The organism is Nonomuraea fastidiosa (genome assembly GCF_042751225.1).
Lineage (GTDB): Bacteria > Actinomycetota > Actinomycetes > Streptosporangiales > Streptosporangiaceae > Nonomuraea > Nonomuraea fastidiosa.
Genome location: NZ_CP170570.1, coordinates 7,390,728 through 7,501,730, shown reverse-complemented (window position 1 = coordinate 7,501,730; position 111,003 = coordinate 7,390,728). Strand labels below are relative to the sequence as shown.

Genomic DNA, 111,003 nt, shown 5'->3' with positions numbered 1-111,003 from the left:
TACGCGGCCGCCGCCTCCATCAGCTCGTCCGCCTCGTGCACCGGCAGGTCGGGCACGATGAGCCCGGTGACGCCCGCCCGGCGCAGCGCGGCGCAGAACGCCTCGGGGCCGTCGTGCAGCACGAGGTTGTAGTAGGTGCTCGCGATCAGCGGCACGCCCAGGTCCGGCAGCGCGGACAGGTCGGCGAGGATGCCGCGGGTGCTCGCGCCCCTGCTGAGGGCCTCCTGGCTCGCCTGCTGGATGGTGGGGCCGTCGAGCGTGGGGTCGGAGAACGGCAGGCCGACCTCGATGGCGTCGGCTCCCGCGGCGGCGAACGCGTGCAGGTAGCCGGTCCAGCCGGGGGTGATGCCGGCGGTGACGTACGGCATGAGCAGGCCGCGCCCGGCGTCGCGGCGGGCCCGCAGGTGGCGCTCGACCGCGCCCATGGTCAGGACCGAGTCGTTCACAGCAGCTCCTTCAACGTCGCCATGTCCTTGTCGCCGCGGCCGGACAGCGTCATCAGCACCGTCGATCCGGCCCGCAGCTCGCCGTCGCCCGCCGCGCGGATGATCCAGGCGAGGGCGTGCGCGGACTCCAGCGCCGGCAGGATGCCCTCGGTGCGGGCCAGCCGTACGGCGGCGGCGACCGCCTCCTCGTCGGTCACCGTGACGTAGCGGGCCCGGCCCAGGTCGCGCAGGTGGGCGTGCTCGGGGCCGACGCCGGGATAGTCGAGCCCGGCGGCGATGGAGTGCGCCTCGACGATCTGCCCGTCGCCGTCCTGGAGGAACAGCGAGCGGGCCCCGTGCAGCACGCCGAGCCGGCCTCTGGCGGCTCCCGCCCCGCCCTCGGCCTCGACGCCGACCAGCCGGGCGGAGGTGTCGGCGAACCCGGCGAACGTGCCCGCCGCGTTGGAGCCGCCGCCGACGCAGGCCACCACGTGGTCGGGCACTCCGGCGGGCAGCGCGGCGGCGCACTGGGCGCGGGCCTCGTCGCCGATGACCCGCTGCAGTTCCCTGACCATCCACGGGTACGGGTCGGGCCCGACGACCGAGCCGATGCAGTAGTGGGAGTCTCCGGTGGTGCTCACCCAGTGGCGCATGGCCTCGCTGGTGGCGTCCTTGAGCGTCCGGCTGCCGGTGCTCACCGGCACCACGTCGGCGCCCAGGACGCGCATGCGGAAGACGTTCAGCTCCTGGCGTTCGATGTCGCGTGCGCCCATGAACACCGTGGCCTGCAGCCCGAGCAGCGCGGCGGCGGTCGCGGTGGCCACGCCGTGCTGGCCCGCGCCGGTTTCGGCGATCAGCCTGGCCTTGCCCATGCGCTTGGCGAGCAGGGCCTGCCCCAGCACGTTGTTGATCTTGTGGGAGCCGGTGTGGGTGAGGTCCTCGCGCTTGAGGTAGAGCCGCACGCCCAGCTCCTCCGACAGGCGGGCGGCCGGGGTGAGCGGGGTGGGCCGGCTCGCGTGCACGGCCAGCAGGTCCGCCAGGGCCGCGCGGAAGCCGGGGTCGGTCCAGGCGGCGCGGAACGCCTCGCCCACCTGGTGGCAGGCCTGCACCAGGGATTCGGGTGCGTATCTGCCGCCGTAGGCGCCGAATCTGCCCAGGTCGCGGGGCTCGGCCATCGTCGCGCCCGGCGGGGCTGGGTCTGTCCAAGGCAGCACGTCGTACATGCCGGCCTCCCTCTCTCGTTCTATAACTCTTCCTCAGAGTTCTATAACAGTGAGTGTGGCATGGACAGCGCGGGAACACCACCGCCGGGGCTGATATGATGATCGTGAACGCGTGAGCCTTCTCGGCCGGATATCCGTCCGCTGCCGAGGAGGCTTTTTTCGTGCCCGAAAATGGGCGTTCGACTGACATGTGATGAGGATCGACATGACTTCTGCGGCGAGTGCGGGCACGTGGCGGCTCGGCGACCTGACCGTCAACCGCATCGGCTTCGGCGCGATGCGCCTGCCCGGGCGGGTCGCCTTCGGCTCCGACAAGCGCGACCCCAAGCAGGCCATCGCCGTGCTCCGGCGGGCGATCGAGCTCGGCGTGAACCACATCGACACCGCGGCCTTCTACTTCACCGGCGACCTGGCGGCCAACGACCTGATCGCGCGGGCGCTGGCCCCGTACCCCGACGACCTGGTCATCGCCACCAAGGTCTGGCCGGGCCGCAGCCGCGTGACCGGCGACTGGTGGTGGGCCAAGCCCGCGCAGCTGCGCGAGCAGGTGGAGCAGAACCTGCGGACGCTCGGCCGCGACCGGCTCGACGTGGTGAACCTGCGCGTGCCCGGCAGCAGGCGGAACGGCTCCATCGCCGAGCACTTCGGCGCGCTGGCCGAGCTGCGCGACGCCGGGCTCATCCGGCACCTGGGCGTCTCCAACGTCACGACAGCGCAGCTCGCCGAGGCGCAGGCGATCGCGCCGGTGGTGTGCGTGCAGAACGCCTTCGGCATCGGCTCTCCGGCCGAGGAGCGTGAGCTGCTGCGCGCCTGCGGCGAGCAGGGCATCGCGTACGTGCCGTTCTTCGCGATCGCCGGGACCGGCCGCGAGTCGGGAGCGGTGACCGGCGAGCACGAGGCGGTGGAGGAGATCGCCCGCGCCCACGGCGCCTCACCCGCGCAGGTCCGCCTGGCCTGGACGCTCGCCCAGGGCCACAACGTGCTCGCCATCCCCGGCACCGGCGACCTCGGCCACCTGGCCGAGAACGTGGCGGCGGGCGAGCTGCGGCTCTCCGGCGCCGACCTCGCCCGGCTGAACGCGCTCGGCGGCTAGCTCGACGGCCGGCGCTGCCGGTGGTGCTCTCCCTCGCCCCCTTCGGCGAGCGTCACGTCCGGCGCGGGAGGAGTCCCGCGCCCTCGGCCGGCGTCAGCGGGGCAGGCGGGCGCCGATGAGGCGGATCGCGCGGCGGACCACTTCGGCCTGGGCCGGGGCCAGGCCGTCCAGGAACGGCTCGACCGCTTCGGCCCTCCAGCCGTCCACCGCGTGGTCGGCCAGCACGTGCTCCAGACTGAACGCGGCCAGCTCCTCGGCCATCGGCGCCACCCGCGGGTCGTCGGGATCGGCGCCGGCCAGCTCGTCGAGCCTGCGGTAGAAGTCGTGCCCGCGCGCCGCCAGCTCGGGGTCGGCGGTCAGCGCGTCGAGCGCGGCGAACGTCCGCCGCCCGTCCGGCGCGCGTGAGACGCTGTCGACGAGCATGAGCAGGTCGCGGTCCCAGGCCGCCGACGGCGAGGCCGGCACGTCGATGGCCTTGAGGAACGACACCAGGTCGGGCGATGCGGTGTCGTCGGGGCTGAGCGTGCCGTCCTCGACCCGGCTCAGCACCTCGGCGAGCCTGGCCCGCCGCAGGCGGATGTCGCGTTCCTGCGCGGCCAGGTCGGCGTCGATCTCGGCGAGGATCTCGGGCAGCTCCCTGGAGCGCTCCTCGGCCATGACGTCGCGGATCTCGTCGAGGCTGAGCCCCAGCCCCACCAGCCGGCGTACGCGGGCCAGGGCGATGGCGTCGCGCATGCCGTACTCGCGGTAGCCGTTGGCCAGGCGCGGCGGCTCCGGCAGGACGCCCTGGTGGTGGTAATGGCGCACGGTACGGGTGGACACCCCGAGCAGCGCGGCCAGCTCTCCGATCCGCATGTGCCCAGTTAAGACGTTGACGCCGCGTCAAGGTCAAGCCGCCGGGGAAAAGCGGTGGACCGGGCGGTCGCCGGGCTTGTACCGTACCGGCGACCGTGACACGGCCCGAGGAGGTGACAGACCCATGAACGCTGTAGCGAAGTGGGCGCTCCGCCCTCGCGCCACGGTCAGGCGAGCGACGTAGGTGCCGCCGGGAGCGCCCCACCCCGGCACTCCCGTCGAAAGGCACCGAAAATGCACTCTTCTCCGAAGTCCGTCGAGCCCTCGCACGCCGAACCCGCCGATCCGCCGTACGACGTGGTCATCGCCGGTTGCGGGCCCACGGGCGCCATGCTGGCCGCCGAGCTGCGGCTGCACGGCGTACGGGTCCTCGTCGCCGAGCGCGAGAGCGAGCCTGGGCCGATGGTCCGCATCGTCGGCCTGCACATCCGCAGCCTGGAGCTGATGGCGATGCGCGGGCTGCTCGACCGCCTGCTCCCGCACGGCAGGCGGCGTCCTGCGGCGGGCTTCTTCGCCGCCATCCCCAAGCCCGCGCCCGAGGGCCTCGACACCCCGTACGCGTACGTCCTGGGCATGCCGCAACCAGTCATCAACCGCCTGCTCGAAGAGCGCGCCGCCGAGCTGGGCGCGCAGGTCATTCCCGGCCGCGCGGTGACCGGCTTCGAGCAGGACGCCGAGGGGGTGACCGTCGAGCTGACCGGCGGCGAGCGGCTGCGCGCCCGCTACCTCATCGGCTGCGACGGCGCCCGCAGCACGGTGCGCAAGCGGCTCGGCGTCGGCTTCCCCGGCGAGCCCGCGCGCAACGACACGCTCATGGGCGAGATGGAGGCGAGCGCGCCGCAGGAGGAGATCGCCGCCGTGGCCTCCGCCGTCGCCGCCCGCCAGTGGCCGTTCTGGATCAGGCCGTTCAACGGCGGCAGGACCTACAGCGTCGTCGTCCCCGCGGGCGGCGTGGCCGACCGCTCGCGCCCGCCCACGCTGGACGACTTCCGGCAGCGGCTGCGCGCCGTCGCCGGCACCGACTTCGGCGTGCACTCTCCGCGCTGGCTGTCCCGCTTCGGCGACGCCACCCGGCTGGCCGAGCGCTATCGGGTCGGGCGGGTGCTGCTGGCCGGGGACGCGGCCCACATCCATCCGCCCTTCGGCGGGCAGGGGCTCAACCTCGGCATCCAGGACGCGGTCAACCTCGGCTGGAAACTGGCGGCGCAGGTGCGCGGCTGGGCGCCGGACACGCTGCTCGACACCTACCACGCCGAACGCCACCCGGTCGCCGCCGACGTCCTCGACAACACCCGCGCCCAGGCCGTCCTGGCGTCCCCGGAGGCGGGGCCGCGCGCGGTGCGGCGGCTGCTCGCCGAGCTGATGGACATCGACGAGGTGAACCGCCGCCTCATCGAGAAGATCACCGCGATCGCCGTCCGCTACGACTTCGGCGCGGGTCCCGACCTGCTCGGCCGTCGCATGCCCGACGTCGGGCTGACGCGGTGCCGCCTGTACGACCTGCTGCGCGGTGGGCGCGGCCTGCTGCTCGACCGTACGGGACGCCTCACCGCAGGCGGCTGGTCGGACCGCGTCGATCAGCTCACCGATCCCGGCGCGGCGGTGGACGTACCGGGTGTGCTGCTCCGTCCTGACGGCCACGTGGCCTGGATCGGCGACGACCAGCGCGACCTCGATGAACACCTGGCCCGCTGGTTCGGCGAGCCCGCCGGCGAGTCGCGGGCGGGGAGCGGCGCTCCCGCAGGGGAGCGCCGAGCGCGCGCAGCGCGGGCACCGCGGCCTGCAGCGCGCCGCGCTGGTCAGGCGTCAGCGCGGCGAGGGCGTCGGCGAACATCTCCGCCCAGGCGTCCTCGATCATGGCCATGCCGTGCTGGGCGTCCACGGTCGGATAGAGGCGCACCGCGCGGCGGTCGTGCGGGTCGGGCTCGCGGCGGATGAGCCCGCGGGCGAGCAGGGCGCGCACGGCCGTGCTGACGTTGCTGCTGTGCAGCCCCAGCTCGTGGGCGAGCGCCTTGGTGCCGGTGCCGGGGCAGTCGAGAACGTAGCGCAGCACGTCGAGCTCCGACGGGGGCAGGGGCGGCAGGCCCGCCTCGGTGATGCCGCCCTGCCGCAGCACGCGGGCGAGCGCGTACAGCGCCGGCGCTAGCCGCCTGGCCTCGCGAAGCAGGTCGTCACGGCCGGCAGGGGCATCGCTCTTGCGCACTCCTGGATCTTACCTTAGATATAGATATGAACTTATATCTATTTGACCGGAGTGCCGATGACCTTCGCCGCCCGACGGCCGGTGGCTTCAGGGCTGACGGTGACCCTCGCCCTGCTGTCGTTCGTGGTGCCGCTGTCCACCGACATGTACCTGCCGGGTTTTCCCACCATGGCGCGCGAGCTGGGCACGGACGCGGCCGGCGTCCAGCTCACGCTCACCGCCTTCCTCGTGGGGCTGGCGACGGGCCAGCTCGTGCTCGGCCCGCTCTCCGACCGCTACGGGCGGCGCGGGCCGATCCTCATCGGCACCGGCGTCTGCACACTGGCCACGGCGCTGTGCGCGGTCGCGCCCACACTGGGCGTGCTGGTCGTGCTGCGCTTCGTCACGGGATTCGCGGGTGCGGCAGGGGTGGTCGTCGGCCGTGCCGTGGTGACCGACGTCGCGAGCGGCGCGGCGGCGGCCAGGCTGTTCGGCCTGCTCATGGGGCTCGGCGGCATCGCGCCCATCCTCGCTCCGCTGGCGGGCGGTGCCGTGGTGGGCGGCACCGGGAGCTGGCGTGCGGTGTTCTGGGTGCTGGCGGGCGCGTCGGCGCTGATGTTCGCAGCAGCTTGCGTACGCATCCCCGAGACGCTGCCCGCCGAGCGGCGGCACACCGGCGGCGCCGGCGCTTCGCTGCGGGCCGGCGTCACGGTCCTCACCGACCGCCCCTACCTCGGCTACATGCTCGCCTTCTGCCTCGCGTTCGCCGCGCTGTTCTGCTACATCTCCGCCTCGCCGTTCCTCCTGCAGAACGTCCTGGGCTTCAGCGTGGGCACGGCGTCGGCCGTCTTCTCCGCGGGCGCGCTGACCGCGACGGCCTCCACGCTGGCCGGCAGCCGTCTCGCCGGCCGCATCAGCCCCCGCCTGCTGCTGCGCGCGGGGCTGGCGCTCATGCTCGTCCCCGGTGTCGCCGCGCTGCTCCTCACCCTCGCCGGGCAGCTGAACCGGTTCTGGGCGCTGGGCCTGCTGGGCGTCGCCTTCATCGGGCTCGGCCAGGTCTGCGCCACCGCCACCGGCCTCGCGCTGGACCGCGTACCGCATGCGGCGGGCACGGGCTCGGCGGTGCTGGGCACGCTGCAGAACGCCCTCGGCGCGGCCGTGGCCCCCTTGATGGGCATCGCCGGAGGCCACACCGCCGTGCCGCTGTTCGCCGGTATGACGCTGTGCACGCTGCTCGCCGCGGCCGCGCTCCTGCTCACGAGGCGGGAAGGCGATGTGGCTCCGGCCGGCCGGGCACCTGCGGAAGCCGAGAGGGCGTGAAGATCAGACGATCGGCTGCGACAGCGCGGCCTTGGCCTCGCGGGTCCGCTCGTCGGCCAGCACCTCGGCACGGCCCGCGAGCAGCGCCTCCATGGTCTGCTCCGCCACGGCCTCAGGGCTGATCTTCGGAGCGTCGACCCAGGCGGCCATATCCGTGTCCACGAACCCGACGTGCACCCCGATCACCAGCGTCCCCTGCTCGCGCAGCCCCTGGCGCAGGGAGTCGGTCAGCGACCACTGCGCGGCCTTCGACGCCGCGTACCCCGGGAAGCCGGGCCGCCCGCCCCAGGAGGCCAGCGACAGCATGTTGACCAGGGCGCCGCCGCCGTTGCGGGCCAGGATCGGGGCGAAGGCGCGCGAGACCCGCCAGGTGCCGAAGAGGTTGACCTCCATCGCCTGGCGGGCGCCGTCGAGCGTGCCCTCCAGCAGCGCGGTCCTCCCGTCACCGACGCCCGCGTTGTTGATCAGGATGGAGACGTCACCGGCCTCCCGCGCCGCGGCGGCGATGCCGCGCTCGTCGGTGACGTCCAGGCGCAGCGGCACGACGTCGGCGTCCTGCACGCTGCCCGGGTCTCGGACGCCGACGTACACCTTCGCCGCGCCATGCTGGACGAGCGCCCGGGCGAACGCGCGGCCGATCCCGCGATTTCCGCCCGTCACGAGGGCGACCGATCCCTTGATGTCCATGCTGTTTCTCCGTTCACCAGCTGAGTTGCAAAAGACAACTCAGATGGGGAGGTGATCGCGCCACCTCCCCAGGAGCTTCCCCGCCGCGCGTGACATCCTCACACCCGCGCGGCAGGCCCGGACCGGATGTCAGGTGAGAAGGTGCCGGCCGGTGACCGTCCCGGCGGGCCCGGGGACGCCCCCAACCGGGCGGGACTCAGCTCGAGGAGGAGACCGCCGAGGACAGCTCGGCGAAGTCGTCGTCGGACAGCTCGATGCCGGCGGCGGCGACGTTCTCCTCCAGGTGGGCGATGGAGGAGGTGCCGGGGATCGGCAGCATCACCGGGGAACGGCGCAGCAGCCACGCGAGCGCGAGCTGCGACGGCGTGGCCGGCAGCCGCGAGGCGATCGTGTCGAGCGCCCCGCCGGGCTTGGCGAGCTGGCCGGTGGCCAGCGGGAACCACGGGATGAAGCCGATCTCGTGGCGCTCGCAGTACTCCAGCACGTCCTCGGCGGACCGGTTGGACAGGTTATAGAGGTTCTGGACCGTGGCGATCGGGGCGACGGCGCGCGCCTGCTCGATCTGCTCGACGCTGACCTCCGACAGGCCGATGTGCGCGATCTTGCCTTCGTCCTGGAGCTTCTTCAGCTCGCCGACCTGGTCCTCGAGCGGCACCTCCGGGTCGACGCGGTGGAGCTGGAGCAGCGGGATCCGCTCGAGCCCGAGGACGCGCAGGCTCATCTCGCACTGCTGGCGCAGGTAGGCGGGCCTGCCGACGGGCGTCCACTGGTTGGGGCCCTGGCGGGTGAGCCCGGCCTTGGTGGCGATGACGATGCTCTCGTCGTACGGGGCGAGCGCCCGCTTGAGCAGCGGCTCGGCGACCAGGGGGCCGTAGGAGTCGGCCGTGTCGAAGAGCGTCACGCCGAGCTCGGCCGCGCGGCGCAGCACGCGTACGGCCTCCTCCTCGTCGGCCGGCGGCCCCCACACGCCGGGCCCGGTCAGCTGCATGGTGCCGTAGCCGAGCCGGTTGACAGGCAGCGTCTTCTCGATCATGAACTGGCCGGACGCGTCGGCCCGCACAGCGGTCATCGCGGAACTTCCTTTCTCATGCCGGCCGCCGGACCCGGCGGCGTGACTGGGTCGGCGTGCCCGGCGAGACCGCGTCCTACCTCAACCTCCGGCAAAGCCTGGTATCGATCACGGATGGACGTCGATCACGACGTCGTCGCAGGCCACCTCGCGGCCCTCTCCGTTCACGAACGCGACGTGCACGGGCTCGCCGGTGGAGCGCGTCCTGCGCAGGGCCGACGGCCCGGACGGGCGCGGGCGGTGGGCGTCGCCCCACTGCTGCAGCGCGCCCAGCACCACCTGCAGGTCCGCGCCTGCCTTGGTGAGGTGGTAGCTGCGGCGCTGCCTGCTGCCTGGCTCCTGGCAGGCTCGTCGGCGGATGAGCCCTTGTCGCGTGCGGTCGCACCCACCCCCTTCAGTACAGCTACTGTACTCAGCCCGACGCCGGTTGACAGATCTTGGGCGATCTGGGCGTAATGGCGGTCGCGTCGCGTGTCGCGGTCCGGGAGGACGGTCGCGGCATGGAGGCGCCGTACCAAGGGGGTTGACGCCAATGGCCACTAGCACCGTCGGTCGTGCCTGAGCACACCGCGCCCGCGCGTCTCCCCATGCCTGGTTCGGTGTCGTAACACCCGTACGCCGGCATGTCCGTGCGGGTTTCAGCATGTCCACGACACCCACTCACCAGGAGCCTTCTTTTCAGCATGCCGAACAACTTCAACCAGCAGATCATCGACGAGTTCCGGGCCAACCGCGGCAAGGTCGGCGGCCCCTTCGAGGGCGGCAGGCTGCTGCTGCTCACCACCACCGGCGCCAAGACCGGACGCCCCCACACCACCCCGCTCGGCTACCTGCCCGATGAGGACCGCCTGCTCGTCATCGCCTCGGCGGGCGGCTCGCCCAAGCACCCGGACTGGTACCACAACGTGCTCGCCAACCCGCGGGTGACGGTCGAGGACGGCATTCTCACCTACGAGGCCGACGCCATCGTGCTCGAGGGCGAGGAGCGCGACCGCCTGTTCGCCCGCGCGGCCGAGATGGACCCGGGCTGGGCCGCCTACGAGGAGCGCTCGGGCCGCACGCTGCCGGTGGTGGCGCTGGTGCAGGTGAACCCCGGGCCGCCGCCCGGGCGGCGTATGGGCGACGCGCTCAAGGACATCCACGACGCCTTCCGCCGCGAGCTGGCCTTGATCCGCAGGGAGGCCGCCGCCTCGGGGCCCCGCCTGGCCGCGCAGCTGCGGGTCAACTGCCTGACGATGTGCAGCGGCCTGCACGCGCACCACACGCACGAGGACAACGGCCTGTTCCGCGGGATGGAGCAGCAGTTCCCGGAGCTGGCCCCGGCGATCCAGCGGATGCGGGCCGAGCACGAGGTGGTGGCGCGGCTGCTCGACGAGCTCAAGGCGCTGCTGTCCGCCGCCGACGTCGCTCCCGCCGACCTGGTCGCCGGGGTGGACCGGCTCACCAAGGAGCTGGAGGCGCACCTCGCCTACGAGGAGGAGCAGCTCGTCGCGCTGCTGAACGGCTGACGCACGACTCGCACGTCCGGGGTGTCTCTGTGGCGATAGGGACACCCCGGACGTATGCTGATGGTGCGTCCGGGCCCGGCGCCACATCTCTTCCCTTCCGCCCCTATGCCGCCATGTCAGCGGGTGTTCTGAGGGGCCGGTTTCTCTTCTTCTCCACTCTCATCCATGCGTGCCACGAACTCCTTTCGTGGAGTCGGCTGTAAAGTTGGAGTCAACTGAAAGTTTGCAGTACGCTCCAGCTGCATGACAGAAGGGCTCCGCGAGCGCAAGAAGCGCCTGACGCGGCAGCGCATCTCCGAGGTGGCCGTCGGCCTGTTCGTGGAGCGCGGCTTCGACAACGTGACGATCGCCGAGGTCGCCGACGCCGCCGAGGTGTCGGTGAACACCGTCTACAACTACTTCCAGTCCAAAGAGGACCTGGTGCTGCCTCCTGAGGAGGCCTCGCCCCGCCGGCTGGCCGACATCGTGGCCGGGCGCGCGCCCGGCGAGTCGGCGGCCGGTGCGGTGCTGGCGCGGCTGCGGCAGGAGGTGCGTGAGCGCGAGCGCCGGGTGGGCCTCACTCCGGGCTTCGGCCGGGTGCTGGAGATGATGCGGGCCGCGCCCACGCTGACCGCGCGCCTTGAGGACCTGGGCCGCAGGATGACCGACGAGCTGGCCGCGCTGCTGGCCGAGGAGTGCGGTGATGGGCCGCAAGATCCGCTGCCCCGCGTGATCGCCTGGCACATCGGCAGCCTGCACGCGCTGGTGATGGGCGAGATCGGCCGCCGTACGGCGGCGGGTGAGCGGCCCGACGAGATCGCCGCCGCCGTGCTCGATCTGCTCGACGCGGCCGAGAGCGTGCTGGGGGAGAAGGTGCTGGGCTATGGCGTACGCGGGGAGTGACGCGATGTTCCGGGTGACGATCAGCGGCAAGTTCCAGGCGATCGACGACGCCGGACGGGAGGCGGTGCGCGCGGCGGGCGGCACGGCGTACACCGAGGCGGGCACCTTCACCCACGACCCGAGCGTGTCGGCGTTCACCTTCCGCTGCCAGGTACCGGCCGGGCCGGACGACGGGGAGGACGAGGCGGCCCTGGGCGCGATGGCGGCGCTGGAGGCGTACGGGCAGCCGTACGAGGTGCTGCGCATCGGCGTGACGGACATGCGCGACATCAAGATCCGCCGACGCTGATTCTCAGATCTGGGATATCATCCCGGATATGAGACAGCCCGTGGATGTGGAGGCCAGGCTGGCCGATCGGCTCGCCCGGCTGCGCGTCGAGCACCACTGGTCGCTGGAGGAGCTGGCGAGCCGCTCCGGCATCAGCCGCTCGACGCTGTCGCGGCTGGAGCGCGGCGAGATCAGCCCCACGGCGGCGCTGCTCGGCAAGCTCTGCGAGGTGTACGGGCGGACGATGTCGCGGCTGCTCGCCGAGGTGGAGTCCGAGCCGCCGCAGATCGTGGCGGCCGGGGCGCAGCAGGTGTGGCGGGACGAGACGTCGGGGTTCGTCCGCCGCTCGGTCTCGCCGCCCCATCCCGGGCTGAGCGGCGAGGTCGTGGAGGGGCGGCTGCGGCCGGGTGCCGACATCTCCTACGACGCACCGCCCGTACCCGGCCTTGAGCAGCACATCTGGGTGCTGGAGGGCGCGGTGGAGATCACCTTCGACGGCCGCACCCACACCGTGGGAGCCGGTGACTGCCTGCGCTTCCGGCTGTGGGGGCCGTCCCGGTTCCGCTGCCCGGGCCCCGATCCGGTCCGGTACGCCATCTTCGTCGTCCTGCCCTGACCCCCCGGGAGGAGCCCCATGCGCACCATCGCCCGCCTGACCCCGGCCGCGTTCGACACCTGCGTCAAGGAGCTGGCCGCACTGCTCGCCGACGCCGTGGACGGCGGCTCGTCGCTGGGGTTCGTCACGCCGTTCGACCACGAGGACGCCGCCGCCTGGTGGCGCGCGCAGGCCCCGGCCGTGGCCTCGGGCGACCTCATCGTGTGGGTCTGCCGCGAGAACGGCGCGGTCGTGGGCACCGTCGGCCTCGCCCCCGCGACCAAGGCGAACGCCCGCCACCGCGGCGAGATCGTCAAACTCATGGTCCACAGCGAGGCGCGCGGGCGCGGCCACGCACGCGCCCTGCTGGCCGCGGCCGAGCAGGCGGCGCTTGCGGCGGGGCTCGACCTGCTGATGCTCGACACCGAGACCGGCAGCGCGGCCGAGCACGTCTACCTCACCGGCGGGTGGACCCGCTACGGCATCGTCCCCGATTATGCGGCCTCGCCCGACGGCACGCTGCGCGAGTGCAGCTTCTTCTACAAGCGGCTCACAGCGACCGGGTGAGCGCATCCAGCTCGGCCAGCCGTTCGGCCGGGGCCAGGCGCGCGGCGGTGGCGACGAGCAGCAGCTCGGTGACCGCGATCTCGTGGGTGAGCGGCGCGATCGGCCCGGCGGCCTCGCGCGGCAGCGCGATCAGCAGCTCCGCCTCGGCGGCCAGCGGCGAGCCCCACGTGTCGGTGATGAGGATCAGCCGTGCGCCCCTGCCGCGCGCGGCGCGTACGAAGCGCTCGGTGGCGGGGGAGTAGCGGCGGAAGTCGTAGGCCACCACCAGGTCGGACGCGCCCAGGTCGAGCACGGTGCGGGCGCGCGCGTGCGGCGGCTCCGGCACCCGGTGCGCGCCGGGGCGCAGGCCGGCGAGCTGGCGGATGAGGTAGTCGGCGGCCAGCTCGCTGAGCGGTCCGCCGAGCGCCCAGACCGTCCTGGCCTCGGCCAGCAGGCCCGCGGCGCGGTCGCAGAGCGGCGCGGGCACGGCGGCCAGCGCGCCGTCCAGGCCGGCGCGCAGTTCCTCCGCCGCCTCTCCCAGCCCGCCTGACGGCTCGCCGGGCTCGCTTTTCCCGGTGACGTACTCCAGCAGGCGCGAGCGGTCTCTGGCGCCGTCGCGTACGGCGGCCTGGAACTCGGCGAACCCCGCGTACCCGAGCCGGTCGAACAGCCGGGAGGCGGTCGGCGGGCTCACCCCCGCACGCTCGGCCAGCGCGCGCAGCGAGCCCAGCGCAGCGAACGGATGGTCGTCGAGCAGCACCCGCACCACCGCGCGCTCGCCGGGCGGCAGCTCGGCGTAAACAGAGCTGAGCCGGGCCACGATCGCATCGCTCTCCATGTTGACAAATGTTACATCGACCCGGACGTTTCGAAATCTTCTAACGAATGTTACGGTGCTCGGCATGAGTACCTGGCGCGGCCTGATCGACAGCCCCTACCGGCGCTTCCTGCCGGTCACCCCCGACACCCCGGCCGTCTCGCTCAACGAGGGCAACACCCCGCTGCTGCGCTCGGCCCACCTGTCCGAGCTGACCGGCTGCGAGGTCTGGCTGAAGGTCGAGGGGGCGAACCCGACGGGGTCGTTCAAGGATCGCGGCATGACCGTGGCGATCAGCCGCGCCGTCGAGGCCGGCGCGCAGACCGTCATCTGCGCCTCCACCGGCAACACCAGCGCCTCTGCCGCCGCCTACGCGGCCCGCGCCGGGCTGCGCGCCGCCGTGCTCGTGCCCAAGGGCAGGGTGGCGCTGGGCAAGCTGGCCCAGGCCGTACGGTACGGCGCGGAGATCGTCGAGGTCGGCGGCACGTTCGACGACTGCCTGCGGGTGGCCCGCGAGCTGGCCGCCCACCACCCGGTCGCCCTCGTCAACTCGGTGCGCAACGAGCTGCGGCTGGCCGGGCAGCGCACGGTCGCGTACGAGATCGTGGACGCCCTCGGCGCGGCCCCCGACGTGCACTGCCTGCCGGTCGGCAACGGCGGCAACATCACCGCGACCTGGACCGGCTACCGCGCCTACAGCCCGGACCGGCTGCCGCGCATGTGGGGTTTCCAGGCGGCGGGCGCGGCCCCGCTGGTGCACGGCGCGCCGGTGGCTGAGCCGCGCACGGAGGCCAGCGCGATCAACGTCGGTCACCCGGCGACCTGGGACGGCGCGATCGCGGCCCGCGACGAGTCCGGTGGGCTGATCGCCGCGGTGAGCGACGAGCAGATCTTCGCCGCGTACCGGATGATCGCCCGCCGCGACGGCGTCTTCGCCGAGCCCGCCTCGGCGGCGGGCGTGGCGGGGCTGCTCGACCTGCACGCCAGGGGCGGGCTGGAACCCGGCCTGCGCGTGGTGATCACGCTGAGCGGCAACGGCCTGAAGGACCTCGACGCCTCGCTGCGCGGCGGCTACACCGCCGCCGAGACCTCGGCCGCGACCGCGGATGTGGCCAGGGCGCTGCGCCTGGCCGCCTGACAGGCGGTCACCAGTTCAGCTCGTCCGCCGTCAGGGGCCCCTTGCAGGCCGCCAGGGCGTTCTTCAAGTCGGTCCTGCGCGGGTCGGACAGAGGGCCGAGGACGCAGACGGGCACCCAGTCGTCCTTCTCGATGGCGCGCCGGAAGATCTTGGGCACGGGGGTGTCCAGCGGCCAGCCGACCGGGCGGTACACCGCGGAGCCCGGCTGGTCCAGCCGCACGTGCAGGGCCAGCGGGTGGTGGGCGACGCCCATGGCGTCGTCGGTGTGGCGGACGGTGACCTGCCTGATCGCGGTCCAGGGGATGGTCTGGACGCCGGAGCCGTCGCTGCCGGTGATGCCCTCCCGGTCGAGGCGCACGCTTCTCGCGGGCATGCTCCTCTTCGTCGTGAAGCGCAACCACTGGTTCGCCAGGGGGCCGACCAGCATCAAGGCCGCAAAGACCCCCATGCCCACCCACCTCGTCGAGTCGTCCAGCTCTCCGAGCGCTTGCCCGATCACGACAAGGGTCGCGACGATGAAGGCGAGGCCCCGAAAGATCCACGACAACAGCTCCGGACCTTCCTCCCAGCAGAACGCCGAAAGGCGCTCGTCACCCGTCCAGGACTCCTGGAAAGCAGGTGCGTCCTGAGGAGCGATGGGCGGGGAGGCCGGCGGGTCGGGCTTCTCCGGCGTCTCCTGCGGGACAGTGGGCGCGGTGACCGGTGTGGTGTACCTCTTCGTCGGCGCGGGTCCCTGGTCAGGGGTGCGGAGGAGGTCGAGGGCGTCGGGGATGGAGGGGCGCTTGCCGGGGTCCTTGGCCAGCAGGGCGTTCAGCAGCGGGGCGAGGCGTGTGGCGCGGGTGAGCGGCGGAGGCTCGTCACGGAGGACGGCGGCGATGGTGGCGGGGACGGCGCCGCGCCGGAACGGTGAGACGCCCTCCGCCGCCTGATACAGGGTCGCGCCCACGGAGAACAGGTCGGAGGCGGGCGAGCCGTGATCGCCGTTGAAACGCTCGGGCGCCATGTACTCGAAGGAGCCGATCACCGTGCCGGTCGATGTCATGCGGGTGTCGGTCTCGTGAATGGCGATGCCGAAGTCGGTCAGCATGATCCGACCGTCGGCGGCCAGCATGACGTTCGCGGGTTTGATGTCGCGGTGGACGACACCCGCGCCGTGGGCCGCCTCCAAGGCATGAAGGAGCGCCTTGGCAAGGTCGGCGACGTCGGGCTCCGCCAGCGGCCCGGTCCGCATCCGGTCCTCGAGCGACTCGCCGTTGATCAGCTCCATGATGATCCACGGCCGGCCGTCCTCGATGACCACGTCGTAGACGGGCACGATGTTGGGGCAGTGGCGCAGCCGGGCGGCGTTGCGGGCCTCCCGCTCGGCGTACTTGAGTCGCGCGTTGCGATCCTCCTCGTCGAGGGTCGGAGGGAGGTACACCTCCTTGACGACCACGTCGGCGCGCAGCCGGTCGTCATGGGCCTTCCAGACGCGACCGAAGCCGCCCTGGCCCAGCGGGTGTTCGAGCCGGTAACGGCCGCCGATCAGTGTTCCTGGTCCGGTCATGCTGCGGTCTCGATCCATCTGGTCTGGTCAGTCGATGGCGACCGAATCCCCGGATTCGATCTTGCCGCAGATTATCGGGACGGATGGCCGTGAGAAGGGCGAATTCGCGAGGCCATCGCACCGCGGCCGCACCACGGCGGCCACCGACCTGGCCAGGGCGCTGCTTTTCGCAGCCGGACCTATCTGCGACAAGCGCTCAAAGTGGCCGATCAGTAACGTTACGTAGTACTCCTCGCGGGCACGGACGTCACGACAAAGCCGGCAGGCGGCCGATCGAGTTCCTCCATGCCGCCGGCCTTCCCTTCCCCTGCGCGGCGCATCCCCTGAATCCCGAGAGGACTTCCCGTCGTGCCCCCGACCCGGCTTCGCCGTGCCCTGGGCGGCGCGGGCGCCACCGCGCTCCTGCTCACCGCCCCCGCATCCGCCCCCGCATCCGCCCCAGCGCCCGCGCCCGCCAAGCCGGACGCCGTCCCGTGCGCGCGCCTGCTCCGGCCTTCAGCCACCTATCGCGCCTACGACCACACCTTCACCACCGACGCCGCGGGCCGCCCCGTCGAGGCCGTGGCCAGGATCCTGGTCGACCGGGACGCCCCGCGCGGCTCCTGCGAAGGCGCGGTCGGCGACTGGGGCGGGCGCGGCGACTGGCAGGGCGGCCACCTCATCGCCGCCTCGTTCCGCGGCGTGAGCATGCGCTACAACCTCGTCCCCATGCGCGGGCGGCAGATCAACCAGGGTCTGATGAAACGGGTCGAGAACGGCGCCCGCGACTGCCTGGAGGACGGTGGCGAGGTCCGCGACTATCGCGTACGCCTGCACTATCCCAACGGCACGACGCTGACCCCGGACACGATCCGCGTCAGTCTCAAGGTGGCATCCCGGCCGGTCACGGTGATCCTGCCGAACCGTACACTGAGCGCCAAAGAGCTGCGATCCCGGCAAGACGGGATAACTGCCGCGTTCGATGCGGCGCCGTGCGGCAGGGACGGCGCGTGAACGCGGTATCGATCGCCAGCAGATGATCGGAGGGAATGTTGTGGGATACCTCCATGCCTGAGCGTGCCCGTTCTGGTGTGGGATCGACGCCATGAAGGATGAAGGGAAACAGCGCAGGAGGCTCGAGACGGGCACGCTCGCGCGGGTGGCCGTGTTCACCGCGCTGATCGCGGTGATGGGCCTGCCCGGCACGCTGAACGTCTTCGGCAACGCGGTCCCGATCACGCTGCAGACCATGGGCGTGATGCTGGCCGGCGCCATCCTCGGCACCTGGCGCGGCGCGCTGGCCGTACTGGTGCTGTACGTGCTGGTGGCCGCCGGCCTGCCGCTGCTGGCCGGCGGGCGAGGCGGGCTGGGCGTGTTCACCGCGCCGTCGGCCGGGTTCCTCATCGGCTGGCTGCCCGGCGCGGCCCTCACCGGCTGGCTGGTCGAGCGGGCCGGCCGCAGCCCGAGCACGCTCCGGCTGTTCCTGGCGAGCGTCGCGGGCGGCATGGGCGTGGTCTACCTGTTCGGGATCCCGATCCAGGCGTTGGTGTCGGGCGCCTCGCTCGGCGCGGCGGCCGGGCTCACGCTGGTGTTCGTGCCCGGCGACCTCATCAAGGCGGCGCTGACGGCCGTCGTGGTCAGGGGCGTCCAGCGGGCCTACCCCGACGCGGTGCCCGCCGTGCACCAGGAACGCCTGCGCGCCGGTGGGGAGCGCTGACGGCTCGATGCCCGTAGCAGAACACGTGCTGGCGCACGCCGCCGAGCGCCCCTCCAGGCTCGCGGTGCGCGGACCCGGTGGCGAGCTGACGTACGCGCAGCTCGCCGACCGGGTCAAGGGTGCCGCCAGGCACCTGGCCGAGACCGGGGCCGGGCCCGGCACCACGGCCGCGATCGGTCTGGCCGACCCGGTGGAGCTGCTCGTCGCCGTGCTGGCCGCCGACCTGGCCGGGGCGACGCCGCTGGTGGGCGAGCACACCTGGGACCGCGCGCGGTGGGCGGCGGTCACCGGCCCCCTGACGGCGGCCACCGGCTCTCTATCGGCCGTCACCGGCCCTCTAGCGGCGGTCACCGGGCCGTCGGCGACGGTGCCCGCCGGCGAGCCGGCGCCGCACGCGACTCGACCCGCCGACCGGCGCACGCCCGCCGCGCCGCCGGTGGCGGTGCTGATCGACGCGCCCCTGCCGTACGCGGCCGGGCCCGATGTGCCGCGCCGCGCCCAACCAGGCGATCTCGCCTGGGCCTGCTTCAGCTCCGGCAGCACGGGACGGCCGCGCGCCATCGTCCGTACTCGCGCCTCCTGGACCGATTCGTACCCCCACCTGAACGCGCTGACCGGCATCGGCCCCGACGACGTCGTGCTCATTCCCGGCCCGCTGGTCTCCTCCCTGTACGCGTTCGCCGCCCTGCACACCCTGGCCACCGGCGCGACGGCGCTGCTGCCCGGCCGCTGGCCCGGCGGCGCGCTGGCCGATCACCTCGCCGAGGCGACCGTCGTGCACCTGGTGCCGCACCGGCTGCCGGACGTGCTGGAGCGGCCGGGAGCGCTGCGGGTGGCCGTGGTCGGTGGCGCGGCCCTCGCCCCCGGCGCCCGGCAGGCCGCGGAGAAGGCCGGGGTGCGGGTGGTCGCCTACTACGGGGCCACCGAGCTGTCGTTCGTGGCCGCCGACACCGACGGGAGCGGCCTGCGTCCCTTTCCCGAAGTGGAGATCGAGGTGCGCGGCGACGGGCCGCTGGGCGAGGTGTGGGTGCGCTCGCCATGGCTGGCCGAGGGCTACCTGGGTGAGGCGGCCGGGCCGCTGCGGCGCGACGGCGACGGCTGGGTGAGCGTGGGCGATGTGGCCGAGCCCTACCACAAGGAGGGCGGGCTGCGCGTACGCGGGCGCGGCGACGGGGCGATCCAGACCGGCGGGGCCACCGTCGTGCCCGAGGACGTCGAGGAGGTGCTGCGCAAGGTGCCCGGCGTGGCAGATGCCGTGGTGGTCGGGACGCCGCACCCGTCCCTGGAGTCGGTGGTGACCGCCGTCATCGAGAGCCCGTTCGGCGAGCCGCCCGCGCGCGCCCTGCTGGAGGAGGCCGCGCGCGCCGCGCTCGACTGGGCGCAGCGGCCCCGCCGCTGGTACGCGATGTCCGGCCTGCCCCGCACGCCCACGGGCAAGCCGGCGCGGGCGCAGGTGGCGGCCCGGCTGGCGGACGGCGACCCGGCGATCAGGCGGCTGGTGTGACATGGACCTGACCCCCGTGGTGGTGGCCGCAAGGCGCACCCCGATCGGCACGGCCGGGCACGCGTACAAGGAGCTGACCGCCGAGCACCTGGCCGCGCCCGTGATCGCCGCCGTCGCCGCCGACCTGCCGGGACGGCGGATCGATGACGTGATGCTGGGCAACTGCATGGGCCCGGGCGGCAACCTGGCCAGGGTCTGCGCGCTGGCCGCCGGGCTCGGGCACGAGGTGCCCGGGGTGACGGTGGACCGGCAGTGCGGCAGCGGGCTGGCCGCGATCCTGCTCGCCGGTCAGGCGGTACGCGCGGGCGAGGCCGACCTGGTGATCGCCGGAGGCGTGGAGAGCGCCTCGACCGCGCCGCTGCGCACGTTCCGCGGGGCCGGCGCCCCGTACGAGCGGGCGCCGTTCACGCCCCACGGCACCCCCGACCCCGACATGGGCCCGGCCGCCGAGGCGCTGGCCCAGGCCAGGAAAATCGATCGCGAACGCCAGGACGCCTACGCCTGCCGCAGCCACGCCCGCGCCCTGGCCGCCCGCGCGGCGGGTCGGTTCGCCCAGGAGATCGTGCCCGTCGCAGGCCGCGGCGACGACCAGCGCCCGCGCCCGCTGCGCGCGGCGTCGCTGGCCCGGCTGCCGGCCGCGTTCGTGCCGGGCGGCACGGTGACGGCGGGGAACTCCTCCCCGGTCAGCGACGGCGCCGCCGCCGTGGCCGTGGTGCCCGAGCATGTGCGGGCGGGCCTGCCCGGCCTGCGGCTTCTGGCCGGGGCGGTGACCGGGTGCGATCCCGAGCTGCCCGGGTGGGGGCCGGTGCCCGCGATCGAGCGGGTGCTCGCGCGTACCGGAACAAGCCTGGAGTCGATCGCGGCGGTGGAGATCGTGGAGGCGTTCGCGGCCCAGGTGCTGGCCGTCACCGACGCGCTCGGGCTCGACCCGCTCGGCGCGGACGACGAGCGGGTCTGCCCCGACGGCGGCGCGCTCGCGCTCGGGCACCCGTGGGGCGCGACGGGGGCGGTCGTGGTGACCAGGTTGTTCAGCAGGCTCGTCCGTGCGGCGGCTCCCAAGGGCACGCTCGGCCTGGCCGCGGCCGCGGTCGGCGGCGGGCTCGGCGTGGCCGCCCTGTTCGAGGTGGTGTGAGACATGATCGAATTCGCGGACGTGCACGTCCGGCTGGGCACCCGCGACGTGCTGCGCGGCATCACCGCGGAGCTGCCCGAGCGCCGGGTCGGTGTGGTGGGCGCCAACGGCTCGGGCAAGAGCACGCTGGCCCGGCTGGTCAACGGCCTGGCGCTGCCGACGTCGGGCAGCGTCACGGTGCTCGGCATGGACACCCGCCGCGACGGCGCCAAGATCAGGCGCGGTGTCGGCTTTCTGTTCACCGATCCCGACGCGCAGATCGTCATGCCGACGGTGGCCGAGGACGTCGCGTTCTCGCTGCGCCGCAAGGGCCTGTCGCGCGAGGAGGTGGACCGGCGGGTACGCCAGGTGCTGGAGCGCTACGGCCTGGCCGATCACGCCGACCATCCCGCGCACCACCTGTCGGGCGGGCAGAAGCAGCTGCTCGCGCTCTGCTCGGTCATGGTGCTGGAGCCGGAGATCATCGTCATGGACGAGCCCACCACGCTGCTCGACCTGCGCCACTCCCGCCAGGTCGCGGAGCTGCTGGAGGAGATGCCGCAGCAGGTGCTCCTGGTCACCCACGACCTGCCGCTGCTGTCGGGCTTCGACCGGGTGCTGGTGATCGACGAGGGCCGCATCGCCGCCGACGGCACCCCCGCCGAGGCCATCGCCCACTACCGGAAGCTGATGGCGTGAACAGCCTGACCGGTTCCTACGTCCCCGGAAGCTCACTGCTGCACCGGCTGCCGGCCGGGGCCAAGCTGGCCGCGCTCGCACTGGCCTGCACGGTGCTGGTGCTGCTGAGCTCGCCGCTCGCGCTGGCCGGGGCGGCGGCCGTGACAGCGGGTCTGTACGCGCTCGCCAGGGTCGGCGCGGCGGTGGCGTGGGCGCAGATCAAGCCAGTGCGCTGGTTCGCGCTCGCGCTGTTCGCCGTGCAGTTCGTGCTCGTGGGACTGGACGCGGCGCTGGCCACGACGCTGCGGGTGGTGCTGGCGGTGGCGCTGGCCGGGCTGGTGACGGTGACCACGAGGTCGTCGGACATGACGGCGGCGCTGGAACGCCTGCTGTCGCCGGTCAGGTTCGTGGGGCTGGATCCGTTCCGTCTGTCGTTGCTGCTGTCGCTGACCATCCGCAGCGTGCCGGTGGTGGCCTCGCTGGCCACGCGGGTCAGGGAGGCACAGCGGGCCAGGGGCGTCGAGCGCAGCCTGCGCGCCTTCGCGGTGCCGCTGGTGGTCAGCTCTCTGCGGTACGCCGACGCCCTCGGCGAGGCGCTGAGCGCTCGCGGGCTCGACGACGAAGATTAAGCCTTGACTTATATAAGCTCTTCCTGAAACACTCTCGTGGGTGCACGCCTTTGACGTCCTCGGCGATCCGGTACGCCGCCGGATCCTGGAGCTGCTGGCGACCGGCGAGCAGAGCTCCGGCGAGGTCACCGCCGTCATCCAGCGCGAGTTCGGCATCTCCCAGCCCGCCGTCTCCCAGCACCTGCGGGTGCTGCGCGACAGCGGGTTCGCCAGCGTACGGGCAGAGGGCACCCGACGCCTGTACGCCGTCGAGCCCGGCCCGCTGCGGGAGATCGACGCCTGGCTGGAGCGCTTTCGCGCTTTCTGGGACCAGCGCCTGGACGCGCTGGCCACGGAGCTGGCCCGGGGCAAGCGCGAACGCCGCATCACCAATGAGAAGGAGGAGTCCTGATGGACATGGTCGAAGAGATCAACAAAGCGCACCGCGAGCTGATCGACGGCAAGCGCAAGGTGCAGGTGCTGCGCCGCCACTACGACGCCGAGATCGAGGACGTCTGGTCGGCCTGCACCGAGGCCGACCGGCTGGCCCGCTGGTTCATGCCGGTCTCCGGCGACCTTCGGCTCGGCCTCCTTCTTCTTCTTTTTTTTTTTCTTTTTTTTCTTCTTTTCTCTTTTTCTTCTTTCTTTCTTTCTTTCTCCTTCTTTCTTTCTCTCTCTTTCTTTCTTCTCTTTCTTCTTCTTCTTCTCTCTTCTCTCTCTTCTTCCTTCTCCTTCTCTCTTCCTCTTTCTTCTCTCTTTCTTCTCCTCTCTTCTCTCTCTCTCCTTCTCTTCCTTCCTTCCTTCTTCTTCTTCCTTCTTCTCTTCTTTCTTCTTCTCTTCTCCTTCTTCTTCCTTCCTTCTTCTCTCTCTCTCTTCTCTCTTCTTCTTTCTCTCTCTTTCTTCTTCTCCTTCTTCTCTCTTCTTCTCCTCTCTTCCTTCTCTCTTCCTCCTCTCTTCTTCTTCTTCTCTCTCCTTCTTCTTCCTCCTTCTCTCTTCTTCCTTCTTCTTCCTCCTTCTTTCCTTCCTTCCTCCTTCTCTCTTCTTCCTCTCCTTCTTCTTTCTCTCTCTTCCTTCTTCTCTCTTCTCCTTCTTCTCTTCTTCCTTTCTTCCTCTCTTCTCTTCTTCCTTCCTTCTTCTCTTTCTTCTTCCTTCTTCTTCTTCTTCTTCTCCTTCTTCTTCTCTCTTCTCTTCTTTCTCCTTCTTTCTCTTCTTCTTTCTTTTCTTCTTCTTCCTCTTCTTCTTCCTCCTTCTTCTTCTTCTTCTTCTTCTTCTTCTTCTTCTTCTTCTTCTTCTTCTTCTTCTTCTTCTTCTTCTTTTCTTCTTCTTCTTCTTCTTCTTCCTCCTCCTTCTTCTTCTTCTTCTTCTCCTTCTTCTTCTTCTTCTTCTTCTTCTTCCTCTTCTTCTTCTTCTTCTCTTCTTCTTCCTCCTCTTCTTCTTCCTCCTCCTCCTCCCCTCCTCCCTTCTTCTTCTTCCTCTTCCTCCTCCTTCTTTTCTTTTTTCTTTTCCTTTCTTTCTTTTTTTTTTTTTTCTTTCCTTTCCTTCCTTTCCTTTCTTTCTTTCTTTCTTTCTTTCTTTCCTTTCTTTCTTTTCTTTCTTTCTTTCTTTCTTTCTTTCTTTCTTTCTTTCTTTCTTTCTTTCTTTCTTTTTTTTCTTCTTTCTTTTCTTCTTTTTTTTTTCTTCCTTCCGAGTGGAGTGCTGGCCCTCCCAGGCCGCTTCGAGCCGGGCGCGCGCTCTGGCCAGGTCCTGGCGGGGCGGCGTCCAGGGGCGTTCGAGCACGGCCAGGCCCTCGGCGCCGCCGTGCCGCCAGGCGGCCACTGCCGGCCCGTCGTCGGCGCCTTCGTCGCCGATGTGCTCGGCGATCAGCCGTACGTGGTCCTCGTGCTCGGTCAGCTCCGGCCACCGGTCGTGCAGCAGCAGCTCGCGCGCCCGGGCGGACGCCGAGGCGGCCAGCACCTGCAGGGCGGCCACGTCCACGCCGGGCGCCGGGTCGAGGGCGGGCGGGGTGAAGGCGACGTCGTACGGCGGCGGCTCGGGCAGCGGCGGCACCCCCGCCGCGAACGCCACGCTCGCGGGCGTCCCGGACGGCCTCAGGACGCCACCGGTCGCGTCCGCGCCCTCCGAGCCCGCCGGACCGCCACCGGCCCCGGGCGGGCCCGCGGCGGCGGGCACGTCGCGATTCTGCAGCGCCTCGACCAGCTCGCGCTCGCCGCGCCCGCGCAGGAGCAGCAGCACGAACGGGTCGGCGTCCAGCAGCCATGACGCCTGGTAGCACAGGGCGGCGGCGTGCACGCAGGGGTGACCCCAGTCGGGGCAGGAGCACTCGGGCTCCAGGTCGCCGACGGAGGGCAGCAGCGGCACGGCGGCGTCCTGCGCCGCCTCCACCAGGTCGTGCGGCATGTCGCCGTCGAGCAGCGCGGCGATGTGGCCGGCCTTGGCGGCGACCTGGTCGAGGAAGCGTTCCCACTCGGCATCGGTGAGCTGCTCGACGCTCACGACCACGTCGTAGTCGTTCTCGGCGACGGCGGCGAGCCTGCCGGGGCTGACGGTGATCGGGCCGAGCTGCCCGGTCTTGGCGTAGGCGCGGCCCTTGCGCAGCAGGCCGGCGTCGAGCGAGGTGTCCTCCATGGCCTGGATCCAGGCGCGGCCCCACCAGGAGGTGGCGAAGCGGGCGCCGGCGCGCTGGCGGGGGAAGGCGGGGAAGCCGCGGGCGGGGGTCATCGGGGCTCCAGGACGCTCATGCGGGACTTCAGGACGGTCAACGGGGGCTTCGACGCGAACCGGCCCCGGGGCGGCCGGCGAGGGATCGAGGCAGCGAGCCGGGCCGAGGGCGGTCGGCCGGGTCATCGGAGTTCGACCAGGGCGGCGAGTTCGGCGTCGGTCAGCTCGGTGAAGGCGGCCTCGCCGGAGGCGAGCACCGCCTCGGCGAGGGAGCGCTTGGCGGCCAGCATCGTGGCGATGCGGTCCTCGATGGTGCCCTCGGCGATGAGCCGGTGCACCTGGACGGGCCTGGTCTGGCCGATCCGGTACGCGCGGTCGGTCGCCTGGTCCTCGACGGCCGGGTTCCACCAGCGGTCGTAGTGGATGACGTGGTCGGCGCGGGTGAGGTTCAGGCCGGTGCCCGCGGCCTTGAGCGACAGCAGGAAGACGGGGGCCTCGCCGTCCTGGAAGCGCCGCACCATCTCCTCGCGGCGGGCGACCGGCGTGCCGCCGTGCAGGAGCTGGGTGGCGATCCCGCGCCCGGTGAGGTGCCTGTCAAGGAGGCGGGCCATGGCGACGTACTGGGTGAAGACGAGCACGGAGCCGTCCTCGGCGACGATGGTGTCGATCAGCTCGTCGAGCAGCTCCAGCTTGCCGGAGCGGCCGGGCAGGCGCGGGTCGCTCTCGTGCAGGTACTGGGCGGGGTGGTTGCAGATCTGCTTGAGCCCGGTGAGCAGCTTGACGATGAGCCCGCGCCTGGCCGTGCCGCGCGCGTCGGCGATCCGGCCCATGATCTCGCGGACGACGGCCTCGTACAGGCCGGCCTGCTCGGTGGTGAGCGGCACGGGGCGGTCGGTCTCGGTCTTGGGCGGCAGCTCGGGCGCGATGCCGGGGTCGCTCTTGCGGCGGCGCAGCAGGAACGGCCCGACCAGCCGCGACAGGCGTTCCGCCGCCTCGGTGTCGCCGGACTCGACCGGCCTGGCCCAGCGGGCGCGGAAGCGGGCGAGCGGTCCGAGCAGGCCGGGAGTGGTCCAGTCGAGGATGGCCCACAGCTCCGACAGATTGTTCTCGACGGGGGTGCCGGTCAGGGCGACGCGGGCGGCGGCGGGGATCTCGCGCAGCGCCTTGGCGGTGCCGGACGCGGGGTTCTTGACGTGCTGGGCCTCGTCGGCGACCACCATGCCCCAGGTGTGCGCGGCCAGGCGGTCGGCGTCGAGGCGCATGGTGGCGTACGTGGTGAGCACGAACCCCTCGTCGGCGAGCGTTCTGTTGCCTCCGTGGTAGCGGCGTACCGGGACGCCGGGCGCGAAGCGGGCGATCTCCCGCTCCCAGTTGCCCAGCAGCGAGGCCGGGCAGACGACCAGCGTCGGCCCGGCCGCATGGTGCAGGTGCAGGGCGATGAGCGTGACGGTCTTGCCGAGGCCCATGTCGTCGGCCAGGCAGGCGCCGAGACCGAGCGAGGTCATCCTGGCCAGCCAGCGCAGCCCGGAGAGCTGGTAGTCGCGCAGGGTGGCGGCCAGGCCGGGCGGCGGCGGCACGTCGGCGGGTTCGCCCAGGCGGCGGCGCAGCTCGTCGAGCCAGGCGGTGGGCTCGACGGGCACCTGCTCGCCCTCGGCCTCGACCGTTCCGGTGAGCGCGGCGGCGAGCGCTTCGATGCCGGTCAGCGGCTTGAGCTCGCGCTGCCGGGCCTTGCGCGCCAGGTCGGGGTCGATGAGCACCCACTGGTCGCGCAGCCGTACGACGGGGCGGTGCGCTTCGGCGAGCCGGTCCATCTCCTCGGCGGTCAGGCGCTGCCCGCCGAGCGCGAGCTGCCAGTCGAAGCTCGCCAGGTGGTTGCCGCCGAGGAAGGAGGGCAGGTCGGACGGCGCCGGGTCGCGGTCGCCGACGACGGCACGGGCGGTGAGGCCGCGGACGAGGGATCGCGGCCAGTGCACGTCCACGCCCGCGGCGGCCAGCCGGTCGGCGGCCCCGGCCAGCAGCTCCTCCACGTCGCCGTCGGACAGCGCGAGCTCGTCGGGCACGGCGCTGTCGAGCAGTTCCTGCAGGCGGGGCCAGGCGCGGGCGGCCCGGCGTACGGCGAGGGTGGCCTCGATCCTGGCGCGCGGGCCGAAGCCGGGGTCGCGGCCGCGCCACAGGTCGGCGGCGTCCACGACGAGCGCGGGGTCGGCGAGGCTGTGCAGCTGGGCGACGGCGCGGAGCTCGGCGCCGTCCTGATCGCCGGCCAGGTCGTCGGCCTCGATGCGCAGCGACAGCCGCAGGCCCGCGTCCAGCCCTGATGAGACCTCCTCGGCCCAGCCGCGCAGGTGGGGCACCTTGACGGGGTTCATGGCGGCGTAGGCGGTCTGTCCGGTGGCGCGTACGGCGCCGGGCGAGCGCGGCATGGCGTCGGCGACGGCGTCGAGGAAGGCCCGCAGCAGCGGCTCGGCGTCAGGCAGCAGCGCATCACCGGCGGCGTGCGGGGTGCCGTCCAGAGAGAGCGGTACGGCGCGGGCGGCGGCGGGCATGGCGGCGGCCAGCTCGCGTACGCGGCGGGCGTCGTCGGCGTCCAGCGGCCCGGCCCGCCAGGAGTCGTGCTCGCCGGGGGATACGCCGGGCAGGATGCGGCCCCGGGTGACGAGCTGCAGCGCGATGAGCGCGGCGGCGCCCCAGAAGCGCGCCGCTGGGTGAGCGTGGGGGTCTTTGCGGGCTCTGGCCAGGGCGGCGACGGCCTGCCCGACGGGCACGAACGTGGCGGGGACGGATCGGGTGGCCACGCCGCCGTCACGTTCTTCCGCTACGGTCAGCACACTGTCCCCCTCTGGGGTGAGGAAGGCGATGTGCCCGCTTCGTGGCGGGTCGCCGGGCTGGAAGACCGCAGGGTACCGGGCCAGATCCGTCTGAGAGCTCACGGCCGTACAGTGTACGGTACGTGGGGGGTGGGGTTTACCGCAGTAGCGAACGGGCATCGGCCTCATTCCGCACGCGTTCCGATCATCCATAGCCTGGATCGCATGACTGACTGGCTGGTAGGACTCATGGACCGCCTCGGAGCGCCCGGGGCGGGCCTCGCCGTCGCGCTGGAGAATCTCTTTCCGCCCCTGCCGAGCGAGGTGATCCTGCCGCTGTCGGGTTTCACCGCGAGCCAGGGCGAGATGCAGCTGCTCGACGTGATCATCTGGACCACCCTGGGCTCGGTGATCGGCGCGCTCGCGCTGTACGGCGTGGGAGCCCTGCTGGGCCGCGAGCGCACGCTGGCCATCGCAGCGAAGCTCCCCCTGGTCAAGACCTCCGACATCGAGAAGACCGAGGCGTTCTTCCAGCGGCACGGCCGCATGACCGTCTTCTTCGGCCGGATGATCCCCATTTTTCGCAGCCTGATCTCCATCCCGGCCGGTGTCGAGCGCATGCCGGTGCTCACGTTCACGCTGCTCACCGCGGCGGGCAGCCTCATCTGGAACACGATCTTCGTCATGGCCGGCTACGTGCTGGGGGAGAACTGGCACCTCGTCGAGACGTACGTCGGCATCGCCACCAACGTGGTGATCGCCATCGTGGTGGTGGCGATCCTGGTGTTCATCGGCGTCCGGCTGGCCGAGCGGCGCAAGGGCAGGCATGCGAGCCGTCGCTGAGGGCCTGCGGGTGACCGGCGCGGTCACGGCGGGCGGTCTGACCGCACTGTTCGAACTCCTCTTCCTCATCGTGGCGCTGCCGTTCCTGAGCCATCCGAACGTCCGCGCGACCGGCCGCCGCCTGGCCCGGCTGGAGGCGCGCCGCCTGCGCCTGCAGACCTCCGAGCTGGACGCGCTCGGCGACGAGCGCGGCGATCGCGCCCTGCGCTACCTGGCGGCGCGGCTGCCCATCGGGGTGCTCGGCGGCCTGGTGATCGCGCTGCTGGCGATCGGCGCGGTGATGGTGACACGGCTGCTGCTGGCCTGGAGCATGGGCGAGCCGTACGACGGCATGCGGCCGACGGCGCCGCTGGTGGCGTACCTGACGATCAGCGGGTTCGTCCTGCTGTTCCTGGACCTGTCGGGGGTGGCGGGCGTGCACGCGCTGGAACGCCGGCTGGCCGTCCGCATGCTCGGCCCGGACCCGACCGAGAAGCTGCGGCGCCGCATCGACGAGCTGGCCGAGAGCCGGGCCGGCATCGTCGCCGCGGTCGACTCCGAGCGGCGCCGCATCGAACGCGACCTGCACGACGGGCTGCAGCAACGCCTGGTAGCGCTGTCGATGCTCATCGGCCGCTCCCTGCGCGGCCGCCCCGAGCTGCTGCAGCAGGCACACCAGGAGGCGCAGCAGGCGCTGGCCGAGCTGCGCGAGGTGGCCTGGCGCGTCTACCCGAGCGGGCTGGACTCGCTCGGGCTCGGCGAGGCGCTCGCCGGGGTCGCGGAGCGCTCGAGCGTCCCGGTCACGGTAGATTGCCGGCTGCCCGAACGTCCCCCGATGGCGGTGGAGACGGCGGCGTACTTCGTGGTGTGCGAGGCGGTGACGAACGCCGCCAAGCACTCAGGGGCGGCGGCCATCACGGTCGAGGTGCACAAGGAGGGGGCGGCGGTGCTCGTACGCGTGCGTGACGACGGCGTCGGCGGCGCGCGGCCGTCGGGCGGCGGCCTGTCCGGGCTGGCCAGGCGGGTGGCGGCGCTGGACGGCCGGTTCGAGGTCGACAGCCCCGCGGGCGGCCCCACCACGGTCACGGCGGTGCTGCCGTGCGGGTGATCCTGGCCGAGGACTCCACGCTGCTGCGCGAGGGCCTGGTACGGCTGCTGCTGGAGGAGGGCCACGAGGTGCCGGCCGCCGTCAGCGACGGCGAGGCGCTCATCGAGGCCGTGGAGCGGCACGAGCCCGACATCGTGGTGGTCGACGTGCGCATGCCGCCCACCCACACCGACGAGGGCCTGCGGGCGGCGCTGGAGATCCGCAGGCGCCGGCCGCAGGTGAAGGTGCTGGTGCTGTCGCAGTACGTGGAGAAGCGCTACGCGACCGAGCTGATGAGCTCCGACGTCGAAGGGGTCGGCTACCTGCTGAAGGACCGCGTCGGCCAGGTCGGCGACTTCCTCGACGCCCTGGAGCGCGTGGGCGCGGGCGGCGCCGCCTTCGACCCCGAGGTGGTGCGCCAGCTGCTGGCCCGCACCACCCGGCGCGACCCGCTGGCGAAGCTGACCGCCCGCGAGCGCGAGGTGCTGGAGCTCATGGCCCAGGGCCTGACCAACGCCTCGATCGCCCAGGCGCTGCACATCTCGCAGAGCGCGGTGGAAAAGCACGTCAACTCGCTGTTCGACAAGCTCGACCTGTCGCACATCACCGGATACAGCCGGCGCGTGCTGGCGGTGCTCCACTTCCTGAAGTCCTGACCTGAGCCGTCACCCTCCCCGGCGCGCCCATCGGGCTGATGATCAAGGGCAGGCGCACGGCCGGCTCATCGACGTTGATCGAAAACGCCGGACGGGTGCCGGCGAACTGTCCGCGAAATGTCGGCATGGCCGGTTACCGTGCCCTGACATGGATCATGAGGACGAGATCAGGAAGCTGATCCGGCGGCGCGACGCCGAGCGGCTCGCCGAGCGTGTCATGGCGCTCGACGGGCCGTCACGCAGGCGGGTCGCGGCGATGCTGCCGGAGGTGCTGAAGGAGCTGCCGGCCGTCCACAGCGGGTGGGACTCCGGCGGCCTGGCCGGCTTCGGTCCCGTGCTGCGGGTGGCGGGCGCGGCCACCCTGGGCGGCGCGGCGGCCGTCGCGTCGTGGCTGTATCGGCGCTCGTTCGCGCCGCAGTGGGCCGGCCCCGACGACGACGTCGACCTCATCCTCGCCGTGCTCGCCGGCCGTCCCGCCGCCTGGCGGGCCGACCTGGCCGAACGGCTGGCGCGGCGGCTGCGCGCCGCCGACGACCGCGGCATGCGGCTGGCGCTGGAGCTGCTGCGCCAGACCGGCATCGAGCCGCCGCGCAACGACGCGCTGGTGGCCGGCTGGGCCGCGCAGCCGCCGGAGGGCCTGGCCGATGATCCGCTGCTCGGCCACCTGCTGCCCCGGCTGTTCGAGGCGCAGGGCGTGGGGCGGGTCCTGCAGTGGGACACCGACCCCGATCGGGGGTTGCTGGGCGCGCTGCTGCGGCTCGCCGGGAGCGGGCGGGTGCGGCGGGCCGATCTCCTCGACGGCTGCCTGCGGCGGTTCCTGCTCGGCGGCACCCCGGTCGAGCTGCGCTTCTTCGTACGCCTGCACGAAGCGCTCGACCCGCAGCCGGCCGAGGTCGAGCCCCGCGCCCGCGACTACCTGCCGCTGCTGCCCGCCGCCCCGGGCACGGTCGCCGAGGCGGCCGCCAAGCGGCTGCGCGGCTGCCCGGCGCTGACCGCCGGCGACCTGGCCGAGGCATGGGAGTCCTTACTGTTCCGCCCCGAGCGCAAGCTGGTGCGGGCCGGGCTGTCGTGGCTGCGTGCGGAGGTGCGCCGCGCGCCCGAGCTGGCGGTCGTGGCGGCGGCGCCGCTGGCCAGGGCGTTCGGGGCCGGCTTCGCCGAGCTGCAGGAGAAGGCGGCCGAGCTGGCGCTGGCCTGCGCGCCCGGCATGGACGAGCAGGGCCGCGAGACGATACGTCAGGCGATCGGACTGCTGCCGCCCGAGCCGGGCGCCCGGGTGGCGGACGCGTTCGGCGGCGGCACGGTCGCCGAGGCCGAGCCGGTCCACCTGCCGCCGCTGCCCGCCGCGCCCGAGCGCGCCCGGCCCTTCGAGCCGCCGCCCGCCGAACCCGGCGAGCTGGTGGAGCTGTGGTCGGACAGCCATCTGCACTCGTGGCAGACCTGGGAGCGGCTGCTGGCCGGGTTCGTCACGCTCGCCTACCACGACCGCGACGCGCTGGCGGCGGCGCTGGCCACGATCAGGACCCCCATGTGGAAGTCGGGTCCCCGGGCCGCCAACTGGACCTCCGTGGACCGCTGGTTCCAGGGCCTGGCCGACCACCTCACCGACCAGGCGCCTGACGCGCAGGTGTGGCGTACGGCGATGCCGGTGGCGGAGCTGCCCACCCCGCAGCTGCTGGTGCTGTACCGCGCGGCCGAGATCCTGCGCGCGCTGGAGGAGGGCACGCTGCCGCCGCTGCTGCTGGCCACGCCCACGCACGACACCGGGCACGTGGCCGCCGACGAGCTGGTGCGCCGCATGGAGGTGCTGGAGGCGGCGGGCGTCAAGCCGCTGGCCGCCGACCTGCAGCAAGCGCTGCTGCGGCTGCCGCCGGGCGAGCTTCCCGATGCCGGTCGCCTGACGTCGGCGGCGGGGCGCATCCTGGCCGGCTGGCGGCATCCTGAGCCCGAGCTGACGCTGCGGTGGTATAGCGGCAATCGGGATCTCGAGGTGAACGTCGACTGCTGCGGCCACGACCACCCCGTCGAGCTGATGACCTTCGTCCGCCGTCGCGTGCGCACGGGACTGCCGCTGGTGGACCTGATGTTCCGCCGGTTCGAGCACCACGTCCTGGCACATCACCTCGACTGGTGGCCCGCCATGCTGCCCTCACACCGCGAGGTGGCCGCGGCGCACCTCACCCGCGGCCTGCTGCGGGGCACGGACGAGTGGACGCTGTACGCGCAGTACGCGCGGTCGCTGGCGCGGGCCGAAGGGCCGGTGGGCGAGTCGTTCGCGGTGGTGCTTGCGCGGCTGCTGGGCGATGCCCGGCAGCGGCCGGAGGCGGTGGAGGTGCTGCTGGAGGTGGCCGCGCGCGGCGAGCTGCCGGCCGGGGAGCTCGGCAGGCAGGTCGGGCTCATGCTCAAGAGCCGCAAGGCGCGGATGGGCGACATGGTGGCCGCCTTGGGCGAGGCCGCCGAGCGCGGCGCGCACGCACAGGTGTGGTCGATCGCGGCGGCGGCGCTGCCCGTGCTGCTGCCCGCGCCGGGGCAGCGGCCGCGCAACGGGCTCGCCGGCTTCGTCGCGCTGGCCGCCAGGGTCGCCGGATGGTGCGGGGCGCGCGGGGAGATCCCGCAGGTGCGCGACCTGGCCTCCCGCAAGGGGAGCAGCGCGCTGCTGCGCGAGCTGCGCGGCCTGCACACCCTGTTGACCTCGCCCGGCGGGCACGGGAGCGCCGGGGCCGTCACCGATGCCGCGAAGGAAGGCCGAGCATGATGGGTCACCACAGGTCACAGCCGATGAAGGGCGAGGCACACGGCGTGCGCCTGCACATCGCCGACCTGGTGCGCGCCGCCGCCGGACCGGACGCCTCCCGCATGACCGTACGACGGGCCCAGGTGGGCGCGGTCGGGGAGACGACCGTCACGTGCGACGGCCGGCCGCTCGCGGTCGACGGCCTGGACGAGCCGTTCGAGCGGCTGCGCGAGATGTCGTACCGGGAGGGCGAGGGCACCTGGTTCACCTGCGAGCTGGAGCTGTCCGCCGACAGCCGCGGCTACGTCTGCCGCACCGACGGCGAGGAGATGCCGTTCGCGCAGGTCGATCCGCTGGGGGCGCTGGGGGAGATGACGGTGTTCCACCGGCACGAGCCGCCCGGCTGGCTGGTGGCGGCGCTGCCCACGGCCGCGCCGCTGAGCCCGCCCGCCTCGGTGGTGTCCAGCCGGCTCAGGCCGCCGGGCATCCCCCTCGCCGATTGGCGCACCGTCCTGACCCACCACCAGCCGCCGATCACCGGCGAGGTGTCCTACACCCCGGCCACGGGCATGACAGCCCGCGCCGTCCGGCTGGATGAGCAGGCCGAGCCGCCGCCCGGCCTGCGGTACCTCTACCTGGAGACACGGCCGGGCGATCCCGAGGAGGAGAGGCTCGTGGTGGTCGCCTTCGGCGATGAGTACTGGCTGGTCCGTCACCCGTTCGGGATCGCCGACGGAGCGCGGCTGGACCCCGACGAAGCCCTCGGCGAACCCGTGCGGTCGCTGACCCTCGACAAAGCGACGCTGCGGCTGGAGCTGCCGGCGTGGGCCGCCGACGACCTGCAGACCGAGACCGTCTTCGAGGTCGCCCTCGACCTGGACGCCGCCCAGATGGCCACGCTGCGGGCGGCCGTTCCGCAGGTGCTGAGCCAGGCCGCGGACCCGCCCGAGCTGATCGGGTTCTGACGTCAGCCCGCGGGGCGCAGCCCGGCGAACAGGTCGTCCTCCGGCAGCGTGACCTCCACGTGGCTGCGGGCCAGGTGGTAGTCCTCGGTGGGCCAGACCTCGCGTTCGACGTCGCGGTCGTGGAGCATGAACCCTCCTGCCGGATCGATCTGGGTGGCGTGCGCGAGCAGCGCCCGGTCCCGGGTGGCGAAGTGCTCGGCGCAGGGCACGCGGGTGGTGAACGCCGGCTCGGGCGCGTCGGCGGGGAACTCGGCCAGGACGCCCGCCATGGGGGAGTCGAGACCGCGTGCGGTCAGGGCGTCGTGCATGGTCTGGAACCACGCCTTGGACAGCGCGCCGTGGTAGTAGAGCTTGCTCGGCTGCCACGGCGCGCCCGCCTCGGGGTAGGAGGCGGCGTCGCCTGCCGCGTCGAAGGCGGCCACCGTCACCCGGTGGGTGTGCACGTGGTCGGGGTGCGGGTAGCCGCCGGTCTCGTCGTAGGTGATGATCACGTGCGGGCGGAAGGAGCGGATGAGCGCCACCAGCCGCCCGGCCGCCTGCTCGACGGGCGTGCGGGCGAAGCAGTCGTCGGGCAGCGGCTCGCCGGGGCCGGGCAGGCCGGAGTCGACGTAGCCGAGGAACCGCTGCCGCACGCCGAGGATCTCGCGGGCGGCGGCCATCTCGGCGCGCCGGATCTCAGGAAGGTTCTCCCGTACGCCGGGTTTGTCCATGGCAGGGTTGAGCACGTCGCCGACCCTGCCTGCCGGTGACGCCGGTGACCAGGACGGGTGCGGTGGATGCGGACACGACTCTCCTCTGCCGACCAAAAACGGCGGGGCCCGCCGTTTACCGAGGGGGTGATGACGCGATGCCCGAGCGCCAGCGCGCGGACGCCCGGCGCAACCATGCGCGGATCCTCGCCGTGGCCGAGCAGGAGGTCGCCGCCCACGGCGCGAACGCCTCGCTGGAGCAGATCGCCCGCGTCGCCGGGGTCGGCTCGGCCACCGTGCGCCGCCACTTCCCGACCCGCCGCGCCCTGCTGGAGGCGGTCTCCCACCGGCGCATCGACGCCCTGTGCGAGCGCGCCCGCGAGCTGGCCGGCAAGGACGACAGCCGGGCCGCCCTGCTGGAATGGCTGGGCGACCTGCTGGCCTACTGCGTGACCGCCCGGGGGCTCGCCAACGTCCTCACCTACGACGCCGAGACCGAGGCGGCGCACCAGAACGCCTGCTCAGTCCGCATAGTGGAGGCCGGCGACCCGCTCCTGCGCCGGGCCGTCGAGGACGGCGCGGTCTCCGGCGAGGTCACCGTCGCCGACCTGGTCACGCTGGTGGTCGGCATCGCGCTGGCCACCGAGCACCACCCCGACCCCAGGGGGCGGCCGAGCGCCTGTTCGCGCTGGCCGTGGCCGGGCTGAGCCCGCAGCGCTGACGCCGGGGAACGCTCAGGCGAAGCCGCCCGCGCGCGCCCCGATCCGGCGGTCAGCGGGCGAGCCGATGAGGGTGTCGCGCATCCTCATGGGAGATCTCCGATACGCGGCCGCGCGAGCGTCGCCGGCGGCGATGTCCGGTGAATGTCCTGCCGATGACCTGGGCGATCACGCAGGAACGGGTGAACAATCGATCGCGCCGGCGGCGATGAGTTCCGGGCCGATGCCCGGTCTGTAAGGACGAACCCGATCGCCCGTACGCGAGGAGAGCGCCGTGACCGTCACCTACACCTTCGACGTCTTCGCCAGCCTCGACGGCTTCGGCTCGGCGACCGGCGACTGGACGGGCTACTGGGGCAAGCAGGGCCCCGAGCTGCTTCAGCACCGGCTTGCCTGCTACAGCGAGGAGCAGCGCATGGTCTTCGGCGCCACCACGTTCCGCGACTTCGTGCGGATGCTGGCCGACGCCGGCGCGGAGGCGGACGTGCGCGACCCGTGGGTGACCCGCATGCGGAACCTGCCGGCCACCGTGATCTCCAACACGCTCACCGAGCCGCTCGACTGGCCGGGCGCGACCGTCGAGAGGGGCGATGCGGTGGAGGTGGTGGCGCGGCTGAAGGAGCAGTCGAAGGTGCCGCTGCGCTCGCACGGCAGCCTGGCGATGAACCGGGCCCTGATGGCGGCGGGCCTGGTGGACCGGGTGCAGGTGACGATCTTCCCGGTGATCACGGGACGTACGGGAGCGGCCCCGATCTTCAAGGGCGCGGCGGACTTCGATCTGGAGCTGCTGGAGAGCCGGACGCTCGACGGCCGTATCCAGGAGCTCGTCTACCGCCCCACGTTGCACTGACGGGCGGGCTCAGGCCAGGCTCTCGCCGCCGTCGACGGTGATGATCTGGCCGGTGACGTAGTTATTGGCCATGCAGAACAGCGCCGCGGCGGCGGCCTCCTGGGCCGTGCCGACGCGGCCGAGCGGGGCGTCTGCACCGGCGGCGGCGACGCCCTCGTCGGAGTCCAGGCCGGGCAGCGAGCGCAGCAGCGGGGTGTCGATGCGGCCGTAGCGAATGGTGTTGACGCGCACCCGCGAGGGGGCGAGCTCGACCGCCAGGGCCTTGGTGAGGATCTCCACGCTGCCCGCGGCCGTCAGCGGGGCGGACATGCCGGGCATGGGCCGCTCCACGAGGATGCCGGAGCTGAAGGTGAGCGAGCCGCCGGCCGGCAGGCGGGCGGCGGCGGCACGGGCGATGGCGAAGGGCCGCCACGCCGCCTGTGCGAGGGTCTCGCGGATGCTTTCAGAGGTCAGGTCTTTCAGCAGGCCGGCGCCGCCGATGCCGCCCGCGGTGGAGTAGACGTGCTGCACCTCGCCGGCCCGCTCGAACGCCTGGTCCAGCGTGCGCTCGTCGCCGGCATCGCCGGCCGCGGTGAGCACGTCGTCCTCGCCGCTCGGCGCGGCGGCGCGTACGTGGCCGGCGGCGGCCTTCAGCCGCTCGGGGTCGCGGCCGACCAGCACGACGCGGGCGCCGACCTGGCGCAGCAGGGTGCCGGCGGCCAGGCCGATGCCGGAGCTGCCGCCCAGCAGCAGCACGGTGGAGCCGGCCAGCGATGCGGGCAGCGGCGTGCGGACGGGAATGGGGGTGGTCATGAGGATGATGCCCCTTCGAAATAAACCAACTGGATGTTTTTGTCCTTGGGCCCGATCCTGCACGCCGGCGACGCCAGAGTCAACCGGATGGTTTAATTTGACGCATGGCCTACGACGCGGACGACACCAGACGACGCATCTTCGAGGCGGCGACGGCAGAGTTCGCCCGATACGGCCTGGCCGGCGCGCGGGTCGCCCGCATCGCCGAGGAGGCCCAGGCCAACAAGCAGGCCATCTACCTCTACTTCGGCAGCAAGGAGAAGCTGTTCGCCGCCGTCGTACGGGCCAAGCTCGAGGAGATCAGCTGCACGGTGACGATCGACCCGGACGCGATCGCCGAGTCGGTCGGGCAGATGTTCGACTGGTACCGGGAGCATCCCGAGCTGATCAGGCTGCTGCTGTGGGAGGCGCTGGAGGCCGGTGACTGCTTCATCGGCGAGGCCGAGCGGCGGGAGACCTTCCGCGACAAGGTGCGCTTGCTGACCGACAGCGGCATGGTGCCGGCCTCCGACCACCCCTCGTGCGTACGCGCCGGCCAGGACCTGCTGTTCACGCTCATGGGGCTCATCGCCTGGAACTTCGCCGTGCCCGGCATGTGCAGGGCCGTCCTGGACGAGGACGACGAGCAGGCCGCGTACGCGCGCCGCCGCCAGTACGTCATCGACACGGCCCGGCTCCTCACCACCGCCCGCCTGCGAACTCCTGACCGGCGCGAGAGTCAGGCGGCCGCCGGCGGGTAGGTGGCGGCTTCGTCCAGCTGAAGGGGAGTGCGCGAGGGTGAGACCCGTCTACACCGCCGTCGCCGGGCACGTGGCGGCGCCGCCCGAGCAGGTGTTCACGCTGATCACCGACTGGCCGCGGCATCAGGAGTGGATGTTCATGACCACCGCCCGGCGGGTGGGCGATGACGGCCTGGAGGCCTACACGGGGGCGCGGCCGTTCGGCTTCCTCGACACGATGACGATCACCCACTGGGAGCCGCCGTCGCTGCTGCGCGTCACCCACACCGGCCGCCTGGTGCGCGGGCGGGGCGCCATCCGCCTACGCGCCGTGCCCGGAGGCAGCCGGGTGGTGTGGGCCGAGGAGCTGTACCTGCCCCTGGGGGTGCTGGGGCAGGCGGCCTGGCCGCTGCTGCGGCCGCTGGTGACCGCCGTGGCGCGCCACTCGCTGCGCAAGCTGGCAGCCCTGGCCGCCACAGGCTGAACGCGGCACCGGCCGGGCGTTTCAAAAAGCCGCTCCGCCGGGCGCGAACGCCCATGACCGGCCGGCAGGCCGGCGTGGCAGGTTGGAGTCGTGATCAGCGATCTGCATCCCGGCTACCTGACGTGGGATGAGGTGGACCCCGCCCGCCATCCGTTCGATCCCTCCTCGGCCGCGCAGGTGGTGGCCTCACTCGGACCGGCTCGCCGCGTGCCCGGCCCGAACGCCGCAAGGCACGCGGACGACCTGTGGGCGGACGCCATGTCATACGCCCTCGCCGAGCACTACGGCCGCTGGGTGCTGGGCTGGCGATGGTCCCACGACGAAGGGGACTTCGACGGCGGCCCGGTCGGCGCCTGGTGCTGCCCGCGAGGCTCGATCGGCACGCCGGAGGAGACGATCGCCCGGGTCGCCGAGGCGTTGCGCGAGTGGCGGGCGTGGCTGGAGAGCCTGGCCGGCTGGTTCGAGGCGTACCCGCTGGATCCGGCCTCCATCGACGACCAGCGGATCCTGTGGGAGCGCGCCGCGCGCAACCTGATCTGGCAGGTCGTCGACCGCACCGGCGGCGGCAGCGGCTGGTACGGCCACTGCGGGCAGGTGCTGTCGTGGTTCCTGCAGCGCTGGCAGGTGCAGGCCGGCGTCGCGGAGACCCTGGTCGCCGAAGCGATCGGCGGGCGATTCCGCAGCTGGACCGGCCCCGATCTGGTGCTGGTCGACGACGTCGCCGAACGCCTCGCCCAGACCCTGCACTGGGACACCGCCCCGCCTCGCTCCGAACCCGACCACCTCGAACGCTGGCTGGAGATCCGCGCGTCCGTGCCCTGGCACGACGCCTCGGACGGCGGCGAAGGCGGCCCGGTGACCCCGTCCCGTGACGGCGCCGCGGACGACATCCGCCTCTTCGACGGCGCCATCGACCTCGCCCGCGCCGACGGCCTGCTGGCCGCCCTGGAGCTGGCCCGCGCGGACGCCACGCGCGGCGCCGACCTCACCTTTGAGCGGTTACAGTCCTGGCAGCAGCACGTCCTGGGCACGCCGCAGCCGCCGCCGTTCCGCCGCTCGCCGGCCTTCGCCAAAGGGGGCAGGGAGCGCTATGGCATCGCTCCCGGCACGCGTGCCCGGCTGGACGCCTGCCTGGCCGAGAGCGCGTACGACCGCGAGCGGCCGCTGTTCCTGACCGCCCGCGCGGCACGCGCCTACCTCGACGTGTGCTTCTTCCACCCCTTCGACGACGGCAACGCGCGCGCCGCGTTCCTCGCCCTCGTCTTCGTCCTGGCCCGCGAGGGCGTCGGGCTCGATAGGGTCGGCCTGCTCCGGCGCGTGAGCTTCCAGGCCGACGACCCTGAGGATCCGCTGACCCTCACCCGCTCCATCAACGTCCACCTGGCCTCGACCAGACGCGAAGCCTCCCGCTGACCTCGTCAGGTCCTCGCCGTGACGGCGTGGCGGGCGACGGCGGCGGCGAACGCCGAGATCACCGGGTGCGGGCGCCGCCCGTCGCCGGCCAGCTCCGGCTGGAACATCACGCCGACGAAGAACGGGTGGCCGGGCAGCTCGACCGCGCGGCCCGCGCCGACGTACGGCGCGCCGCCGCCGAGCCCGGCCACCTGCTGCGGCTGGCCGCCACCCCGCTGGCGATCAACGCCACCCTGGCAGGCCGCCTGGCCACCGCGCGGGAGCGTCTGCCCCGCCTGGATGTGCATCTGCGCACCTGCGGGCACCAGGAGGTGGCCGCCGCGGTCGCCGGCGGCGAGGCGGACCTGGCTCTGGCCGACGGCATCACCGCGCCCAGCGACCCGGTGCGCCTGCCCGAGACCGGCCCCATGACGGCCACCGGCGTCAGCGAGGAGGACCTGCTGGTCATGCTGCCGCCCGGCCACCCGCTGGCCCGCCGGACGGCGCTGCGCCTTGCCGACCTGATCGACGCACGCTGGCTGCAGAGCCCGCTGTGCCCGCTGGAGCGGCTGCGCGAGCTGGCCGGCGACGGCTTTCGCGCCGCCGTGGCCTATGACGGCGGCGACGTGCACACCGTGCTCACCCTGGTGGCCGCCGGGCACGGGCTGACCCTGCTGCCCGCCTCTGCCCGGCCGGCGGGGCCGTGCACGGGCGTGCGGCTGGCCGAGCCGCGCCTGGTGCACCGGGTGGAGCTGCTGCACGGCGCGCTGCCGCCCGGCCCGGCCGCCCAGGTGGCCGCGATGCTGGCGGGCGAGGACGCCTCTGAGGACGGCTCTTAGGCGTGCCAGTCGCCGGCGCCGCCGGGCACGGGCGCGCCCGGGTCGTACGGCTCGCGGGTGAAGATGAAGGTGTTGAGGTTGAGGTGGTCGGGCGCCACGCGCAGCGTCTCGCCGGCGTAGTAGCCGTCCAGGCCGAGCCAGGTGCCGTCGTCCTGCGGCACGAACCGTGAGGCCCGCCCGGCGCCGCCGACCGGCTCCAGCGACAGGCGGCGCTCGGGCAGCAGGCGCAGCACGTACGGCTTGGGGCCCCAGTGCCACAGCCCGGTGAGGGCGAGCAGCTCGGGGTCGGCGGGGACGGGCCGCCACTCGTCGGGCATGCGCGGCTCGAACTCGTGCAGGATGTCGAGCAGGTCGTCGGTGAGGGTGCCGCTCATGCCGGTGGTGGTGTTGGCCATGAACAGCACGCCGACGTCGTCGGCCGGGTCGGTCCACACGGTGGCCAGGAAGCCGGGCATGGAGCCGGTGTGGCCGGACAGGCGGCGGCCGCGCGAGCGCGACAGCTGCAGGCCGAGCCCGAAGCCGGAGGTCCAGGTGTCGCCGTCGTCGACGCCGGCCGGCTCGCGCATCTCGGCCAGGGTGTCCTGCGACAGCACGCCGCCGGTGTGGCCGCACAGGAAGGCGGCCCAGCGGGCCAGGTCGTGCGGGGTGGACCACAGCTGCCCGGCCGGGCCCATGGCGTCGGCGTCGTGCTCGGGCTCGGCCAGCACCACGTCGGCGAAGGGATGCACCGCATAGCCGGTGGCGTGCGGCGGGCGGGGGCGCGCGGTGGTGTCGTGCATGCCGAGCGGGTCGAGCACCTCGGCGCGCAGCGCCTTGAGCCAGGTCGTGCCGCGCAGGCGGCCCACCAGCTCGCCGAGCAGCGCGAACCCGACGTTGGAGTAGTGGAAGCGGCGGCCCGGCCGGTGCTTGAGCTCCTTGTCGTCGAGCCGGTCGATCAGGTCGTGGACGGGGATGCCCGGGGTGCGCTCCCACCATTCGGTGGGCGGCTCGGCGGTCAGGCCCGCGGTGTGCGACATCAGCTGGGCGATGGTGAGGTGGCCGACCTTGGTGCCGGGCAGGTGCCGCTCGAGGGGGTCGTTGAGGTCGAGCAGGCCCTCATCGCGCAGCCGCATGACGACGACGGCGACCATGCTCTTGGTGATCGACCCGATTCGGTATTGGGTGGCCGGCGTCGGCTCGTGGTCGCCGACGCGGCCTCTGCCGCCGAACCACGCCGTCCGCCCGTCGCGGACGATCGCCGCCGTCAGCGACGGCATCCTGCATTCGGCCTGCTCGACGGCCAGCCTGCGCAGCAGGGCGCGGGCCGTCGTCTGTCCCACCTGACTCATGAGCCACAAGGGTAGTCGCTGATCGCGCGCTCAGCGGGAGGGAGCGCGATCGAAGGTGTCGAGGATGAGGCGGACGACGCCGGCCTGCGCGCCCTCGTCAACGGCCTGTTCCCCGCCTCGGCGCATGAAGCGAGCGCGCCGCCCCCGGCCGGGAAGCGGCGCGCCGCATCAGGTGCCGATCAGGGGCCGCAGGCGGCGGCCGGACGAGCCCGTCCCCGCCGCGGCGATCACTCTCGTCGGCCCGTTCCTCTACTCTTGCCACCGACAAGCAGGCGGAGGAGGGTTGGCGCGTGAAGCCTGGCGACAACGGGCCGGTCGGTGCGACGCTGGAGGCGGTCCTCGAACGCATCACCTACGCCAACGAGGAGACCGGCTACACCATCGCCCGGGTCGCCACCGACCGCACCGGCCCCGACCTGCTGACCGTCGTCGGCCCGCTGCTCGGCGCGCAGGTCGGCGAGTCGCTGCGGCTGCGCGGACGCTGGACCTCCCACCCCCGCTACGGCCGCCAGTTCGAGGTGTGGTCCTACACCACCGTCCTGCCGGCCACCGTGCAGGGCATCCGCCGCTACCTCGGCTCCGGGTTGATCAAGGGCATCGGCCCCAAGATGGCCGAGCGCATCGTCGACCACTTCGGCACCGACACCCTCGACATCATCGAGCAGCATCCCGAACGCCTGATCGAGGTGCCCGGCCTCGGCCCCAAGCGCACCAAGATGATCGCCGCCGCCTGGGAGGAACAGAAGATCATCAAAGAGGTGATGATCTTCCTGCAGGGGGTCGGCGTGTCCACCTCCATCGCGGTGCGCATCTTCAAGCAGTACGGCGAAGGCTCCATCAACGTCGTGCGCACCCAGCCGTACAAGCTGGCCGACGACGTGTGGGGCATCGGCTTCAAGACCGCCGACACCATCGCCCAGGCCGTCGGCATCCCCCACGACAGCCCCGAACGCGTCAAGGCCGGGCTGCGCTACACCCTGTCGCAGGCCGCCGACGACGGCCACTGCTACCTGCCCGCCCCCAACCTCGTCGCCGACGCCGTCAAGATCCTCGACGTGCCGCCCGACCTCGTCACCGCCTGCCTGGAGGAGCTGGTGGCCGACGAGGGCGTCATCCGCGAGGAGGTCCCCGCGGGCGACAACCACGTCCCGGCCGTCTACCTGCCGCCCTTCCAGCGCGCCGAAGCCTCCCTGGCGGCGAGCCTGCTCGGCCTGCTGCACAACAGCCACGACCGGCTCAAGAGCTTCACCGACGTCGACTGGGAGCGCGCCGAGCGCTGGCTGCACGGCCAGACCGGCGCCGAGCTGGCCCCCGAGCAGCGCCAGGCCGTCCGCCTGGCGCTGACGCACAAGGTCGCCGTGCTGACCGGCGGCCCCGGCTGCGGCAAGAGCTTCACTGTACGCTCGATCGTGCTGCTGGCCCGCGCCAAACGCGCCAAGGTCATCCTGGCCGCCCCCACCGGCCGGGCCGCCAAGCGCCTGGCCGAGCTGACCGGGCACGAGGCCACCACCGTCCACCGGCTGCTGCAGCTGCGCCCCGGCGGCGATCCCACCTTCGACCGCGACAACCCCCTCGACGCCGACCTGGTCGTGGTGGACGAGGCGTCGATGCTGGACCTGCTGCTGGCCAACAAGCTCGTCAAGGCCGTCGCGCCCGGCGCGCACCTGCTGTTCGTCGGCGATGTCGACCAGCTGCCGTCGGTCGGCGCCGGCGAAGTGCTCAAAGACCTGCTGGCCGCCCCCGGCATCCCGCGCGTGCGCCTGACGCAGATCTTCCGCCAGGCCCAGGAGTCCGGCGTCGTCGTCAACGCCCACCGCGTCAACACCGGCCGCCACCCCGTCCTGGAGGGCATGAAGGACTTCTTCCTGTTCCCCTGCGAGGAGCCGGAGGAGATCGCCGCCCTCACCGTCGACGTCGTCGCCCGCCGCATCCCGCGCCGCTTCGGCCTGGACCCCCGCCGCGACGTGCAGGTCCTGGCGCCCATGCACCGCGGCGCCGCCGGCGCGGGCAACCTCAACGCCGCCCTGCAGGAGGCGCTGACCCCGGCACGGGAGAACATGCCCGAACGCCGCTACGGCGGCCGCGTCTTCCGCATCGGCGACAAGGTCACCCAGCTGCGCAACAACTACGACAAGGGCGCGGCGGGGGTGTTCAACGGCACGGTCGGCATCGTCACCGACATCCGCCCCGACGAGCACAAGCTCACCGTCCTCACCGACGAGGACGAGTCCGTCGACTACGCCTTCGACGAGCTCGACGAGCTCGCCCACGCCTACGCCGTCTCCATCCACCGCTCCCAGGGCAGCGAATACCCCGCCGTGGTGATCCCGCTGGCCACCAGCGCCTGGATGATGCTGCAGCGCAACCTCCTCTACACCGCCATCACCCGCGCCAAGAAGCTCGTCGTCATCGTCGGCTCGCGCCGGGCGCTGGCCCAGGCCGTCCGCACCAAAGGGGCCGGTCGCCGCCACACCGGGCTCACCCACCGCCTGGCCGCCCCCCACAAGTAATGGAAATGTGATCGAACTCTCCCAAACGATTCGGCGTCTTATATGCGTAAGCATTAGGGTTCTTGACGTGCCCTTGAGGGCACCGTTGGGGAGAGGAAGACGTTGAACGCAGTGACCGTCCACAGGAGACCCGCCGCCCTCGCACTGCTGGCCGCGGCCGCCCTGACGACGTCCTGCTCAGGCGGCTCCGCCAGCCCGCCTCCCGACGCCCCCGACGCCACCATCGTCGCCACCCCGCAGGCGCCCACCGTCGCCATCACCCCGGCCGAAGGCACCAGCAAGGTCCACCCCGACAAAAAGGTCGTGGTGACCGCCGCAGGCGGCGCCCTGGACAACGTCACGGTCGAGGCCGAAGGCGAGCAGCTGTCGGGCAAGTTCAACGCCGACAAGACCCGGTGGATCTCCAAGACGCCGCTGAAGCCGTCCACCCGCTACCGCGTCTCGGCCACCGCCGGCGCCACCACCGCCACCAGCACGTTCACCACCGCCAAGCCCGAACGCGCCCTGCAGGTGGCCGACGTGACGCCCAACCGCAAGGGCGAGAAGATCGGCGTCGGCGCCCCCATCATCGTCACCTTCAACCAGCCCGTCACCTACAAGGCCCGCATCGAGCGCGCCCTGAAGGTCGAGGCGGAAAAGCCCGTGCCGGGCGCCTGGCGCTGGATCAACGACAAGGTCGTCATCTACCGCACCGCCAAATACTGGCCCGCCCACCAGACGGTCACCTTCAACGCCGACATCACCGGCATCAAGGCCGGCAAGGGCCTCTACGGCGTCAAGGACTACACCGCCGACCTGCAGATCGGCGCGCGGCAGATCAGCAAGGTCGACGTCCGCAAGCACATGATGTACGTCTACCGCGACGGCAAGCGCGTGCAGACCATGCGCATCAGCGCCGGCAAGGGCACCACCCGCGAGTACACCACCACCTCCGGCGTGCACCTGACCATGGAACGCGGCAACCCCGTGCGCATGATCTCCCCGGGCCGCAAGAAGGGCGACCCGGAGTACTACGACGTGATGATCAACCACGCGGTGCGGATCTCCAACTCCGGCGAGTACGTCCACGCCAAGGACAACGTCTGGGCCCAGGGCCGGCAGAACGTCAGCCACGGCTGCATCAACGCCCGCCCCGACCAGGCCAAGTGGTTCTACGACACCATGCAGCGCGGCGACGTCGTCGAGATCACCGGCACCGACCGCGAGCTGGAGTGGAACAACGGCTGGGGCTTCTGGCAGATGCCGTTCTCCCAGTGGAAGAAAGGCAGCGCCCTGACGGACGCCACGCCCTGACGAGGAAAGACACCGCACAGTGATTCACATCCGCCCCGCCGGCCCGGAGGACGTGCCCGTCACCCTGGCCATGTTCGACAGCGCCGTGGCCTGGCTGACCGCCCAGGGCCGCACCGGCCAGTGGGGCACCCGCCCCTTCACCGGGGACGCCCGCCGCACCGAACAGGTCGCCGGCTGGCAGCGCGGCGGCGGCATGCACATCGCCGAACGCGACGGCGAGCCCGCCGGCGCGATCTCCATCGGGCCCGCCCACGACTACGTCACCCCCGCCACCGAGCCCGAACTGTACGTCCAGGCGCTGGTGACCGACCGCCGCCACGCCGGCCACGGCGTCGGCCGCGCCCTGCTCGACTGGGCCGCAGGCCAAGCCCGCGAGCGCGGCCTGGGCCTGCTGCGCGTCGACTGCTACGCCGGCGGCGACGGCCGGCTGGTCGCCTTCTACGAAAGCTGCGGCTTCACCCGCGTGGCCCCGTTCACCGTGGGGGAGTGGCCCGGCATGCTGCTGCAGCGCCGCATCGATCCGGCCGCCGCCTGACGCCTCCAGCCGCGGCCGGGCCCCACGCCCGCCGGTCAGGGCGCGACGTCCACCACGACCTTGCCGACCGCGCCGCCCTCCACCGCCCGATGGGCATCGGCGGTGCGCTCCAGCGGGAAACGGATCAGCGGCAGCCCGTGCTCCTCACCGACCGGCATCGCCCCGTCCGCCACCGCCGCGGCCACATCCTCGGCACCCGCCAGCAGCGCCTCCTCGCCGACGGTGTAGAGCACCAGGAACTGAAAGCGGGTGTTGAGCATCATGTTCTGCCGCACGTCCAGCCCCACCGGCTTGCCGCCGTCGTTGGCGTAGGTGGAGATGACGCCCCCGGTGCGCAGCACCGCCAGATCCAGCTCCAGGTTCGCCCCCAGCGCCACCTCGGCGATGATGTCCACCCCGTCGGGCGCGATCGCGCGGATCTCACCCGCCGGATCGCCCTGCCGGTAGTTGATGACGTGGTGGGCGCCGGCGGCGGTGGCCAGGCGCGCCTTCTCCGGCCCGCTGACCGTGCTGATCACGGTCGCCCCGGCCCAGCGGGCGAGCTGGATGGCGGCATGCCCGACCGCGCCCGCCCCGCCGGCGGCCAGCACCACCTTGCCCTCCAGCGCGCCGGGCCGCAGCCGGCGCGGCCCGTCCTCGGCGACCGTCAGCGCCCGGTGCGCGGTCAGCGCCGGCACCCCCAGCGCGGCGCCGACGTCGAAACTCACCCCATCGGGCAGCGGCACCGCCTGGTCGGCGGAGACGACGGTGTACTCGGCCGCGGTGCCGGTCGCGCGGCCCAGCGTCGCCATGTACAGCCACACCCGCTGGCCGATCCTGCCCGCATCGACGCCCTCGCCGACGGCGTCGATCACCCCGGCGCCGTCCAGGTGCGGCGTCACCTCAGGGAAGATCTTGGGATTGGTGGCGCCGGAACGGGTCTTCCAGTCCGTCGGGTTGACCCCGGACACGGCGACGCGCACCCGTACCTCGCCGGGCCCCGGCTCGGGCGTGTCACGCTCGACGAGCTCCAGCACATCGGGATCGCCAGTGGTGCGGTAAACGATAGCTCTCATTTCGATCCGCCGTCCCTTGCCTGTCATGGGTATCCGATCACATTACTGCGGCATCGATCGCCTGCCCGGTGCGGGCCGTCAGCCGATGAGCACCTGCGCCCCGCACGCCGCCAGCACCGTCCGCGCGCGGGCCGCCAGCCGGCGGAACCCGCACGCCGAGGCGATCGCCGCGGCCTGCTTGGCCAGGCCGCGCGCCGCCTGGGCGTCCCCGCCCTCCAGCCGGGCCGCCGCCAGACCGGCCAGCGCCCGCGCCTCCGCGAACGGGTACGTCGCATGCGCGATCGACAGGCACCGCTCGTACCATCCGGCCGCCGTCTCGGCCTCGCCCAGCGCCAGGTACGCCTTGGCCACGGTGGCCGCGGTCTGCGCGGTGGCCTTCCTGCCGTGGACCGCGATCGCCATCTCATGGGCCCGCCGCGCCACCTTCAGCCCGGTGGCCGCCTGGCCGCGCTGCAGGTGCCACAACGCCGGCTCATCCAGCGTCGACAGCTCACCGCGCATGTTCGCCGCCCTGCGGTAGGCCGCCGGCGCCTCATCCAGCAAGGCATAGGCCCGCTCCTGTTCGCCGAGACGGCGCAGGGCGCTGGCCAGGTTGCCCTGGTTGGCCAGCGCCGAGGTCCAGTGACGCTAGGCACCCCCGCTGGCGCGGCGCTGTCCGTACCGGCGCCCGTACCGCCCCTACCGCCAGGCGCGAGACCGTGACGGTGAACGGCCTGCCGGCCGCGCGGATAACGTTCCGCGAACGTTCATGGTGAAGTCACTGGTCAGACCTACCGCAAGCTGACTCGGCTGGGCAGAATCCAGCAAGCACAAATGTGAACCACCGATGAACGAAAGCAGGACGGCACGACGATGGAAGCGCGCGCTAGCAGCCAACGGGGACCGACGGGCGAGCGCCGGTTAGCACTGCTCTATCTCGCGCCCTCCCTCATCATCTTCGCGATCTTCGTCTTCTATCCGCTGGGCAGGACCTTCTACCTGTCCACCATGGGGACCGACATCATCGGCCGGGCCAACATGTTCGTCGGCCTCGACAACTTCACGGCCATGTTCGCCGATGCCACCTTCTTCAAAGCCCTCGGCACCACGGCGCTGTTCGTACTGTTCACCGTCGTGCCCGGCATCCTCGGCGCGCTGGTGATCGTGCTGCTGCTGGAGTCGCGCATCAGCGGGCAGCGCATGTTCCGCACCGTCTTCGCGCTGCCGTTCGCCTTCTCCGTGGCGACCGCATCAGTGATCTTCGCGCTGATCTACAACCCCGCCGTCGGCATGGCCAACGGCATCCTCAGCCACTTCGGAATCGAGCGGATCGGCTGGCTCACCGAACCCGACCTGGCCCTCATCTCCGTCTCGATCACCACCGTCTGGATGACGCTCGGCTACAACGTCCTGGTCCTGTCGGCCGGCATCGGCACCATCCCCACCGAAGTGGTCGAGGCGGCCAGGCTGGACGGCGCCACCGGATGGCGGCTGCACTACCGCATCACCATCCCCATGCTCTCGCCGCAGCTGTTCTTCCTCATCGTGATCTCCACGATCCACGCGCTGCAGAGCTTCGGCCAGATCCACATCCTCACCAAGGGCGGCCCCGACGGCGCGACCTCCACGCTCGTCTACTGGATCTACGAAAAGGCCTTCAGCTACGGCTCCTCCGACTTCGGCACGGCCAGCGCCGCGGCGATCGTGCTGCTGGTCATCGTGCTGATCTGCACGGGCATCCAGTTCGGCGTGCTGGAAAGGAAAGTCCACTACCGATGAGCCGCACCCCCACCTCCACCTCCTCGTCGCTTGCGAGCAAGCTGGTCGTCTACCTGGTGCTCATCGTCTGCGCCCTGCCGGTGGTCTTCCCGCTGTACTACGCGGTCGTCGGCGGCATCATGACCCCGAGCGACCTGGCCAGCTACCCGCCCAAGCTGCTGCCCACCGCCATCGACCTGGGCAACTTCACCTCGGCGCTGGACACGATCCCGCTGGCCCGCCAGTACCTCAACTCCGCCATCCAGACCGGCATCGTCACCATCTCCCAGCTGATCACCAGCGTGCTGGCCGCCTACGCCTTCGCGTTCTTGCGCATGTGGGCCAAAACCGCGATGTTCGCGCTGTTCATGGTGACCCTCATGGTGCCGTGGGAGGCGATCATCCTCCCCAACTACCTGCTCATCTCCGACCTCGGCCTGACCAAGGGACCGCTGACCTACCTCGGGTTGACCCTGCCGTTCCTCGCACACGCCTTCGGCACCTTCCTGCTGCGCCAGTCGTTCCTGCAGTTCCCCCTCGAAGTCCGCGACGCCGCCGTCATGGACGGCTGCGGCCACCTGCGCTTTCTGTGGCGCATCCTCATCCCGCTGTCGAAACCGGCCATCGCCGCCGTCGGCGTGTACGTGTTCATGACCACCTGGAACCAGTACTTCTGGCCGCTGATCCTCGGCAACGACGACCGCTACAAGACCCTGCAGATCGGCGTGTCGATGCTGAACGACGCCGAGTCCTCCAGCCCCACGCTGATCCTGGCCGGCGTCACCCTCGCTCTCCTTCCCACCCTCGCACTCGTGATCTTCGGGCAGCGCTTCATCATCCGCGGGCTCACCGCGGGCGCCGTGAAGTGATCGTGAATCAGAAACGGAGTTCCCTCATGGCACGACCCCGATTCCGCCGCACCCGCGGCGCCCTGGCCGTCGCGGCCGCCCTCAGCCTCGCCCTGACCGGCTGCGGCGGCGACAGCGGCTCAGACGAAGGCGGCGAGGCCGCCACCGCTCCAGGACCTGACGCGATCACCGAACCGATCGAGATCGAGTTCTGGCACTCGATGAAGGAGAAGAACGAACTGGCCATCAAGGCCATGGTGGACGACTTCAAGAAGGCCAACCCCAAGATCACCGTCAAGCCGGTGTTCAAAGGCGACTACGACCAGATGATCGTCGCCTACAAGCAGGCCGTCCAGCAGGGCGCCACCCCGCCGCTGGTGCAGATCTACGACATCGGCTCGCGCTTCATGTACGACGCCCAGCAGGTCGTACCGATGTACAAGTTCATCGAGGCCGACAAGTTCGACCAGAACGCCAACATCGAGCCCAACATCGCCAGCTACTACAGCATCAAGGGCAAACTCTGGTCGATGCCGTTCAACTCCTCGGCCCCGCTGCTCTACATGAACGCCGACGCCGTCCGCAAGGCCGGCCTCGACCCCGACAAGCCGCCGGCCACCCTCGACGAGATCGCCGAATGGGCCAAGAAGCTCACCATCAAAGAAGGCGGCACCGTCAAGCAGTACGGCTTCAACGCCGCCCTGTACGGCTGGTTCGTCGAGCAGCTCATGGCCCAGGACAACACCGAATACTGCGACAACGGCAACGGCCGCAACGGCCTTGCCACCAAGGTGAACTTCGGCACCGGCGCCGGCGTCAAGTTCGCCCAATGGCTCGGCGACCTGGTCAAACAGGGCTACGCCACCAACACCGGCCGCCCCACCGACCAGGCCCAGAACGCCTTCAAGACCGGCACCGTCGCCCTGCACCTGGAGTCCACCAGCGCGCTCGGCGGCTACACCGAGGCCGCCAAGGGCAAGTTCGAGCTGAAGACCGCGCCGTTCCCCAAGCCGTCGGCCGACTCCAGCGGCGGCACCATCATCGGCGGCGCCTCCCTGTGGATCAACGCCGTCGGCCACACCGACGCCGAAAAGCGCGCCGCCTGGGAGTTCGTGAAGTTCGCCAACACCCCTGAGCAGCAGGGCAAGTGGCACGCCGCCACCGGCTACGTGCCGGTCAACCCGCAGGCCACCTCCAACGACGACCCCAACTTCCAGGTCGCGGTCACCCAGCTGCGCGCCCAAAAGCCGTCGCCGGCCACCTCCGGCTGCCTGCTCGGCATCATGCCCGAGGCCAGGAAGGCGGCCGAGGTCGGCCTGGAGCAGGCCGTCCCCGCCGGCGCTGGCCAGGAGCCGAAGACCTCGGCCGAGCAGGCCATGCAGGCCGCCGCCGACAGCCTGCAGCAGGCCATCCAGAAGTACAACGCCAACGTCGGCCAGTAACCCCCCTCTGTGACCGGTCCGGCCGCCCCCTCGCGGGGCGGCCGGACCGGCGCCTTCGCCGGTGTCAGCGGCTCCACATCACCTGGAGGACCGGCTCAGCGCGGCACCGCCTGCAGATACGCCAGCACCGCCATCACCCGCCGATTGTGATCATCCGAGGGCGGCAGGCCGAGCTTGGCGAAAATGTTGTTGGTGTGCTTGCCCACCGCCTTGTCACTCACCCCCAGCCGGGCGGCGATCGCCAGATTCGACAACCCCTCGGCCATCAACGCCAGCACCTCACGCTCGCGCGGCGTCAAAGCGGTCAACGGCCCCTGCCGGTCCCGCCGGGTCAGCAACTGCGACACCACCTCCGGATCCATCGCCGTGCCACCGGCGGCGACCTGACGTACCGCATCGACGAACCGCTCCACATCACCCACCCGGTCCTTCAGCAGGTACCCCACCCCACCGCCACGATCCGCCAGCAGCTCACGCGCATACAGCTGCTCGACGTACTGCGACAGGATCAGCACCGGCAGCCCCGGCACCCGCCGGCGCGCCTCCAGCGCCGCCCGCAGCCCCTCATCGGTGAAACCCGGCGGCAACCGCACATCGATCACCGCCACATCGGGCCGGTGCCGCAGCAGCGCCGCCAGCAGCATCGGCTCGTTGTCCACCGCCTCGGCCACAGTGAACCCGTGGGCCGACAACAACCGCACCAGCCCATCGCGCAGCAGCGCGAGATCCTCGGCTATGACAACACGCACGGAACCTCCATCGTCAGCACCGTCGGCCCGCCCTCAGGACTGCTCACCACAAGCGAACCATCGAAGACCGACAGACGATCGGCGATGCCGCGCACCCCGCCACCCGCATCACGCCGCACCCCGCCACGCCCGTCGTCGCCCACCACCAGCCGCAGCACCCCGCCGCCATAGCGCAGACGCACCCACGCACGGGAGGCACCGCTGTGCTTGGCCACGTTCGTCAGCGCCTCGGCCGCGGCGAAGTACACCGCCGACTCCACCGGCGGCTGCGGACGGCCGGGCAGATCGATGTCCACCTCCACCGGCATCGGACACAACAACGCCGACGCCTCGATCGCCCCGGCCAGCCCGCGATCGGCCAGCACCGGCGGATGGATACCGCGCACCAGATCGCGCAGTTCCGCCAGCGCCTCACCGGCCACCTCACGCGCCTCATCGATCATCGCCCGCACCTCCTCCACATCACGTGCGCCGCGCGCCAACCCGAGCTGCATGCGGATCGCCACCAGCTTGGCCTGCGCACCGTCATGCAGATCACGCTCGATACGGCGCAACTCGGCCGCACGCGCGTCCACCACCGCCGCCCTCGAGGCGGCCAGCTCCCTGATCCGCTCCCGCGGCCCCAAGCCCGCCAGCAGGTACCGCACCGGCAGCGCCTGACCGCGCCGCAACACCGGAACCGCCAGCACGACCACCACCGCGATCGCCACGGTCGCCACGCTCAACGCGAAGGTGTTCCACACGCTCGTCTCGGCCGGCCGCATCCGCAGGAACACATAATCCAGCGCCGCCACCATCGCCCACAGCACCACCACGAAGCAGGCCCGGCGACGGCGTGCACCACCAGCCACACCAGCTCCCGCCGGCCGCTCACCCTCCTGGCCGCGCCGAGGACCCGCTCCGCCTGGAAACCGGCAAGATCCCCGGCGACCCGCCGCACGCGCTCGAACGGCCCCCGCACGCCCACCGGCACCAGCACCGCGCACACCGCCAGCCCGGCCACGAGCAGCAGCGCCGCCAGGCCGGTGACGACGTTGAGCACCAGCTCGCCCACCCCGCGCAGCGCCGCCGCCCCCCAGACTCTCACTCTCACACCAGGCAGTCTGCCGTGCCGGCGCACATGAGACGGTAGGCCTGGCCCCACCCCCGGCGGGAGCGTTTCCCCCACCCACGCGGTGGGCCCGCCCCCATGGAGACCACCGCGCCCGGCCGCCAGGCTGTCCGACTGTGATCGACGTACAAGACCTGACCATCCGCTACGGCCGCACCCGCGCCGTGGACCACCTCACCTTCACCGTCAAACCAGGCCTGGTCACCGGCTTCCTCGGCCCGAACGGCGCCGGCAAATCCACGACCATGCGCGCCATCCTCGGCCTGCACACCCCCGCCGCCGGGCAGGCGCTCATCGACGGCCGCCCCTACACCGCACTGCGCCGCCCCCTGCACACCATGGGCGCACTGCTGGACGCCGCAGCCGTCCACGGCGGCCGCACCGCCCGCGCCCACCTGACCTGGCTGGCCCGCAGCAACCACATCCCCCTCCGCCGGGTGGAAGAGGTGCTCGATGAGGCGGGCCTGCACCAGGCCGCCGACCGGCGCATCGCCACCTACTCCCTGGGCATGCGCCAGCGGCTCGGCATCGCCGCCGCGCTGCTCGGCGACCCGCAGGCGCTGATGTTCGACGAACCGCTCAACGGGCTCGACGTCGAAGGCATCCGCTGGATCCGCGACCTGCTGCGCCGCCTGGCCGACCAGGGCCGGACCGTGCTGCTGTCCAGCCACCTGATGAACGAGCTGGCACTGACCGCCGACCACGTCATCGTCATCGCAGGCGGCCGCCTGATCGCCGACACCCCGGTGGACGCGCTCGCCGCCCGCTTCCACCGCGACGTGCTCGTCCGCGCCGCCCACCCCGACCGCCTCGCCGAGGTCCTGCGCGCCCACGGCGCCACCGTCACCCCCGGCCCCGGCGAGCTGTCCGTACACGGCCTGGCACCGCAGACGATCGGCGAGCTCGCACTCACGGCCCAGATCCCCCTGCGCGAGCTGACCCCGCGCACCGCCACCCTGGAGGAAGCGTTCCTGGAACTCACCGACGACCACCCACAGGAGGCCCGGCGATGACACACGCATGGGACGCCATCGCCGCCGAATGGCTCAAGCTCCGCACGTTGCGCTCCAACGCCCTCCTGCTCGCCTGCACCCTGCTCGCCGTCCTGGCCTGCGCCGCCGTGGCGTACCTCATCGGACGCGGCTTCGACACCCAGACGTTCGAAGAACGCCTGCGCTTCACCGGCAACGGCACCGGCCTCGGCCCCGGGCTGCCCATCGCGCACTTCGTGCTCGGCACGTTCGGCGCGCTCACCATCACCTCCGAATACGCCACCGGCATGATCCACACCAGCCTCATGGCGGTACCGCAGCGGCAGCTGCTCCTGGCGGCCAAGATCCCCGGCCTGGCCGCCGTCACCCTCCCCGCCGGGCAACTCCTGGCCTTCGCCATGCACCTGACCGCACAAAGCGTGCTGGGGGAGCGGGCCGGGCAGATCCTGCTCGACGGGCAGAGCCTCGGCATCCCGCTCACCGACCCCGGGGCGCTCACCACGCTCGTGGCCGCCGGACTGTCGATGACCGCCGCGGCGCTGGCCGGGCTGGGAGTGGGCGCGACACTGCGATCCACGCCGGGCAGCCTGGTCGCCCTCGCCCTGCTCTTCGTCGTGCTGCCCGTCGCCGTCCAAGCACTGCCCGCCCCGCTGCGGGCCCAGGTGAGCGCGTACACGCTCGCCGCCCTACCGGAGGAGATCGCCGGAACCGGCGGCCTGCTGCCCCCACCGGCGGCCGCCGCCCTGCTCGCCGCCTACCCGCTCCTCGCGCTGACCGCCGGGGCCACCGCCATCGCGCTCAAACGCCACAAAGCGGCGGTCCTGGCCGCAGGGGCGGCCCTCACCCTCGCGACCGGACTCATCGCGCTGCCCGCCACCGAGGCCGCACCCGCACGGCACCTGGCCTGGCACCCCTGCACCACACCCGGCCTGCCCCGCGAGATGCGCTGCGCCGACCTGCGGGTACCGCTCGACTGGAACCACCCCACCGGCCGCACCATCACCATCCCGCTCGCCATGCTCCCCGCCTCCGGCACCCAGCGCCGCATCGGCACCGTCATCTCCATCCCCGGCGGCCCCGGAGCCTCCGGCATCGACGACCTCACGCAGTACCAGGGCAGGCTCGATCCCCTGCGCCGACGCTTCGACGTCATCAGCTTCGCCCCGCGCAACGCCGTCACCCCCGGCGGGCCGCTGCCACATGAGTGCCTGACCACCGGCCCCTACCTGCCCCTGCCGCGCAACCGCGCCGAGTACGCCGCACTCGCCCGCACCAACCGCGCCCACGCCGAGCGCTGCCGCGCCGCCGACCCGGAACTGTTCGACCACATGGACTCCGCCTCCGTCGCCCGCGACATCGACGCCCTGCGCGCCGCCCTCGGCGAACCCCGCGTGAACCTGCTGGCCAACTCCTACGGCGGACACCCCGCCGCCGCCTACGCCCGCCTGTTCCCCTCCCGCATCCGCGCCCTGGTCATGGACGGCACCACCAGCCACACCGAGGACACCGCCACCGGCGAACCCCGCCTGTACCAGCGGGCCGAACGGCAACTGGACCGCTTCGCCGCCTGGTGCCGCACGGACCCCTCCTGCGCCCTGCACGGCCGCGACGTCAAACAAGTGTGGCGCCACCTGGTGGAGCGCGCCGACCGCACCCCCATCCCCGTCCGCGGCGACCCCGACGGCACCGCCTACACAGGGTTCGACGTCAAGGTGGCCGCCGCGCCCAGCTTCACCTCGCCGGGCCGCGAACCCGACCGGCCGCGCTGGGTCCAGCTCGCCGACGCCATCGCCAAAGCCGCCGACGGAGACGCCTCCGGCTTCGCCGCCTACGTACGCCAGGCCACCGACCGGCCCAAAGTGCCCTCACCGGTCGGACAGAACATGACGCGCTGCCTCGACGGCGGGGGATACACCGGATACGCCGCCTACCGCGCCGCACTGGCGAAAGCGCGCGAGCTCTCACCGCACTTCGCCGGACAGCGCGCCTGGTGGGCGCTGGCCTGCGCCGGCTGGCCCGCACCCGTCACCAACCCACCCGCCCCGCTGCCCGGCCACGCACTACCGCCCGTCCTGGGCGTAGGCACCTGGACCGACCACGACGAGGTCGCCACCACCATCCGCCACGTGCCGGGCTCGTCCACCATCCGCTACGACGGCCACGGCCACATGGCCTACCTCAACAGCTCAAGCGGCTGCGTCACCGCCCACGTCAACCGCTACCTCACCACGCTCAGGCTCCCGCCGCCCGGCACCGTCTGCCCCGCCACCGGATGACCGGCTACACCAAAGCCAGCTGCGCCGCCCTCGGCTCGCGCCGCGCGGGCTCGGGGGCGCCGCACGCCATGCCGTACACCCGGCACAGCTGCGCGATCTGCCCGGTGATGCGCCGCTCATAGCCCTCGGCCGGCAGGCCCGCACGGTCGTACAGCTCCTCATAGCGCTCCACCAGCGACGGGTGCGCCTGCTCCAGCCACCGCAGGTACCACTCGCGGGTACCCGGCGGCAGCCGCAACACCACCGGCTCCACCGCCCGCGCCCCCGTCGCGGCGATCCGGCGCACGGTCGCCGCCAGCTGATCGGCGGCGTCACTGAGCAGCGGCAACACCGGCGCCATCAGCACCCGGCACTCCACACCCGCCTCCACCAGCGCCGACACCAGCTCCAGCCGCGCCTGCGCCGACGGCGCCCCCGGCTCCACCGCCCGCCGGATCCGCTCGTCGACGAACGCGATCGACACCGCCACCCAGGCGCCCGCCCGCGCCAGCAGCGCCGCATCACGCAGCACCAGAGCACTCTTGGTGTAGACGGTGAACGGCGTATCCGAGCGCGCCAGCGCCCCGACCACCCCGGGCATGAGCCGGTAGGTCTCCTCGGCCGCCTGGTAGCAGTCACCGCCGACGCCGACGGCCAGCTCCCGGCCGTCCCAGCGCGCCAGCTCCGCGCGCAGGCGCTCGACCACATTCGGCCGCACGACGATACGCGTGTCGAAATCGCCGCCGGCACCGAGGCCGAGCCTGCGGTGCCCGGCCCGCGCCCCGCAGCCCCGGCAGGCATGCGCGCAACCCCGATAGGGGGAGACGGCCCACTCCTGCGCGATGCCCGCCGCCGGCGGCACCCTCTCGATCACCGTGCGGGCCTGCATCTCGTAAAAACCGTTACGCACCACCGCACGGCGTTCGATCAACGGCCGATCATCGGCGGCCGTGGAATCGACCAGCGCCAGCACGTCCCAATCCACGCCCACCAGTGGAACACGTTTTCGACAGCGTTTTCAAGCGGATCACGCCAACCGGGAGAGCGCACACGGCACCACCCTAAAATCCGGTACGCCCGTACCACTTCCAGTCAGGGAGACCCCCATGGCCTGGCTCCTGCTCGCCCTCGCCATCGCCTCAGAAGTCATCGCCACCAGCGCACTCAAACTCAGCAACGGCCTGAGCCACCTCGGCTGGAGCATCGTCGTCGCCGCCGGCTACCTCACCTCCTTCGCCCTGCTCGCCCGCGTCCTGAAACTCCAGCTCGACATGGGCACCGCCTACGCCGTCTGGTCCGGCGCCGGCACCGCTGCCATCGCCCTCATCGGCGCCGCCTTCATGGGCGAGACCCTCACCGCCCTCAAGATCGGCGGTATCCTCCTCATCATCGCCGGCGTCGTCCTCCTCAACCTCGCAGGTGCCCATTGACCCAGCACCGCGGCCCCGCCCAAGACCGCAGCCGACGCCGCCGCGCCACCCTGCTCGACGCCGCCGTCCACCTGCTCACCGACGGCGGCTTCGCCGCCGTCACCCACCGCGCGGTCGCCCGCCACGCCGGACTGCCCCTGGCCGCCACCACCTACTACTTCGCCTCACGCGACCAGCTCATCGCCGAAGCCTTCGCCACCCTCGTCGACCGCGAGCTCGGCACCCTGCGCGACTGGATCGCCCGCCACGGCCTGCCCGGCCTGCTCGACCAGATCGCCGCCGCCGACCGCACCCGCCAGCTCGGCCTGTGGGAGCTGTACGTCCACGCCGGCCGCGACCCCGCCCTGCAGGCCATCGCCCGCCGCTGGACCGACGGCTGCCTGCACATCCTCGCCCGCACCCTCGGCCTGCCCCCGCACGACACCCGCGTGCGGCTGCTCTCCACCACCGTCTCCACGCTCTGGCTCGAGCACCTCGTCGAACAGCGCCCCCTCGACGACGCCCGCGCCCTCCTCGCCCAGGCCGCCGAGACCGCCATAATGAAGCACATGATCCACCATCTCGCCCTGCGCACCGACTGGCAGCACGCCCAAAGCGCGGGGGAGTACCGCATCTCCACCCTCGGCCGCACCCTCGACGACGAGGGCTTCATCCACTGCAGCCGCGACATGGACCAGCTGCGCACCGTCCACGCCACCTACTACCGCGACGTCACCGAGCCGCTGCTCGTCCTCGACATCGACCCCACCGGCCTCGACGTCCGCATCGAGAACGGCTACCCCCACCTGTACGGGCCACTGCCCCTGTCGGCCGTCACCGCCGCCCGCCCCTACACACCCTGAGAGGCGGGCGACCGGCCACCGATCAGCGCACCGCGCGCAGCGGCACCCTGCCCGCACCCGCGACGGCGGGGGAGGGACCAGCGGCAGGGGAGGGCCCCTGCCCCCTCACCGTCTCCGGAGCCCGCTCCGGAGACTCGGGCTCGGGCCGAGCCTCCTGCATCCGCCCCGGCACCGGGCGCTGCGGCCCGGCACCCGGCCGCGGGCTCGCCTGCTGCCGGGCACGCCGCTGCGCCTCCTGCTCAGCCGCCTGCGCACGCCGCTCCACGCAGCCACCCGCGCAGTACCCGTTCGACACGATCAACCGGCCGCGCAACGTCGTGTACGCATCCTTGCCCGACGCGGGCAGAACCCCCCGGCATACCGGACATAACACCGACTCGGTCCCCACGTGCTGCTCCTCTCGCGGCGCGAACGGCAGGAGCTCCACCCTAAAACGCCGCACCCCGGCGGCGACAGTCAATCAACACAAAGTCAAACCCGCAGTCAACACCCCGAACACCGCCACCCGAGAGGCTGAAACCCCCGCTCAACGCCCGCAAAATCACCCTGCGCACATGCCTCGACACGGCCCAAAAACCTTCCCACCAGACACATCCATCTCACCAGCAGGGGAGTGGCCACCCACCCTGCCACCAGCGCCTTCGCACCCCTGGAGGCCCGCACCGCAAGCCTTCACCGCCCACCGCCCGGAGATGCGCATTTCCGCACAATACCCGCCATAAACCAGCCGCATTAAGCCCCATAAACACCGCCATATCATCACCCACCTCGCATAACCTCGAAAAGGGTGCCATTCTCAATTGATGGCCCACTTAAGACCACCCCCCACGCCCCTCCCGGCCACCACCACGACCATCGCCACCACCCTCGCCACCACCCTCGCCGCCTCCTTCACCGCCGCCTGCACCGCACTCGTGCTCACCCCCGGCATCCACTTCGCCGGCCCACCCCCGCACCAAGCCGGGGCCATCGCCGTCACCACCCTCACCCTGGGCGCCACCACCTTCGCCGCCCGCACCACCCTCGCTGCCCGCACCACCCTCGACCCCCGGCCGCGATCCTGAGCCTCTCCCTCCTGGCCCCACCCGCCGCCCTGTGGCTGTCCGACCGGCTCTGCACCACCCTCAGCCTGCCCCTGCACATCGACGGCCCCACCGCACTCCTCACCGGCACCCTCGTCATCATCGCCACCCGCCTGCTCACCTTCGCCACACTGAAACTCCTGGCAGCGGGAACCGGGGGAGGAGCCCGTCAATTGATGGCCACCCGCACCAAACGCGGCCGATAATCACCCGAATCGCGGTTAAGGCCCGCATCGGCCGCCTACAGACCCGGCTCCGACATCCGATAAACGCTCGTGCGATTTCTCGATCGGCGCATCCGGCACCCCATACACGTACATGTAACCGACACCGCTCCGGCAGACAGAGCCTTCGGCAGCGGCGCCACGTCCAACCTGCGCGCCCACCCCTGCCCGATCCGCAGCGCAGCAACGGCGGGCCGGAAAGTGATGGGGCCGGCGCGAGGGATCTGCCTTCAGCCGCACTGACGACCTGTTCGCGTAGGTCGCCGCCGCTGACACTCGCCCCAAGAGAGCTGCTGCACAGCGCCGCTGATCAGCCCCGCGCTTACCACGAGCGCCTCGGCCAGGGGGTGCATGCGACTTCGACACGGAACGTCCGAGAGGGCGGCATCCGGCCGAGCGGTGCGGACGGCTGCGCGGGGGACCGCACCGCGCGACCGGCAAGGCCCGCCGGATGCCGGGTCGGCAGGCCGCGGTGACGGGGCCGACGGTGTGCACGTGCTCGTATCGGTGGGGGACGGTAGGTGAGGGGCGTGACGAGGGGAGCGGGCCGCCGGCGCCCCGGCCCCGGGCCCGCGCACGCTGGACGAGGTGCTGCGGATGGCCGTCACCAGCGCGCTGATCCCGCCGCTCGCCTGCGCGCACCGGTTGTGCGGGAAATGGAGAGTGCGGTGATGACGGCCTGTGCGCGGGCCCGGGGCCGGCGTTCGCGGCGCTGGAACGACGAGGTGCCGCCCGCGTTCGAGACGCAGTCGGCACGCGGCTCTCGAAGTTTCCGGCAGCAGCGAAGGCGTCAGACGCGTCGCCGGTGATGACTCGGATGAAGTGGGCTCGGGGAGCAGCGGCTACTGCTCCCCGCCCCGTCCCGGAAACGGTCTACTTGACATAATGTTCATTATCAAGCAACCGGCAACGCCTGCGAATAAGGGCGATGCGCACGGGCAGGCGCCACGACCATGCCCGCCTTAGCAATCACCACACCCGGCCTCGTCGCGATCACCGCAGTGATCACCGCCGCGGCCATCTGGCTGATCATCTTCGCGGTGCGGCTCACCAGGAGCCCGCGCAACCGGCCGACGATCAGCATCGACCTTGTCGATCAAGCCCGGGAGCTGAAGGCGCTCGGGCAGATCCGTGAGGCCGTCTTCCTCGTACGCGGTGAGACCGGCATGAGCCAGCGCGCCGCAGCACGCTTCGTCAACCGGTTGTGAGCCCCCAGCCCCGGATTCCCGGTCTCTGGGGTCACGGCCGCCGGCCCACCCCCGGCCGACGTTTCCCTTACCCATTCCATTCCGATACCAGACAGAATGTAGGTTCTGTATGGTATAGCGCTTTACTTTCCATTCGTCCTTGGATGTGGCGATTGTCGTGACGTGATGTGTTCGCACACGCCCCCGACACCTGGTGGCGACGGCCTGCTCCCCTCGTCACACCAGGCGGCGCGAGCGATGGACCCACGCCGTCGCACCCCACCCCCACATGCACGCAGCAGCGCGGGTGACGCATCAGCGGCGCTCCCCTACCCCGCCCCGGGCGGAGACTAGTCACCCTAAACGCGAGCAAACCAGACACTTCGGACTTAGGAGGTGGCGGCACCCAGGGGGCCGGATGACTGATCCCGCCGCAGGCCCCACGCTTCGAACCCGAGGCTCATCAGGCCATGCTGTCCCAGGTGGGGACCTTGCGACCACGCGTATGGGCGGGACTTGTCAGGGGCAAGGGGCGGCGGTGGGGGCCGTTGCAGCCAGAAGGGTGCGGCGGGTGAGGAGGGCAAGGTCAGACATGGACTTCCTTCCTGAGATCTTTGTGGTCGTGCAATAGGAAGCGAAGAGTCACTAAGTGTGACTTTTCGTGATTGGGCGGGGTCATGTCTCGTGTCGGTGTCGTTGTGGCGGTGCTCGCGCTGAATGCTGCGCTGCCGGTGAGCGCGGCCTTGCCTGCGTCGGCCGTGCCGGTGGCCTCGTCCGGGCCGGCGGGGTGCCGCGGGTCTCGACGACTGCGGCATGTGTGTTCGGGGGCGGGGGGTCGTCATGCTGAGCGCGACCGGTCCGGCGCGGCTGGTGTGCGTGGGTGGTGTGCGCGACGGCGAGCCGGTGGGTGGCATCGTCTGAGGCCGGGTCTGGCTGGGAGAGGGGTTGGCCGGGTGGCTGAGGGGCTGCTCGGCGGCTTTTGTGTCCGGGGTCAGGTGGTGAGGGTGACGTCGCCTCCGGCGGGGTGCTGGCAGCGGCCGTGGGGGTGGGTGCCGGTGATGAGGCGGCATTCCCAGGTGGTGCCGTCGACGTTGATGGTGAAGTTGGGCAGGTCGTCGTCTGGGGCGGGGCGGTTGCGCTGGTAGGCGTCGGCGACGTGGCGTGCGGTGGTGCAGGCGGTTGCGGGGTGGATGGCGGGCAGGTCGGCGGTGATGTGGAGTCCGGCGGGGGTGCGTCCGCAGTCGGTGGTGCGGGCGGCGGCGGGCGGCGGCGGGTGGGCGTCTGGGGGTGCGGGTGGGGTGGTGGTGCAGGCGGTGGTGAGGGCGAGGGTGGCGGTCAGGGTGGTGAGGGTGGGGTGCATGGCGGGTCCTTTCGTTTCGTTCAGGATGGGGTGTGGGGGCGGGTGGCCGGGTGCAGGTGGGGTGAAGGGTGGGTCAAGGGGTTTTGGTGGTGCGGGAAGTCGGGGTGGGGTGGCGGGTTTGGATCGTGGTGGGGCGGGGTTGTGTCAAGGGGCTGTCGGTGGATTCTGTCCTGGGCGTGACCTGCGGTGGGGTGGTGGGGCGGGATGCTGGGGGTGTGGTGATGTGTCCTGCATGGGCGGACTGTCATCGCCGGGGGCGCTCGGGCCTCTCCCCCGCTCGGGCGCCCCGTCCCCGAGGCTCGGTTCGGTCTGCGGTGATGTGGCTGGCAGGTCCTCGGGTGAGGTCCGGTGGTCTGGCGCTGAGGGGTTGGTGGTCTTCCCGGGGGTGGCCGGCGGGCGGGACCGTTTCGTTCCGTGGTGGTCTGGTGACCGGGCGGGATCTTTCCGGGCAAAGCAGGTCAATCTGGGGCCTCCGACCAGGGTTTTTGTCGTGTTTGGTCACCAGCAGTGGAAATTTCATGTCAGCATCTTGAGCATGTATGGGTCATATGGGACTGCCGTAAAGGGTTGTGGCGCGTGCGGCGAGGCGCCGCCCGCCCGGTAAGTCCCGCCCTGGTGACCGCTGCTCCCCTGTTCGGAAAGAAGTTCCCGCGTTGCGTATCTTGCTGCTCTGTTCCTCCTTCAACGGCCTGACCCAGCGAGCCTGGCTGGAGCTGCGTCGCTCCGGGCACGACGTCGGCGTGGAGCTGGCGATCTCACCTGAGCAGATGACGGAGGCGGCCGAGCTGCACAAGCCCGATCTGATCATCTGCCCGTTCCTGAAGGAGCGGGTGCCTGAGGCGTTGTGGCGCACCCGCCGTACGGTGATCATCCACCCGGGGCCTCCCGGTGACCGCGGCCCGTCCTCGCTGGACTGGGCGATCGCCGACGCCGAGCCCGAGTGGGGGGTGACGGCGCTGCAGGCGGTGGAGGAGATGGACGCCGGCCCGATCTGGGCGTACCGGACGTTCCCGATGCCCTCGGAGCCGCCGCGCAAGTCGGCGCTGTACAACGGGCCGGTGGCGGACGCGGCGGTCGAGCTGGTGGCGGAGGTGGCGCGCAAGGCGGCCGATCCGGCGTTCGTGCCGGTGCCGCTGGACTACCGCAACCCGGAGGTGAAGGGGCGGCTGCGGCGGCCGATGCGGCACGCCGACCGGGAGTTCTCCTGGGGCGAGCCGACCGAGGACATCCTGCGGCGGGTGCGGGCGGCCGACGGCGCGCCGGGCGGCCGGTCGGTGCTGTGCGATCTGCCGGTGCGGGTGTTCGACGTCTACCGGGGTCCTGAGCTGCTGGGCACGCCCGGTACGGTGGCCGGCCGGCGTGAGGGCGCGGTGCTGGTGCACACCGGTGACGGCACGCTGTGGGTGGGTCATGTGAAGGTCGAGCGTGAGGGCGGTATCAAGCTGCCGGCCACGATGGCGCTCGGCGACGCGGTGGCCGGGGTGCCGCAGCGGTCGGGCTACAGCGAGATCACCTACGACCGCAGCGAGGGCGTGGGCGTGGTGAGCTTCGACTTCTACAACGGGGCGATGTCGACCGAGCAGTGCCGGCGGCTGGCCTCGGCGCTGCGGTACGCGGTCTCGCAGGACACGCGGGTGCTGGTGGTGCGCGGCGGTGAGGTGTTCTCCAACGGCATCCATCTGAACGTGATCGAGGCGGCGCGGCAGCCGGAGCTGGAGGCGTGGATGAACATCAACGCCATCAACGCGGTCTGCCGGGAGATCGTGGGGTGCACCAGTCAGCTGGTGGTGACGTCGATCGGCGGGAACGCCGGTGCGGGCGGGGTGATGATGGGGCTGGGCGCCGACCGGGTGATCGTGCGGGATTCGGTGGTGTTGAACCCGCATTACCGGACGATGGGGCTGTTCGGCAGTGAGTACTGGACGTATTCGCTGACGCGCCGGGTGGGCGCGGATGTGGCGCGGCGGCTGACGCAGGAGGCGTTGCCGATCGGCGCCGCCGAGGCGGTGGAGGTCGGGCTGGCCGACAAGGCGCTGGCGGGTTCGCGGCTGGACTTCGAGCGGCGGGTGCTGGAGTACGCCGAGCGGCTTGCGGCCGATCCGAACTATGAGCGGTTCCTGGCGGCGCGGCGGCAGGCGCGCGAGGCCGATGAGCGGCGTAAGCCGCTGGATGCCTATCGGGCCGAGGAGCTGGCGGAGATGAGCCGGGACATGTTCGACGATCGCAGCGGGTTCCGGCAGGCGCGGCATGCGTTCGTGCACAAGCTGAAGCCCCAGGCGACGCCGGAGCATCTGGCGCGTCTTCGGGAGCTGTCCGGCGCGTCGGCACCCTTGGGCGCGAGTACATCTCATATGTGAGATATGGTCTGCTGTTGTGGCAGATGATTACCTTGTGCGGATCGGCCGGCTGATCCGGGACGCTCGCCAGCATCGCGGTTGGACACAGCTGCAGCTGGCGGATGCGCTGGCGACGAGCCAGAGCGCGGTGAACCGGATCGAGCGCGGAAATCAGAACATCAGTCTTGAGATGATCGCCCGGATCGGCGAGGCGCTCGACAGCGAGATCGTCTCGCTCGGCTATGCGGGGCCGATGCATCTGCGGGTGGTGGGCGGCCGCCGGTTGTCGGGCAGCATCGACGTCAAGACGTCGAAGAACGCGTGCGTGGCGCTGCTGTGCGCGTCGCTGCTCAACTCCGGCCGGACGATCCTGCGGAAGGTGGCGCGGATCGAGGAGGTGTACCGCATCCTGGAGGTGCTGGCCTCGATCGGGGTGCGGGCGCGCTGGATCAACGAGGGCAGCGACCTGGAGATCGTGCCGCCGTCCCGGCTGGAGCTGGAGTCGATGGACACCGAGGCGGCGCGCCGCACCCGCAGCGTGATCATGTTCCTGGGTCCGCTGATGCACCGTACGGATCAGTTCCAGATCCCGTACGCGGGCGGCTGCGACCTGGGCACCCGTACGGTGCAGCCGCACATGTCGGCGCTGAAGCACTTCGGGCTGGACATCACCGCCACCGGCGGGTTCTACCACGCCCGGGTGGATCGCGGGGTGTCGCCGTCGCGGCCGATCGTGCTGACCGAGCGGGGCGATACGGTGACGGAGAACGCGCTGCTGGCCGCGGCCCGCCATGACGGGGTGACGGTGATCCGCAACGCCTCCTCCAACTACATGGTCCAGGACCTGTGCTTCTTTCTGGAGCAGCTGGGCGTGCGGGTGGAGGGCATCGGCACCACGACGCTGACGGTGCACGGCGTGCCCGACATCGAGCGGGACGTCGACTACTCGCCGTCGGAGGATCCGGTGGAGGCGATGAGCCTGCTGGCGGCTGCGGTGGTGACGTCGTCGGAGCTGACGATCTGCCGGGTGCCGGTGGAGTTCCTGGAGATCGAGCTGGCGGTGCTGGAGGAGATGGGGCTGGATCACGACCGGGGCGGCGAGTACGCGGCCGCCAACGGCCGGACCCGGCTGGTGGATCTGACGGTGCGGCCGTCGAAGCTGGTCTCCCCCATCGACAAGATCCACCCGATGCCGTTCCCGGGGCTGAACATCGACAACGTGCCGTTCTTCGCGGCGATCGCGGCCTCGGCGCAGGGGCAGACGCTCATCCACGACTGGGTCTACGACAACCGCGCGATCTATCTGACGGAGCTGACCCGGCTGGGCGCGTCGGTGAAGCTGCTGGATCCGCACCGGGTGCTGGTGGAGGGGCCGACGCGCTGGCGCAGCGCGGAGATGATGTGCCCGCCGGCGTTGCGGCCGGCGGTGGTGGTGCTGCTGGCGATGATGGCGGCCGAGGGCACGTCGGTGCTGCGCAACGTGTACGTGATCAACCGGGGGTATGAGGATCTGGCCGAGCGGCTGAACGCGCTGGGCGCGCGGATCGAGACCTTCCGCGACATCTGACCCCCTTGCTGCCGTGGGGTGGACGCCGGTCCTCGGTGGGGCCGGCGTTCGCCGTGTTGCGGGGGCCTGAGATTGTCGGTGGCGGCCGCTACCGTCGTGCGTGGATCTTGCCGATCGTGTTGCGCGTGATGGGAGGGGTGCCGGTGCGGCCTGCGGAGCTCGACCGGGTGACGGTGGCGGAGGCAGCGGACCGTTATGTGGAGCTGGTGCGCGCCAGGACGCTGACGGGGGCGCTGTCGCCGTCCACGGCCGAGGTCTATGCCCGTGATGTGGCCACGCTGGTGGAGCTGGCCGGTCCTGATGTGGTGCTCGACGATCTGACGGGTGAGGACGTCGATGCGATTTTGCTGGCGTTCGCGCGCCGTCCTGACGGCCGCAGACGCGGCGGCGGGCAGCGGGCGGCGGGGCAGTCGCCGTCGTCGCAGGCGCGGTTTCGCCGGTCGATCTCGGCGTTGTTCAAGCATGCGACGCTGGCCGGGTGGGTGCAGATCAACCCGATGACGCGCTCGAGCGTGACGGCCAGGGAGCGGGGCGGGCTGGCGCCGCAGCGGCGGGCGCTGACCCGCGAGCAGGCGCAGGGCCTCATCAAGGCGGCGCGGGCGCTGACCGAGGCCGCGCCGGAGCAGGGCAGGCGGCGTGATCAGCGCACGGAGCTGCGTGATGCGGTGATCGTGCTGTTGCTGGCGACGGTGGGGCCGCGGGTGTCGGAGCTGGTGCGGGCGAATGTGGAGGACTTCTACACCAACGACGGGGTGCGGTATTGGCGGATCTTCGGCAAGGGCGGCCGCACGCGTGATGTGCCGCTGCCGGATGACGTGGCGGCGGTGCTGCAGGCGTATCTGGAGCGGGGCCGTCGCGCGGATGCCGAGGATGACAAGGCGTTGTTGCTGTCGTGGCGGGGGCGGCGGCTGGCGCGGGGTGATGTGCAGGCGGTGATCGACCGGGTGCAGGCGCGGGTGCCGGCCGATCAGCGTCGCTCGGTCACCCCGCACGGGCTGCGGCATACGACGGCGACGCATCTGCTGGCGGACGCGGTCGACATGGACGCGGTGCGGCGGGTGCTGGGACACGGAGATCTGTCCACGTTGGGGCGTTACCGGGATGATCTGCCCGGGGAGCTGGAGGTGGCGATGCGGGCCCATCCGCTGTTGCGTGACCGGCGGTCCGGCTGAGGGGTGCTGTGTGGCCGCAAGGGGGGTCAGGCGGGCTGGAGCTCGTCGAAGAGGGCGATCGCCTGGGCGGGGTCGGGGCTGACCAGGCGTTGCAGTCCGGCGATCGTCATCGTGGCGAAGGTGCGGGCGCGTTCCCACATGGTCTGCTCGAACGCGCGGACGGCGGCGTCGAGGTCGTCCGTTGCGGCGAGGGCCTCGGCGAGTTCGGCGCCTTCCAGCATGGCGAGGTTGGCGCCGACGCCGAGGGGCGGCATGAGGTGGGCGGCGTCGCCGATGAGGGTCACGCCGGGCACGTGGGTCCAGGTGTGGTCCGGGGGCAGGACGTGCAGGGGGCGGTGGTGGAAGGCGGTGCCGTGGCGCAGCAGGTCGAGCAGGTGCGGCGCCCAGCCGTCGAACAGTGCCTCCAGCAGCGCCCGTACGGCCTGCGGGTCGGCCAGGTTCACGCGGGGCCATCCGGTGAGGCCCAGGTGGCGTTCGGGGTCGGTGTGCCAGGTGCGGGGCGCGCGGAACTGCGCGTAGACCTTGACGTGGCCGCCGCTGTTGCGCTGGGCGACCAGGCCGCGGTTGACGCCGTAGACGGCCAGTGAGCCGTCGCCGATGAGGCGGGCCAGCTCGGGGTGACGGTCATCGATGTCGTCGATGCCGGTTTCGAGGTAGGTGACGCCGGTGTAGTGGGGGGTGACCGGTGACAGGGCGGCGCGGACGCGCGACCAGGCGCCATCGGCGCCGATGACGAGGTCGAAGGTGGCGGTGCGTCCGTCGGCGTAGCGGACCCGCACGCCGTCATCGGCGGGTTCGACCTCGGTCACCGTCGTCCCCCACTGGACGTGGAGGGGGCCGAGGAGCAGGTCGCGCAGGTGGCCGCGGTCGATTTCGGGGTTGGCGCGTTCGCCGGGGCGGGGCTTCCAGTCGCGCAGGACGGTGCCGTCGGTGTCGAGGATGCGCATGGCCTGTCCTTCGGGGCGGGACAGGCGGGTGAACTCGGCGAGCAGGCCGGCTTTGCCGAGGGCGCGCTGGCCGAGGGCGTCGTGGAGGTCGAGGGTGCCGCCTTGGGGGCGGGCGTGGGGTGCGGTGTCGCGTTCGAGGACGGTGGCGGGACTGCCGTGGCGGTGCAGGACGCGGGCGAAGGTGAGGCCGGCGGGGCCTGCCCCCACCACGGCGATACGGTGTCTCATGTCGATACACCGTATCGCTCCGATACGGAGTATCGCAACAGTACGATGTCCTGCATGACTGTGTGGGACCGGCCCGAGCGGCCCGCCCGCCCCGCGCCGCTGGACCGTCAGCGGATCGTCGCCGCCGCGATCGAGCTGGCGGACGAGGGCGGGCTGGAGGCGGTGTCGTTGCGCAAGGTGGCCGCCCGGCTCCAGGCCGGCCCGATGCGCCTGTACGGCTTCATCTCCACCAAGGAGGAGCTGTTCGACCTCATGGTGGACGAGGTCAGGGCCGAGCTGCTGCCCGCCGGGCCGGCGGGCGGGTGGCGCGAGGCGCTGCGCGGGCACGCCTGCCGCACCCGTGCGTCGGCTCTGCGGCACGAGTGGCTGGCCGATCTGCTCGGCGGCCGCCCGGCGCTGGGGCCGAACGCCCTGGCCGTGATGGAGGCGTTGCTGTCGGCGCTGGACGGGGTGGCCGACCTGCAGGCCGTGATGCGGGCCGTGGAGGTGGTCAACGACTACTGCACCGGCGCGATCCGGCGGGAGATCGCGCACCTGCGAGCCGAGCGCGCCACGGGCCTGTCGGAGCGCGACTGGCAGCACGCCCACGGCCCCTACCTCACCAAGATGCTGGCCACGGGCCGTTTCCCGGCGCTGTCGCGGTTCGTCAGCGAGGGGCGGGAGGTGGACGCCGAGACGGCGTTCCACACGGGGCTGGAGTGGGTGCTGGACGGCGTCGCCGCCCGCCTGGACCCGCCGGCGTGACCGTGGGGGCCTCAGGCGGCGGGGCGGTCGCCGATGCGGGCGAGGTTCATCCGCGGCCTTCCCTGAGCTTGCCGAGGCGTTCGGCGATGTAGTCCCATTTCGCCCAGAAGGTGGCGAGCTGCTCGCGGCCGGCGTCGTTGAGGGCGTAGAACTTGCGCGGCGGCCCGACCTCGGAGGGGCGTTTGGTGACCTGGACCAGGCCGTTCTTCTCCAGCCGGAGCAGGATGGTGTAGACGGTGCCTTCGACGACGTCGGTGAAGCCGAGGTCGTTCAGGCGGCGGGTGATGGCGTAGCCGTAGGTCTCCTCGCTGCCGATGATCTCCAGCACGCAGCCTTCGAGCGTGCCTTTCAGCATCTCCGTGAGGTTGTCCACGCGCCGCCAGCTCCCGGCTACTTGGTACCACTGAGTAGCAAGGACACGGTATCACCGTCAGGCCCGCTCCGGGCGGGATGTCAGGGTGCGGGAGCCGGGGTGGAGCGGACGGCGAGCTGGTCGAGGGAGATGCCGAGCACGTCGGCCAGGGCCGCGATGGTGAAGAACGCGGGCGTGGCGATGCGGCCGGTCTCGATCTTGCGCAGGGTCTCGGCGGACATGCCCGCGGCGGCGGCGACCTCGACGATGCTGCGGTCGCCGCGGGCCTGGCGCAGCACGTGTCCGAGTTGCTCGCCGCGCAGCCGCTCTTCGGGGGTCAGCGGAGGTCGCACCATGACCTCCACTTTATACCCCTGGGATACAAATACCGGTCCGGTCCCCGGGGTGACGGCGTGCGCGAGCCGGCCCAGGCGTCTCCCCCGCCGTCCGGGCGTCTCCCCTGCCGTCCGGGTGCGACCTTGCCCTGCCCCGGATGACCGGCGCCCCTGCCTGGATCGTCCGATCTGGCGGGTTCCGCCGCCTGTGCGCGCGGCCGAGCCCTGCCCGGATCATCCGGCCTGGCGGGTTCCGCCGCCTGTGCGCGCGGCCGGGCGAGGACGGGCTCCGCGCGCGGGCAGCGGCCCTCGCCGCCGCCTGGGACGTGCTGCTCACCGAGCCGTGCGTTAGAGGAGCCGTGCGTAATAACCCGTGCTCGAAGATCGCGGCCGCCTGGTGGCCGCGCTCGGCCCGCCCCTTGGCGTGGCCGGTGTGGGCGGTGTCGAGGTCCGGGCGGCGTGCGGGGTCGCAGGAGCGTCTGGCGGGTGCCGGTGCGACGGCTCCCGCTCCCGATCGGGCTCCCGCGCCTGGGCCGCCGGGCTGCGGTGATAAGGCTTGCGATGCTCGTGCGGCGGCGCATCCGGCCCGGCGCGGCACCACGAGCCGCGCGAGCGCGGGGCGCGGGCGTGCGCAGGCGCCGCCTGTGGTGCGGCGTCCGCCCGGTCTGCGCGCGTCGGCGCGTACCTGGCCGGCCGGACGCCGGGTGTCGGCCGGCCGCCGTGCGCGTCCTGGGCGCGTGGCGGCGGCGGGGCGTGTGCTCGGCATAGGGCGTAACTCCCGTCGATCGGCGCCCGCCCGGCCCGGCTTGGGGCACGCGGCGGGCGGATACGGTCGCAAGGCCGGTCCGGCGGTGCGCCGTCCGGCCGGCGGGCGAAGCGTTGCTCTCCTGCGCCGCGCCGCCGGCGGGACGCCACAGGAGAGGTCCGGCGAGGCGGGCCGCGGGTGGGTGCGGCGGTGCCGGTGAACGCCGGGCGCCGGGTCCTCGCAGGCGGCGGGCGCGGTCGGCCGGGGGGATGCGGATGGCATTGTAGGCACGTGCGGGCGCGGCCTGATCCGGGCGGGCACGCGGCGGGATGCGGCGGGTGCGCCGCCGGGGCGTCCGCTGATGGTGTGCGTCATCACCGCTGTCATGGTGCCTCGTGAAGTCGCAGGAGGGCGCCTGCTCGCCGTCGCCTTCAGGCTAAGTCCCGCCAGGTGGGCGGGGCGAGCGAGCCGGAGGCGCGCGGGAAGATTTGACCATGTCATGGCGGGCGTACGGCCCGTGCTTGACGCGCTGCGCGCGCCGGGCGTCAGCAGGACTCCACGGGCATGTCGAACCAGACGACCTTGCCGCTGCGGGTGCGGACGCAGCCCCAGGCGCGCGACAGCCCGGCCACCAGGGCCAGGCCGCGTCCGCCTTCGTCTTCGATGCCGGCGGGCCGCAGCTGGGGCATGCCGCTGCCGCGGTCGCCGACCTCGCAGCGCAGCAGCAGGCGTTCGCCGGAGCAGCGCAGCCGGATCTGCAGGCGTACGGGGCCGCGGCCGTGCCGGACGGCGTTGGTCACCAGTTCGTCGGCCAGCAGCTCGGCCTCGGCGCTGGGGCGCATGCCCCAGCCGGCGAGCGCGTTGCGCATCAGGTGGCGTGCCTGCGGCACCGAGGCCGGCAGGGCCGGCAGCGTCCACACGGCCGACGGGGCGCCGCCCGCGCCGGCGGGGCCGTTAGGGCTGGGACCGCCCCGCGTCCGCCGGCCACCGGAGGTGGCCGCGCCCACCGGGGTCTGCGGGGCCACCAGGTACGCGGCCTGGGCAGGCGGGCGGGGCGGCCGATGATGAGTCATGATCACCGTCCCTCGCTTTTCCCTTCCCGCTTGTCGGGGGCGTTCCCCCACCTCCCTGAGCCTGCCCAAAAAGCACCCATAAGCACCCATACGGGCATCTATTACCTGGCGGGCGGGTCGTCCTCCAGCGGCACCAGCACCTGAGTCACCAGCTCCCCCGGCGCCGTCACCGCCGGATCCGACACATACACCTCCCGCACCGGCCCGCGCACCGCCCGCCCCCGCTCGGCGCACCAGGCCAGCAGCCCGTGCACGGTCAGCGACATCTGCTCATACGCCCCCACGTGGGTGGCGCAGGCGAACCGCCCGCCCGGCAGCACCACCGCCCCGGCCCGCCCCCGCTCCACGGCCAGGCCGACCTCCACCTCCATCGCCTCCGCCACATCCAGCGGGAACAACCCGACCAGCCGCACCGGCCCCTGTCCCGCGTGCCCGGCCAGCAGCCGCGCCACCGCCGCCGAGGTGGCCCGTCCCACGTCCTCCATGCCCGCCGCCGGCTCGCGCTCCAGCACCACCGCGAGCGGCTCCTCCTCCACCACGCGCACGGCGGTCTCGGGAAGGCCCTCGGCCATCACCCGTTCCAGCACCCCGAGCGTCCTGCGCCGCCGCGCCAGCTCCTCCTCCAGCTGCCGGCGCACCCCCTCCAGCGCGTCCGCCGACCCGGCCAGCACCTGCCCGATCACCGCCAGCGGCACATCAAGCGACCGCAGCAGCCCGATCGACAACGCCTGCCGCGCCTGCGAGGGCCGGTAGTAGCGGTAGCCGGTCGCCTGGTCCACGTACGCCGGCCGCAGCAGCCCCAGCTCGTCGTAGTGCCGCAGCTGCTTGACACTCAACCGGCCCAGCCGGGCGAACCGCCCGATCGGCAGCAACTCCTCATCCACACCCACCAGCATGGCCCGGTTTGACCACCACCCGGTCCCAGGCGGCAAGGTGGAAGGCATGAGCTTCACCGTGGGCCAGGTCGCCCGGCTGGCCGGCGTCACCGTGCGGACCCTGCACCACTACGACGAGATCGGCCTGCTGTCGCCCCGCGAGCGCACCCCCGCCGGATACCGCCGCTACAGCGACGACGACATCACCCGCCTGCAGCAGATCCTGCTGTATCGCAAGCTCGGCTTCCCGCTGGAGGAGATCGCCGCCATCCTCGACCGTCCCGGCGCCGACCACCTCGACCACCTGCGCCGCCAGCACCGGCTGCTGACCGCCAAGGCCGAGCGCATCAGCCAGGTCATCGCCGCCGTCGAGCGCGCCATCAACGCCCGCACCACCGGCATCTCGCTGACGGCCGAGGAACGCCTGGAGGTCTTCGGCTCCCTGCGGCCCGAGGACTACGACGCCGAGGTCGAGCGCCGCTGGGGCCACACCCCCAGTACGCCGAGAGCCAGGAGCGCATCGCCTCCTACACCAAGCAGGACTGGCTGCTGCTCGCCGAGGAGGCCCAGGCCATCAACGACGAGCTGACCGCCGCCTGCACCGGCGGACTGCCGGCCGACTCACCGGAGGTGATGGACATCGCCGAGCGGCACCGCGCTCACATCAACCGCTGGTTCTACACCTGCGACCACGAGCTGCACCGCTGCCTGGGCGACCTGTACGCCTCCGACCCCCGTTTCGCCGCCGTCTACGACGCCCTCGCCCCGGGCCTTGCCGCCTACTTCCGCACCGCGATCCACGCCAACGCGCGCCGCCACCTCTGAACATGCCCTTGCGGGCATATAACCGGCTCGGTATATTCACGGGCATGCCGTTCGACGTCGTCGCCGAACCCACCCGCCGGCGCATCCTCGACCTCCTCCTGCAGCGCCCCCACCAGGTCGGCGAGCTCACCCGCCTGCTCGGCCTCACCCAGCCCGCCACCAGCAAGCACCTGGCCGCCCTGCGCCGCGCCGGCCTGGTCACCGTCCGCAAGGACGCCCAGCGCCGCTGGTACGAGCTCAACCCCCGCCCCCTGGCCGAGATCGACGCCTGGCTCACCCCCTACCGCCGCCTGTGGAACGACACCCTCGACCGCCTCGAACACCACCTCGACACCATGAAGGACGACACACCGTGAACGAAAGCGTCACCCTGCACGCCGACGGCCGCACCACCCTGCGGATGCAGCGCCGCCTGCCCCACCCGCCCGGAAAAGTATGGCGGGCCGTCACCGGCCCCGAGCACATGGCCGCCTGGTTCCCCGCCGAGGTCAGCATCGACGGCGACCGCATCGCCTACGGCTTCGGCCCCGGCGGACGCATCACCGTCAACGACCCGCCGCGCGTCTTCGCCCACACCTGGGGCGACGATGAGCTGCGCTGGGAGCTCGCCCCCGACGGCGACGGCACCCTGCTGACCTTCACCCACACCTTCGCCGACCGCCACGGCGCCGCCAGCTTCGCCGCCGGCTGGCACACCTGCCTGGCCGCCCTCCACGCCCACCTCGACGAACGCCCGTTCCCCGGCACCGGCGACACCGCCCGCCTGCACACCGCCCGCCTGCACGAGGACTTCATCGCCATCCTCGGCCTGCCCTCGGCCACCGTCACCGACGGCGGCGTCCGCGTCGAACGCCAGCTCACCCGCCCCGCCGAGGACGTCTGGCAGCGGCTCGGCGGCCCCGAGGCCACCGTCGGCGCGCCGCCGCCGCAGCCGTTCACCGTGCCCGCCGCACCGCCCGGCCCGGTCAGCCGCATCGAGGCCGGCAAGCTGCTGGAGTACGACACCGGCGGCGGGACCGTGCGCTGGGAGCTGGCAGCGGGCACCGGGCACGGCGCGCGGCTGGTCCTCACCCACGCCGGCCAGACCGCCACCCTGGACGCCTGGCGCGTCCGTGTCGAGGAGCTGGCCGCCTCCCTCCTCTAGCCGTGGTTTTTCTTCTTTGCAGGTGTGAGGTGCTGCATTTTCCCACGCCCTTTACAAAGTAGATTTCATGAAATTCCAGACAAGTCGGATATCCGGGTGGGTGGGTCAGCGCCCCGGCCCGCCCTCGATCGCCCACCGCACCCCGTACGCGCCCAGAAAGTCCAGGAACGCGCCGGGATCGAACGCCTGCGCGGGCGCCAGCACCCCCGCCTTCGCGGGCTCGGCCACCAGGCGGCGGGCGCTTTCCACCGCGATCGCCGCCGTCAGGCCGTAGGTGTCGCTCCCCTCCACGACGCCGCGCACCCGCCGCCCGTCCGTGCCGGCGGCCTCGGCCAGGTAGGTGAAACGCTGGGCGCGGCGCTCCCGCTCGGCCGGCCCCTCGGGCAGGCTCGCGATGACCTCGGGTGGGGGCGCGTCGCCCAGCCGCTCCCCCAGCCCGGCCTCGGCCAGCCCCTCCAGGCGCGCAAGACGTACGTGGCGGGGAATGGTCACCACCTCCGGCACCGCGAACCCCGCAACCGGCAGCACCTCCTCCCGCCCCGGCAGCCGCACCTCACCGCGGCGGCCGGGCGATGCAGGACGCCAGAGGCCGCCGTCGTAGACCAGGCCGCCCGATCGGACGGTCTCGATCGTCGCGGCCAGCGAGCGCAGCGTGCCGCGCGAGACGCCCCGCCCGGGCCGATAAGGTGGACGGTGCGCATCTCCCCGATCCGGTCCAGGCGGGCGGCCACCAGGCTCGCCAGCAGATCCAGCAGGACGCAGCCGTCGGTGGCGGCGGGCACCACACTCACCCCGGCACCACGTGCTCGGGACGCGAGGGTGTCGAAGAGGTCCTTGATGGCGAGCTGCTCGCCGCAGGTGTCGACGTAGTGGCAGCCGGCGTCAATCGCGGCCGCCGCCACGGCGCGGGCGGTGAAAGTGAAAGGCCCGGCACAGTTGATGACGGCATCGCTGCCGGTGAAAGCGCGCGCCAGAGCCCGGTGGTCGCCGGCTGCGGCCTGCCGCCGCTGCGCGCCGTGCAGGCCGGTGGCCTCGGCCGCTTGCGTGAGGCGGGCCGGATCGCGTCCGGCCAGGATCGGCTCGATGCCGCGGCGGGCCAGCTCGGCCAGGACGAGCCTGCCCTGGTAGCCGCTCGCGCCGTACACGGTGATCTTCATCTCGTCTCCTCGAACACGCCGATAGGGGATCAGCCCCGCGCAGCACGCTACGGCTCCGGCACGAGACGCCGGAATAAGCAAGACGCGCGCACCTTTGCGCCATCGTCTTCAAAGAAGAGCCGGTTAGGGTGTCAGGATGGACGTGTTGTCGGACGTGGTGAGCGCGGCCCGCACGGGCCGCCCCCATTCGCGGCGCGTGAGCCGCCCCGCCCCCTTCGCCGAGCATTTCCCCACGGTGCCGGCGGCCGGGTTCCACGTCGTCCTGCGCGGAACGTGCCGGCTGACGCCGCCGCAGGGCGAGCCGATCGTGCTCGGGCCCGGGGACGTGGCGTTCCTGCCGCGCGGCTGCGCCCACACCCTGTCCGACGCCGGGTCGGCGGCCCCCGCCGGCGCGCCCGAGCAGGCCCCCTCCAGCACGCGTCAGCAGGGAGACTCCAGCGTGGACGAGGCAGCCTCCGCCGCAGGCGGGCCGGGGGCGGTGAGCGTGGACATGCTGTGCGGCGCGTACCTGCTGGACGGCTCGGCCCAGCACCCGCTGCTGGACGACCTGCCCGACGTCGTCCACCTGCCCGCCCACGTGGGGCGGCACGGACAGCTGCGCGCCGCCGTCGACCTGCTCGGGACCGAGCTGGACGCCCCGGCCCGCCCCGGCTCCGACGGCGTGCTGCTCACACTGCTGGACCTGCTGCTGCTCTACATCCTGCGCGCCTGGTTCGAGCAACAGCACGCCGACGGCCGCTCCCCCGCCGGATGGGCCGCGGCCCTGCACGACCCCGCCGTGGCGGCCGCCCTGCGCGCCGTCCACGCCGACCCGGCCCACCCGTGGACGGTCGAGGAACTCGGGGCGCGGGCCGGGCTGTCACGAGCCGCCTTCGCCCGCCGCTTCACCACCCTGACCGGGCGGCCGCCACTGGCGTATGTGACCTGGTGGCGGCTGACCACCGCCGCCCGGCTGCTGCGCAGCGGCGACGCCCCCGTCCACACGATCGCCCGCCAGGTCGGCTACAGCTCGCAGTACACCTTCACCCACGCCTTCAAGCGCCAGTACGGCACACCGCCGGCCGCCTACCGGGCCCTGACGGGCACCACCTGATCGGATCAGTCTCGGGCGGCGGGCCGGACCACGACCTCGCTGACGTCTCTCCCGTCGGCCTGCTCGATGGCGAACGCGATCGCCGCGGCCACGAACCGGGGACGGCATCGCGATCTCCTCCCTCCCCCCGCCGTGCCATCACCGCCGCCACCTCAGGGCTCACCGCGCGGGCGGCGCGCCGCACACCTGCACGCAGGCGAGGCCGGGGCGGGGCGTGGTAGCCGGCGACGTGGGAGTGCACGCCCCCGTCGGCCGCTCTCACCAGGGCGCGCCTGCCCGGCTCGCTCGCGGTGGTCGTGGCGGTGGTGCTGCTGACGTCCCCGCCGACCTGGTACTCGATGACCACCGCGCGGTTCTGACCGCCTCCACGCGGCCCCCGGCGCATGTCACGGAGTGTCGGCCTGCCCCCGGGAAGGAGCTTCCGCCCGTCCGGGCGGGTGGTCAGGCGGTGAGGCCGAGGGCGGCGGCGGTCACGGCGCGGGCGCGCTCCGGCCGGGTGAGCACGTCCACCGCATCGCAGACCTGATCGACGCACCCGCCCACCGGCAGGCCCCGTACAGCGGGGTCTGAGATCTGCGCCATGAGCGCCTCGGCGAACCGGTCGCCGCCGATCACCCGGAACGGCCGGTCGTGGAAGCAGCGCACCCGCTCATCGAGCCGCTCGGCCAGCGCCGTGCGGTTCTGCAGCGCGGCGAGCCTGCCGTAGGCGGCGGCCAGGCCGTCCTCGCGCTCCCGCCACGACCGCGCCGCCAGCGCCGCGCCCAGGGATTCGCCCAGCTCGGCCGAGCCGGGCAGCCGGGCCAGCGCGCTGCCCAGCCATTTGGCGTACGGGGGATAGCGGCGGCGCAGCAGCAGCGCGAGCCGCATCACCTCCCGCGCCAGCCGCGCCCCCACCACGGCCGAGCCCAGCTCGTCGCCCACCTCGCCGCAGCGCCCCGGGAACGGCTCCTCCTGCGCGATGCGCCGCCACTGACAGGCCAGCACATACCGCCACACATCCTCCGGATACCAGCGCAGCAGCCGCCGGACCGTCTCAAGGCCCGGCTCGCCGAGCCCGTCGTGGAACACCTCACCACCGGTCACCTCGGCCAGGCTCTGCCAGGGCGACGACAGCCAGTCCAGCAGCGACACCCCGCCCCGCGGGTCGAACCCGAGCCGCTCCACCAGCCACGACCCCAGCTCCGTCACCCGCACCCCCGGCTGCACCCGCCCGTGGTAGCCGAACACGGTCGGGTATCCGCGAAACCGCTCCGGCAGCCCGGCGACCACCCGCTGCTCGATCTCGGCCACCTGATCGGCCGCCACGAACACCAGCACCCGCGGCCCCCAGTCGTGGTCGGCGGAGCGGGCGGTGTCGAACGCCAGCACCTCCGACCCGGGCCCGATCAGCGCCGCCGCGTGCGGCACGCCGGTCACCAGCGGGGCCACGACCTCACCGTAGAAGGAGCGCGACAATTCGATACCAGGTACGAAATCGGTCATCACGCCGTCAACTGTGCACCAGCGCCCGCCGAACCTCACCCGGTTTTCCCCCGCGCGGGGCGCGGGCCGGATTTGTGCGGGTGGGGCCGGGCGGTTCCCCACGGAGGTCAGAGAGCGAGGTGGCAGGCCATGACGCGCACCCTGCGGTAGCCGAGGTGCTCGTACACGGTGATCGCGGCGGGATTGTCGTCGTCCACCATGAGCGCCGCACGCCCGTACGCGGCCACCAGCTGCCGCGTCACCCACCCGCACACCAGCCGCGCCAGCCCGCGCCCGCGATAACGCGCCCGCGTCGCGACCCCGGCCAGCAGCCCCACGGTGGGCGCCGACCAGGCGTCGGCCGCGACCGCCGCCAGCTCGCCGTCAAGGCGGATGCCCGCCCAGCGCCGCACACCCGAACCGCCGGGAACCGCGTAGGAGTGGGGGCGTCGGCGGCCAGCAGCTCGGCCACCTCCGCCTCCTCCGCGGCCTGCAGCCACCCCACCTGCGCCCCGCCGTCCACGACAGCGGCCGGCAGGCTCTCGGCGGCGGCAGCGGGCAGGCTCATCCACGAAAAGCGGCCCCGTTCGGCCAGCCCGTCGACGCGGGCCGTCACCTCGGCCAAAAGGCCCGCCTCACCCCAGGGCCGGTAGGTGGGGCCCAGCTCGGCCAGGGCATGCCGGACCAGCCGCACCGCCTCCGGCACGGGGCCGTGCACGGCTAAGCGGTCACCGCGGGAGATGCCGGGGCAGGCGGCCACCACCGCATCCCCCAGCGCCCAGGCCCGCGCCCGCCCGCGCAACCCCTGGCCCGTCCACATCACCAGGTCGGCATCGCCGCACGCCGCCCGCAGCTCCGCCTCCGAGCGCAGCGGCATGATCACAAAATCGCCCCCGGCCGGTAGGCGGCCGCCTCCGGATGCTCGGCCACGATCGCCTCGACCGCCTGGGTGACGGCCCGCACCTGGTCGCCGGCCGCGCCGGTGAACGACACCCGGTCGGCCAGCAGGCCCTCCAGCTCATCGCGGCCGAGGGGGAAGCGGTCATCGCCGGCCAGCCGGTCCAGCAGCTCGTTGGCGGCGCCGCGCGAGCGCATCGCCAAAGCGGAGGCCACCGCGTGCTCCTTGATCAGCTCGTGGGCCTGCTCGCGGCCCACCCCGGCCCGCACCGCCGCCATCAGCATCTTCGTCGTGGCCAGGAACGGCAGGTAGCGGTCCAGCTCGGCGGCGATCACGGCGGGGAAGGCGCCGAACTCCTCCAGCACCGTCAGCATCGTCTCCACCAGCCCGTCGAAGGCGAAGAACGCATCCGGCAGCGCGACCCTGCGCACCACCGAGCACGACACATCACCCTCGTTCCACTGATCACCGGACAGCTCGCCCACCATCGAGGCGTAGCCGCGCAGCACCACCGCCAGGCCGTTGACCCGCTCGCAGGAACGGGTGTTCATCTTGTGCGGCATCGCCGAGGAGCCGACCTGCCCCTCCTTGAACCCCTCGGTGACCAGCTCGTGCCCGGCCATCAGCCGGATCGTCTTGGCCAGCGACGACGGCGCCGCCGCCAGCTGCACCAAAGCCGTCACCACCTCGAAGTCGAGCGAGCGCGGATAAACCTGCCCGACGCTGGTGAAGCGGTGCTCGAACCCCAAGTGGGCCGCCACCCGCTCCTCCAGCGCGGCCAGCTTGCCCCGATCGCCGCCCAGCAGGTCGAGCATGTCCTGCGCGGTGCCCACCGGCCCCTTGATGCCGCGCAGCGGGTAGCGGGCGATCAGCTCCTCCAGCCGCCAGTAGGCCACCAGCAGCTCATCGGCCGCCGTGGCGAACCGCTTGCCGAGCGTCGTGGCCTGGGCCGCCACATTGTGCGAGCGGCCGGCGATCACCGTCGCCTCGTGCTCGTGCGCCAGCCGCGCCAGCCGCGCCAGCAACGCCACGACCCGGTCGCGCACCAGCAGCAGGCTGTCGCGCACCTGCAGCTGCTCGACGTTCTCGGTCAGGTCGCGCGAGGTCATGCCCTTATGGACCTGCTCGTGCCCGGCCAGCGCGTTGAATTCCTCGATGCGGGCCTTGACGTCGTGCCGCGTCACCCGCTCGCGCGCCGCGATCGAGTCGAGATCGACCCGCTCGACCACCTTCTCATAATCGGCGATCGCGCTCTCGGGCACCGCCACGCCCAGCTCGGCCTGCGCCCGCAGCACCGCCAGCCACAACCGCCGCTCAGCGATGATCTTGTATTCGGGTGACCACAGGCGGGCCAGCTCCGCCGAGGCGTAGCGACCGGCCAGAACATTCGGGATACGCGGCTTGGAAGTCACGTCGGACAAGTCTATTCACACCCCCGCCGGTCACCTCCGCCCGCCCGGCCGCGTCATCGCCCGGCCCCCGGCTCCGTACACCAAGACTTGAACCGGCCGCCGGTTACCTGCGCGCCTGCCCGGACAGAAGATGCGCCGAGCGACACCGGAGCAGAACGGGAGCAGCCTCATGATCCGACCACGCCCGGGCCGCGCCCTGCTGGCGGGCGCGACCGTGACCTGCCTGCTCACCGCGGGATGCGCCGCCGCGCCCCACCACGCCACCGCCCCCGCCGGGCCCGCGCCGGCCATCGCCACGACCACTCCCGCCGAAACCCGCACCGTCCTGCTCGAACAGCAGCTGCCCAACGTCAAAGGCAAGACCTTCACCTCGGTCCTGATCACCTTCCCCCCCGGCGGCCGCGCCGGCCCCCACAAGCACGGCAACGCCTTCGTCTACGCCTACGTCCTCGACGGCACCTTCCGCAGCCGCCTGGCCGGCGAGGGCGTGCGCACCTTCCGGCAGGGCGAGAACTGGACCGAGCCGCCCGGCACCCACCACCTGCTCACCGAGAACACCAGCCGGACCCAGCCGGGCAGGCTCCTGGTCATCTTCATCGCCGACGCCGGCTGAGAACTCAAAATCGACGACCCGCCCGGCTGACCCGCCCCAGGCGCGCCACGACGAGCAGCCCCGCGCGGCCGCCTGCTCCGCGCTCGCCCCGGTCTCTCACCAGCCTCACGGACGCCAGCCGCGCCCCGAAACGGCGGTGCGCCCGGCGGGCGACCACCCGCCGGGCGCGCTCAGGTCCTCAGGCCGGGGAACCGGCCAGGTCCTTCACCTTCGGCTCACCCGCACCCCGCGCGCCCTTGTCGCGGTCCCGGGTCACCACCACATACAGCGTCGGCACCAGCACCAGCGTCAGCAGCGTCGACGACACCAGGCCACCGATCACCACGATCGCCAAAGGCTGCGAGATGAACCCGCCCGACCCCGTCACGCCCAGCGCCATCGGCGTCAACGCGCAGATCGTCGCCACCGCGGTCATCAGAATCGGACGCAACCGCCGCCGGCCGCCCTCGATCACCGCCTCCACGACGCCCATGCCCTGCTCCCGATACTGGTTGATCAGGTCGATCAGCACGATCGCGTTCGTCACCACGATGCCGACCAGCATCAGCATCCCGATCAACGCCGGCACGCCCAGCGCCGTGTCCGTCGCCACCAGCAACCCGATCGCACCCGTCGCCGCGAACGGAATCGACACCAGCAAGATCACCGGCTGCACGAAACTCCGGAACGTCGCCACCATGATCATGAACACGATCGCGATCGCCGCCAGAATCGCCAGCCCCAGATCCTCGAACGCATCCGCCTGATCCGCCGACACACCGCCGATCTCGTACGACGCCCCGGCACCCAGATCCAGCCCGTCCAGCTTCTCGGTCAGCTCCTGCGTCACCGCACCCAGGTTCCCGGCATCGACGGCACGCGCCGACACCGTCGCAGAACGCTCACCATCGATCCGCGTCACCTGCGTCGGCCCGTCCACCTGACGCACCGACGCCACCGACGACAGCTTCACCAGCCCCGCCGCCGTCGGCAACCGCAGATCCTTGATCGCCTTGATGTCGTCCGGCGCCTCCGCACCCCGCAACACCAGATCGCTCGACCGGCCGTCCAGCGTGATCTGCCCCAGCGGCGCACCACGGAACGCCTGCGCCACCGCCTGCCCCACCGCGGCCTCCGACAGGCCGCGCTCGGCCGCCTTCTCCCGGTTCACCACGACCTCGACCCGCGGCGCGCTCGACTCCAGGTTCGACGACACATCACGCAGACCCGGCACCTCACCCAGCGCCGACGTCACCTTCTCGGCCGCCGCGCTCAGCGTCCCGGCATCCGACGCCCGCACGATCACCTCGATCGTGTCCACCGCGAACCCGCCGCCACCGGCCGCGCCGCCGACCGTCACCTCGCCCACACCCGACAGGCCGTCGATCTTCTCGCGCAGCTCGGCCTCCACCGCCGCGGCATCGGCGTCCTCGGCCAGCGTCACCGAGAACGACGCCCGGTCCGCGCCGCCGCCCAGACCGCCGGCCATCGCGCTGCCGCCGCCGACGTTCACCTGGTACGTCTCCACACCCGCCTGACCGGCGAGCACCTCCTCGACCTTCCGCGCCGCCTTGTCCGTCGTCGCCAGATCCGTGCCCACCGGCATCCGCTGCGACAACGACAACGTGTTCTGCCCCGAAGCGTCCAGGAAGTTCGTCCGCAACGACCCCGCGATGCCCATCGTCGCGACGAACACCGCCACCCCGATGAGGATCGTCACCAGCTTGAACCGCGTCGCGAACCGCAGCACCGGCAGATACGCCCGCTGCAACGGCGAGCGCAGCTCCTTCGCCTCGGCCTCCGCACGCTGCCGGCGCGCCTCCTCCGGCGACAGATCCGGCGCCGTCAAAAACCAGTACGCCAGCACCGGCACCACGGTCAGCGACACCACCAGCGACGCCAGCAACGCCACCGTCACCGTGATCGCGAACGGGCTGAACAGCTCGCCCACCATGCCGCCCACCAGCGCGATCGGTGCGAACACCGCCACCGTCGTCAGCGTCGAGGCCGTCACCGCCCCCGCCACCTCGCGCACCGCGGTCAAGATGGCCTGCATCTTGGCCTCGCCGTAGCCCAGATGCCGCTTGATGTTCTCCAGCACCACGATCGAGTCGTCCACCACACGGCCCACCGCGATCGTCAGCGCGCCCAGCGTCAGCAGGTTCAGCGAATGATCACCCGCCCACAGCACCAGCAACGCGATCACCACCGACAGCGGGATCGACACCGCCGTCACCAGCGTCGAGCGCACCGACAGCAGGAACACCAAGATCACCAAAACGGCGAACACCAGGCCCAGCAGGCCCTCGGTCGTCAAGCTCTCGATCGACTGCTCCACGTACGGCGCCTGGTCGAACACCACCGACACCGCCGTGTCCGACGAATCACCCAGCGCCCGCGTCAGCTCCGGCAGCTTCTCCCGGATGTCACGCGAGATCGCCACCGCGTTCCCGTCGGGCACCATCGTCACCGACAGCCCCAGGCTCGCCTTGCCGTCCGTCCTGGTGATCGTCGTCGCCTCGGCCAGCCCCCGCTTGATCACCGCCACATCGCCCAGCTTCACCGGCTTGAGCGGCTTCGGCCGCGCCGCCTGCTGCTGCGCCTGTGCGGCCTGAGCAGGCTGCGCCTGACCCGGCCGGCCCTGAGCCTGCGGCTGCTGAGGCTGCGCCTGGGGCTGCGGCTGGGACGGCGTCAGATACAGGCTCTTCAGCTTGGCCACCGAGTCGACCCGCGAGCCCACCTGCACCGTCAGCGCCTTACCGTCCGACGTCAGCGTGCCCGCCGGAATCGGCGTCCCGTTCGCCTTCAGCACCTCGGGGATCTGCGCCGCCGACACCCCCGCCAGCGCCATCTTCCCCGCATCCGGCTCGATCGTCACGACCTCGTCACGGGTGCCGGTCACCGACACCTCGCGCACGCCCTCCACGCTGGACAGCTCGGGCACCGCGATCCGCCGCAGCTTGTCGGCCATCGCCCGCTCGTCACCGCCGTCGCCGACCGCCAGCACCATCACCGGAATGTCATCGGTGCTCCCCGCCACCACCTGCGGCTCCACACCATCCGGCAACGACACCCGGTTGATCGCCTGCTGCATCTTGTTCAGCGCCGCGTCGATGTCCGTGCCGTACTCGAAGGCCACCTGGATCTGCGCCAGGCCCTCCTTCGACGTCGACGTCATCTGCTCCATCCCGGCCAGGCCCTGGAAGGAGTCCTCGATCGGCGCCGTCACCTGATCCTCGACGATCTCCGGCGACGCCCCGGGATAGGACGCCACCACGAACGCCCCGGGAAACGACAACGACGGCAACAACTGCTGCTTCAGCTGCGGGATCGTGAACACGCCGAAGGCGCTGAGCACGACCGCCACCAAGATCACAAGACTGCGGTTGACCAAGCTCAACCGGGCGAATGCGGTCACAGAGCTCCCCCTCTAAGAGTTCGCCCAAGACTAACACTTCGCCTAGAACGAATATTTAGCCACAACAAGCTTTCCTGATAACCTTCTCAGGAAGCGAGAGGTGAGCGTGAACAACGAACGCGAAGAGCTGATCCACCGGATCAACCAAACCCAACGAGCCCTGGCACGACTGTTCGCCCAGCAACACCAAAGCCCCCTCTTCACCTCCAACCTCACCCTCCGCCAGCTCAAAGTCATCATGCTCCTGTCCATCAACGGCTCCGCATCCGGACAGGACCTCGCCCACGACCTCGGCGTCGGACTCGGCACCGTCACCGGCATCGTCGACCGCCTCGTCGCCCACGGCCTCGTCAGCCGCCACGAAGACCCCCACGACCGCCGCGTACGCCGCGTCGAACTCACCCCCGCCGGCACCCGCCTCATCGAAGAGATCAACAACGCCGGCGTCGAACAGTACCGGCGCATCATGGACCACCTCGACACCGAGACCCTGCGCGCCCTCGACCAGGTCACCCGCACCATCCACACCGTCGCCGGCAACCTCGCCCGCAACGAGCACGACACCCCCGCCCACCGCTGACGACCGCCCGGCACCTGTGGCGCCCATCACACGGAACCCCGCCCCACGCGCGGACACAGACAGAGCGTGAGCACCGATCGCGAATTATGGTCACGCGCGGCCGACGGCGACAGCGAAGCCTTCGGGGCCCTGTTCGACGCCTACGCGCGCCACATCTATAACCACTGCTTCCGCCGCACCGCCGACTGGTCGGCCGCCGAAGACCTCACCTCCGTCGTCTTCCTCGAAGCATGGCGCCGCCGCGACCAGGTACGCATCCACCACGACAGCGTCCTGCCCTGGCTCCTCGGCGTCGCCAACAACGTCCTGCGCAACCGCCACCGCGCCCTGCGCCGGCACAAGAACGCACTCCAGCAGCTCCCCGCCCCGGCCTGCGAACCCGACCCCGCCGACGACATCGCCGGCCGCATCGACGACGAACACCGCATGCGCGACATCCTCGCGCTCATCGACCAGCTGCCCCGAGCAGACCGCGAAGTCCTCGAACTGTGCGTCTGGTCCCAGCTCACCTACCAGGAAGCGGCCATCGCCCTCGACATCCCCGTCGGCACCGTACGCTCCCGGCTCGCCCGCGCCCGCACCCGCCTGAAGAACCTCTCCGCCACAACCCCCGCACCACGCCGATGGAGCGACCGCCTCACCGCGCTCAGCAGGAAGGGAGAACAGCTGTGACCGACCACCGCCTCCCACAGGAACGCGACCTTCCCGCCCACCGGCACGCCCTCAGGAAAACCCACCTCATGACCCTCATCGACCAGCAGACCGCCACCCCACCCGCACGCCGCCCCCGCTGGCCGGTCCTCGCCGCCCTCGCGACCGCCGCGGCCGCCGCCCTCGTCATCGGCCTGCCCATCGCCCTCGACCACGGCGGCACCCCCGCCAACGCCGTCATCCGCGAACCCGACGGATCCATCAAGATCTACATCACCGACTACAAGCACCCCGAGCTCATCGAACGGCGCCTGCGCGGCTTCGGCGTCCAGGCCGACGTCACCTTCCTCCCCGCCGGCAAGGACTGCAAAGAGCCCAGGGCCACGTACCTGCCGGACAACCCCGCCCTCCTCACCGCCGAGCCGCCCGCCGAAGGCGAGGAGACCTACAGCAGGCTCCACCCGGAACAGATCAAGCCGGGCCAGACCTTCGTCTACACCCTCTGGTACATCGAGGACGGGGACGACCGCATGGCCATCGCCCGCCCCCGCGTCGCCACCGGCCCCGTCGCACCCTGCGAAGTCATCCCCGGCGGGCCCGAGCTGCGCCGCGACCCCCACGGCGGCATCGGCGGCTGACCGGGGGCCTCGCCTGTGGGTGCTGTTCTTCTCTTTGAGGAGCGGAGGCTTGTCACCAACCCGACGCCTTTACAATGTAGATTCACAGCACCCACGGATACGGGGCCGCCCCTTGGTCAGGCCAGGCGGGACAGGACGGACGGCAGCTTGTCCTCGTACACGACCGTCAGCCGCCGCGTCGCCCGCGTCACCGCCACATACAGGTCCTGACCGCCCATCGGCGACTGCTCCAGGATCCCCGCGGGATCGACCACGACGACCGCGTCGAACTCCAGTCCCTTGGCCTGACCCACCGTCAGCACCGCCACCGGCGCCTCGAGCCCGCTGCCGGGGAACAGCGCCGACACCCGCGCATGCCGCGCATCCGGCGTCAGCACGCCCAGCCGGCCCTCCCCGATGGCGGCCAGCTCCTCGTCCACCACGCCGGGCAGCGCCTCCACCGGCAGCCTCAGGGCGCGCGGCTCGGACTCGCCCTCGCGTACGGACTCCGGCGGCTCCTCATCGGGCGCGAACGAGCGCAGCACGTCGGCCGCCACCCGCATGATCTCCACCGGCGTACGGTAGTTGACCTCCAGCCGCTCCACCCGCCAGCGGCCCTCCAGGTAGGGGTCGAGCACCTCGCCCCAGGAGCGCGCGCCCGCCGCCGAGCCCGTCTGCGCCAGATCGCCCACCACGGTCAGCGACTTGGCCGGCACCCGCCGCATCACCATCCGCCACGCCATCGGCGACAGCTCCTGCGCCTCGTCCACGATCACGTGACCGTACGCCCAGGTGCGGTCCGCCGCCGCCCGGTCGGCCGTCGTCATCCCGATGCCGTCATCGGCGTGCCGCTCGGCCAGCACGTCGGCCCGCTCCAGAATGCCCTGCTCGGCCACGCCCGTGACCTGCAGCACCTCGGCCGCGTACCGCTCCTCCCCGGCCTGCTCCTCGCGCTCGCGCCGCGCCGCGACCCGCTGCGCCGAGTCGTCCTCGCCCAGCAGCTCGGCCGCCTCGTCCAGCAGCGGCACATCGCCCACCGTCCACGGCGACTCCAGCGGGCGCACCAGCGCACGCCACGACAGCCCGGCGGGGGCCGCCGCCTCCAGCTCCTCCGGCGAGGACAGCAGCTCGGCCACGAAACGCTGCGGCGTCAGCTCCGGCCACAGCTCCTCCACCGCCGCGCGCACCTCCGGCTCGCCCCACAGCCGCCGCGAGGCCAGCTCGATGTCGAGCTCGTCGAGGTCGCCTTCCAGATCCAGCGGCTCGCTCAGCTCCGGCTCATCGGGGATGTCCAGCTCCTCGATGTGCAGCGACTCCTCAAGCGCCCGCGCCTCGGCCCTGGCCAGCTCCTTCAGCAGCTCGGTGACGTACAGCTTGCGCGCCATGTTGTGCGGCAGCCGCACCGCGCGGGCCCGGTCGCGCAGCCGCAGGCAGGTCCCGTGCGGCACGCGCAGCCGCAGCCCGTCCAGCTCGATCACCAGATCGCCGTCCGGCACCCGCTGGCGCCGCCGCAGCGCCTCGGCCAGCAGCGCGGCCATGCGCAGGTCGCCCTTGACCAGCGCCTGCGCGGGCTTGTCGGCCACGGCCGCCGTCACCCCGGGGAACATCCCGCCCACCGTGGTCATCACGACCTGTGTCTCACCCAGCGCGGGCAGCACCTGGCTGATGTAGCGCAGGAACATCGGGTTGGGGCCCACCACCAGCACGCCGCGCCGTTCCAGCGTGTCGCGGTGGGTGTAGAGCAGGTACGCCGCCCGGTGCAGCGCCGCGACCGTCTTGCCGGTGCCGGGGCCGCCCTGGACGACCAGCGCCCCCTGCAGGGCGGACCTGATCACCCGGTCCTGCTCGGCCTGGATGGTGGCCACCACGTCGCTCATCCGCCCGGTGCGGCCCCGGCGCAGCGCGGCCAGCAGCGCCGCCTCGCCCACCAGCGTGCGGCGGTCGCCCTCGCTCATGCCCTCCAGGTCGAACACCTCGTCGTCGATGCCGACCACCACGCGGTCCTTCAGGTGCAGGTGCCGGCGGCGCACCAGGCCGCCGGGGTCGGCGGCGGTGGCGACGTAGAACGGCCGCGCGGCCGGCGCCCGCCAGTCGATGAGCACCGACTCGTGCTGCTCGTCGCGCAGCCCGATCCTGCCGATGTAGGTGGTGTTGCCGTCGGCGTCGTCGATGCGGCCGAAGCACAGGCCGCGTTCGACCGCGTCGAGCTGCGCCAGCCGCCGCGCCTGCTCGGCGGCCAGCACCTCGCGCTCCACCCGCGCCTGGCGGGTGCCCGCAGCGCCGCCCCTGGCGTACACCTCGCGCAGCGCCTCCCGCGCACGCTCCCTGGCGGCGTCGAGCCTGCCGTAAAGCCACGACACGGTGCGCTGCTCGGTGTCAAGGGCTTCGGCGAGACCATCTTGACGATTAGCCATTCCGTGATATACTCCTTCTGGAGGTCTGTGGAGCTCGACGTAATGTGATGGACGCACGAGCTTAGTCCCGCGCACGCCCGCACGCAATCACCCTCCCCGCCTTTCCTGCCGCACCGCAGGTGCTAGCTTGACCGTCCATGGCGGACTATCTGCGAGAGCTGTTCTCCCTCCACGGCCGGCGCGCCCTGGTCACCGGCGGAAGTTCCGGCATCGGGTACGCGACGGCCGAGGCCATCGGGCGCGCCGGAGCCGAAGTCGTCATCGTCGCCCGTACGCAAAGCGCACTCGACCAGGCCGTCACCCGCATGCGCGAGCACGGCGTCACCGCCTCCGCCATCGCCGCCGACCTCGGCGTGCGCGCCGACGTCGAACGCGTCGTCGCCACCGCGGGCGACGACATCGACATCCTCGTCAACGACGCCGGCAACAACATCCGCAAGCCGATGGCCGAGCTCACCCAGGACGACTACGACCGCACGCTGGCCGTCAACTTCACCGCCCCCTACCTGCTCGGCCAGCACTACGGCCCGAAGATGGCCGCCCGCGGCTGGGGCCGCATCATCAACGTCGGCTCCCAGCAGTCCATCAGCGCCTTCGGCGACAGCGGCATCTACGGCGCCTTCAAGGCCGCCCTCGCCGGGCTCACCCGCTCCCAGGCCGAGGCGTGGTCCGCCCACGGCGTGCGCGTCAACACGATCATCCCCGGCTTCGTGCTCACCCCGCTCACCGCCGAGGCCCAGGCCATCCCCGGCCGCGTCGAAGCCCTCGCCGCCCGCCACATGGTCGGACGCAACGGCCTGCCGCAGGACTTCGCCGGCGCGGCGGTCTTCCTCGCGAGCGAGGCGTGCTCGTTCATCACCGGACAGATGCTCTTCGTGGACGGCGGCTTCTCCGTCCACTGATCCCGGCCACCGGGGCGAGAAGACCCCGCGCCTTTACGTTGTAGATCAAAACTGGATCAGGGAGCGACGGCGCGGGCGACGGTCTCGCGCAGCAGCGCGCGGCGGCGCTCGTGCACATCCTCCGGCTCGCCGGCCGAGGCCGCGTGGTAGCTGCTGACCGGCGACCAGGCGAAGGCCAGGGAGATGACCAGGGCCATCAGCGCCGCCGGATCCCCCTGCCGCACCCGGCCGGCCGCCTGCGCGGCCTTGATCGCCTCGAGCTTCGGGCCGTCATCGGGGGCATCGTCCATCAGGCGGCCCGTCGGGTGGCGCTCCAGGCGCAGCCAGGCCGTCAGGCGGGCCAGCTCGGGATGGCGCAGGTTCTCGTCGTAGATGCTGACGGCCCACCCGGGCAGATCGTCGGCGTCCAGCGGGACAGCATTGCGCAACCGGTCGGACAGATCGGCGATCACGGCGTCGAACAGCCCGTCCTTGCTGCCGAAATAGCCGTAGAGCTGGGCCTTGTTCGTCTTGGCCGCCGCGATGATGCGGTCGATCCTGGCCCCGGCGATGCCGCGCTCGGCGAACTCCGCCGCGGCCGCGTCGAGGATGCGCCTGCGCGTCGCGGCACCGCGCGCGGTGGTGGGCAGTTCAGGCATGGGCACCACCATAGCAAACAGACTAGTTGGTTTGCTTTTTCGCGGCGACGCGCTACGCTCCCGAAACAGACCGAATAGTCTGTTTGGAGGCAATCGTGCGTACCACCACCGCATGGCGCAGCACCGGCGACGGCTCGGTGACCCTGGAGCGGGTCACCATCGAGCGGCGCGATCTGCGCGACCACGACATCGCGCTACGCGTCGACTACTGCGGCGTCTGCCACAGCGACCTGCACCGAGTCAAGGGCATGCTGAAGGAGGGCGCGATCGTCCCCGGCCACGAGTTCACCGGCACGGTCACCGCCGTCGGCCCCGCCGTCACCCGCTTCGCCCCCGGCGACCGGGTCGCGGTCGGCACCATCGTCGACTCCTGCGGCAAGTGCGCGATGTGCGAGATCGGCCAGGAGAACTACTGCCTTGAGGGCCCCACCAGCACCTATGGCGCCAAGGACCGCGTGGACGGCACCAAGAACCAGGGCGGCTACAGCCGCGAGTTCGTGGTGACCGAGAGGTTCGCCTACCACCTGCCCGACGGCCTCGACCCGGCCGGCGCCGCCCCGCTGCTGTGCGCCGGGATCACCACCTGGGAGCCGCTGCGCGCCGCCGGCGTCGGCAAGGGCACCAAGGTCGCCGTCGCCGGGCTCGGCGGCCTCGGCCACCTCGGCGTGAAGCTGGCCGTCGCGCTCGGCGCCGAGGTCACCGTGCTCAGCCGCACCCCCGACAAGGCCGGCGACGCCCGCGCGCTGGGCGCCTGCGACCTGCTGGTGACCACCGACGAGGCGCAGGTCGCGGCCGCCCGCTACCGGTTCGACGTCATCCTCGACACCGTCCCGATCGAGCACGACCTGACCCCGTACATCAGCATGGTGGCCCTGGACGGCACCCTGTCCATCCTCGGCTACCCCTTCCCGACCACGGTTGCGATCATGGAGCTGATGCGTGGCCGCAGGAAGCTCACCGGGTCCGGCACCGGCGGCACCCGGCAGACCGCCGAGCTGCTGGAGTTCGCCGCCCGGCACCAGGTCACCGCCGACATCGAGGTGCTGCCGTCCAGCCGCGTCGAGGAGGCGCTCCACCGCCTGGACAACAACGACGTCCGCTACCGCTTCGTCCTCGACCTGTCCGACCTCGACCAGCCCGCCGCCTGACTACCGCCGTCGCGCGGACGGCGTGGTGCGCGGCGTGACCAGGACGCCGCACACCACGCCCGGCGCCGCGGCCGGGCCCGGGATCCGCAGCGCGCGGGTCTGGGCCCGGCCGCATCCGTCGCCGTACGCCGCCCGCGCGATCAGAGATCAGGAGAGCAGGACCTGGCCGAGGACGTGCTCGCCGATGGCCGCCATGCCGGGATGATCGGCCGAATGGGCGGCCAGCGCCGTGCCCATGACCAAGGCCCAGCCGCGGGCCCGCTCCCACGTCGTCTCGTCGGCGTCCACGTGCGCGCGGAACACCTCCCGCGCCTCCTCCTCGAACACCAGCCACGCGGCGGCCAGATCGGTGGCCGGATCGCCGCTGGTCAGGTCGCCGAAGTCCAGCACCGCCGCCAGCCCGCCACCGTCGGCGCCGGCCAGGAGGTTCGCCGGATGCGGGTCGCCGTGCAGCCACAGCGCAGGCCCCTGCCAGGACGGCAGCGCCACCGCCTTCTCCCACAGGGCCAGCAGCTCCGCCGAGCGGGGGATCGACCGCAGGCGGCCCCGCACCGCCTCGTCGCGGGCGGCCAGCGGCACACCGCGCACGGGGTTACGCGGCGCCTCCGGCGGCGCGGGCCGGTGCAGACCGTTCATGAACGCGGCCAGCGGAACCGCCAGCCCCGCCCGCTCGGCCGGCGGCACGGCGGCGACCGTACGGCCCTCGAACCAGGGCGCGATCGTCCACGGCCACGGATACCCCTCACCCGCCACCCCCGCCCGCACCGGGACCGGCAGCGCGACCTCCACATACCCCGCCAGGACCGGCAGCCAGCGCTGCTCATTGACGATCAGCTCGACCGCCACCTCGCGGCGCGGCAACCGTACGGACAGGTCGGATCCCAGGCGGTAGATCACGTTGTCCCAGCCGTTGGCGACCAGGGTGAGCGGGCCCGCCAGATCCGGGTGCTGGGCACGGACGAGACGATCGACGAGATCGGCGTCGATGTCGATCTCGGCCGCGGGGGTGTTCATGGCGACACCCTAACGTCCGCCGCCACCGGCCGGGCCGCCAGGCCGGCGCGGGACCTCAGCGGAAGTCGGCGGCGTGGTCGCACACCCACTCCGCGAACGTCCGGGCGGATCGTCCGGTGACCTTCTCGACGATGACCGACGTCTCGGGCACGGCCTCGGCGCCCGCCGCCCACGTCCGCATGACGACCTCCACAGCCGTCGCGGGCATCGTCGCGGCCAGGTCGGCCCGCCCCTGCTCGGGCGTGACCTCCTCGACCGGGATCGCCCTGCCGAGGGCGGCGCCGATGTGGCCGACCTGCTCGCGCAGGGTGAGCGCCTGCGGCCCGTACACCGTGTACGCCTGCCGCCCGTGCCCCCGCTCGGTCAGCGCCGTCACCGCGAGCGCCGCCAGGTCCCGCTCGCTCACGGGAGCGGTCATCGCCTCCGGATACGGCAGCCGCACGGCCTCCCCGCTCTTGATCGTCCGCGACCACCACCAGCGGGTGTTGGTCGCGAACATCCCCGCGCGGAGGAAGGTCCACGACAGCCCCGACTCCTCCAGGGCCGACTCCACGATGCGATGGTCGCGCGCGATCGGATTGCGGGCGGCGCCGGGCTGCACGATCGCCGCGGACGACAGCAGCACCACGTGCCGCACCCCGGCCGAGCGGGCGGCCGCCACGAACCCCTCGATGCCCGCGGGCCTGGCGTAGAGGAAGACGTGCGTGGCGCCTTCCAGTGCGGCGGGCAGCGTCTGCGGGGCGTCCAGGTCCGCGCGCACGTGGGACGCGTCCGGCGTCCTGCTCGTCAGCCGCACCGGAACGCCGGCGGCGGTCAGACCCGCGGCGACGTGGCGGCCGACGCTGCCCCGCGCCGAAGACGACCGTGGTCATGATGTGGACTCCTCCGTGAGCAGGGTGACGAGCTGGGCCCGCAGGACCTCCCGGATCTCGGGCGACAGCGGGTCGCCGCCGAGGATGTCCCGGACCAGGTGCGGCATCGTGATGGGCGCGAAGATGATCGCGTACGCGGCGAGCAGCGCGAACGCGGGGCACCGTCCGCCGCAGACCGGACTCCTCGATGAGGCGCTCCATGGCGGCGTGCAGCCGGAAGATGGGGTCGTCGCGCTCCTCGGGGCCGCCCACGCCGATCGACGACACGTACACCACGTGCCGGGCACGCCGGGCGATCGCCTCCAGCACGGCGGGCGCGCCCCTGGTGGTGAGAAACGGCCACACCAGGAAGACCGCCGTGACCCCGTCCAGCGCCTCGCCCAGCCCTTCCGGGGCATCGAGACCTCCGGTCACGGCGGGCACCGATACGTGCGCCGCCTTCCCGGGGCGTACCAGGGCGCGGGCATCGGTCCTGCCCATCGCCTGGAGCCGCGCGAGCACGTGTCGCCCCACGTTCCCCGTGGCGCCGGTCACCAGAATCATCGCCTCATCCCTTCTCAGGTCTCGGGCTCACGTCTCGGGACGAGGGTGCGGTCCGGGCGACCCGATGGCGAGCCGGAAGCGGGCGCATGACGCGGATCCGACACTCACGAGCCTGTGAACGGTGGGAATCGACACGGCGGACGAGCTCGACCGGCGGCTCATCCGCGCGCTCCAGCTCGACGCGCGCGCACCGTTCAGCCGCATCGCCGAAGTGCTGGGCGTCTCCGACCAGACAGTCGCGCGCCGCTATCGGCGGTTGCGCTCGGCCGGCCTGCTGCGGGTGGTCGCGGTGCCCCCGCCGGATTCCACGGGTACGGGCGCTGGATGCTGCGCCTGCGGTGCGCACCGGGAACCGCCGACGCCGTCGCCGCCGCGCTCGCCCGCCGCCCCGACACCGCGGCGGGCGCCGGGCTGCCGCACTGCGACGCCGACGACCTGCGCCTGCTGAACGTCCTCGCCCACGACGGCCGCATGGCACTGCCCGCTCTCGCCTCCGCCACCGGCTGGTCGCGGTCGACCGTACGGCGGCGCATGGACGAGCTCCAGGCCCGCGGCGCACTGCACTTCTACGCCGAGTTCGACCTCGCCTACCTCGGCTACCGGCCCCACGCCTTTACGTTGTAGATTACTTACGGCGGAACTCCCGCTCCCCCTTGTCCGCGCGCCAGGCCCTGATGACCAGCTCGTCGCCCTCGACGCGGGTCCACACCACCTCGCTCAGCTCGACCCTGAACAGGTGGGAGTCGTCGCCGGGCTGCCCGGCCGCCGCACGCTCCCGCGGGTCGGTGATCTCGATCGCCCGGCCGGCCAGCTTCAGGTCGCCCTCCCACGTGGCCGGGTCGTCGTTGAACGCGGACGTCACGTGGATCGCCATGCGCGGATCGCGCCGCAGGTCCAGCGCCTTGACCGCGCCGGCCATCGAGCCCAGCCACAGCTCGCCGTTCCTGCGGTCGACCTCGGTGCCGCTGACCCGCGGCGAGCCGTCCTTGCGCAGGGTGGCGAGGACCTTGTGCTTGTACGCGTCCATCAGCCGCCGAGCGGCCTCGGCCAGCTCGGGCGCCTGACGCTGGAACTCCTGCCATGAAGTCATGGCCACCATCATGGACTCCTCCACCGACATCATCGCCGGCTTGCGCTTGGGGTACGTTAGTAAACGAATATACGTTTACTAATTGACCGGGAGAGGCACCATGGTGGATCGGGCGTTCAAGGCGGCCGCGTTCGTCGGCGTCAGCCTCGACGGGTTCATCGCCCGCGAGGACGGCGACCTGCACTGGCTCACCAGCAGGGGCGAGGCCGCCGGCGACTACGGCTATGACGCGTTCATCGAGGGCATCGACACCGTCGTCATGGGGCGCGGCACGTACGAGCCGGGCCGAACCTATGATCCGTGGCCGTACGAGGGCCGGCACGTCGCCGTGCTCAGCACCACTCTCCCCCTTGACGCGGACCCGCGCATCAGCGTGCACCGCGACCTCGGCGACCTGCTGCGCGCGCTGGACGAGCGCGGCGCCAAGAGCGTCTACGTGGACGGCGGCCAGGTCATCCGCACGTTCCTGCGGGCCGGGCTGATCGACGCGCTCACCATCACCACGGTGCCGGTGCTGATCGGGAGCGGGGTGCCGCTGTTCGGGCCGCTCGAGCGGGACGTGCCGCTGCGGCACGTGGCGACCAGGGTGCTCGGGGCGGGAGTGGTGCAGTCCACGTACGCCATCGAGCCGGTCACCTGACGCTTCCCTCGCGAGGGTTACGCTGGGGCCGCCGTTGCGGAGCGAGGAGGGACCATGCCGCGTACCTGGTTGACCGAGCGGTTCGGGCTGACGGTGCCGCTGGTGGGCGCGCCCATGGCGGGCGTGAGCGACGGGCGGCTGGCGGCGGCGGTGTCGGCCGCGGGGGCGCTCGGCATGTTCGGGGTGCCGCCGTCGGCGACCGCGTCGTGGATCGAGGAGCAGGCGCAGGTCGCCGCCGCGACCGGCAGGCCGTACGGCATCGGGCTGCTGGCCTGGGCGCTCGGCGATCATCCCGAGCATCTCGACGCGGTGCTGCGGGTGCGGCCCGCCCTGGTGTCGGTCAGTTTCGGCGACTACGCCCCGTACGTCGAGCCGCTGCGCGCGGCCGGGATCACCGTGGCCGTCCAGGCGGGCACCACCGAGGAGGCCGTGCAGGCCGAGAAGTCCGGCGCGGACGTGGTGGTGGCCAGGGGCGGCGAAGGCGGCGGGCACGGCCGCGACGAGGTCGCCACGCTGCCGCTGCTGCAGGGCGTGCTGGACGCCGTGCGCGCGCCGGTGCTCGCGGCCGGGGGCGTCGCCACCGCGCGCGGGCTGGCCGCCGTGCTCGCCGCGGGCGCGGAGGGCGGCTGGGCGGGCACCGCGTTCCTCGGCTGCACCGAGACGACGCTCTCCCCGAGGGACGCGAGCGGCTGCTCGCCACCGGGGAGACCGGCACCGCCTACGGGCGGGTGTTCGACGTCGCGCAAGGGCTGGCGTGGCCGCCCGAGTACGGCGGCCGGGCGCTGCGCAACGCCTTCTACGACCGGTGGAAGGGCCGCGAGGACGAGCTGGCCCGCAACGCGGGGGCGCGGGCCGAGCTGCAGGCGGCGCGGGCCGGACGCGACTACGACACCGCCTACGTGTACGCGGGGCAGGCGGTGGGCACGGTGCGGCGCGAGCGCCCGGCCGCCGACGTGGTCGCGGACTTCGCCGCCGTGGACGAGCTGCTCGGCCGCTTCACCACGGCCCGCTGACCCCTCCACCGCCGTCCCTCCCGCACCGATACGCGCGACGCTCCCGGGTAGGGACGGGAGGAGTGAGGCGGCCGGAAGGGGGACGGCGTGCGAGACGACGGCGAACAGGCAACCGGCGACCTGCGCAGCGCCGGTGAGCGGGCACTCGACGGCCTGCTCACCGCCATGCACCTGGCCGGCATGGAGGAGATGCCGGCCCTGGTCGCCGAGCACGCGCGGCTCGAAGGCTTCTCCGACCTCGCGATCTACGTGACCGACCTGCAGCACCTGCTCCTCGTGCCGCTGCCGGGCCAGCAGGACGCCTCCGGCGGCCCACTGCCAACGATCAAGATCGACGGGACGCTGCCGGGGCGGGCGTTCCAGTCGGTGTCGCTGGTGAGGTCGCGCGTGGGCGACGACGGGCCGTACCGGATGTGGACGCCCCTGCTCGACGGCGCCGAGCGGATCGGCACGCTGGGCCTGACCGCGCCGCACGACGGCGAGCCGGTCGAGGAGCGGGTCAAGGCTCTGGCGTCGCTGGTGGCGCTGCTGGTGGTGAGCAAGCGCCCGCACAGCGACTCGTGTGCGCGGCTGGTACGCGCCCATCCTCTGACGCTGTCGGCCGAGGTGCTGTGGAACCTGCTGCCGCCCGGCACGTTCGCCAACGACGACGTGGTGGTCAGCGCGACGCTGGAGCCCGCGTACGCGATGGGCGGCGACACGTACGACTACGCGATCGACGGCCACACGTTGCACCTGTCGATCTACGACTCCATGGGCCACGACACCTCCGCCGGTCTGACGGCCACGCTCGCGATGGGCGCCTCGCGTAACCACCGCAGGCAGGGCAGGAGCCTGGCCGAGACCGCGCAGGCGGTGGACGAGGCGATCGGCGGCGAGTTCGAGGGGCGTTTCGCCACCGGGATACTGGCCGCGCTCGACCTGCGTACGGGCGTGCTGACCTGGGTGAACCGCGGCCACCACCCGCCGCTGGTGCTGCGCGGCGGCCGGCTGGTGGCCACGCTGTCGAGCACCCCCGACCCGCCGATGGGGCTCGGGCTGGGCGGGACGACCGGCGAGCTGCGCTTCCAGCTCGAACCCGGCGACCGGCTGCTGCTCTACACCGACGGGATCATCGAGGCCAAGAGCCCGGACGGCGAGGAGTTCGGGCTTGACCGCTTCATCGACTTCGTCGTCAAACGGGAGGCCGACGGGCTGGCGGCACCCGAGACGCTGCGGCGGCTCATCCAGGCGATCCTGGCCCACCAGGGCGGACGGCTGCAGGACGACGCGACCGTGATGACCCTGGAGTGGAAGCCGTCGCGGCACCGCTACCGGCTGGTGCCGTGACGCCGTGCCGGCGCGCTGACCTGACGGCGCCGACCCGGGCATCGGACACGTGCTGACCGGGCGGCAGGCAGGGTGCGCCGAACGCTCCGCCGGTGTTACATGCTTCGGGTGATCGACGATCCGCTGGAACGCCTTCGCGCCGCCGCCCGCCGTACCCGTGAGACCCGCCGTGAGAGCACCGGCCTGAGCCATGAGGACGCCGATGACGACGTCGGCACGATCGGCACCGACGGCGCGCTCGGCTTCGACCCGTTCCCGCTGCTCGAGGCGCTGCACCGGCACGGGGTCAGGGCGGTGGTGATCGGGCAGGTCGCGGGCATCATGCACGGCTCGGCGGAGCTGACCGGCGACCTCGACCTGCTCTGGGACGGCTCGCCCGCGCACGCTCCCGCCGTGGCGGCCGCGTTCGCCTCGATCGGGGCGCGGCTGGGCGGCGGGCTGCCGCTGGAGCCGGAGTCGTTCCTGCGGCCGAAGGTGGCGTTCACCGCGCCCGGGGCGGGCGGCGACTGCTGCACCCCGGCGCTGCCGTGGGGCGACCTGCATGTGCCGGGCTTCCTGGACCGCGCGCTCACCGCGACCGGTCCGGACGGCCTCACCGTGCACTACGCCTGCCTCGACGACCTCATCCTGATGCGCCGCACGCTGGGCCGTCCCAAGGACCTGCGCCGCGCGGCCGAGCTGGAACGCCTGCGCCCGGGCGGGGTCACCACCGCTCGCGCAGCCAGTCCAGCGACGCCCGGCCCAGCGCCGTCATCATCTCCAGCACCCCGCGATCCGCTGTAGCGCCCGCCGCCACGGCCGTCCTTAATCGGATGCCCGGACATCGGCAAAGCGGGTCCGGTCCGCGGGCCGACAGTCTACGATCGGCGGATGGCCGTACCCGAGCTCATCCGCATCGCCACCCGCTCGTCACCCATGGCGCTCGCCCAGGTCGAGCGCGTACGCGGCGAGTTGGCCGCGCTGCATCCCGGCATCCGCACCGAGGTGGTGCCGGTGACGACGTCCGGGGACAGGTGGCAGGGGGCGCTGTCGGAGCTGGGCGGCAAGGGCGCGTTCACCAAGGAGGTGGACGAGGCGCTGCTGACCGGGCGGGCCGACCTGGCGGTCCACTGCATGAAGGACATCCCCGCCGACCGGCCGCTGCCGGCCGGGACGGTGTTCGCCGCCCACCTCAAGCGCGACGACCTGCGCGACGCCCTCGTCCACCCCGGCGGCCTCACGCTGGACGAGCTGCCCGACGGCACCCGCATCGGCACCTCGTCCGTACGCCGGGTCGCCCAGCTCGCCGCCTCCCACCCGCACCTGCGCTGCGTGCCGATCCGCGGCAACGCCAACAGCCGCCTGGCCAAGCTCGACGCGGGCGAGGCCGACGCCCTGCTGCTCGCCGTCTCCGGCCTGGAACGCATCGGGCTGCGCGACCGCATCAGCGAGATCCTGTCGCTGGAGACCATGTGCCCGCCGATCGGCGCGGGGGTGCTCGCCCTGCAGTGCCGCGAGGACGACACCGCGACCATCGACGCCGTCGCCGGCCTCGGCCACCCGCCCACCTGGCGGGAGATCACCGCCGAGCGCATGCTGCTCCACGTCCTGCAGGGCCACTGCAACAGCCCCATCGCCGGGTACGCCCGCGCCGAGCGCGACGGCCGGCTGTCGCTGCGCGCCCGGGTGTTCTCCCCCGACGGCAAGACGGTCCTCGACGCCCACGAGTGGGCCGGCCCTCTCGACCCGGCCACCCTCGGCACCTCGGTCGCCGTCGCCCTGCTGCGGCAGGGCGCCCGCGAGGTCATCGACGCGATCCCCCACTGAGCGGCCGCCCGCTGATCGCGAGCAGGGCGGTCAGCCCGCAGCCGGCTGAGCCACGTGCCCGCCCTCGTCAGGAGGGAGGGGGCAGGCGGTCGATGTCGGGTACCCACACTGTGCGGTCGGAGGCGGGTGGCAGCCGGCGGGGGCGCAGGTGGCGCAGCAGCGTGCGCAGCAGCGGGCTCGGGTTGCGGCGGTGCCAGACGAGCGACCACGGCATGAGCGGCTCGGGCTCGACGATCGGGATACGGCGCAGCCCGCTGCCCGAGGCGTCGATGCTCTTCTCCCCGAGCCCCACCGCCTCCTTCTCCGCCAGGAACTGCTCCACCAGGTGCCGCAGGCCGATCGCGGGCGGGTTGAAGCGCAGCGGCACGCCGAGCCGCCGGGCCAGCCACGTCAGGTAGCCGCGCCATTCCACCGCGCCCGCGGGGTCGGGCATCGCGATGCCCGCGGGCCGCAGGTCGGCGGGCCGCAGCACGTCCCTGCCGGCCAGGGCATGGTCTTCAGGGACGTAGGCGACCAGCGGCTCCAGGTGCACGAGCCGGTGCAGCAGTTCGCCCGGCCAAGGGGCGGGGGTGTCGTGGACGCGGCCGAAGGCGGCATCGATCTCCTGGCGCCGCAGGGCGGGCAACGCCACCGACAGCCCCTGGCGCATGCTGAGCTCGACCCGCAGGCGGGGATCGAGCTCGCTGGCCTGGCGGATCATCCGCAGCGGCGTGAACCGCTCGTCGTAGACGTCCACGCGCAGCGGCTCGCCTCCGTCGCGCACCTCACGTACCGCCAGGTCGAACGCCGACACCGCCGCCCGCGCCTTGGGCAGCAGCCGCCGGCCCGCCTCGGTCAGCTCCACCGCCCGGGTAGTGCGGGTGAACAGCGGCGCCGCCAGCGCCTCCTCCAGGCGGCGCACCCGCTTCGACAGCGCCTGCTGGGTGAGGTAGAGGCGGGCGGCGGCACGGCCGAAGTGCAGTTCCTCGGCGGTGACGACGAACGCCCGCATGCCCTCGATGTCCGGTTCCACGCTGAGAGCCTGTGATCATCGCCCAGCGGTTGTCAATCGGCGGCGGATCGTTGTTGGACGGCGGACACGGCCGCCCGCTTTGCTGGTCTGCGCGATCAGGAAGGAGTGGCACGTGAAGATCATCGAGGTGCGTCCTGAGCTGCACCTGCTGCTGCTGGAGTTCGGCCAGGCGTACCTGTGGAACGACGGGGGCGAGCTCACTGTCGTGGACACCGGCATCGCCACCTCGGCGGCGGAGATCGCCGCCGCGATCGAGGAGCTGGGCATGCGCAAAGGCGACGTCAGGCGCGTGGTGCTCACCCATCACCACGAAGACCACAGTGGTGGGGCAGCCGAGATCAGCGGGTGGGGCGAGGTCAGCGTCATGGCTCACTGGCAGGACGCGCCGGTGATCCGCGGCGACGTCCCCGTGCCCCCGCTGGACCTCACCGACGAGGAGCGGGATCTGCACCGCGACCTCGGCGCGCACCTGCTGCCCGCCGCACCGCCGTGCCGGGTGGACCAGGAGCTGAAGGACGGGGACGTCATCGACTTCGGCGGCGGCGCGCACGTCCTCCACCAGCCCGGCCACACCGACGGCAGCATCGCGCTGTACCTGCCGCGCTTCGGTGTGCTGTTCACCGGCGACACGGTCGCGCACGTGAACGGGCAGGTCACGCCCGGCGTCTTTCACCGGGACCGCGCGGCGGCGCTGCGATCGTTCCTCCGGCTCGCGGACGTGGACGCCGACCTGGCCTGCGTCGGTCACGGCGCACCCATCACCGGCGCCCGCGCCGCGCTCGCGGCGGCGTCAGGGGCGATCGCCGTCTGACCGGCGCGGTGGAGCACCGCCCGACCGGCGCTTCAGCCGCTGAAGTCCTCGGCGTCCTCCAGCGGGGTGGGGCGCGGCCACGTGACGGCCGCGAAGACCACCGAGCAGGCCAGGAACCCGGCGCTCATGCCGGCGAAGCCCGTCCAGAACGAGCTGAGGGACGTGCCGAGGTCGATCCCGATCATCAGGGCCGTGACCAGGCCGGCCGCGATCCCCGCCACCAGGGCGGGCACGTAGCGGGGCGGCCGGTGCGCCAGCGCTCCGGTGAGCGGCGGCACCAGCGGGAACAGCGCCACCGCCCAGCCCGCCCTCGGCTCGCCGAAGAGCGCGAGCCGCACCGCGGAGACGGCGGCCGAGACGCCGATCGCCACAATCGTCCAGATGACGAGCTTGACGGGGTGGTAGCGGACGTTGTGCTCGGAGGCGTGGGGCTCGGGGCCGAACGTCCAGAAGCCGATCAGCTCCGCCACCATGTCGCCGATGCCGGTCCTGCCGCCGTCAGGGCTCTTGTCGGGACTCATGGCCGTGATGATCTCACACGGCCGCGGGTCCCTCCTCCCGCCGATCGCCGCCGATCTGGTCCAGGAACGCCTTGGCGGCCGGGGACGGCGGGTCGTGCCAGATGAGGTGCTCAACGCGGGTGGGGGCGTCGCGCAGGCGGATGACGCGCAGGTCGGGGAAGCGGGGGGCGTACGCGGCGGGCAGCATGCCCACGCCGAGCCCCTGGCGTACCAGATCGACCATGAAGTCCGCGGACGACACCTCGAACGGCACCTCGCGCCGCACCCCGGCCGCCGCGAACGCCTCGTCAGACTGCACCCGTCCGGCCGCGCCGGCGCGGAAGTCGATGAACGGCTCGTCCGCCAGGCTCCGCAGATCCGCCTCCCGCTCCGTACGGGGATGGTCGGGGGCCACCACGGCGACCAGTTCGCCGCCGCCCAGCCGGCGGCTGCGCACCCCCTTCGGCTCGGTGCGGGGCGGCAGGCCGAGGAACGCGACGTCCATGGCGCCCTGCCGGACCCGTTCGATGAGCGGGTCGCTGCCCGCCGAGGTGAGCGTGATGCGGACGCGGGGATGGCGGCGGCGGAACTCGCGCAGCTCCACCGGCAGGTCGAGCGCGGTCACCGTGGGGATGGCGCCGACGGCCAGCCGGCCGAGGATCTCGCCGCCGGCCGCCGCCACCTCGGCCCGCGCGCGGTCGGCGGCCTCCAGGCATTCGCGGGCGGCCGGAAGGAAGGCCTCGCCCGCGGCCGTCAGCCGGACCCTGCGGCTGGTCCGCTCGAACAGACGGGCGCCCAGCTCGCGTTCGAGGGCGGCGATCTGGTGGCTGAGCGCCGACTGTACGACACGGCAGCGCTCGGCGGCGCGGGTGAAGTTCATGGTCTCGGCGACCGCGACGACGTACCTCAACTGCTGAAGTTCCACCCATCTATCATGAATCACGATCGATCACGATGAAAAGTATGTGTTGGACTCATTGATCGGTGTTCCACCACGCTGGAACGCATGACTGTGAACCAAGCGAGTCGTGCCGCTCGGCAAGAGCGGCCATCCCAGGTCAGGCCGTGGCTCGGTGTCGCGGCGATCACCGCCAGCCTGTTCGTCTTCCTCACCACCGAGCTGATGCCGGTCGGCCTGCTCACCCCCATCAGCGCCGGCCTCGGCATCTCCGTGGGCACTGCGGGACTGATGGTGACGTTGATGGGGGTTTCCGCGGGGTTGGGCGTGCCGTTCATCGTGGCGTGGACCAGGCGCGTCAACCGGCGGACGCTGCTGGCCGCGCTGCTCGTGGTGCTGACGCTGGGGAACGTGATCACGTCCGTGTCGGCGAACTTCCCGCTGGTGCTGACCACGCGGCTGGTGATGGGGTTCGCCAGCGGCACGTTCTGGGGGATCGGCGTGGCCATGGCGATGCGGCTGGTGCCGGAACGGCACGCGAGCCGGGCCGCCGCCGTGGTGATGTCGGGCATCTCCATCGGCGCGGTGGCCGGCATCCCCTTGGGCACCACGCTGGAGAGCCTGACGGACTGGCGGACCACGTTCCTCATCTGGGGCGGGCTCAGCGCGCTGGTGCTCGTCGCGGTCGCCGTCCTCATTCCGTCGCTGCCGTCGGACAACGCGGTCTCGGCGCGCGAGGTGTTCCGTCTTCCGCTGCGGAACGGGCCGCTGCGGCTGGTGCTGACGGCCGTCGTGCTGTTCGTGCTGGGGCACTTCGGCGCGTACACCTTCGTCCGGCCCTACCTGGAGGAGCACGCCGCCGCCACGCCGCTGTTCGTGACGATCCTGCTCATGGCGTACGGCGTCGGCGGCGCGGTGGGCAACCTCGTCGCCGGGCCCATCGTGGCCAGGAACGCGCGGCGCGGCTTCATCGGCGGGTCGGCCGGGCTCGTGGCGTCCCTGCTGTTGCTGCTCACCCTCGGGCAGACGCAGGCGGGTGCGGTGGTCACGCTGATCCTGTGGGGTGTCACCTTCGGCATCGTGCAGCTCAGCCAGGTCACGATGACGCAGGCGGCCGCTCCTGAGACGTTCGAGGCCGCGATGTCGCTCAACACGATGGCGTACAACACCTCCATCGCGCTGGGGGCGCTCGTCGGCGGGCTGTTCGCGGACGGGCTGGGGGTGACCAGCGTCGTCTGGTTCGGCATCGCGCTGACCGCAGGCGCCCTCCTCCTCGTCCTGTCCTCCCGGCCGGCGACGCGCGCCTGACACGCTCAGGGTGTGGCCGTCGATGGCGACGTCCACCCGCGGTCACGGCCGTTCCCGCGCGCTAAGGAGCGGCCGGACGGGGAGGGCTGATCAGCGTCGCACGCGAGGCGCGGCGGTACAGGAGACGCCCGGGGGCTCGCTCAGGGGCGCTCGCGATGGGGACGGCACCGGAGCCGGGCGAGAGAGCACGCGGGAAGCCCACGGCCCGATCAGGGGCGCTGACGATGGAGGCGATGCAAGAGGCGGTCGTAGGGGACGGCGTGGCTGACGTGGCCCTGGTATCCCGTGGTGGTCGTGGCCTTGAACAGGGCGTTGAGCAGGGCTTCCTCGACGGCGTCCATGACGGCGGCGAACACCGGGGTGAGCGCCTCGTCGGGCAGGAGCGGGACTTGGGGCGGCGCGGTGCTGAAGGCGATCGCGTAGTCGCCGCTGCCGTGCGAGTACGACGCCCCCACCCGCCCCATCGCGAAGATCGCCCGGCGAGCCAGGCGGCCGAGCCGGCGGGCGTCGAGCGGGGCGTCGGTGGCGACCACGATCATGCAGGAGTTGCCCGGCGGCTCGGCGCCGTCGGCTCCTGGGATCAGCTCGGCGGCCGGCATCGGGACGCCCTGGACGGTCAGTACGCCGCCGAAGTTCGCCTGGACGAGCGCTCCCGTCGTGACCGGGACGCCGCCCTCGACCTCCAGCCGCCGTGACGAGGTGCCGATACCGGCCTTGAAGCCGAGCGCGGTCGTCCCGGTGCCCGCGCCCACGCATCCCTCGCCGGGCTGGCCGCCGCTCGCGCCTTCGAGCGCGTCGAGCACGTGCCGCTCGGTGATCAGCCGCCGCCGGATGTCGGACAGGTAACCGTCGTTGGTCTCCCCCGCCACGCAGTTGAACGACAGGCCGTCGGGGCGGCGCCGCATCACGTACGACAGCAGCGCGTCGGCCGCCCGGTAGACCGACAGCGTGCCGGTCAGCACGATGGGCGACTCCAGGACGCCGAGCTCGTCGATCTGGGTGGAGCCGATGAGCTTGCCGTAGCCGTTGCCGACGTGCACGGCAGCGGGCAGCCGCCAGGTGCTGAACAGCTGCTCCGGCACGATCGCGGTGACCCCGGTGTGGAGGTCGGCGCCGTCGTCGATCGTGGTGTGGCCGACCAGGACGCCTTCGACGTCGGTGATCGCGTTGAGCGGCCCGGTGGGCAGCCTTCCGACGACGACGCCCAGCTCTCGCGCCCGTGCCCGCCCGCTCGGATCCGCAGCCGCGGCTGCGGACGGCCCCCCGGAAGCGCCAGAAGACGAGGAGGGAGCCCCGGACGCGGGAGAGGCCGAAGTCGCAGACCGGCCCACGGGCGCGCCCGCAGCCGAGGGCGAGGCCGCGGACGGGGGCGCGGACACGCCCGGAGCCGAAGCCGCGGACGGAGCCGGAGGCGAGGCGGCGGCCGGGTGTTCGGGCGTGCCGGGGTGGTCGTCGCGTCGTGTCACGTCGAGCAGTATCGCCGCAGCGCGCCGCCCGGCCGCATCAGGGTGCTCGTACTGGTCCTGGCCGACCGCCACCCCCACCACCCGCTGCCCGCCCGAGACGGCGGTAACGAGGGCGGCGAGTGCCGCCCACCGGAGAGCCGGCGCGCCCGGCGGGCGGTCAGGGTCAGGCGGTGGGGCGGGTGGCTTTGCCGTCGAGCCACAGCGTGTCGGACTCGTCGCGGTGCGAGCCCGTGCCGCCCACATGCTTGGCGTCGATCTTCGGGCCCTTCTTGATCACGTGGACGAGCGCCATCGCATGCCCTCGCCCCAGCCCGTAGTCCTCCTTGAGCCAGTCGATGATCGCTCCCGCCTTCACGGACGGGTCGTCGTAACCCCGCTCCTTGGCAAGCGCGATGAACTGCCGCGGCGTCAGGCCGGTCTTCTCCTCGATGTTGTCGAGGTACGCCTGGAACGACATGTCTTCCTCCATGGTCGAGCGGGGGCAAGCGTGACTCACCCTGCCAGACGCCACCGACAAAACCGCGCCCCCTGGTTTCACACGGCCGCGGTCTCGTGAAACCCGGCCGAGGGCGGCGTGAAACCCGGGCCGCCGACAGTTGCGTGCATGAGCATCACGAATCTGGACGCTCCCCCAGTCGTGGCCGTCCGCGCGGAGGGGCTGGCGAAGGCGTTCGGCACCCACCGCGCGGTGGACGGCATCGACCTCGACATACGCACCGGCGAGATCTTCGGCGTTCTCGGCCCGAACGGCGCGGGCAAGACCACCACGCTGCGGATGCTGGCGACGCTGCTGGCGATCGACGAGGGCCGCGCCGAGATCTTCGGCGTGGACGTCTCCCGCGAGCCGCACGTCATCCGCCAGCTCGTCGGCGTCACCGGACAGTACGCCTCCGTCGACGAGAACCTGACCGCCCGCGAGAACCTGTGGCTGTTCGGCCGCCTCCAGGGCCTGCCGAGCCCGCGCGCCCGGCGTGTCGGCGACGACCTGCTGGGCAGGTTCGGCCTGGAGGACGCGGCGGACAAGCCGATCGCGCAGTTCTCCGGCGGTATGCGGCGCCGCCTCGACCTGGCGGCGAGCCTGATCACCAGGCCGCCGCTGATCTTCCTGGACGAGCCGACCACCGGGCTCGATCCGCGTACGCGCGGCCAGATGTGGGACACCATCCGCGAGCTGGTGGCCGACGGCTGCACGGTGCTGCTGACCACCCAGTACCTGGACGAGGCCGACCAGCTCTCCGACCGCATCGCGGTCATCGACCGCGGCCGCAAGGTCGCCGAGGGCACCCCGGACGAGCTGAAGACCGCGGTCGGCGACTCCACCCTGCAGGTGCACCTGGCCGACCCCGGCGACGTACAGGACGCGGTCCAGGTGGTGCGGCGGGTGCTGGGCTCCGACCCGGTGCTCAGCCCGGAGCAGGCCCGGCTGAACGTCGCGCTGGAGCAGGCCGACATGGCGGCCGAGGTGCTGATCGCGCTGCGCACCGCCGGGCTGTCGATCTCGTCGGTGAGCGTGGCCAAGCCCAGCCTGGACGAGGTGTTCCTGGTGCTCACCGGCCACGAGACGGACGCCGACACGACGAAGGAGGACCGCCGATGACCACCACCACGATCGCACCCGCCCGCGAGCGGATCGACGTCGCCGCCCGGGTGGCCGCCACCCGCCGGCGCGTCACCGTGGCGGAGACGGTGCGCCAGACGATGACGATGGCGTGGCGGGCGCTGAAGAAGATGCGCCGCAACCCCGAGCAGTTCTTCGACGTGGCGGTGCAGCCGATCCTGTTCACCGCGATGTTCGCCTACATCTTCGGCGGCGCGATCGCGGGCGACGTGCAGAGCTACCTGCCGCTGATGATTCCGGGCATCCTCGCCCAGACCGTGCTGACGACCTGCATGGCCACCGGTACGCAGCTGCGCGAGGACATGGAGAAGGGCGTGTTCGACCGGTTCAAGGCGTTGCCGATCGCCAGGATCGCGCCGCTGGCCGGTCCCATGGTGGCCGACCTGCTGCGCTACACGATCGCGGCCACGCTGACGTTCTCCATGGGCCTGCTCATGGGCTACCGGCCGGGCGGCGGCGTGGGCGGCGTGCTCGCCGCGATCGTGTTGTCGATCTTCACCGGCTGGTCGCTGGCGTGGATCTTCACGTGGGTCGGCACGATCGCCAGGAGCGCCCAGGCGGTGCAGGGCATCTCCATGATGATCATGTTTCCGCTGACGTTCCTGTCGAACGCGTTCGTCCCGGTCGAGACGCTGCCCGGCTGGCTGGCCGCGTTCGTGACGGTCAACCCGGTGTCACACCTGGTCACGGCCGCCCGCGACCTGGCCAACAGCGCCGTCGTCTCCGGCGAGGTGGCCTGGACGGTGCTCGCCGGCCTGATCGTCATCGCGGTCTTCGCGCCACTGTCGGTGCGCAGCTACAAGCGGCACCTGTGAGCCCGCCACCTGCCGGACGAGGAGGCGTGCCTCGTCCAGCAGGTCGGGCCCGGTGCGGGTGCCGTACTCGGCGCGTATCGCGGCGAGCGTCCCCGGCGCGATCCGCTCCGCGTGCGGCTCGATGCGCTCCATGGACATGCTCGGCAGCAGGGCGATGTACGAGAACCGCTCGGCCAGCACCAGCATCCTGATCGCGGTCTTCGCGGGCATGGCGGAGCGCAGCAGCCCCCAGGCGCCCAGGGCGAAGAGCGCCGAGCCGCAGATGGGGTAGTCGCGGATGGGGTTGTCGCCGAAGAGCAGGTCGTGACCGATCACGTCGGCGTACAGCCGCTCGCCGTAGCGGACGCCGTCCCCGCGCGCGTGGCGGGCGTGCGCGGTCAGGGCCACCGACTCGGCCACCACCGTCCATGGGGCGACCTCAGCGGGTCCCATGCCGGCCAGCTGCAGGTCGCGCGCGCTCTGCACGGCCCGCCGGTACGCGGCCAGCGCGGCGTCCGTCTCGCCTCTGGCCAGGGCGATCTCGGCGGAGCACAGCGCGACGGTCGCCACGCCGCCCATCACCGGCTCGTTGTCGTTGATGTAGGCGATCGCGGCGAGCTCGGCCTCCGCGCGCTCGAGGTCGCCGTCTTCGATGGCGCAGGTCACCAGCACGGCCCGGAGCTGCGCCTCGTCGTCGGAGGCGCCGAGGCGCTGCAGGACCGGTACGGCGATCCGGGCGTGCGCGAGGGCCCGCTTGCGGTCGCCGAGCTGCATGACGAGCTGGGCCAGCATGGCGTGCATGATCGCGCTCTGCCACTGCCCTTCGTCGCCTTCGTTCAGCAGCGCCAGGGTGCGTTCTGCGGCCGCGGTGGCCCCGGCCAGGTCACCGGCGTTCTCCAGGACATGGGCGAGTTGCCGGGCCGCCTCGATCGCCACGTCGCGGTCGGGGCTTTGCGACAGCTGCGACAGCCGGGCCAGCATGCCGGGGGCGTCGAGCCCGTGCCAGGCGTCCAGCACCTGGCACATCGCCAGGATCCTGGGATGAGTCGCCTCGCTGACGGGCAGCGAGCGGAGCAGGTCGAGCAGCGCGTGCCCGTGCCGGTCGGTGAGGATCATGATGTTCTGGAGCGTGATCAGCATCGCCACCCTGGTCTCCTCGACCAGGTCGGGCGGCGGTCTCCAGCCCGTGAACGCTGCGATGATCGCGTCGCGGTGCACGAGGATGCGCTGGTGGTCGCCGCGTATCGACCACATGCCGCCGAGCCCCGGCAGCAGCCGCACCAGCGTGGGCAGGTCGGGCTCGGCGAGCGCCTGCCGCAGCAGGTCGGCGAGGTTGCCCTCCTCGGCGCGCAGCGCGTCGGTCGCCTCGAACTCCTCCGGCCCGAAGAAGCGCGCGGCGTGGAAGAGCGAGTAGGAGGCCGCCCACTCCCGCTGCGCCTTTTTGGCGGGCTCCTCCTCGCCCGCCTCCTTCAGCCGCATCCGCCCGAACTCCCTGACGGTCTCCAGCATGCGGTAGCGCAGGCCGTACGCGGTCTCGCGGACGCTCAGCATCGACTGCTCGGTCAGGGCGTCCACGGCGGGCAGGGCGTCGGGACCGAGCACGGCCTCGGCGGCGGCGAGCGTGAAGCCGTCGCCGAACAGCGACATCCAGCGCAGCGCCCGGCGTTCGGGCTCGTCCAGCAGGTTCCACGACCAGTCGATGACGGCGTGCAGGGTGCGATGCCGGTCCGGCGCCGTACGGTTGCCGCCGCGCAGCAGCGCGAACCGGTCGGCGAGGCGGCGTGCGATCTCCGCCACCGACATCACCCGCACCTTGGCGGCGGCCAGCTCGATCGCCAGCGGCAGCCCGTCGAGGCGGGCGACGACCCGCTCGACCGTGTCGTCGTCGAGCAGCACGTCCGGCCGGGCGGCGACGGCGCGCTGGCGGAACAGCTCGACCGCGTCCCGCGTGGACAGCTCGCCGAGCTGATAGACGCGCTCGGCGGGGATGGACAGCGGCGCGCGGGAGGTGATGAGCACGCGCAGGTCGCGGGTGGTCACGGTGAGGAACGCCACCAGGTCGGCGACGGCCTCGATGACGTGCTCGCAGTTGTCGAGGATGAGCAGCGCGGGCGTCTGGGAGAGCTGCTGGGCGATCCTGGCGCGTACGTTGGAGCGCTGCTCGGGGGTCAGGATGCGGCGCCCGCTGACCGAGTCGCGTACGCCGAGCGCCGAGCCGACCTCGCCCACCACACCCTCCGGTGAGGAGACGCCGACCAGCTCGACGAAGTGGGCGACGGGTTGCGGGGCGTTCCTGCCGACGGCGTGCGCCAACCGGGTCTTGCCCAGCCCGCCGGGACCGACGATGGAGACCACGCGGTGGGTGTGCAGCAGGGCCTGCACGGCGCGGATGTCGTCGTCGCGGCCGAGCAGGGTGGAGCCGTCGTACTGGATGCCCTGGCGTACCGGCCGGTCGGCGGCCAGCAGTTCGGCGTGGACGCGGGCCAGCTCGGGGCCGGGGTCGGTGCCCAGGCGGGCGGCCACGGCGGCGCGGTGGCGCTCGTAGCGTTCGAGTGCGGCGGGCGTGCCGCGTACGGCGGCCTCGCTGCGCAGCAGGCAGGCCAGCAGCTCCTCGTCGTGCGGCCGGTCGGCGGCGGCCTGTTCGAGCAGCGGCAGTGCGGTGGGGTGCGCGCCGTCGCGCGAGTGCGCGATGGCCGCCACCCTGCGGGCCTCGGCGGCCCAGGTCGCGGCGGTCGCGCGCAGCTCGGCGAGCGCGCCGGAAGGACCTTTCGTGTCGTGCAGTGCGGCGGTGATCGCCAGCGCCTCGCCCGCGTGCCGGTGCGCGAGCGCGGTGTCGCCCGCGGCGAGGGCGTCGCGGGCCCGCTCGGCCAGCTCGCCGAGCAGCAGCACGTCCACCTCGCATGCGGGCAGCCCGAGCCGGTAGCCGTGAGGTGTCCTGACGATGACGTCGGCGGCGGTCGCCGCCCTGGTGCGCGAGACGACCACCTGGAGCGCCTTGGTGGGGTTGGCCGGCGGCTCGTCCGGCCA

The 111,003-nt window shown here is 72.3% G+C and carries 106 protein-coding genes and 7 pseudogenes (2 of these 113 running past the window's edge); 67 read left to right on the top strand and 46 right to left on the bottom strand.

Features of this window, described 5'->3' with window-relative positions:
- Both trpA and trpB read right to left on the bottom strand, forming a co-directional pair.
- A protein-coding gene (trpA, locus tag ACFMQL_RS34425) for a tryptophan synthase subunit alpha (protein WP_364051198.1) crosses the window boundary here: on the bottom strand, positions 1-446 show its 5' portion. Its footprint begins 370 nt before the window's first position; only the first 446 of its 816 coding nucleotides appear in the window; the start codon lies at positions 444-446; its stop codon lies off the left edge, out of view.
- Entirely contained in the window at positions 443-1,648 is a 1,206-nt protein-coding gene (gene trpB / locus ACFMQL_RS34420) for a tryptophan synthase subunit beta (protein ID WP_378788949.1), read from the bottom strand. Before trpB ends, trpA begins: the two co-directional genes overlap by 4 nt.
- Positions 1,649-1,853: 205 nt before the next feature.
- Here trpB and ACFMQL_RS34415 point away from each other — a divergent pair, with 205 nt between their 5' ends.
- Positions 1,854-2,741, top strand: a complete 888-nt coding sequence (locus tag ACFMQL_RS34415; protein WP_378788947.1) for an oxidoreductase — start codon at positions 1,854-1,856, stop codon at positions 2,739-2,741.
- Positions 2,742-2,834: 93 nt separating this feature from the next.
- Here ACFMQL_RS34415 and ACFMQL_RS34410 read toward each other — a convergent pair whose 3' ends face one another.
- On the bottom strand, positions 2,835-3,596 hold the full coding sequence (locus tag ACFMQL_RS34410) for a MerR family transcriptional regulator (protein WP_364051204.1): 762 nt from the start codon (positions 3,594-3,596) through the stop codon (positions 2,835-2,837).
- Positions 3,597-3,830: 234 nt separating this feature from the next.
- On the opposite strand from ACFMQL_RS34410, the pseudogene ACFMQL_RS34405 reads away from it, so the two are divergent.
- Positions 3,831-5,306 (top strand): annotated as a pseudogene (locus ACFMQL_RS34405) (FAD-dependent monooxygenase); the annotation flags it as partial.
- A 232-nt stretch (positions 5,307-5,538) separates the two neighbouring features.
- Here ACFMQL_RS34405 and ACFMQL_RS34400 read toward each other — a convergent pair.
- Positions 5,539-5,649 (bottom strand): annotated as a pseudogene (locus tag ACFMQL_RS34400) (hypothetical protein); the annotation flags it as partial.
- A gap of 207 nt (positions 5,650-5,856) precedes the next feature.
- Between ACFMQL_RS34400 and ACFMQL_RS34395 the strand changes: the two are divergent.
- On the top strand, positions 5,857-7,098 hold the full coding sequence (locus ACFMQL_RS34395) for a multidrug effflux MFS transporter (protein ID WP_364051212.1): 1,242 nt from the start codon (positions 5,857-5,859) through the stop codon (positions 7,096-7,098).
- A gap of 3 nt (positions 7,099-7,101) precedes the next feature.
- Here the strand turns inward: ACFMQL_RS34395 and ACFMQL_RS34390 are convergent, their stop codons facing one another.
- The 3 genes from ACFMQL_RS34390 to ACFMQL_RS34380 form a co-directional block, all read right to left on the bottom strand.
- Positions 7,102-7,785, bottom strand: coding sequence for an SDR family oxidoreductase (locus tag ACFMQL_RS34390; protein ID WP_378788945.1), 684 nt, complete (start codon positions 7,783-7,785; stop codon positions 7,102-7,104).
- 196 nt (positions 7,786-7,981) lie between these two features.
- Entirely contained in the window at positions 7,982-8,854 is an 873-nt protein-coding gene (locus ACFMQL_RS34385; RefSeq protein ID WP_378788943.1) for an aldo/keto reductase, read from the bottom strand.
- A 108-nt stretch (positions 8,855-8,962) separates the two neighbouring features.
- Entirely contained in the window at positions 8,963-9,499 is a 537-nt protein-coding gene (locus ACFMQL_RS34380) for a winged helix-turn-helix transcriptional regulator (RefSeq protein WP_378790240.1), read from the bottom strand.
- A gap of 38 nt (positions 9,500-9,537) precedes the next feature.
- Between ACFMQL_RS34380 and ACFMQL_RS34375 the strand changes: the two genes are divergently transcribed.
- The 5 genes from ACFMQL_RS34375 (at position 9,538) to ACFMQL_RS34355 (ending at position 12,674) form a co-directional block, all read left to right on the top strand.
- The gene (locus ACFMQL_RS34375; RefSeq protein ID WP_378788941.1) at positions 9,538-10,362 is read left to right on the top strand and encodes a nitroreductase/quinone reductase family protein; all 825 of its coding nucleotides are present in this window, start codon (positions 9,538-9,540) and stop codon (positions 10,360-10,362) included.
- A 243-nt stretch (positions 10,363-10,605) separates the two neighbouring features.
- Positions 10,606-11,244 (top strand): TetR/AcrR family transcriptional regulator, encoded by a 639-nt coding sequence (locus ACFMQL_RS34370; protein ID WP_378788939.1) that lies wholly within the window; start codon positions 10,606-10,608, stop codon positions 11,242-11,244.
- Positions 11,225-11,533 carry a DUF6204 family protein gene (locus ACFMQL_RS34365; RefSeq protein ID WP_378788938.1) on the top strand — a complete coding sequence of 103 codons (309 nt, stop codon included), beginning with the start codon at positions 11,225-11,227 and terminating at the stop codon, positions 11,531-11,533. The genes ACFMQL_RS34370 and ACFMQL_RS34365 overlap by 20 nt, the downstream gene beginning before the upstream one ends.
- Positions 11,534-11,561: 28 nt before the next feature.
- Complete coding sequence (locus tag ACFMQL_RS34360; RefSeq protein WP_378788936.1) at positions 11,562-12,128, top strand: helix-turn-helix domain-containing protein; 567 nt, start codon at positions 11,562-11,564, stop codon at positions 12,126-12,128.
- A gap of 18 nt (positions 12,129-12,146) precedes the next feature.
- Complete coding sequence (locus tag ACFMQL_RS34355; protein ID WP_364051236.1) at positions 12,147-12,674, top strand: GNAT family N-acetyltransferase; 528 nt, start codon at positions 12,147-12,149, stop codon at positions 12,672-12,674.
- On the opposite strand, the gene ACFMQL_RS34350 is transcribed toward ACFMQL_RS34355, so the two are convergent.
- Complete coding sequence (locus ACFMQL_RS34350) at positions 12,658-13,491, bottom strand: MurR/RpiR family transcriptional regulator (protein WP_364051238.1); 834 nt, start codon at positions 13,489-13,491, stop codon at positions 12,658-12,660. The two genes, ACFMQL_RS34355 and ACFMQL_RS34350, sit on opposite strands and share 17 nt — an antisense overlap.
- Before the next feature lie 64 nt (positions 13,492-13,555).
- Between ACFMQL_RS34350 and thrC the strand changes: the two genes are divergently transcribed.
- Entirely contained in the window at positions 13,556-14,608 is a 1,053-nt protein-coding gene (gene thrC, locus ACFMQL_RS34345; protein WP_378788933.1) for a threonine synthase, read from the top strand.
- A gap of 7 nt (positions 14,609-14,615) precedes the next feature.
- On the opposite strand, the gene ACFMQL_RS34340 is transcribed toward thrC, so the two are convergent.
- Complete coding sequence (locus ACFMQL_RS34340) at positions 14,616-16,154, bottom strand: serine/threonine-protein kinase (protein ID WP_378788931.1); 1,539 nt, start codon at positions 16,152-16,154, stop codon at positions 14,616-14,618.
- A gap of 348 nt (positions 16,155-16,502) precedes the next feature.
- Here ACFMQL_RS34340 and ACFMQL_RS34335 point away from each other — a divergent pair, with 348 nt between their 5' ends.
- The 7 genes from ACFMQL_RS34335 to ACFMQL_RS34305 all read left to right on the top strand — a co-directional run bounded on the left by ACFMQL_RS34335 (position 16,503) and on the right by ACFMQL_RS34305 (position 22,163).
- Positions 16,503-17,147: a DNA/RNA non-specific endonuclease gene (locus ACFMQL_RS34335; RefSeq protein ID WP_364051247.1), complete on the top strand. Its 645-nt coding sequence runs from the start codon at positions 16,503-16,505 to the stop codon at positions 17,145-17,147.
- A 91-nt stretch (positions 17,148-17,238) separates the two neighbouring features.
- A complete protein-coding gene (locus ACFMQL_RS34330; protein WP_364051250.1) occupies positions 17,239-17,850 on the top strand; it encodes a biotin transporter BioY in 612 nt (203 codons plus the stop codon).
- Between the two features lie 7 nt (positions 17,851-17,857).
- The gene (locus tag ACFMQL_RS34325) at positions 17,858-19,354 is read left to right on the top strand and encodes a class I adenylate-forming enzyme family protein (RefSeq protein WP_378788929.1); all 1,497 of its coding nucleotides are present in this window, start codon (positions 17,858-17,860) and stop codon (positions 19,352-19,354) included.
- Position 19,355: 1 nt separating this feature from the next.
- Positions 19,356-20,486, top strand: a complete 1,131-nt coding sequence (locus tag ACFMQL_RS34320) for a thiolase family protein (protein WP_378788927.1) — start codon at positions 19,356-19,358, stop codon at positions 20,484-20,486.
- Positions 20,487-20,489: 3 nt separating this feature from the next.
- Positions 20,490-21,164, top strand: a complete 675-nt coding sequence (locus ACFMQL_RS34315; protein ID WP_364051259.1) for an ABC transporter ATP-binding protein — start codon at positions 20,490-20,492, stop codon at positions 21,162-21,164.
- Complete coding sequence (locus ACFMQL_RS34310) at positions 21,161-21,772, top strand: energy-coupling factor transporter transmembrane protein EcfT (RefSeq protein ID WP_364051262.1); 612 nt, start codon at positions 21,161-21,163, stop codon at positions 21,770-21,772. Before ACFMQL_RS34315 ends, ACFMQL_RS34310 begins: the two co-directional genes overlap by 4 nt.
- 40 nt (positions 21,773-21,812) lie before the next feature.
- Positions 21,813-22,163, top strand: coding sequence for a metalloregulator ArsR/SmtB family transcription factor (locus ACFMQL_RS34305; protein ID WP_364051265.1), 351 nt, complete (start codon positions 21,813-21,815; stop codon positions 22,161-22,163).
- Between the two features lie 144 nt (positions 22,164-22,307).
- On the opposite strand, the gene ACFMQL_RS34300 is transcribed toward ACFMQL_RS34305, so the two are convergent.
- On the bottom strand, positions 22,308-23,651 hold the full coding sequence (locus tag ACFMQL_RS34300; RefSeq protein ID WP_378788924.1) for a hypothetical protein: 1,344 nt from the start codon (positions 23,649-23,651) through the stop codon (positions 22,308-22,310).
- Here ACFMQL_RS34300 and ACFMQL_RS34295 point away from each other — a divergent pair.
- Complete coding sequence (locus tag ACFMQL_RS34295) at positions 23,630-24,010, top strand: hypothetical protein (protein WP_378788922.1); 381 nt, start codon at positions 23,630-23,632, stop codon at positions 24,008-24,010. The two genes, ACFMQL_RS34300 and ACFMQL_RS34295, sit on opposite strands and share 22 nt — an antisense overlap.
- Before the next feature lie 12 nt (positions 24,011-24,022).
- On the opposite strand, the pseudogene ACFMQL_RS34290 reads toward ACFMQL_RS34295, so the two are convergent.
- Together ACFMQL_RS34290 and ACFMQL_RS34285 are read right to left on the bottom strand one after the other, a co-directional pair.
- Positions 24,023-24,148, bottom strand: a pseudogene (locus tag ACFMQL_RS34290) (SWIM zinc finger family protein); the annotation flags it as partial.
- Positions 24,149-24,591: 443 nt separating this feature from the next.
- Positions 24,592-27,336 carry an SNF2-related protein gene (locus ACFMQL_RS34285; protein ID WP_378788920.1) on the bottom strand — a complete coding sequence of 915 codons (2,745 nt, stop codon included), beginning with the start codon at positions 27,334-27,336 and terminating at the stop codon, positions 24,592-24,594.
- A gap of 102 nt (positions 27,337-27,438) precedes the next feature.
- Here ACFMQL_RS34285 and ACFMQL_RS34280 point away from each other — a divergent pair, with 102 nt between their 5' ends.
- The 5 genes from ACFMQL_RS34280 (at position 27,439) to ACFMQL_RS34260 (ending at position 33,474) form a co-directional block, all read left to right on the top strand.
- On the top strand, positions 27,439-28,056 hold the full coding sequence (locus tag ACFMQL_RS34280) for a DedA family protein (protein ID WP_364051280.1): 618 nt from the start codon (positions 27,439-27,441) through the stop codon (positions 28,054-28,056).
- A complete protein-coding gene (locus tag ACFMQL_RS34275) occupies positions 28,040-29,143 on the top strand; it encodes a sensor histidine kinase (RefSeq protein WP_378788918.1) in 1,104 nt (367 codons plus the stop codon). The genes ACFMQL_RS34280 and ACFMQL_RS34275 overlap by 17 nt, the downstream gene beginning before the upstream one ends.
- Positions 29,134-29,778, top strand: coding sequence for a response regulator transcription factor (locus tag ACFMQL_RS34270; protein ID WP_364051286.1), 645 nt, complete (start codon positions 29,134-29,136; stop codon positions 29,776-29,778). Before ACFMQL_RS34275 ends, ACFMQL_RS34270 begins: the two co-directional genes overlap by 10 nt.
- A 148-nt stretch (positions 29,779-29,926) precedes the next feature.
- A complete protein-coding gene (locus ACFMQL_RS34265; RefSeq protein WP_378788916.1) occupies positions 29,927-32,530 on the top strand; it encodes a DUF6493 family protein in 2,604 nt (867 codons plus the stop codon).
- Between the two features lie 23 nt (positions 32,531-32,553).
- Complete coding sequence (locus tag ACFMQL_RS34260) at positions 32,554-33,474, top strand: hypothetical protein (RefSeq protein ID WP_378788915.1); 921 nt, start codon at positions 32,554-32,556, stop codon at positions 33,472-33,474.
- 2 nt (positions 33,475-33,476) lie between these two features.
- Here ACFMQL_RS34260 and mca read toward each other — a convergent pair whose 3' ends face one another.
- The gene (gene mca / locus ACFMQL_RS34255; RefSeq protein ID WP_378788913.1) at positions 33,477-34,199 is read right to left on the bottom strand and encodes a mycothiol conjugate amidase Mca; all 723 of its coding nucleotides are present in this window, start codon (positions 34,197-34,199) and stop codon (positions 33,477-33,479) included.
- Positions 34,200-34,321: 122 nt separating this feature from the next.
- Here mca and ACFMQL_RS34250 point away from each other — a divergent pair, with 122 nt between their 5' ends.
- Both ACFMQL_RS34250 and ACFMQL_RS34245 read left to right on the top strand, forming a co-directional pair.
- Positions 34,322-34,870: a TetR/AcrR family transcriptional regulator gene (locus ACFMQL_RS34250; RefSeq protein WP_378788911.1), complete on the top strand. Its 549-nt coding sequence runs from the start codon at positions 34,322-34,324 to the stop codon at positions 34,868-34,870.
- Positions 34,871-35,156: 286 nt separating this feature from the next.
- Positions 35,157-35,732: a dihydrofolate reductase family protein gene (locus ACFMQL_RS34245; protein ID WP_378788910.1), complete on the top strand. Its 576-nt coding sequence runs from the start codon at positions 35,157-35,159 to the stop codon at positions 35,730-35,732.
- 9 nt (positions 35,733-35,741) lie between these two features.
- Here the strand turns inward: ACFMQL_RS34245 and ACFMQL_RS34240 are convergent, their stop codons facing one another.
- The gene (locus tag ACFMQL_RS34240) at positions 35,742-36,524 is read right to left on the bottom strand and encodes an SDR family oxidoreductase (protein WP_378788909.1); all 783 of its coding nucleotides are present in this window, start codon (positions 36,522-36,524) and stop codon (positions 35,742-35,744) included.
- Between the two features lie 104 nt (positions 36,525-36,628).
- Here ACFMQL_RS34240 and ACFMQL_RS34235 point away from each other — a divergent pair, with 104 nt between their 5' ends.
- The 4 genes from ACFMQL_RS34235 (at position 36,629) to ACFMQL_RS34220 (ending at position 39,958) form a co-directional block, all read left to right on the top strand.
- Positions 36,629-37,264, top strand: a complete 636-nt coding sequence (locus tag ACFMQL_RS34235) for a TetR family transcriptional regulator (protein ID WP_364051307.1) — start codon at positions 36,629-36,631, stop codon at positions 37,262-37,264.
- 37 nt (positions 37,265-37,301) lie between these two features.
- Positions 37,302-37,727: an SRPBCC family protein gene (locus ACFMQL_RS34230; RefSeq protein ID WP_378788908.1), complete on the top strand. Its 426-nt coding sequence runs from the start codon at positions 37,302-37,304 to the stop codon at positions 37,725-37,727.
- 90 nt (positions 37,728-37,817) lie between these two features.
- Positions 37,818-39,140 (top strand): Fic family protein, encoded by a 1,323-nt coding sequence (locus ACFMQL_RS34225; protein ID WP_378788906.1) that lies wholly within the window; start codon positions 37,818-37,820, stop codon positions 39,138-39,140.
- A gap of 26 nt (positions 39,141-39,166) precedes the next feature.
- The gene (locus ACFMQL_RS34220) at positions 39,167-39,958 is read left to right on the top strand and encodes a LysR family transcriptional regulator substrate-binding protein (protein ID WP_378788905.1); all 792 of its coding nucleotides are present in this window, start codon (positions 39,167-39,169) and stop codon (positions 39,956-39,958) included.
- Here the strand turns inward: ACFMQL_RS34220 and ACFMQL_RS34215 are convergent.
- Complete coding sequence (locus ACFMQL_RS34215) at positions 39,955-41,286, bottom strand: serine hydrolase domain-containing protein (RefSeq protein WP_364051319.1); 1,332 nt, start codon at positions 41,284-41,286, stop codon at positions 39,955-39,957. The genes ACFMQL_RS34220 and ACFMQL_RS34215 overlap by 4 nt on opposite strands.
- A 290-nt stretch (positions 41,287-41,576) precedes the next feature.
- Here ACFMQL_RS34215 and ACFMQL_RS34210 point away from each other — a divergent pair, with 290 nt between their 5' ends.
- From ACFMQL_RS34210 to ACFMQL_RS34200, 3 genes are all read left to right on the top strand, one after another.
- Entirely contained in the window at positions 41,577-43,796 is a 2,220-nt protein-coding gene (locus tag ACFMQL_RS34210) for an ATP-dependent RecD-like DNA helicase (RefSeq protein WP_378788904.1), read from the top strand.
- 111 nt (positions 43,797-43,907) lie between these two features.
- Complete coding sequence (locus ACFMQL_RS34205) at positions 43,908-45,089, top strand: Ig-like domain-containing protein (protein WP_364057397.1); 1,182 nt, start codon at positions 43,908-43,910, stop codon at positions 45,087-45,089.
- Between the two features lie 19 nt (positions 45,090-45,108).
- The gene (locus ACFMQL_RS34200) at positions 45,109-45,624 is read left to right on the top strand and encodes a GNAT family N-acetyltransferase (RefSeq protein WP_378788902.1); all 516 of its coding nucleotides are present in this window, start codon (positions 45,109-45,111) and stop codon (positions 45,622-45,624) included.
- A gap of 35 nt (positions 45,625-45,659) precedes the next feature.
- Here ACFMQL_RS34200 and ACFMQL_RS34195 read toward each other — a convergent pair whose 3' ends face one another.
- Together ACFMQL_RS34195 and ACFMQL_RS34190 are read right to left on the bottom strand one after the other, a co-directional pair.
- The gene (locus ACFMQL_RS34195; RefSeq protein ID WP_364051328.1) at positions 45,660-46,679 is read right to left on the bottom strand and encodes an NADPH:quinone reductase; all 1,020 of its coding nucleotides are present in this window, start codon (positions 46,677-46,679) and stop codon (positions 45,660-45,662) included.
- Positions 46,680-46,757: 78 nt separating this feature from the next.
- Positions 46,758-47,222, bottom strand: coding sequence for a hypothetical protein (locus ACFMQL_RS34190; RefSeq protein ID WP_364051331.1), 465 nt, complete (start codon positions 47,220-47,222; stop codon positions 46,758-46,760).
- Between the two features lie 309 nt (positions 47,223-47,531).
- On the opposite strand from ACFMQL_RS34190, the gene ACFMQL_RS34185 reads away from it, so the two are divergent.
- Genes ACFMQL_RS34185 through ACFMQL_RS34175 form a run of 3 tightly spaced genes read left to right on the top strand, consistent with a single transcriptional unit; the run spans position 47,532 to position 50,706 of the window.
- On the top strand, positions 47,532-48,437 hold the full coding sequence (locus ACFMQL_RS34185; protein ID WP_378788899.1) for a carbohydrate ABC transporter permease: 906 nt from the start codon (positions 47,532-47,534) through the stop codon (positions 48,435-48,437).
- On the top strand, positions 48,434-49,285 hold the full coding sequence (locus ACFMQL_RS34180; protein ID WP_364051337.1) for a carbohydrate ABC transporter permease: 852 nt from the start codon (positions 48,434-48,436) through the stop codon (positions 49,283-49,285). Before ACFMQL_RS34185 ends, ACFMQL_RS34180 begins: the two co-directional genes overlap by 4 nt.
- A gap of 26 nt (positions 49,286-49,311) precedes the next feature.
- The gene (locus tag ACFMQL_RS34175) at positions 49,312-50,706 is read left to right on the top strand and encodes an ABC transporter substrate-binding protein (RefSeq protein ID WP_364051340.1); all 1,395 of its coding nucleotides are present in this window, start codon (positions 49,312-49,314) and stop codon (positions 50,704-50,706) included.
- A 95-nt stretch (positions 50,707-50,801) separates the two neighbouring features.
- Here ACFMQL_RS34175 and ACFMQL_RS34170 read toward each other — a convergent pair whose 3' ends face one another.
- The 3 genes from ACFMQL_RS34170 to ACFMQL_RS34160 are packed head-to-tail and all read right to left on the bottom strand — an operon-like array spanning position 50,802 to position 52,548.
- Complete coding sequence (locus ACFMQL_RS34170; protein ID WP_378788897.1) at positions 50,802-51,455, bottom strand: LuxR C-terminal-related transcriptional regulator; 654 nt, start codon at positions 51,453-51,455, stop codon at positions 50,802-50,804.
- The gene (locus tag ACFMQL_RS34165) at positions 51,440-52,252 is read right to left on the bottom strand and encodes a sensor histidine kinase (protein ID WP_378788895.1); all 813 of its coding nucleotides are present in this window, start codon (positions 52,250-52,252) and stop codon (positions 51,440-51,442) included. Before ACFMQL_RS34165 ends, ACFMQL_RS34170 begins: the two co-directional genes overlap by 16 nt.
- On the bottom strand, positions 52,177-52,548 hold the full coding sequence (locus ACFMQL_RS34160) for a hypothetical protein (protein ID WP_378788893.1): 372 nt from the start codon (positions 52,546-52,548) through the stop codon (positions 52,177-52,179). Before ACFMQL_RS34160 ends, ACFMQL_RS34165 begins: the two co-directional genes overlap by 76 nt.
- Positions 52,549-52,682: 134 nt before the next feature.
- Between ACFMQL_RS34160 and ACFMQL_RS34155 the strand changes: the two genes are divergently transcribed.
- Both ACFMQL_RS34155 and ACFMQL_RS34150 read left to right on the top strand, forming a co-directional pair.
- A complete protein-coding gene (locus tag ACFMQL_RS34155) occupies positions 52,683-53,579 on the top strand; it encodes an ABC transporter ATP-binding protein (RefSeq protein ID WP_378788891.1) in 897 nt (298 codons plus the stop codon).
- The gene (locus ACFMQL_RS34150) at positions 53,576-55,834 is read left to right on the top strand and encodes an alpha/beta fold hydrolase (protein ID WP_364051356.1); all 2,259 of its coding nucleotides are present in this window, start codon (positions 53,576-53,578) and stop codon (positions 55,832-55,834) included. Before ACFMQL_RS34155 ends, ACFMQL_RS34150 begins: the two co-directional genes overlap by 4 nt.
- A gap of 4 nt (positions 55,835-55,838) precedes the next feature.
- Here ACFMQL_RS34150 and ACFMQL_RS34145 read toward each other — a convergent pair whose 3' ends face one another.
- Complete coding sequence (locus tag ACFMQL_RS34145) at positions 55,839-56,798, bottom strand: radical SAM protein (RefSeq protein ID WP_378788889.1); 960 nt, start codon at positions 56,796-56,798, stop codon at positions 55,839-55,841.
- Between the two features lie 121 nt (positions 56,799-56,919).
- Between ACFMQL_RS34145 and ACFMQL_RS34140 the strand changes: the two genes are divergently transcribed.
- The 4 genes from ACFMQL_RS34140 to ACFMQL_RS34125 all read left to right on the top strand — a co-directional run bounded on the left by ACFMQL_RS34140 (position 56,920) and on the right by ACFMQL_RS34125 (position 60,599).
- A complete protein-coding gene (locus ACFMQL_RS34140) occupies positions 56,920-57,243 on the top strand; it encodes a multidrug efflux SMR transporter (RefSeq protein WP_364051362.1) in 324 nt (107 codons plus the stop codon).
- Positions 57,240-58,085, top strand: a complete 846-nt coding sequence (locus ACFMQL_RS34135) for a DUF952 domain-containing protein (RefSeq protein ID WP_378788887.1) — start codon at positions 57,240-57,242, stop codon at positions 58,083-58,085. Before ACFMQL_RS34140 ends, ACFMQL_RS34135 begins: the two co-directional genes overlap by 4 nt.
- A gap of 803 nt (positions 58,086-58,888) precedes the next feature.
- The gene (locus tag ACFMQL_RS34130) at positions 58,889-59,149 is read left to right on the top strand and encodes a hypothetical protein (protein ID WP_378788886.1); all 261 of its coding nucleotides are present in this window, start codon (positions 58,889-58,891) and stop codon (positions 59,147-59,149) included.
- 1,195 nt (positions 59,150-60,344) lie between these two features.
- Complete coding sequence (locus tag ACFMQL_RS34125; protein WP_364051371.1) at positions 60,345-60,599, top strand: hypothetical protein; 255 nt, start codon at positions 60,345-60,347, stop codon at positions 60,597-60,599.
- 970 nt (positions 60,600-61,569) lie between these two features.
- Here the strand turns inward: ACFMQL_RS34125 and ACFMQL_RS34120 are convergent.
- Entirely contained in the window at positions 61,570-61,938 is a 369-nt protein-coding gene (locus ACFMQL_RS34120) for a hypothetical protein (RefSeq protein WP_378788884.1), read from the bottom strand.
- A 653-nt stretch (positions 61,939-62,591) separates the two neighbouring features.
- Here ACFMQL_RS34120 and ACFMQL_RS34115 point away from each other — a divergent pair.
- Genes ACFMQL_RS34115 through ACFMQL_RS34105 form a run of 3 tightly spaced genes read left to right on the top strand, consistent with a single transcriptional unit; the run spans position 62,592 to position 67,013 of the window.
- The gene (locus ACFMQL_RS34115; protein ID WP_364051377.1) at positions 62,592-64,295 is read left to right on the top strand and encodes an enoyl-CoA hydratase-related protein; all 1,704 of its coding nucleotides are present in this window, start codon (positions 62,592-62,594) and stop codon (positions 64,293-64,295) included.
- 16 nt (positions 64,296-64,311) lie between these two features.
- Positions 64,312-65,841, top strand: coding sequence for a helix-turn-helix domain-containing protein (locus ACFMQL_RS34110; RefSeq protein ID WP_378788882.1), 1,530 nt, complete (start codon positions 64,312-64,314; stop codon positions 65,839-65,841).
- 35 nt (positions 65,842-65,876) lie between these two features.
- A complete protein-coding gene (locus tag ACFMQL_RS34105) occupies positions 65,877-67,013 on the top strand; it encodes a tyrosine-type recombinase/integrase (protein WP_378788880.1) in 1,137 nt (378 codons plus the stop codon).
- Positions 67,014-67,039: 26 nt separating this feature from the next.
- Here ACFMQL_RS34105 and ACFMQL_RS34100 read toward each other — a convergent pair whose 3' ends face one another.
- Positions 67,040-68,188, bottom strand: coding sequence for an FAD-dependent oxidoreductase (locus ACFMQL_RS34100; protein ID WP_378788878.1), 1,149 nt, complete (start codon positions 68,186-68,188; stop codon positions 67,040-67,042).
- Between the two features lie 54 nt (positions 68,189-68,242).
- Between ACFMQL_RS34100 and ACFMQL_RS34095 the strand changes: the two genes are divergently transcribed.
- A complete protein-coding gene (locus ACFMQL_RS34095; RefSeq protein WP_364051389.1) occupies positions 68,243-68,932 on the top strand; it encodes a TetR/AcrR family transcriptional regulator C-terminal domain-containing protein in 690 nt (229 codons plus the stop codon).
- Between the two features lie 46 nt (positions 68,933-68,978).
- Here the strand turns inward: ACFMQL_RS34095 and ACFMQL_RS34090 are convergent, their stop codons facing one another.
- The 4 genes from ACFMQL_RS34090 to ACFMQL_RS34075 all read right to left on the bottom strand — a co-directional run bounded on the left by ACFMQL_RS34090 (position 68,979) and on the right by ACFMQL_RS34075 (position 72,321).
- The gene (locus ACFMQL_RS34090) at positions 68,979-69,305 is read right to left on the bottom strand and encodes a PadR family transcriptional regulator (protein ID WP_364051392.1); all 327 of its coding nucleotides are present in this window, start codon (positions 69,303-69,305) and stop codon (positions 68,979-68,981) included.
- A gap of 80 nt (positions 69,306-69,385) precedes the next feature.
- Complete coding sequence (locus tag ACFMQL_RS34085; protein WP_364051395.1) at positions 69,386-69,640, bottom strand: helix-turn-helix transcriptional regulator; 255 nt, start codon at positions 69,638-69,640, stop codon at positions 69,386-69,388.
- Between the two features lie 1,269 nt (positions 69,641-70,909).
- Entirely contained in the window at positions 70,910-71,437 is a 528-nt protein-coding gene (locus ACFMQL_RS34080; RefSeq protein ID WP_364051398.1) for an ATP-binding protein, read from the bottom strand.
- A gap of 101 nt (positions 71,438-71,538) precedes the next feature.
- Positions 71,539-72,321: a MerR family transcriptional regulator gene (locus ACFMQL_RS34075; RefSeq protein ID WP_364051401.1), complete on the bottom strand. Its 783-nt coding sequence runs from the start codon at positions 72,319-72,321 to the stop codon at positions 71,539-71,541.
- Between the two features lie 58 nt (positions 72,322-72,379).
- Between ACFMQL_RS34075 and ACFMQL_RS34070 the strand changes: the two genes are divergently transcribed.
- The 4 genes from ACFMQL_RS34070 to ACFMQL_RS34055 are packed head-to-tail and all read left to right on the top strand — an operon-like array spanning position 72,380 to position 74,281.
- On the top strand, positions 72,380-72,901 hold the full coding sequence (locus tag ACFMQL_RS34070; RefSeq protein ID WP_378788873.1) for a MerR family transcriptional regulator: 522 nt from the start codon (positions 72,380-72,382) through the stop codon (positions 72,899-72,901).
- A complete protein-coding gene (locus ACFMQL_RS34065) occupies positions 72,793-73,137 on the top strand; it encodes a TipAS antibiotic-recognition domain-containing protein (protein WP_378790239.1) in 345 nt (114 codons plus the stop codon). Before ACFMQL_RS34070 ends, ACFMQL_RS34065 begins: the two co-directional genes overlap by 109 nt.
- Before the next feature lie 44 nt (positions 73,138-73,181).
- Complete coding sequence (locus ACFMQL_RS34060) at positions 73,182-73,493, top strand: metalloregulator ArsR/SmtB family transcription factor (protein ID WP_364051407.1); 312 nt, start codon at positions 73,182-73,184, stop codon at positions 73,491-73,493.
- Positions 73,490-74,281 carry an SRPBCC family protein gene (locus ACFMQL_RS34055; RefSeq protein WP_378788871.1) on the top strand — a complete coding sequence of 264 codons (792 nt, stop codon included), beginning with the start codon at positions 73,490-73,492 and terminating at the stop codon, positions 74,279-74,281. Before ACFMQL_RS34060 ends, ACFMQL_RS34055 begins: the two co-directional genes overlap by 4 nt.
- Before the next feature lie 105 nt (positions 74,282-74,386).
- On the opposite strand, the gene ACFMQL_RS34050 is transcribed toward ACFMQL_RS34055, so the two are convergent.
- Entirely contained in the window at positions 74,387-74,776 is a 390-nt protein-coding gene (locus ACFMQL_RS34050; RefSeq protein WP_378788869.1) for a hypothetical protein, read from the bottom strand.
- On the bottom strand, positions 74,770-75,438 hold the full coding sequence (locus ACFMQL_RS34045) for a saccharopine dehydrogenase NADP-binding domain-containing protein (protein WP_378788867.1): 669 nt from the start codon (positions 75,436-75,438) through the stop codon (positions 74,770-74,772). Before ACFMQL_RS34045 ends, ACFMQL_RS34050 begins: the two co-directional genes overlap by 7 nt.
- Before the next feature lie 136 nt (positions 75,439-75,574).
- On the opposite strand from ACFMQL_RS34045, the gene ACFMQL_RS34040 reads away from it, so the two are divergent.
- Positions 75,575-76,531: an AraC family transcriptional regulator gene (locus tag ACFMQL_RS34040; RefSeq protein ID WP_378788865.1), complete on the top strand. Its 957-nt coding sequence runs from the start codon at positions 75,575-75,577 to the stop codon at positions 76,529-76,531.
- A 441-nt stretch (positions 76,532-76,972) separates the two neighbouring features.
- Here ACFMQL_RS34040 and ACFMQL_RS34035 read toward each other — a convergent pair whose 3' ends face one another.
- From ACFMQL_RS34035 to purB, 4 genes are all read right to left on the bottom strand, one after another.
- Positions 76,973-78,013: a DUF4037 domain-containing protein gene (locus ACFMQL_RS34035; RefSeq protein ID WP_378788863.1), complete on the bottom strand. Its 1,041-nt coding sequence runs from the start codon at positions 78,011-78,013 to the stop codon at positions 76,973-76,975.
- A 107-nt stretch (positions 78,014-78,120) separates the two neighbouring features.
- Positions 78,121-78,369, bottom strand: coding sequence for a GNAT family N-acetyltransferase (locus ACFMQL_RS34030; protein ID WP_378790238.1), 249 nt, complete (start codon positions 78,367-78,369; stop codon positions 78,121-78,123).
- Complete coding sequence (locus tag ACFMQL_RS34025) at positions 78,252-78,869, bottom strand: hypothetical protein (protein WP_378790288.1); 618 nt, start codon at positions 78,867-78,869, stop codon at positions 78,252-78,254. The genes ACFMQL_RS34030 and ACFMQL_RS34025 overlap by 118 nt, the downstream gene beginning before the upstream one ends.
- A gap of 2 nt (positions 78,870-78,871) precedes the next feature.
- Positions 78,872-80,302 carry an adenylosuccinate lyase gene (gene purB / locus ACFMQL_RS34020; protein ID WP_378788861.1) on the bottom strand — a complete coding sequence of 477 codons (1,431 nt, stop codon included), beginning with the start codon at positions 80,300-80,302 and terminating at the stop codon, positions 78,872-78,874.
- Between the two features lie 169 nt (positions 80,303-80,471).
- Between purB and ACFMQL_RS34015 the strand changes: the two genes are divergently transcribed.
- A complete protein-coding gene (locus ACFMQL_RS34015) occupies positions 80,472-80,915 on the top strand; it encodes a cupin domain-containing protein (RefSeq protein ID WP_378788859.1) in 444 nt (147 codons plus the stop codon).
- A gap of 178 nt (positions 80,916-81,093) precedes the next feature.
- Here ACFMQL_RS34015 and ACFMQL_RS34010 read toward each other — a convergent pair whose 3' ends face one another.
- Positions 81,094-84,261: an efflux RND transporter permease subunit gene (locus tag ACFMQL_RS34010; RefSeq protein WP_378790237.1), complete on the bottom strand. Its 3,168-nt coding sequence runs from the start codon at positions 84,259-84,261 to the stop codon at positions 81,094-81,096.
- Between the two features lie 157 nt (positions 84,262-84,418).
- Between ACFMQL_RS34010 and ACFMQL_RS34005 the strand changes: the two genes are divergently transcribed.
- From ACFMQL_RS34005 to ACFMQL_RS33995, 3 genes are all read left to right on the top strand, one after another.
- A complete protein-coding gene (locus ACFMQL_RS34005; protein ID WP_378788857.1) occupies positions 84,419-84,892 on the top strand; it encodes a MarR family winged helix-turn-helix transcriptional regulator in 474 nt (157 codons plus the stop codon).
- Between the two features lie 66 nt (positions 84,893-84,958).
- Positions 84,959-85,564: an RNA polymerase sigma factor gene (locus ACFMQL_RS34000; protein WP_364051437.1), complete on the top strand. Its 606-nt coding sequence runs from the start codon at positions 84,959-84,961 to the stop codon at positions 85,562-85,564.
- On the top strand, positions 85,561-86,181 hold the full coding sequence (locus tag ACFMQL_RS33995; RefSeq protein ID WP_378788854.1) for a hypothetical protein: 621 nt from the start codon (positions 85,561-85,563) through the stop codon (positions 86,179-86,181). Before ACFMQL_RS34000 ends, ACFMQL_RS33995 begins: the two co-directional genes overlap by 4 nt.
- 116 nt (positions 86,182-86,297) lie before the next feature.
- Here ACFMQL_RS33995 and ACFMQL_RS33990 read toward each other — a convergent pair whose 3' ends face one another.
- A complete protein-coding gene (locus ACFMQL_RS33990; protein WP_378788852.1) occupies positions 86,298-88,574 on the bottom strand; it encodes a HelD family protein in 2,277 nt (758 codons plus the stop codon).
- Between the two features lie 137 nt (positions 88,575-88,711).
- Here ACFMQL_RS33990 and ACFMQL_RS33985 point away from each other — a divergent pair, with 137 nt between their 5' ends.
- Entirely contained in the window at positions 88,712-89,476 is a 765-nt protein-coding gene (locus tag ACFMQL_RS33985) for an SDR family oxidoreductase (protein ID WP_364051446.1), read from the top strand.
- A 56-nt stretch (positions 89,477-89,532) separates the two neighbouring features.
- Here the strand turns inward: ACFMQL_RS33985 and ACFMQL_RS33980 are convergent, their stop codons facing one another.
- The gene (locus ACFMQL_RS33980) at positions 89,533-90,114 is read right to left on the bottom strand and encodes a TetR family transcriptional regulator (RefSeq protein WP_364051449.1); all 582 of its coding nucleotides are present in this window, start codon (positions 90,112-90,114) and stop codon (positions 89,533-89,535) included.
- Between the two features lie 95 nt (positions 90,115-90,209).
- On the opposite strand from ACFMQL_RS33980, the gene ACFMQL_RS33975 reads away from it, so the two are divergent.
- A complete protein-coding gene (locus tag ACFMQL_RS33975; protein WP_378788850.1) occupies positions 90,210-91,262 on the top strand; it encodes an NAD(P)-dependent alcohol dehydrogenase in 1,053 nt (350 codons plus the stop codon).
- Positions 91,263-91,409: 147 nt separating this feature from the next.
- Here the strand turns inward: ACFMQL_RS33975 and ACFMQL_RS33970 are convergent, their stop codons facing one another.
- The 3 genes and pseudogenes from ACFMQL_RS33970 to ACFMQL_RS33960 all read right to left on the bottom strand — a co-directional run.
- A complete protein-coding gene (locus tag ACFMQL_RS33970; RefSeq protein WP_378788848.1) occupies positions 91,410-92,276 on the bottom strand; it encodes an aminoglycoside phosphotransferase family protein in 867 nt (288 codons plus the stop codon).
- A gap of 55 nt (positions 92,277-92,331) precedes the next feature.
- Positions 92,332-93,117: pseudogene (locus ACFMQL_RS33965) on the bottom strand (NAD(P)H-binding protein); the annotation flags it as partial.
- A 202-nt stretch (positions 93,118-93,319) separates the two neighbouring features.
- Positions 93,320-93,691: pseudogene (locus tag ACFMQL_RS33960) on the bottom strand (SDR family oxidoreductase); the annotation flags it as partial.
- Between the two features lie 121 nt (positions 93,692-93,812).
- Here ACFMQL_RS33960 and ACFMQL_RS33955 point away from each other — a divergent pair.
- A complete protein-coding gene (locus tag ACFMQL_RS33955) occupies positions 93,813-94,139 on the top strand; it encodes an Lrp/AsnC family transcriptional regulator (protein WP_378788846.1) in 327 nt (108 codons plus the stop codon).
- Positions 94,025-94,315: an Lrp/AsnC family transcriptional regulator gene (locus tag ACFMQL_RS33950; protein ID WP_378790236.1), complete on the top strand. Its 291-nt coding sequence runs from the start codon at positions 94,025-94,027 to the stop codon at positions 94,313-94,315. Before ACFMQL_RS33955 ends, ACFMQL_RS33950 begins: the two co-directional genes overlap by 115 nt.
- Before the next feature lies 1 nt (position 94,316).
- Here the strand turns inward: ACFMQL_RS33950 and ACFMQL_RS33945 are convergent, their stop codons facing one another.
- Entirely contained in the window at positions 94,317-94,781 is a 465-nt protein-coding gene (locus tag ACFMQL_RS33945; RefSeq protein ID WP_378788845.1) for a pyridoxamine 5'-phosphate oxidase family protein, read from the bottom strand.
- 100 nt (positions 94,782-94,881) lie between these two features.
- On the opposite strand from ACFMQL_RS33945, the gene ACFMQL_RS33940 reads away from it, so the two are divergent.
- From ACFMQL_RS33940 to hemC, 6 genes and pseudogenes are all read left to right on the top strand, one after another.
- Complete coding sequence (locus ACFMQL_RS33940; protein ID WP_364051467.1) at positions 94,882-95,421, top strand: dihydrofolate reductase family protein; 540 nt, start codon at positions 94,882-94,884, stop codon at positions 95,419-95,421.
- Positions 95,422-95,475: 54 nt separating this feature from the next.
- Positions 95,476-96,030: pseudogene (locus ACFMQL_RS33935) on the top strand (nitronate monooxygenase); the annotation flags it as partial.
- Between the two features lie 119 nt (positions 96,031-96,149).
- Positions 96,150-96,434 carry a hypothetical protein gene (locus tag ACFMQL_RS33930; protein WP_378790287.1) on the top strand — a complete coding sequence of 95 codons (285 nt, stop codon included), beginning with the start codon at positions 96,150-96,152 and terminating at the stop codon, positions 96,432-96,434.
- A gap of 87 nt (positions 96,435-96,521) precedes the next feature.
- The gene (locus tag ACFMQL_RS33925) at positions 96,522-97,763 is read left to right on the top strand and encodes a PP2C family protein-serine/threonine phosphatase (RefSeq protein ID WP_364051473.1); all 1,242 of its coding nucleotides are present in this window, start codon (positions 96,522-96,524) and stop codon (positions 97,761-97,763) included.
- A 99-nt stretch (positions 97,764-97,862) separates the two neighbouring features.
- Positions 97,863-98,546 (top strand): hypothetical protein, encoded by a 684-nt coding sequence (locus tag ACFMQL_RS33920; RefSeq protein ID WP_378788842.1) that lies wholly within the window; start codon positions 97,863-97,865, stop codon positions 98,544-98,546.
- Between the two features lie 87 nt (positions 98,547-98,633).
- Positions 98,634-99,569, top strand: coding sequence for a hydroxymethylbilane synthase (hemC, locus tag ACFMQL_RS33915; RefSeq protein WP_364051479.1), 936 nt, complete (start codon positions 98,634-98,636; stop codon positions 99,567-99,569).
- A gap of 67 nt (positions 99,570-99,636) precedes the next feature.
- Here the strand turns inward: hemC and ACFMQL_RS33910 are convergent, their stop codons facing one another.
- Positions 99,637-100,581, bottom strand: a complete 945-nt coding sequence (locus ACFMQL_RS33910; protein WP_364051482.1) for a LysR family transcriptional regulator — start codon at positions 100,579-100,581, stop codon at positions 99,637-99,639.
- A gap of 112 nt (positions 100,582-100,693) precedes the next feature.
- Here ACFMQL_RS33910 and ACFMQL_RS33905 point away from each other — a divergent pair, with 112 nt between their 5' ends.
- Positions 100,694-101,392, top strand: coding sequence for an MBL fold metallo-hydrolase (locus ACFMQL_RS33905; protein ID WP_378788839.1), 699 nt, complete (start codon positions 100,694-100,696; stop codon positions 101,390-101,392).
- 32 nt (positions 101,393-101,424) lie between these two features.
- Here the strand turns inward: ACFMQL_RS33905 and ACFMQL_RS33900 are convergent, their stop codons facing one another.
- Positions 101,425-101,913: a hypothetical protein gene (locus ACFMQL_RS33900; protein ID WP_364051488.1), complete on the bottom strand. Its 489-nt coding sequence runs from the start codon at positions 101,911-101,913 to the stop codon at positions 101,425-101,427.
- A gap of 13 nt (positions 101,914-101,926) precedes the next feature.
- The gene (locus ACFMQL_RS33895) at positions 101,927-102,817 is read right to left on the bottom strand and encodes a LysR family transcriptional regulator (protein WP_364051491.1); all 891 of its coding nucleotides are present in this window, start codon (positions 102,815-102,817) and stop codon (positions 101,927-101,929) included.
- A gap of 81 nt (positions 102,818-102,898) precedes the next feature.
- Here ACFMQL_RS33895 and ACFMQL_RS33890 point away from each other — a divergent pair, with 81 nt between their 5' ends.
- The gene (locus ACFMQL_RS33890) at positions 102,899-104,098 is read left to right on the top strand and encodes an MFS transporter (protein WP_364051494.1); all 1,200 of its coding nucleotides are present in this window, start codon (positions 102,899-102,901) and stop codon (positions 104,096-104,098) included.
- Positions 104,099-104,307: 209 nt separating this feature from the next.
- On the opposite strand, the gene ACFMQL_RS33885 is transcribed toward ACFMQL_RS33890, so the two are convergent.
- Entirely contained in the window at positions 104,308-105,564 is a 1,257-nt protein-coding gene (locus tag ACFMQL_RS33885; RefSeq protein WP_378788836.1) for a P1 family peptidase, read from the bottom strand.
- A 163-nt stretch (positions 105,565-105,727) separates the two neighbouring features.
- The gene (locus tag ACFMQL_RS33880) at positions 105,728-106,021 is read right to left on the bottom strand and encodes a DUF4287 domain-containing protein (RefSeq protein ID WP_378788834.1); all 294 of its coding nucleotides are present in this window, start codon (positions 106,019-106,021) and stop codon (positions 105,728-105,730) included.
- A gap of 147 nt (positions 106,022-106,168) precedes the next feature.
- Between ACFMQL_RS33880 and ACFMQL_RS33875 the strand changes: the two genes are divergently transcribed.
- Positions 106,169-107,161: an ATP-binding cassette domain-containing protein gene (locus ACFMQL_RS33875; protein ID WP_364051503.1), complete on the top strand. Its 993-nt coding sequence runs from the start codon at positions 106,169-106,171 to the stop codon at positions 107,159-107,161.
- The gene (locus ACFMQL_RS33870) at positions 107,158-107,997 is read left to right on the top strand and encodes an ABC transporter permease (protein ID WP_364051506.1); all 840 of its coding nucleotides are present in this window, start codon (positions 107,158-107,160) and stop codon (positions 107,995-107,997) included. The genes ACFMQL_RS33875 and ACFMQL_RS33870 overlap by 4 nt, the downstream gene beginning before the upstream one ends.
- A 1,677-nt stretch (positions 107,998-109,674) precedes the next feature.
- Here ACFMQL_RS33870 and ACFMQL_RS33865 read toward each other — a convergent pair.
- A pseudogene (locus ACFMQL_RS33865) lies at positions 109,675-111,003 on the bottom strand (BTAD domain-containing putative transcriptional regulator); its annotated part runs 141 nt beyond the window's last position; the annotation flags it as partial.

Coding starts and splice junctions, on each gene's coding strand:
- trpB (WP_378788949.1), bottom strand. CDS start 1,648: ATGTACGACGTGCTGCCTTGGACAGACCCAGCCCCGCCGGGCGCGACG.
- ACFMQL_RS34415 (WP_378788947.1), top strand. CDS start 1,854: ATGACTTCTGCGGCGAGTGCGGGCACGTGGCGGCTCGGCGACCTGACC.
- ACFMQL_RS34410 (WP_364051204.1), bottom strand. CDS start 3,596: ATGCGGATCGGAGAGCTGGCCGCGCTGCTCGGGGTGTCCACCCGTACC.
- ACFMQL_RS34395 (WP_364051212.1), top strand. CDS start 5,857: ATGACCTTCGCCGCCCGACGGCCGGTGGCTTCAGGGCTGACGGTGACC.
- ACFMQL_RS34390 (WP_378788945.1), bottom strand. CDS start 7,785: ATGGACATCAAGGGATCGGTCGCCCTCGTGACGGGCGGAAATCGCGGG.
- ACFMQL_RS34385 (WP_378788943.1), bottom strand. CDS start 8,854: ATGACCGCTGTGCGGGCCGACGCGTCCGGCCAGTTCATGATCGAGAAG.
- ACFMQL_RS34380 (WP_378790240.1), bottom strand. CDS start 9,499: ATGCTGAAACCCGCACGGACATGCCGGCGTACGGGTGTTACGACACCG.
- ACFMQL_RS34375 (WP_378788941.1), top strand. CDS start 9,538: ATGCCGAACAACTTCAACCAGCAGATCATCGACGAGTTCCGGGCCAAC.
- ACFMQL_RS34370 (WP_378788939.1), top strand. CDS start 10,606: ATGACAGAAGGGCTCCGCGAGCGCAAGAAGCGCCTGACGCGGCAGCGC.
- ACFMQL_RS34365 (WP_378788938.1), top strand. CDS start 11,225: ATGGCGTACGCGGGGAGTGACGCGATGTTCCGGGTGACGATCAGCGGC.
- ACFMQL_RS34360 (WP_378788936.1), top strand. CDS start 11,562: ATGAGACAGCCCGTGGATGTGGAGGCCAGGCTGGCCGATCGGCTCGCC.
- ACFMQL_RS34355 (WP_364051236.1), top strand. CDS start 12,147: ATGCGCACCATCGCCCGCCTGACCCCGGCCGCGTTCGACACCTGCGTC.
- ACFMQL_RS34350 (WP_364051238.1), bottom strand. CDS start 13,491: ATGGAGAGCGATGCGATCGTGGCCCGGCTCAGCTCTGTTTACGCCGAG.
- thrC (WP_378788933.1), top strand. CDS start 13,556: ATGAGTACCTGGCGCGGCCTGATCGACAGCCCCTACCGGCGCTTCCTG.
- ACFMQL_RS34340 (WP_378788931.1), bottom strand. CDS start 16,154: ATGACCGGACCAGGAACACTGATCGGCGGCCGTTACCGGCTCGAACAC.
- ACFMQL_RS34330 (WP_364051250.1), top strand. CDS start 17,239: ATGAAGGATGAAGGGAAACAGCGCAGGAGGCTCGAGACGGGCACGCTC.
- ACFMQL_RS34325 (WP_378788929.1), top strand. CDS start 17,858: ATGCCCGTAGCAGAACACGTGCTGGCGCACGCCGCCGAGCGCCCCTCC.
- ACFMQL_RS34320 (WP_378788927.1), top strand. CDS start 19,356: ATGGACCTGACCCCCGTGGTGGTGGCCGCAAGGCGCACCCCGATCGGC.
- ACFMQL_RS34315 (WP_364051259.1), top strand. CDS start 20,490: ATGATCGAATTCGCGGACGTGCACGTCCGGCTGGGCACCCGCGACGTG.
- ACFMQL_RS34280 (WP_364051280.1), top strand. CDS start 27,439: ATGACTGACTGGCTGGTAGGACTCATGGACCGCCTCGGAGCGCCCGGG.
- ACFMQL_RS34275 (WP_378788918.1), top strand. CDS start 28,040: ATGCGAGCCGTCGCTGAGGGCCTGCGGGTGACCGGCGCGGTCACGGCG.
- ACFMQL_RS34265 (WP_378788916.1), top strand. CDS start 29,927: ATGGATCATGAGGACGAGATCAGGAAGCTGATCCGGCGGCGCGACGCC.
- ACFMQL_RS34260 (WP_378788915.1), top strand. CDS start 32,554: ATGAAGGGCGAGGCACACGGCGTGCGCCTGCACATCGCCGACCTGGTG.
- ACFMQL_RS34250 (WP_378788911.1), top strand. CDS start 34,322: ATGCCCGAGCGCCAGCGCGCGGACGCCCGGCGCAACCATGCGCGGATC.
- ACFMQL_RS34240 (WP_378788909.1), bottom strand. CDS start 36,524: ATGACCACCCCCATTCCCGTCCGCACGCCGCTGCCCGCATCGCTGGCC.
- ACFMQL_RS34235 (WP_364051307.1), top strand. CDS start 36,629: ATGGCCTACGACGCGGACGACACCAGACGACGCATCTTCGAGGCGGCG.
- ACFMQL_RS34215 (WP_364051319.1), bottom strand. CDS start 41,286: ATGAGTCAGGTGGGACAGACGACGGCCCGCGCCCTGCTGCGCAGGCTG.
- ACFMQL_RS34195 (WP_364051328.1), bottom strand. CDS start 46,679: ATGAGAGCTATCGTTTACCGCACCACTGGCGATCCCGATGTGCTGGAG.
- ACFMQL_RS34185 (WP_378788899.1), top strand. CDS start 47,532: ATGGAAGCGCGCGCTAGCAGCCAACGGGGACCGACGGGCGAGCGCCGG.
- ACFMQL_RS34180 (WP_364051337.1), top strand. CDS start 48,434: ATGAGCCGCACCCCCACCTCCACCTCCTCGTCGCTTGCGAGCAAGCTG.
- ACFMQL_RS34175 (WP_364051340.1), top strand. CDS start 49,312: ATGGCACGACCCCGATTCCGCCGCACCCGCGGCGCCCTGGCCGTCGCG.
- ACFMQL_RS34165 (WP_378788895.1), bottom strand. CDS start 52,252: ATGGTGGCGGCGCTGGATTATGTGTTCCTGCGGATGCGGCCGGCCGAG.
- ACFMQL_RS34150 (WP_364051356.1), top strand. CDS start 53,576: ATGACACACGCATGGGACGCCATCGCCGCCGAATGGCTCAAGCTCCGC.
- ACFMQL_RS34140 (WP_364051362.1), top strand. CDS start 56,920: ATGGCCTGGCTCCTGCTCGCCCTCGCCATCGCCTCAGAAGTCATCGCC.
- ACFMQL_RS34130 (WP_378788886.1), top strand. CDS start 58,889: ATGGCCCACTTAAGACCACCCCCCACGCCCCTCCCGGCCACCACCACG.
- ACFMQL_RS34125 (WP_364051371.1), top strand. CDS start 60,345: ATGCCCGCCTTAGCAATCACCACACCCGGCCTCGTCGCGATCACCGCA.
- ACFMQL_RS34120 (WP_378788884.1), bottom strand. CDS start 61,938: ATGCACCCCACCCTCACCACCCTGACCGCCACCCTCGCCCTCACCACC.
- ACFMQL_RS34100 (WP_378788878.1), bottom strand. CDS start 68,188: ATGAGACACCGTATCGCCGTGGTGGGGGCAGGCCCCGCCGGCCTCACC.
- ACFMQL_RS34095 (WP_364051389.1), top strand. CDS start 68,243: ATGACTGTGTGGGACCGGCCCGAGCGGCCCGCCCGCCCCGCGCCGCTG.
- ACFMQL_RS34085 (WP_364051395.1), bottom strand. CDS start 69,640: ATGGTGCGACCTCCGCTGACCCCCGAAGAGCGGCTGCGCGGCGAGCAA.
- ACFMQL_RS34080 (WP_364051398.1), bottom strand. CDS start 71,437: ATGACTCATCATCGGCCGCCCCGCCCGCCTGCCCAGGCCGCGTACCTG.
- ACFMQL_RS34070 (WP_378788873.1), top strand. CDS start 72,380: ATGAGCTTCACCGTGGGCCAGGTCGCCCGGCTGGCCGGCGTCACCGTG.
- ACFMQL_RS34060 (WP_364051407.1), top strand. CDS start 73,182: ATGCCGTTCGACGTCGTCGCCGAACCCACCCGCCGGCGCATCCTCGAC.
- ACFMQL_RS34045 (WP_378788867.1), bottom strand. CDS start 75,438: ATGAAGATCACCGTGTACGGCGCGAGCGGCTACCAGGGCAGGCTCGTC.
- ACFMQL_RS34040 (WP_378788865.1), top strand. CDS start 75,575: ATGGACGTGTTGTCGGACGTGGTGAGCGCGGCCCGCACGGGCCGCCCC.
- ACFMQL_RS34035 (WP_378788863.1), bottom strand. CDS start 78,013: ATGACCGATTTCGTACCTGGTATCGAATTGTCGCGCTCCTTCTACGGT.
- ACFMQL_RS34025 (WP_378790288.1), bottom strand. CDS start 78,869: ATGCCGCTGCGCTCGGAGGCGGAGCTGCGGGCGGCGTGCGGCGATGCC.
- ACFMQL_RS34015 (WP_378788859.1), top strand. CDS start 80,472: ATGATCCGACCACGCCCGGGCCGCGCCCTGCTGGCGGGCGCGACCGTG.
- ACFMQL_RS33990 (WP_378788852.1), bottom strand. CDS start 88,574: ATGGCTAATCGTCAAGATGGTCTCGCCGAAGCCCTTGACACCGAGCAG.
- ACFMQL_RS33985 (WP_364051446.1), top strand. CDS start 88,712: ATGGCGGACTATCTGCGAGAGCTGTTCTCCCTCCACGGCCGGCGCGCC.
- ACFMQL_RS33980 (WP_364051449.1), bottom strand. CDS start 90,114: ATGCCTGAACTGCCCACCACCGCGCGCGGTGCCGCGACGCGCAGGCGC.
- ACFMQL_RS33970 (WP_378788848.1), bottom strand. CDS start 92,276: ATGAACACCCCCGCGGCCGAGATCGACATCGACGCCGATCTCGTCGAT.
- ACFMQL_RS33945 (WP_378788845.1), bottom strand. CDS start 94,781: ATGACTTCATGGCAGGAGTTCCAGCGTCAGGCGCCCGAGCTGGCCGAG.
- ACFMQL_RS33940 (WP_364051467.1), top strand. CDS start 94,882: ATGGTGGATCGGGCGTTCAAGGCGGCCGCGTTCGTCGGCGTCAGCCTC.
- ACFMQL_RS33920 (WP_378788842.1), top strand. CDS start 97,863: ATGCTTCGGGTGATCGACGATCCGCTGGAACGCCTTCGCGCCGCCGCC.
- hemC (WP_364051479.1), top strand. CDS start 98,634: ATGGCCGTACCCGAGCTCATCCGCATCGCCACCCGCTCGTCACCCATG.
- ACFMQL_RS33900 (WP_364051488.1), bottom strand. CDS start 101,913: ATGAGTCCCGACAAGAGCCCTGACGGCGGCAGGACCGGCATCGGCGAC.
- ACFMQL_RS33890 (WP_364051494.1), top strand. CDS start 102,899: ATGACTGTGAACCAAGCGAGTCGTGCCGCTCGGCAAGAGCGGCCATCC.
- ACFMQL_RS33880 (WP_378788834.1), bottom strand. CDS start 106,021: ATGTCGTTCCAGGCGTACCTCGACAACATCGAGGAGAAGACCGGCCTG.
- ACFMQL_RS33875 (WP_364051503.1), top strand. CDS start 106,169: ATGAGCATCACGAATCTGGACGCTCCCCCAGTCGTGGCCGTCCGCGCG.
- ACFMQL_RS33870 (WP_364051506.1), top strand. CDS start 107,158: ATGACCACCACCACGATCGCACCCGCCCGCGAGCGGATCGACGTCGCC.